Below are 102,606 nucleotides of genomic sequence, written 5' to 3'. Positions count from 1 at the left end.
CGGGCCGGCCGGTCCGCCGCCGGGGCCCGTACAGCCCACCGGCCGTCCGGCCCTCCCGTGAGGAGGCGGACCGCGTACCGCACAGGTGCCGGCCGCCGTCCAGTCCCCTGAAGCCTTCCCGCCGCAGAGCGGACACCGAGGGGCAGGGGCATCAGGCGGGGCGCTGCCGCGTCAGTCGCATCCCGCGCTGCCGTTGAAGGCTTTGATGTCGTTCGGTGAGATGCGGCCGTCGCCGCTACCACCGTGGGCAGCTGTGTCGAGGGCGTGGAAGAGGCCGGGGGTGTACCGGATATGGTTGGCGGCATTCTGCAATTCCAGCGGATAGCCGTTCTCGAATCGGCCGACGGCGGCCAAGTCGTCCAACGAGACGCGATTGTCGGGAGCGCCACCGTGCCCTGCGATGTCGAAGAGACCGAAGTTCGCCAGAACACGCGATGCCGCGTTCTCGTCCGCACAGCCGGCCCGCGGCGCGACGGCACTCGCCGTGGCTCCAGGCGCGACGGCGACGGCGACGGCGCCCACGATCACCAGCGCCGACACGGTTGCGGCCGCGCTCCTATGAATGCGCCTCATGTCAGTTCCCCTCAGGCTGTTGAGCGACATACCGGCATGGTCAGAGCCAATCGAGAGGGCCTCCTCAGCCCACTGGGACCGCCATACCCACGAACTCTTTGAGTGAAAGCCCAGTGACGGAAAGTCGTACTCATGACTGACCGCGGATGCCACCATGAGGCGGACCCGTCTCGGCTGCCGTGTCTGCGCGGCCCGGTGTCAGCCGCAGCCTCCTGTCGCTCGTACGAGAGCGCGATCCGGTCCCGATCGGCGGGCCGGGAGGTAGCGAGGCCGCGGACCGCGGCGGCCCCGGGGCGGGGCGGACTCGGCGCCTCCCACGCCGCGCTCGCCGACGACCGCGGCGTCGCGTTCACGTGCCGACGCCGCGGAGTACAGGGGCCCCGGTCCCTGTGCAGGGGTCGACGACCTCCGGATGCTCCTGGGCGGCGAGGTGGGACACGTCCTCAGCGGTGACCGGCTCGCCGGCGCGCTCCGCGGGCGGCGGCGCGATTCGGGTGGCGCCGGAGGCCTCCGGCGCTGCCGGCTATCGCTTCGGGACCAGCGCACCGGCATCGGTCATGACTGTCTCGGTGGCTCCGTCGGCGGTGTCTGTCACAGGCGTGTCTCCTTCTCTGGGGAGAGGCACGGCGTGACGACGCCAGGCTCACCGGAGCCGAGATGCGGGCGGAGACCTCCGGAGCCAAGGTAGAGGCACAGAGTCCTCTTTCCCTAAGGGGGAATCATGCTCGTCAAGATGCTGCACGAAAAGGGCCTCAAGTCCGAGCACGCGTACACCGCGGCTTTCGCGTCGATCGGCCTTTCCGTCCTGTCGTGGTACGGGTCACTCAAAGCCGAGCCCGCGGGCATGGCGCGGGCCGACAGGTGGGGCATCTTCGTCGGTGAATGGGCACCGAGCTTCTTCGCCCTCGGCCTCGCCCTGGCAAACTACGAGAGGGACCACGAGCCGCTCCACTCCCCGGCGCACTGACACGCTGCCCGTCGACCGGGCCACCGCCGACTCGCCACGGCCCGGCTGATGGCGCGGTACGAGGTGCGGCACACCACTCCACGCGTGTCCGGATGAGACCCGCGGTATGGACGGAGCCGGCACCGCTCCGGCTCCGGCTCCGCTCCGGCGACACGTCCGCCGGCACCAACGGCGCCCCGCCAGTGCCTCTTGCGCTTCCCTCGACCGTTTCCCGGCCCGCGCCCCCCCCGCCTCGCGAGGCTGCGTCCGCCGCCTCGCGGCCTTCACCCGGTCCGCGGACCCGCCGTCGGCCTCGGGCGCCCGGTCCGCCCGCTGCGTGGTGCGGTACGCACAACTCGATGCCGCCGGAGGGGTCGTAGTGCCAGATCGAGTACGTACGGAGGGCGAGTCCGCCGACCGGGACCTCCAGCGACGTCGTGGTCGACAGGATCGTCGTGTGCCGCGGCCCGCTCTCGCTCGTGAAGTGGATGCGTGACGTCCCCTTGGGGCGTGAGCCCGGCGCAGAGTGGTCCCGGCCGAGGCGAGGTCGCGGGGAGAGGACGACAGCGGCGGGTTGCCGGGCAGCCGCGGTCCCCCGTCCCGTCGACGAAGAAGACCGCAAGCCCCTGCGGCCCGTGACGAGCGACACCTTGATGGTCGTCCTCACGACGCCCCGGACCGGTGTTGTTGCGACAACAAGGGGCGTCGCCGCGGGTCAGATCTGCTTCTCGCCCCCGTCGACGTACAAGTTGGCGCCGAGGACGAAGCTGCTCCGGCTGGACGCGAGGAAGACCACGGCGTCGGCGACCTCGTCCGCGCGGCCGACCCGGCCCAGTGGGACGCCTTGGGCGAACTGCGACTTCGTGAGGGCGGTGTCACCCGAGGTCACGGCGTCGAGCCCGGGGGTGTCGATGGTGCCGGGAGACACGGCGTTGACCCGGACACCGCGCCCCTTGAGCTCGTTGGCCCAGGTCCTGGCGAACGACCGCACCGCGGCCTTGGACGCGGCGTACACGCCGAACGCAGGGGCGCCGTCATCGGCGCGCACCGAGGAGTTCAAGATCACGGACGCACCGTCATTGAGCAGCGGCAGCGCCTTCTGCACCGTGAACAGCGTCCCCCGCACGTTGACACCGAACGTCTCCCCGTAGTGCTCCTCGGTGACCTCTTCCAGCGTAGCGAACGACCCGGTGCCCGCGTTGGCGAACAGCACGTCGAGGCCGCCGCCCCTGGCGCGGACCGCGTCGTACAGCCGGTCCAGGTCGGCCGGTTCCGCGATGTCGCCGAGCACCGCGGTGGCCCGTTCTTCGCCGATGGTCGCGACGGCCGCGTCCAGCGTGGCCGCGCGCCGACCGGTGATGAAGACATGCGCGCCTTCCGCCGCCAGCCTGACGGCGGTCGCAAGGCCGATCCCCGTGCTGCCGCCGGTGACGACAGCTGTCTTGCCTTCGAACTCTCCCACTTCAATGACCTCCACTTTTTTACGTACCGATCGATACAGAATGAGACCGTAGCACTTCCGGACCGATCGGTGTGGAAGAGATAGGATCGCTGCATGGAGTCACGGCGCAAGGCGACTGTCGGCAGGCCGAGAGGTTTCGACGCCGACGCGGCCCTCGAACAGGCCATGCGGGTCTTCTGGCGACAGGGGTACGAGGGCGCCAGTCTGACCGACCTCACCGAGGCCATGGGCATAAGCCGCACCAGCATGTACGCGGCCTTCGGCAACAAGGAGGACCTCTTCCGCAAGGCCCTGGACCGCTACAGCGAGGGACCCGCCTCGTACGCAGGCCGGGCCCTTCGCGAACCCACCGCCCGACGGGTCGCCACCGCGTTCCTCGTCGGCTCCACCCTGGCCACCACCATGCCCGGCTGCCCCGCGGGGTGCCTCGGAGTCCAGGGAGCCCTCGCCGCGGGCGAGGCTGGCAGCCACGCCCGCGGCGCCCTCGCCGACTGGCGCAACGAGGGCGTCGCCCTCCTCCGCGACCGCTTCAGGCGCGCCGTCGAGGAGGGCGATCTGCCACGCGACGCCGATCCCGAGGCACTCGCCCGCTACCTCATGACCGTGGCGAACGGCATCGCCGTCCAGGCCTCGGGGGGCACCCCACGCTCCGACCTCCAACTGGTGGCCGACATGGCTCTCCTCAACTGGCCCCCGGACACGCGACCCTGACGGTCGGGGCACGCGGCCCAGGCCCTGTCCGATGATCGATCCTGTGGTGGATCGTGGTGGGCTGGCGGATGCAGCGTGGCAGCCGATTGCGCCGTTGCCGCCTGGTGTCGATGGCCGTGGGCGGCCGTGGCGGGATCATCGGCAAGTGATCTACGGGGTGTTGTGGCGGCTGCGAACAGGGGCACCGCGGCGTGGTCCGCCGGAGCGCTACGGGCCGTGGCAGACGGTTCATGAGGGTTCCGCCCAGGGAGACGGACGGGACCTGGGCCCGGCTGCTGGAGCAGCGCCAGGTCCGCGACGACCCCGTCGGGGCCGTGGAGTGGACCGTCTCGGTCGACTCCACGGTCAGCCGGGCTCGCCGGCACGTCGCCGGTGCTCGCACAAGGGGGCGGGTGCGGGGACGAACAGGAAGATCCGGCACGCTCGGCGGCTCGCCGAGCGCTGGGCCGGTCCCGCGGCGGGCTGACCACCAAGGTTCATCATGCGTGCGACGGCCGGGGCCTGCCCCGGCCGTCGTCGTCATGCCGGGCAACGCCAACGGCTCCACCGTCTTCGACACCGTCACGGGCGGGCTGCGAGTGCCCCGGACCGGTGCCGGACGCCCCCGCCGCAGACCCGACGCGGTCCTCGCGGACAAGGCGTACTCGCCCGCGGGCGAGTACGCCAGGCCGTGCGCGGGCGGGGCATCCAGGCCGTGCTCCCCGAGCGGGCCGGCCTCGCCTCACTCACCCTCTGGCTCCGCGAACCCGCCCACGGTCCTTTGACGGACACTCCCTGGCGGCGCCCGTGTTCGCCTCGCCCCCTCGGGTCAGGGCGGCGAAACGACCGCACCCGCCCCGCCAGTCCCGCCGGCTCCGGAGTACGGGCCGCCTGGAGCCCGACCCTCTGGGGAATTGCAGGAGCCGGATCTTTGACTGTACTGTAAAGTACACACTTCGATTGAGGGAGGACCCGTATGGACTCGGCCCGAGCCGGAACCCGGGGCAAAGCGCCCGGACGCCGCAGATCGGCCTCCGACGAGAAGATCCTCGCGGCTGCGAAGGAACTGTTCCTTGCCGGCCGCTACGACGGCGTCAATCTGGAGCAGGTCGCCGAACGTGCCGGCGTCTCGCGGCAGACCGTCTACAACCGCTTCGGGGCAAAGGAGACCGTTTTCCGGGAGATGGTCCGCTACCACTGGTCCGCGTTCGCCGGCCTGGACGGCCGGGCGGCCGGATGTGACGCGGACGCGAGCCCGGAGGAGGTGCTGCTCGGGTTCGCCCGGTCGCTGGAGCGTTTCGCGGCCGAGACGGACCAGATCCGTTTCGCCCGGCTCGTGGTGGCCGAGTCCGCGCGTCTGCCGTGGATCGCCGACGAGTTCTACCGGCTGGGCAAGGGGCCAGTAGTGGCGGCGTTCGTCGAGTGCCTGGAGGGCCTGGTCCTCAGCGGTCGCCTGCGATGCGCGGACACTTACCTCGCGGCACGCCAATTCATGGGCCTCGTGCAGGAGTTCCTCGTCTGGCCGAGGGTCATGGCCTTCGAGGAGGAGACCATCGCCCAACCCGCCGCGGAGGTGGTGATCGTGGAGGCCGTGCGCACCTTCCTGGCCCGCTACGCACCTGCGCCGCACGACCCGGCGCGGCTCGCCTGACCTGCCCGCCGCACGACCGCCGCCATCCGCATCCCCTCCGTCCCGAAAGGCCCCGGCATGCCCGCGGACAGCATCTCCCTCGGCGACGTCGAGATCACGCGCGTCGTCGAGTGGTCCGGCCCCATCCGTACCGCACGTTTCATCCTCCCGGAGAGCGACGAGGAAACCTGGCGGCGCAACCAGGAGTGGCTGGCGCCGGACTTCTGGACCGCGGCCGACGACGCCTACCGTTGCCGTATCCAGACCTGGGTGCTGCGCAGCGAGGGCAGGACCATCCTGGTGGACACCGGGGTCGGCAACGACCGGGAGCGTCCGCAGGTCCCGCAGTTCGCCGGGCTGCAAACCGACTACCTGGCCCGCCTGCGCGAGGCCGGCGTCGCGCCCGAGGACGTGGACCTCGTCGTCAACACGCACATCCACTACGACCACGTCGGCTGGAACACCGAGCTGCGCGACGGGGAATGGGTACCCACCTTCCCCAACGCCACATACCTGATCCCCCGCGCCGACAACCGGTACTTCGACCCGGACGGAGCCCACCGGACCCGGGGGCCGCGTGACGATCACGAGCGCATCCGCTGGGAGGGCAGCAAGCTCGTGTTCAACGACAGCATCGCCCCCATCCACCGAGCCGGACAGGCCGTGCTGTGGGAGGACACCCACCGCATCGACGGCAACCTGCTGCTGGAGGCCGCTCCTGGTCACACCCCGGGATCGTCCGTCCTCACCCTCCGCTCGGGCACCGACCGCGCCGTCTTCGTCGGAGACATGCTGCACAGCCCCGTCCAAGTCCTCGAACCCGGCTGGAACAGCTGCTTCTGCGACGACCTCCAACTCGCGGCCAAGACCCGCCGCGCCTATCTCTCCCGCGCCGCCGAGCTGCGCGAGCTCGTCATCCCGGCCCACTGGCCGGGACACGGAGCCGGCGAGATCCGGCGGGACGGCGATGGCTTCGCCATCTCCGCGTGGTCCGCCTTCCTCCGCCGCTGAGCGGCGGGCAGGGGCAAGCGCCCGCTGCGACGGACTCAGTCGAGGGTGATGTCGCAGGACGGAACTCGACGGCGTCCAGTGCGGCCGGGGTGCGGTCGTCGAGTTCGATCGCTCCGGAGGCGACGCTCGTCCCAAGGTGTCCGCGGCACCCGGCACGAGCAGTACGTTCGGCGCGTGGTGGACCTCCCGGACGAGGCTCACCAGGAAGGTCACCCTGGGAAGGTGCCCGCGATGTGGAGTCCGGCCACAGATGGATGGTGGCGGTCTTCTCGTAGCGGGTGGCGGTGCCGCGCCACTGCTTCAGGCCGTTGGTGCGTCGTCGAAGGTGTTGCACTGCCTGTAGGTCTCGCGGTCGCGTGTTGGCGGGCGGCCGGCGCCACGGGTACCGCGTTCCCTGCGACTGGTCCGCAGGCAGGCGGACAGGTAGCGCAGGCTCGCGGTGGACACATCGACGCCGGAAGGGCAGATAAGCACGCGGAGCCCCCTGGTGGACAGGCGATCTTGGTCGGTAATCCGTCTAGCAGGAGCTTCCCGTGTTCGCGCTGTACCCCCGCCTCAACGGCCCGGCGGGCCGGGCGTGCTCAGTCGCAGCTACCCGCGGTCGCCTGTTCCGGGCATGAGAGGCCCAAGTCACCCGCTTGGTCAGCGTCGGCGGGTGGCCGGGCGGTGAGTGACGCGCCGCCTGCGTCGCGGGGCGTGCTGGCGCCGCTGTCCTGTTCCGGCCGGGAGCCGGCACTGGCGATCGGACGTCGGGGGAAGGCATGGCGGCGAGCGCCGACGATGATGAACCACCCCGCGGCCGCGGGCACGGCGGCGAACAGCGGCAAGGACGCCACTCCCAGACGGTCCAGTACCTGCCCGCCCGCGATGGACCCGGCGCCGATACTGAAGTTGACGCTGATGACGTACAGCGCGGACACCGCGGCCCGGGCCTGCGGTGCGGCCGTGAGCGCGGCGGACTGCAAGAGGGTGGGCAGACCCGCGAAGAGCAGGCCCCATACGGCGATCAGGACGAGACTCACGGACGTGGCCCTGCCCGTGGCGGCCAACGCCGCGAAGGCCAGTGCCATCGCGCCGGCGAAGAGCAGGGTCGCGCCGCGTGGACGGCGATCGACCAGTACGCCGGTCGTCCACACTCCGACAACCCCAGCGAGCCCGAAGGCGAGCAGCGCCGGGCCTGCCGCCGCCGAGCTGACGCCGATGTGCCGCAAGTAGGGCGAGACGTAGGAGTAGAGGATGAAGTGGCCGAGCATGACCAAGGTCGTGGCGACGGTGACCGTGAGCACGCCCGGGAGTTCGAAAGCGGCCAGGGCCCTGACCCGCGTCGTCGGTGAGCCGGACGCCTCAGGCAGCAGGAGTGGCGCGGCGACGAGGGCGAGTGCGGCCACGGCGGCGAGCAGGACGAAGGCGCCGCGCCAGCCCAGCGCATTGCCGACCGTGGTTCCCAGCGGCACGCCGAAGGCCAGCGCGGCGGAGTTGCTCGCGAAGACGACGGCAACGGCGCGGCCCGCCCGCTCCGGCGGGACGAGGCGGGTGGCGTAAACGGGTAGGACCGACCAGAGGACCCCGTGCGTCGAAGCGGCGATCAGCCGGGCGACGACAGCCACAGCGTAGGAAGGGGCCGCGGCGAGCAGCAGATTGCTCAGCACGAACACGGCCGTGATGACGAGGAGCAGACGCCGCTGCGGCCAGTGCGCGGTTCGGGTGGTGATCGGCAGCGTCACCACCATGATGACGAAGGCGTACAGGGCCACCAGCAGGCCGGCCCGCGACTCGGAGACACCGAGGCCACCAGCCACCTGGGGCAGCAACCCCATGGGCAGCGTCTCCGTCGTGATCGACATGAAGCCGGCCAGGAACAGGAGGGCAAGGCCGGCACGCCCGGACCGGAGGGATGACGTGATTTCGACAAGGTCCTTCACGGCTGGAACGGTAAACTTTCACACCGGTGTCAAGGTCAAGACGAGGGAGAACAGGATGCGCCGTGAGGATCAGTGAGCTGTCCCAGCACACCGGGATCAGCAGCCGCTCGCTGCGCTATTACGAGCAGCTGGGCCTGCTTCACCCCCGTCGTCTTCCCAACGGCTACCGGGATTACTCCGAGGAGTCCCTCGTATGCGCCGAGCGGGTTCGCGACCTGCTCAGGTCCGGCCTCAGCACCGAGGCCATCAAGGACATCGGCTGCTGTTTCACCGGGGCGGGGGGAGTCGCTGCGGGCGAAGGTGGACACGGAACTCGCCGCCAGCCTGGCCCGCGAGCTGGAGAACATTCAGAGCAGGATCGACATCCTCACCAGGCACCGCGACGCCATCCAGACCCACTTGGCTGAAGCACGTCTCGCGGCGGATTGAGCCCGCACTCGCCCGACCGGCATACCCGACGGCACCAGCCGGGAGGAGGCCAGTTCACTATGCGTTCCCATGCCTCGAATGCCCCATCCGGTGATGGCGCTGCGGCGTCTCCGAGGCCCCTCTCGCCGCGCGGGCGCAGGCCGGCGGACAGCCGCGAATCGACCTCCGAATCGGGCCCCCGGCGGAACCCCGATTCGGACCCCGCGTCGCTGTCGATCAGTGAACTCGCTCACCGGTGCCACGTGAGCACACGGTCACTGCGGTACTACGAGGAGCAAGGTCTCCTGATCCCGTCGCGCAACACCGTGGGGCACCGCAGGTACCAGCCCAAAGACGCCGACTGTGTCGGGTTTATCCAGCGTCTGTACGGTGCGGGCCTGCCGAGCGACCTGATCCGTACGGTGGTCCAGGAGTGGAAACGCCCCGACTCCGCGCCCCGGGTCGAGGCTCTACTGCGTACGAGGCACGCCGAACTCTCACGTGAAGCGGAAGAACTGCACTCCAAGCTGACCGGCCTGGAAGCCGTACTGAAAGCGGTGACCGACAGCAGCTGACTTGCCCTTCACACCAGTGTGAACGTCTACCTTCCTGGCGAAGGCCCCGACGGGACCCCCGGGAAAGGCAGACAGATGAGCAGCTACATGCTGGCGCAGCTCCAGCTCAAGTACGGTTTCGCGAATCTGGCGCGCTACGAGGCCGCCATGGTGACCATCCGCGAACTCTTCGAATCGCAGGGCATCTCGCTGGTTGCGGGCACGGTGACGCAGGTCGGGCCGCTGTACGAGGCGTTCAACCTGTGGGAGATCGAGGACCAGGGCCACCTGGAGCGCGCACTCGGTGCCATGACGCTCAGCGATCCCCGCGCCCTGGAGGCCATGGGCGAGCTGGACGCCACGGTGGAACACGAACAGACGCGTTTTCTCGGCTCACTCGCGTTCGCGGGGAGCCCGAACACCGCGTGAGCCTGCGAGCTGGCCGGCTCCCAGCAGTGCTCGCGAGCGGCGAGTTCCCCACAGGAGGGGCCGAAGGGCTGCCAGACGGGACGTGCGGGAGTGCGCTCGGGGAGCATCAGTGAGCCCGATGCTGATAGCTGCCGTGCTCGAACTGGGGACGAGAAGGGCTCACAATCCGAGTGCCGCCCTCGGCTCGTCCCGCTCAGGGTGGAAAAGGCCAGGGGGTATCACCGGTCGGCACATGGCAGAGTCTCCTTGCGAGGAGCGAAAAGCGAGGAGCGACGAGCGAGGAGCGACGAGCGACGAGGGCGCGGCAAACACCTCGCGCGGTCCGCGCCGGGAGGGCCGCCTGCCGGCGGCACGCGCTGCCTACGGCACCGGTCGAGATTCGGCGTGACGCGGCGCTCAGGGATTCCAAGCGCCTGCGCCAACTCCCTGGGAGTGGCGCCGGGATGCCGGCCACATGCGCGAGGACAACACAGTCGCCGCGGTACTCGGTAGCGGGTGGCGCGGCCGTGTCGCCAGACGCGGTCCTCGATGTCGTCCAGGGCCATGTCTGACAGGGCGCCACGGGTGACAGTGTCCAGCAGGTCCTGCTGGAGGGCGTCCGTCTTGTCGAGGACAGCAGCACGCGCGGCGGCAGCGGCGGCAAGGGCGATCAGCTCGCTCCCGGCAACGAGGAATCATCCCATTCGGCGAGTCGGCGGCGGCAGATGAGGTTGCGGGCGGTGCCGGTGGGGGCGAGGAAGCGGCCGGCTTCGCGTGCCTAGCGGCGGTGGAGGTGTCGGCGGGCGGCGAGCCGGGGCATGGTGTGTCCGACGGTCCAGCGGTGTCGGCCGGGTCGCTGTGAGGCCTCGATGCCTTCGCGCGATGCGGTGGCGGGTTCCGCGCCAGGACAGCCGTCGCCGCAGGTGGCGGTAGTCGCCTCCCGTGTCGGCGTGGAGCTTCCCGGGCCGGCGCCGCGGGGCCGCGGCGGGCGCGGATGGGCGGTATGCCCTTCACGAGCCGGATCAGGGCCTGGCTGTCGCGGACGTTGGCCCCGGAGATCGCCACGGATACGGGCGGACCGGTCCGCCTGGGGCTGATCTCGCGCCGCCTCCACGCCGACCAGCAGGACCCGGACGCCACCGCGACCCGCAACTCTGACGAACTCCTCGCCCACGGCGGCCGACGATCGCTCCGACGTGCGGGCCAGGCCGGCCGACTTCGTCCTGCCCTGTCTGGAAATCCGCAACCGCCGTCCGGGCTATGCCGTGTCCATCACCAAGGCGGGCATGCGTGCCGCCGGGCGCCCCGGACCGTCCGTCCGCCGCCGGCCGGCCCTGCCGAAGAGGACTGCGCCGAACTCGCCGCCCTGGTCAGGAGAATCCCCTGAGCGGCCCTGACGCTGAGGTCCCCGGCAGCGGGCGAGCAGACAGCCGCTCGCCTGGAGCCACACCGCGGCGGCGCCGGCGCGGCGGGCGCTGGATCACATCCCCCGCAGACGCCACCCAAACGGCCCATGGGCATGGATGGTCGGACCGGCCCTGGCGCGACGGGGCCGCCAGGGCTCTACACCGTCCCCGATGAGTCCCCCCGCACCCCGGGGAACAGCCCAGAGTGGCTACATCCACACAGGTCAGTTTCCATAGCTCGGTGGACGGAGCAGGCGCTTCCCAGCGCTTGGCCGCAGGTTCGGGTCCTGCCGGGGGCGCATCCGACTGAGCGCCGCGACGAATTCCGGGCCCCCTCCACCGAGGTCGAAGCCCCGGCTGGGATCGAAGGCCCGCCGGGATCGAAGGCCCGGCCGGGATCGAAGGCCCGGCCGGAACCAGTCCGAACCGGGGGCCCGGAGAGGCCCTCCAGCCCTCCTGATGAGACGGCGCAGCGGCCCAGGAACCCGCCTTTCGCAGGGTTCCGGGGCCGCTGGGCCAGATGCCTCCGAGGTGTTCCGAGACGGTCGTCCGATCGGTCGACGGCGCGGTGTGCCCGGACGGCCCACGGGCCATGGCCGCGCATGCCGCTCGCGCCTCGAAGCTCACGCCTGTCAGTGGGGTTGGCGCGGTATGCCGCGCATCGGCGGATCAGCTAACGCGGTGTGCCGCGTGCCGGCGGACGGCCCAGACGACGCCGCCGCCGGACACCACGGCGGCCAGTGCCAGGCCCATGAGCGGGGTCGTGTCGCCGGCGCCGGTCGCGGCGAGGACGCCGCCGCCCTGTGCCTGCGGGGCGTTGCCCGTCGAGCCCGAGCCACCGGAGGCGGCCGTACCCCCGGCGGAACCCCCGGCAGAGCCTACGGTCGAGCCCGAGGAGCCCGTCCCGGCCGTGGAGCCGGAGCCGCCCGTCGAGCCGTTGCCGCCGGTGGAGCCGCTGCCCGCCGCGGCGCCGGTGTCGACGACGAGCTGCGCGGTGTCATTGGACGCGTTCTTGTCGTAGGGCCGCTCGGCACCGGCGAAGGAGATCGTGCCGGTGCTGCGGCCGACCGCCTTGTCTATGCGCAGCACGAAGGGGTAGCTCTCGCCGCCGTCCGGGTCCACCCAGGACTGCGAGGTCCCGCAGCGGTAGTGCGTGGCGCTGACCTTGTCGCAGTAGTCGTGCGCCTTCACCACGGAGGTGCCCGCGGGGATGCGGACGTCCACGGTGGTCACGCTCGTGTCGGCGGCTCCCCGCACCCAGGCGGGGCCGAGGTTGGCGAACTTCACCGTCGCGGTGACCTTGTCGCCGACCGCGCCCTTCGCCTCGGCGCCGGTCAGCGCGAAGTCGGCGGTGTTCTCCGCGCTGACGTCGGCCTGCGCGACCGGGCCCGGGTGGTTTCGTCGGTCGGCGTCGGTGGCGGGGCCCTTCTCCACCAGCGTGAGCGGGGCGCCGGTGCCCGGCACCGGCTCGGAGGAGCCGCCGTCGCCCGGGTCAGGCTCGTCGGTGCTGATCGAGACGCGCAGGTCGTCACGGTAGGCGCCGCCGAGCGCCTTCAGGGAGAGCGGCTCGTTCGTCCCGTAGACGACGTCCGGCTTCAGCGGCTGCTCGATGTGGCAGGAGGCGACGTTCGACGCCGGCATCTCGTCGTAGGACGGGACCGTGTAGTAGGTGCAGTTCTTGTGCGTCTCGTCGGCCTTGAGACCGGGTGAAACCGCGTACTGCACGTAGAAGTCCGAGACCTCGTCCGACCCCTTGTTGAGGAAGGTGGCCGGGGCCGAGAAGGAGGCTCCCGGCTGAACACCCTTGATCTGCGGCATGGTTCCGACGGCGAGATCCGGCTCCGCACCGGCGGCGACGGCAGGCGCCGCGGCCAGTGCCAGCAGAGCGGCGGCGGCAGCGGCGGCGGCGACCGGGCCGCGGGGAATACGACGGCGGGGGGCAGAGGCGCGCATGAAGGTCCTTCGGTTGTGGGGCCGTGGGGGCGGGCGGGCGTTCAGCCGCCCTTCACCCCGCAAGACCGCCCCGTTCACGCGAGGGTTGTACATGTAACAGGATTCGTGACACGGCGCGGACAACCGGGACACGGGCACGCAGGAGCCGTACAGGGCGAGCGGCCCTGAAACTCCGTGTGCCATGCCCAGGTTGCGGGTGGCCCAGGGGGAAGCCCTCTGAAGGTCCCGCCCCTCGATCCCTGAGACCACGTGATCCACCCCGTCCAGCAGGCGGTATCCCGCCGGGGCGCCGCCGTCGCCCGGCCCGTGCGGTGTCAGGCACACAGCCCGGTGTTCCGCCGCGCGAAGCCGTGCCGCCAGGACCATCCGGCGTGCCAGGCACCGGGGATGAGCACATAGGCCATCGAACCCATGGGGTGCACCGTCAGCCGAATTCCTCTTGTCTTCGATGCCGGACGGCTGCCAAAGGTGCCGCCGGGCGCGCCGAGGACGTGGGTGGGGACGGCTCAGGACCCCTCCGCGACGGTGAGGGCCGCGCACTCGGCGGCGACCTCGCGGAGGCTGTCCGTGCGGCGCAGGACCGCGCGCTGCCTGGCCGCGCCGGTGTCCCCGTCGAGCAGGCGGTCGAGGCCGCCTCGCACGAGGTCCGTGTCGTCGGTGTCCGCCAGGGCGTCGCGTACGTGGTCGAAGAGGGCCTCCACCGCGGTGCGCGCCGGGGCCGGCCGCATGGTGCGCGGGTGCAGCAGCGGGCCTTCGAGGCCCGAGCGCGCGGCCTGCCAGCTCGCGAGGCGCAGCAGCGCGACGCCGTGATCGGGCGCGGGACCGCCGGTGAGCCGGGCGCGGGCCTCCGTCTCGACCAGAGCCCTGGCAAGGGCCGCGAGGGTCGTCGTGGTCGACGCGTTGAGGCACACGTCGGCGACCCGGATCTCGACGGTCGGGTAGCGGTGCGAGAGCCTGGCGTCGAAGTAGACCATCCCCTCGTCGCGCAGGACCTCCGACTCCACCATGGCCGCCACCGTCCGGTGGTACGCGTCCGGCGAACCGAACGCCTCCGTCGGCCCCGCCGAAGGCCAGCGCAGCCAGACCCTGCTGCGGTAGCTGCTGTAGTCCGTATCCTTTCCCTGCCAGAAAGGCGAGTTGGCGCTCAGCGCGAGGAGTACGGGCAGCCAGGGGCGCATCCGGTCGAGGACGGCCACGCCCTCCTCGTCGTCCTCCACCGCGACGTGGACATGGCATCCGCAGGTCAGCTGCTCCCTGGTGGTGAGACCGAACTTCTCACTCAACCACCGGTAGCGGCCACCGTCGTTCACCACGGGCCTGGCCGGGAGCGGCGAGGTCGCGAGGGCCGCGGCCCTGGCCCCGAAGCGCCGCGCGTGGGCGTCGGCCGCCCGCCGCCACCTGACGACCTCGGCCGCGATCCGGCTCATGTCGGTGTGCGGGCGTGTGGCGAACTCGACCTGCTGGCCGTGGAGTTCACTCTCGAATACCTCGTCCGGGCCGTCCTCGTCCGGCTCCCCGCCCCCCGCGGCGGCGAGCACGGCGGTGGACAGCGCCCGCGGCTCCCCCGACTCCGCGTCCACCAGGAGCAGTTCCTCTTCCACACCGACACTGCGCAACGCGCCACTCCTCGCCAAGCCGGGTCCCCGGTGCGCACCGGCCTCCTCGGCCGGCGCCCCGGGGACGTGCACGCCGCCACGCCGTACCCGTACGCGGCGGCACCACGCCCGCGCCGCGGCCTGCGCCGCGGGCAGGGGTGCCACCCGACTACCCGCGAGCCGCGCCGGTAGACCGCTGCGCCGCCCCCGTCCGCGGTCCGGGGCCGGACCGCAGGCCGACGCCCGAGGTGCCCGGGGCCGAGGCGCGCAGGCGCGCAGGCGCGCAGGCGCGCAGGCGGGCGTACCTCTCGTCGGCGGTGTCGGGCCCGCGCCCGAGGGCCCGGGTGTTCCGGGCGAGTCCCCTCGGGTGCCCTCGGACGCCCCCCCGGACCGGGCGCGCGGGCGTACCCGCGCGCCCGGTCCGTCAGGCCGGCCCTGCCCCGTGGGCTCACGCGGCCACCGCGCGCCCGGCGGCGGGGTGGAGGCGCGGGTCCCCGCACGGCGCCGCGGACGACGCCGTGCCCGCCTGCGCGTTCGGCCCCGTCCGCCGGTACGGCCTCTCGCGGCACCGGAGTGGCGCGACCTGCGGTGGCTGGTGCGCGCCCCGCTCAGGCGGTCGCGGTCGCCGGGTCGCTGGTGCTCGCCGCGCCGGTCTCCACATGGCCGGCGAAGCGGCGTACGTACGCGGGGTCGGCGCTCGACGTGACCGTCACGTCGTACCAGCGGTTGCCCGCGGCGACGCCCCAGTTCTGCACGGTCCGTGAGGCGCCCGCCTGCAGCGTGTACGTGTAGTGCTCGGTCGGCGCGTACGCGTCGGTCGCGGTGAAGGTGACCTGGCCGCCGCCGGGGTTGCTGAACACCAGGGTGACGTGGCCGCTCTTGGCGTCGTGCCGCGCGGTCACCTCGGGGCCCGCCGAGCCCGCCGTGCCGGCCATCCGGCGCAGGAAGCCGTTCGGGCCCTGCACGGAGAAGTCGTAGCGTGCGGAGGCGGCGGGCATCGCCCAGGTGTCGGTGAGGGTCTTGCCGGCCTCGACGGTGTACGGCCAGGGGCCGTCGGAGCGCACCGCGGACGTGACGAGGAAGGCGGCGCCCGCCGCGCCGAGGCTGCTGAAGGTGAACCGCATGCGCCCGTCGGCGGGTTCGGTGTCGACGGCCAGGTCGTAGGGCAGGGCGCGGGCGTTCCGCAGCCCCCGCTCCTGCTTGGGCAGGGCGCCCTCGGCCGGCGGCTTGGGGACGTAGTCGCCGGGGTTGTCGTGGTTGGGCGGGGCGTAGCCGCCGGTGCCCGGGAGCGTGGGCGCGGTCGCGTTGCCGCGGGAGAAGTCGAAGGCGGCGGTGAGGTCGCCGCAGACCGCGCGGCGCCAGGGGGTGACGTTGGGGTTGTGCACGCCGAACCGCTTCTCGATGAACTGCACGATCGAGGTGTGGTCGAAGGTCTGGGAGCACACCCAGCCGCCGGTGCTCCACGGCGAGAGGACGAGCATCGGCACGCGCGGCCCGAGCCCGTAGGGCCCGGCGGCGTATCCGGAGAGACCGCCGGTGTAGAGGTCCCGGGCGACGTCTGCGGTGGACAGGCCGCGGGACGCGGAGGCGGGCGGGAAGGGCGGCACGACGTGGTCGAAGAAGCCGTCGTTCTCGTCGTAGGTGAGGAAGACGGCGGTGCGGCTCCACACGTCGGGGTCGGCGGTGAGCGCGTCGAGGACCTGCGAGACGTACCAGGCGCCGTAGTTCGCGGGCCAGTTGGGGTGTTCGCAGAACGCCTCGGGGGCGGCGATCCAGGAGACCTGGGGCAGGTCGCCCGCCAGCACGTCGGCCTTGAGCCGGTCGAAGTAGCCGTCGCCACCCTGGGCGTGGGTGCCGGTGCGGGCCTTCTCGTAGAGCGGGCTGCCCGGTTGGGCGTCGCGGTACTGGTTGAAGTAGAGCAGCGAGTTGTCGCCGTAGTTGCCGATGAAGGCGTCGCTCGTCCAGCCCCAGCCGCCGTCCGCGTCGAGGCCCGTGCCGGTGTCCTGGTAGACCTTCCAGGAGACACCCGCCTTCTCCAGGATCTCCGGGAAGGTGGTCCAGCCGTATCCCGCCTCCTCGTTGCCGAGGACCGGGCCGCCGCCCGTGCCGTCGTTGCCCGCCCAGCCCGTGTACAGGTAGTACCGGTTGGGGTCGGTGGAGCTGAGCATCGAGGAGTGGTACGCGTCACAGACGGTGAACGCGTCGGCGAGCGCGTAGTGGAAGGGGATGTCCTCGCGGGTGAGGTACGCCATCGTGGTGGTGGTCTTCGCGGGGACCCAGCGGTCGTAGTCACCGCCGTTGAACGCCTGGTGGGTGCCCGACCAGCTGTGGTCGAGGTCCTGGATGAACTGCAGGCCGAGGTTGTCGGCGTCCGGCCGGAAGGGCAGCGTCTCGTGGCCCGCGGCGTCCGCCTGGTGGAAGACGCTCTTGCCGCTCGGCAGGGTGGCGGGGCGGGGGTCGCCGAACCCGCGGACGCCCCGGAGGGTGCCGAAGTAGTGGTCGAAGGAACGGTTCTCCTGCATCAGGACGACGACGTGCTCGACATCCTTGAGCGTTCCGGTGCCCGCCGCCGCCGGGATGGCGGCGGCCCTTGCGATACCGCCGGTGATCATGGAGGCGGCGGCGGTGCCGCCCACGAGCTGGAGGAACCTTCGACGGTCGACGTTGGGCACGGATGCTTCTCCTGACGGTCCGTTGGGGGCGGCCAAGGCAGTGGGGGTTGCCTGCGCGAAGTGGCGCGCTGAGCAGGGTTTTCCTGCGTGTGTGGACAGGGGGCGACGCGCACATGATGGTGACGCCCGGGACGGGGTGTCAATGCCGCGTGACCCCCGTCCCCCGACTCCGCACCCCTCCGCCACCCCCGGTACCCCGGGAGTACACCGGCCGCCCGGCCGCCGCCCCTCACCGCCGCGGCGGCCGGGCCGCGCGGGGTCACAGGCGTGCAGCCGGGGCACCCAGCGGCGCGCGGTGACGCCGGTGTCCGGGTCGACGACGCGTGGCTGCGCATGGGCGAGGTCCGGTTCGCGTTCGAGGCGGTCGGCGAGCCGGGCGAGCGCTTCCCCGTCGGGGAGCACGTCGTCGTCGAAGAAGATCAGGTAGTCGCCCTTGGCCTCGCCGGCGCCGGTGTCGCGGCCCGCGGGGATGCCGACGTTCTCGGGCAGGGCGACCGCGCGCACCCCGTCGGGGACGCCCGCGGGCTCGCACCCGTTGCCGACGACCGCGGTGTCGAGCGCGACACCCCCGCTGGCCGAGCAGCGAGGACAGCGCCCGCGGGAACTCCTCGGGGCGGTCGTTCGTGGTCAGCACCACCGCCCCGGCCGAGGGACGTACCGCACCGGCTTCCACCCGGCCCCGACGCCCGGCGCGCACCGGCCGCTCGTCTTCTCGTCGTCGCGCGGCCGCTCACTGCGGTGGTTCCGCAGGGGGACCCCGCACGGGCGCGGCGGGCGGTCAGCGCGGGTCGCCGTGGGCCTGTTCCGACAGGGGTTCCCAGGCGCGCCAGGTTTCGACGCGGTTGTCGTACTCGGCGCTGATCCGGTCGACCTGGCCGCGGCCGAGGAAGAAGCGCAGCGGGGGGTTCTCGGCGTCGACGATCTCCAGGACGGGGCCTCGGGTGGCGGCCGGGTCGCCGACCATGCCGGGACGCGTCCTGGCCGCGCGGGCGGCACGGGCCGGCTCGTAGACGTCGATCGGAGTGGAGTGCGCGGCGGAGCTGCCGCCCCAGTCGGTGCTGTAGCCGGTGGGCTCGACGATGGTGACGTGCACGCCGAACGGCGCCACCTCCTGGGCCAGCGACTGGCTGAACGCCTCAAGTCCCCACTTGGAGGCGTGGTACAGGCCGAGGTTGGGGAAGGCCGTCAGGCCCCCGATGGAGGAGACCTGGAGGAAGTGGCCGCTGCCCTGGGCGCGCAGATAGGGCAGCGCCGCCTTGGTGACCCACAGCGCGCCGAAGAGGTTGGTCTCGATCTGGGCGCGCGCCTCCTCCTCGGTGACCTCCTCGATGGTGCCGAAGTGGCCGTATCCGGCGTTGTTGACGACGACATCGAGGCGGCCGAAGTGGTCGTGCGCGCGGGCGACGGCCGCGTCCACGGCCGCCTTGTCGGTGACGTCGAGGGCGATCGGGAGCACCCGGTCGCCGTGCGCGTCGGTCAGGGCCTTCAGGCTCGCGGTGTCGCGGGCGGTCGCGGCCACCCGGTCGCCGCGCTCCAGCGCGGCCTGCGCCCACTCGCGGCCGAAGCCGCGGGATGTGCCGGTGATGAGCCATACCTTCTCTGCGGCTGTCATGCGCGTGTTGTCCTCGCCGTGCGTCGTGGTGATGGTCGTCCCCCGTGATCCTCTTGCCCCCGTTGCCGGCGTAGCGCACCCCGGCATACGCGCGGCGTTTCGGCGGTTGCACCGGTATGCCCAACATTACCGGTGTGCTCGCCCGGGTCGTCGTGGACGACCTCGACTCCGCGCTCGTGCTCTACCGCGCCCTGGCGGGCGGCGAGGAGCCGGTCCGCTTCCGCTTCCGGGACGTCGAACTGGCGCGCGTCGGACCGTTCTTGCTGCTCAGCGGCGACACGGCGGCCTATGGCGACCGGGTGGCGACCCTGCTGGTACGGGAGCTCGAACCGGTCGTGCGGGAGGTCGTGGGCACCGGGGGCGAGATCGTCGAGGGCCCCTCGCCCGCCCCGAACGGGCGGCGGCTGATCGCCCGGCACGCCGATGGCGCCGTCTTCGAGTACATCGAGGACGACGCCTGACGGGCAGGGCGGCCCCGGGCCTACCGGGGCACTCCCCCGGGCGCGGCGGCTCCTCGGCCGCCGAAGCGGTCGGTGAGCCAGTGGGCGACATAGGTGAAGGTCTCGGAGACGGTGTCCCCGAACTCGCCCGGTGTGCTCGCACAGGCCGTGCACGGGGTGAAGCCGTGGGAGGCGCCCTTGACGAAGACCAGGGTCTTGTCCCTCGCGCGCGTGGCGTTGTCGTAGTACATCTCGGACGGTACGAGCCAGTAGTGTCCGGTCATCGACATGATCAGCAGGGGGCTCGCGATGCCCCGGACGTTGGAGACGGTCGCGGTGTTGGTGGAGGACCAGTCGATGCCGCTGATGGAGTCGGCCGTCAGCCTCGGCGCGGGGGCGCGGATCGCCGCGACGGAGAGGAACGAGTCCGCGGTGAAGCCGCTCTTGCTGGCGTCCCAGGCGGCGTTGCCCGCGGGGTCGGCGGTGGGGACCCGCAGCGAGCGCACGACCTGGGGCGCGCCGCCGTCCGGGTGCTGGGGCGAGATCACCGGGTACCTGCCCCTGGTGTGCGCGAGCAGCGAGGTGTCGGCCTCCCACAGGCGCGCGCCGTCCCTGCCGACCGGCATGGGGGTGTCGTCGCTGTACTGGCCAGCGCCCCTGGCGACCTGCGCCCGCAGCTTCTCGGCCTGCGCGACGAGTCCGGCCTCCCGCCGGGCCTGGCCCGCCAGATAGCGGCCGGTGAAGGCGGCGCCGTAGTGCGAGGAGCCGGTGGCCGCGTAGCCGTTGCGCGGGGCGAACATGTCGCGGGAGGCGTCGCGTGCGCGCAGGTCGCGCTCGTTCACCACGGACGCGTCGAGGGCGGTGAGGTCGGAGAAGGCGATGCCGGGGATGGCGTCGAGCAGCACCACGCCGTCCGCGGGCGGCAGGTGCGCCAGGTCGTCGCCGCAGGGGTCGAGCCTGGCGGCCGCCTGGCACGCGGCGAGCCCGTTCTGCGCCACGTTCTGGTAGTACGACATGATCGCGCCGCCGCCGCTCCAGCCGACGAGCACGACCTTGCGCACACCGGGCAGGCCGCGCAGGTAGCTCACGCTCGCCGAGGTGTCGAGGGCGAGCTGGTCCCAGTCGGCCGCGGCCTGGTCCGCGTACTGCGACTTGACGCACAGGACGGTGAAGCCGCGCTGGGCGAGCTGCACGCAGGGGACGCTGCCGATGAAGTCGTCGTTCTCGTGGGTGAGGAACAGCGCGGTGGACTCGTGCGGGTCGGGCGAGGTGGGCCGGTACAGCGCGCCGATCACCTGCTCCCTGCCGAGCAGCACGGTCGAGGTGGTGTACGGGACGGCCTTGGCGGCGGCCGGGGCCGCGGGCACGGCCTGCGCGGACGAGACCAGCAGCGGCGCGACGAGCAGGGCGCAGGCGGCGACAGCCGCGAGGACGAACCTGCGCGCTCTGCGCCGGACGTGACGGACGTCGTGGGCGGTCATGGGGTGCGCCTCCGTTGCGTGTGCGGCTCCCGGTGGCGCGGTGGGCTGCCGCGAGCGAAGGGGTGGTGCGGCGGGCGGACCGAGTCTCCTATTGGCCTTATGGTCAGTCAATAGGATGGACGTGGCGGCATGGTGGCCCGCGGCCTCCTCGGCGGCGAGCGGGGCGTGGCGGCTCGGGACCCCTGGCGTCGCGCGGCGGTATGACGGCCCGACGTCCCACGGCGTCGCGCGGCGCGCGGTAACCGGCGCCTTTGGCATCGCGCGGGCGCGTGGCGACCTGACGTCCCGGGGCGGCGCGCGGGCGCCTGACAGCCCGACGCCCCCGGGCGTCGCACGGGCGCGTGACGGCCCGGCGGCTCACGCTGTCACGCCGGGCGGCCCCCTCAGACGTCGAGGACCAGGCGCGCCGACCGGGCGCGCGAGACGCACGGATAGAGCACGCCGGGCCCGGCGCCGACGTCGTCGCGGTGCTCGGGCTCGCCCTCCAGGACGCGGAGCTCGCAGCTCCCGCAGACGCCCTCGCGGCAGCCCGCCGGCACCGGGTGGCCGGTGCGGGTGAGCGCGTCGAGCAGGGACTCGCCCGCCGGCACCTCGAAGGACCGCCCCGACCGTGCGCACACCGCGGTGAACGGCGTGTCGGGCGCGAACTCCCGGCGCGCGGGCCGGAAGCGCTCGCTGTGCAGCACCGCCGGGTCGAAGACCGCCTCCGCCGCGGCCAGCATGGCGGCGGGGCCGCAGCAGTAGACGGCGCCGCCGGGACCCAGCGCGGCGGCGAGCGCGGCCAGGTCGGGGCGCGGCTCCCGTCGCGTCTCGACCACGGTGGCCGCGTCCCCGCCCACGGCGCGCACCTCGCCGAGGAACGGCATCGCCGCGCGGGAGCGGCCCGTGTACACGAGGCGCGCGGGAACGCCGGCCGCGACGGCCGCGCGGAACATCGGCAGGACGGCGGTGATGCCGATGCCGCCCGCGAGGAAGGCGTACTCCCGCGCGGGCAGGAGCGGGAAGTTGTTGCGCGGCAGGGAGATGTCGAGCGTGCGGCCGGGCCGCAGGTAGCGGTGGATGTAGTCGGAGCCGCCGCGGCTCAGGCGCTCGTGCCGCACGGCGAGGCGGTAGTGGCCGCGGTCCGCAGGGTCGCCGCACAGGGAGTACTGCCGGGTGAGCCAGTTGGGCAGCGGCAGGTCGATGTGGGCCCCCGGCTCCCAGGGCGCGAGCGCGCCGCTGAGGGTGAGGGCGACCACGCCGTCCGCGACGGGCTCGACGCGTTCCAGGACGGCCTGCTGGGTGGTGGTCATGGGCGGTCCGTTCAGTACAGCGTGCGGTAGGAGGCTTCGAGGGCCTCTCCGAGCACCTCGGGCGGGACGTCGACCTTCAGCTGGGCCGCGGCCATCTCCCCCGCGGAGGGCAGTTCGGCGGCGAGCGCCTGGCTCGCCGGGTCCCACAGCCGGGAGCGCACCAGCGCGCGCCCGCAGTGGAAGTACGCCTCCTCGACCTCGACCACGATCGCCAGCAGCGGCTCGCTCGCCTCGGTCTGCATCCGCGCCAGCACCTCGGGCTCGTCGGTGGGGTAGGCCCTGCCGTTGACGCGGAGCGTCTCGCGGACGCCGGGCACGAGGAAGAGGAGGCCGGCGCCGTCGTTCTCCGCGAGGTTGCGGAACGAGTCGGCGATCTTGTTGCCCGGCCGGTCGGGGAGGGCGAGCGTGTGCTCGTCGAGGACCTTCACGAACCCCGGGTAGTCGCCGCGCGGTGAGCAGTCCGCGCGCCCCGAGGCGTCGGACGTGGCGAGCGCGGCGAACGGCGAGTGCGCGATGAACATGCGGATCTGGTCGTCCACATGGTCGATGATCTTGTTCGCGACCATCGGGTCGGGCTCGCCGAGCCTGGCGCGTACCTCGGCGGGCGACAGCCGGCGCGGCCTCAGCGCGGTACGGGACATCACGGTCTCCCTGCTCTCTGGCTCCCAGGGCAGACCTCCGGTAGGGCACGCGGGAGGTTCTTCCCTGCTCAGACAGCTATTGTGAGCAATAGCTCGCACATTCGGTACTCGCTTTGGGCGGACCGGGAAGGGAGAGGCGCCATGCCGGCACGGCAGCCGCTGCACCCGCGCAAACAGCCGAAGCAGGTGCGCGGGGAACGCACCCGGCAGCGCATCCTCACCGCGGCTGCTCAGGTTTTCGCCGAGTACGGCTTCGCCGCGGGGACCACCAACCGCATCGCCGAGCGGGCGTGCGTCTCCATCGGGTCGCTGTACCAGTACTACCCGAACAAGGACGCCATCCTGGTGGAGCTCGTCGTCCGGCACCTCGACGCCGGGGAGGACGCCCTGCGCCGGCGGCAGGAGCAGGGGCTGCCGGGGACGCTGGAGGACGCGATGCGCGTCTTCGTGCGGATCGCCGTGGAGAACCACCTCGACGACCCGCAACTGCTGCGCGTGATGGCCGAGGAGGCTCCCCGTGCCCCGGAACTGCTGTGCAAAGTACGGGAGTTCGAAGAGGCCAGGGTCGCCTACACCCGCGACCTGCTGGCCCGCTACCCCGAAGTGCGCGTCGGCGACCCGGAGATGGCCGCACGCATCGCCGTGAGCACGGTGGAACTCGTCGTGCACAAGGTCATCGCCCTCGGCGAGGTGGTGGACCTGCGCGTCTTCGAGGACGAACTCGTCACCATGCTGACGCGCTACCTCGCGCCCGCGCGCCTGCCCTGAGCGGTCGCCCCCGGAACGGGTCGCGGAGTCGCCAGGGCCTGCGGCCCGGTACGGTCGGACCCGTCAGGACAGGGCTGCGTCCTGCTCGTCCGCCTCGGCGGGAAGCGGTGTGCCGGCACGTCCGTACCCCGCGCGGCCCGGTGCACGGGGCTGCGCGCGTCCAGAACCTCATGGTGGACCGGCCGGACCGGGTGGTCCTCATCGGCTTCGAGGTCTTCTGCCACGATCACCCCGAAGGGCACCTGATGGCCACCGCGACCGAGCACGCGAGTCTCGGGTGGCGGACCGGCGAGCGGTACGCGGCGTGCGTCAGCGCGTACGGGCGGCCCGCTCCTCCCCGCCCTCGCCCCGGCGCAGCAGCCGTCGGCAGGGGCCGGGCCCCTCTCGCTCCCCGGGACCGGTTGACGGCCGCGGACTGCCGGGCCCAGCACGGATCACGAGACCGAAGAAGAACCGCCGCGAACGGCACCGGAGAAGGGAACATGGCTGCGCAGTGCCTGGTGTCAGCTCGTACTCGGCGGGCGGGCGGCGCAACGTGACGCAGGAGGAGATCCCGCTGTGGGGCAACACCACGTGCTCTCCGCACGCCGGGAACCCCGCAGGACGACAGCGCGTCCTCGATCTGATGGTCGTTGAGTACTACCCGCTTCCGGGCCTGGACGCGGAGGGGCTGCTGCGCACCGGGGCGGGGTTACGGGCGCAGCTCGATCATCCGGAGCACCACGTCGCGCCCCGGCTCGTCCGGGCCGGGGAGGACTGGGCGGCTCACGGGGAGCCGGGCCGGGCACCGGGCGACACCGGGGGCTGAACTCGTCCGCGCGCAGGCGGCGCGGTCACCGCGCCCGCAGGTTCGCGGCCAGGATGGCGACGTCGTCGCGGCCGTCCGGGGGGAAGGTGCTCAGGAGGTGGTCGCAGAGGCCTTCGGGGTCTCCCGGGGCCGTGGCGACCGCGTCGGACAGCCGGGCGAGGCTCTCGTCCAGGCTCCGGTCCCTGCGCTCGATCAGGCCGTCCGTCACCAGCACGAGGTCGGTGCCGGGTGCGGCCTCGACCTCGACGGGCTCCGGGTTGGGCAGCGCGAGGCCGAGGAGCGGGCCGTGGCCGGTGATCTCGCGCACCGTGCCGTCAGGGGCGCGCAGCAGGGGCGGGATGTGGCCCGCGTTGGCGATCCGCAGCACGTCGGAGTCGTTCGGGACCTGGACCGTGCACAGCGTCACCGAGGTCAGCGGGTCGTGGGTGGCCAGGATGCGTTCGAGTCGCCGGTGGATCTCGTGGGGCGCGTGCCCGTCGAGCGCGTAGGCCCGCAGGGCGTGGCGCACCTGGCCCATGACCATGGCCGCCTCAAGGGAGTGGCCCGCCACATCGCCGACCGCCAGCACCAGGCCCGTGGGGGTGCGCACCGCCTCGTAGAAGTCGCCGCCGATCTCGGCGTACTGGCTGGCCGGCGCGTACCGCACGGCGAGCCGCGCGCGGCCGGTGGGCGGCAGCGACTCCGGCAGGAAGCTGCGCTGGAGCGTCAGGGCGAGGGTGCGCTCCTCGTCGTAGGCGCGCAGCGCTTCGAGCGCGAGCGCCGTGGTGTGGGTGAGCTGGGTCAGCAGGTCGCGGTCGTGCGGCGTGCTGACCGCGGAGGCGGGCACCGCCACGGCGGCCGGCGGCCGGCCCTGCTTGGTGCGCGCGAGCGCGACGGCGAGGTCGCCGTCGTCCTCCCGTACGGCCGCGGGCAGCGGCCATCCGGCGCGCGGCACGGTGTCGACGGCGGCGCCCACCCGGTCGGTGAGGCTGTGCCACTGCCAGGCCCCGGGCGCCTCGGGGACGGTGGGCAGTTCCCGCGCCGGGGCACCGGCCGCGGTGGTGGCTAGGTGGGTCACCGAGCCGTCCGAGGCGGTGAGGAAGGCGTCGGCGGCGGTGTCGAGGAGGCGCGACGCGCCCTCGGCCGCGGCCCGTGCGAGGCCGACCGCCGTGGTCGCCCTGTACAGGCTGAGCGTGGTCTCGTTGAGCCGGGCCAGCCTGGCCGCGAGGGCCTCGGCTCGGTGCCGTGCGCGGGTGTAGCGCAGGGCGGCCGTGAGGGTGGCGAGGAGTTCGTCGGGGGCGATCGGCTCGGTGAGGTACGCGTCGGCGCCCCGGTTCAGGCCCTGCGTGCGGTCGGAGGCGCTGATCGCGGAGGCCGATATGTGGATCACCGGCAGGTAGGCGGTGCCCGGGTCGGCCTTGATGCGCTCGCAGACCTCGTAGCCGGTCATGTCGGGCAGCCGCACGTCGACGAGGGCGGCCTCGGGTCGCGGGTCCGAGGCGGCGAGCACGGCGAGCCCCTCCGCGCCGTCCGCGGCCTCCACGACGCGGTGCCCCGCCCTGCGCAGTGTCGTGCCGAGGACGTAGCGGTTGGTGGGGTTGTCGTCGACGACGAGTACGAGCGCGGGGCGTTCGTCCTGGATCCGCTGCAAGGTCATCGCTCCCCCCGGCCCTCGGCGGGCGCTTCCGTGCCGGCGTCCGGCGCCACCGCGCGGTCCGCCGCCGGCGCGAGGCCCAGCGCCTCGGCGATCCGCACGGCGGTCAGATGGGTCTTGCTCAGGACGGCGCGGGCCCGGGTCAGCCGCGAGCGCTCAAGGGCCTCCTGGTTCGCGGAGGTGAGCACCACGACGGGGACCTGGTGGAGCGCGGGCACGGCGGCGATCTGTTCGAGCAGCTGGTAGCCGTCGGGCGCGGGCATGGCGAGGTCGACGAGGACGGCGTCCGGCATGGTGGTGCGGATCGTGCGCAGCGCCGTCCTGCTGTCGGTGACGGTCGTCGTGTGCTCGGCCAGCGGGTCGAGGGTGGACGCGAGGACCCGCAGGAAGTCGGCGTCGTCGTCGATGAGGACGACGCTGCGCAGCAGCGGGCCCTCGGGCAGGGCCGCAGGGCGGCCGTGCGCGGGCAGGTCGGCGGGGAGCGCGACGGTGACGCGGGTGCCGCGGCCGACCTCGCTGTCGAGCGTGAGGCTCCCGCCGAGCAGTTCGGTCAGCCTGCGCGCGTAGGGCAGGCCGAGCCCCGTGCCCGAGCGGCCCCGCTGGTGCGGGCCGCGCACCTGGTAGAACTCCTCGAAGACCTGGTCCGTCTGGTCCTCGGGGATGCCGACGCCGGTGTCCGTGACGGTGAAGACGGCCCAGGGGGCGCCGTCCCTGGTGCGGGACGCGACGGACAGCCGCACGGACCCCTTCTCGGTGAACTTCAGGCCGTTGGACAGTATGTTCCGCAAAATCCGCAGCAGCATCACCTCGTCGGTGACCAGGCGCCCGGGGAACGCGGCGTCCTCGATGTCGAGGGCCACGCCCTCGGCGGCGGCGGGCGCGAGCGTCCCGCGCAGCTGGTGCAGCACGGTGCGCAGGTCCACCTCGGTGCGCTGCGGTTCGAGCCGGCCCGACTCGGCCTTCGCGGTGTCGAGCAGCTCCTCCACGAGCGCGAGCAGGGTGCTCCCTGAGCCCGCGATCAGGGAGACCTGCTTGCGCTGCTCCTCGGAGAGCGGCTCCGCGTCCGCGGCGAGCAGCACCCGCGCGAGCGCGATCACTGCGTTGACCGGGGTGCGCAGCTCGTGGCTGACATTGGCCCAGAAGCGGCCCTTCGCGGCGCTCGCAAGGCGCAGCCTGCGGCTCCTGTCCTCCAGGTCCGCGTAGAGCGCGACGACACCGCGGTTGGTCTCCTCCAGCTCGGTGGAGAGCTCGGAGTACAGGGCGAGCACGCCCCTGTTGGTCTCCTCCAGCTCCTTGTTGAGGCGCCGGAGCCGGTCCTGCTGCGCGCGGGCCTCCTGGAGGGCCGCGAGCAGCGCCCGGTTCTGTTCGTTCAGTTCCTCGCTCATATCGGTCTCGCGCACCCCGGCAGGCTCCTCCCGGACACGGCCCGCCGCCCGTACGGGGTCGGCGGCCGCGTTCTGCCCGAGCAGCAGCTGCCGCGGTTCCGGTACGCACACGTCGAGGAGGCGGCCTGCCGCGGCCAGGACGTGTGCGCTCGACGCGCGATCCTCCTCCCAGCGGAGGCGGACGCCGATGGCGCCCGGGGCTCCGCTCCTGTGGACGAACTCCGCGGTCAGCCCGGTGGCTGCCAGGAGCTCGGCGCCCGCCTCACTCATGAGGGCGACGAGGCGGACCCGTTCCGCCTCGCCCACTCCCAGCGCGCGGCAGACCGTCTGCCCGTACCTGCGCAGCCGAAACAGGTCGCCGTGGGCGGCGAGGGCGAGCGTGCCGAGCGTCCGCTCCCGCACGGGGGTGCTCACCCGCGGGCCGCCTTGAGGGCCAGCACGCCGACGTCGTCCCTGCGGCCACCGGCCTCCCGCAGGATCTGCGCGCCGACGACGGTCGCGCGGCGGGCGAAGAGGCCGGGGAAGGCGCGCGGCTCCCAGCGGTCGCTCAGCCCGTCCGTGTGCAGGACGAGGACGCAGCCCGTGGGAAAGGGGGCGGTGAACGGGCGCAGCCGGGGCAGATGATGGCCGACGATGCCCGGCGCGGACAGCAGCGACGTACGCCGCTCGTCGCCGACCAGCACGGTGCTGACGTTGCCGACGCCGCAGAAGTCGACCCGACTCGCGGCGAGGTCGACCGCGGCCACCGCGATCGCGGCGCCCCTGGTGCCCCGCAGCGCGCGGTGCAGGTCGTCGAGTATCCCCGCGGGCCCGGTGTGGGGGCTGTCGCGGAACGCCTCCCGTGCGGTGTTCGCGGCGCGCGCCGCCTGCGGGCCGTGCCCGAGGCCGTCGCACATCATCGCGATCACGGGCCCCACCGCGTCCTGTCCCCCTTCGGACGGGGCCTCCGCGCCCGCCGTCCGGATCGCCCAGGTGTCCCCGCAGACCTCCTCGCCGCCGATGGGCCGGGTCAGGCCGCCCGCGTCGATGCCGGCGGGCGGCGACGGCACGCGGCCTTCCGCCCAGAACTGGGCGAGTACGGTCGTCCCCCGGCCCCGCACGGTGTGGATGTCGAACACGTCGGCGAGCCGCACGATCGACCCGAGGCCGAGGCCCAGGGAGCCCGTCGACGAGGCGCCGTCCACCATGACGCGGGCGACGTCGGCGATGCCGGGGCCGGTGTCGGTGGCCACGAACTCCACGGCCGCCAGGTGCCCGGCGCGCACCACCCGCAGCGCGACGGAGCCGTCCGTGGCGTGCTTCTGCAGGTTGGTCGCCGCCTCGGTCACGGCGAGCTCCACCGCGGACCCCTTGGTCCCGTCGAGGCCGACCCGGTGGGCGAGCCGCGCGGCCTCGCGCCGCGCGGCCATGGGCAGGCCGACGTCCACCCGCAGCCAGGCGATGTCGTCGGCCTGTGCCAGGATCCGGCCGGTCACCTGGCCCACTTCACGATCGTGACGCGGGTGCCGCCGCCGACCGCGGTGTCGAGCTCGAACTCGTCGGCGAGGCGCCTGGCGCCGCTCAGCCCGAGGCCCATGCCGTCGCCCGAGCTCCAGCCGTCGGCCAGCGCCAGGTCCACGTCCGCGATGCCGGGGCCCTCGTCGCTGAAGCGCAGCCTGATGCCGGTGCGGCCGTTCGCCTCCAGTGTCCCGGCGACCATGTGCCCGCCGCCGCCGTGCACGAGGGTGTTGCGCGCGAGTTCGCTCGTCGCCGTCACCAGCTTGGTCTGGTCGACGAGGGAGAGCCCGGCCCGCTGCGCGAGGGTGCGGACCAGCTGCCGCGCCCTGACGACCCCCGTGCTGCTGTCGAGGGGGATGCGCTCCCCCTGCTCGGGGGTGCCTGCTGGGGCACCGCCGCTCACGCCGGGTCCTGTGCCGCGCTCGCGTCCCTGCGCAGGACAGCGAGCCCCGCCTCCAGGTTGAGCGCCGTACGCACACCGCCGAGGGAGAGACCCAGCTCCACGAGGGTGATGGCCACGGCGGGCCGCATGCCCACGACGACGGTCCGCGCGCCGAGGATCTTCGACATCGCCGCGACGGTGGCCAGCATGCGGCCGACGAAGGAGTCGACGACCTCAAGGCCCGAGATGTCGATCACGACGCCGCGCGCGCCCGTCTCCACGATCCGCGTCGACAGGTCCTCCTGGAGGTCGAGCACGACGGTGTCCTCCAGGTCGACCTGGATGGAGACCAGGAGGACGTCCCCGATCCGCAGGATCGGCACCCGCTCGGTCACAGCAGCCCCCCGTGCCGCTCGGTGAGCTTCCTGTCCCGCTCGATGGCGGACAGCGCGTGGCGCAGGGCGTCCGCGAGGGTCGCCTTGGTCGGGATGTCGCCGAACTCGATGCCGAGCGCGACGATGGTCTGCGCGATCTGCGGCCTGATGCCGGAGATGACGCAGTCGGCGCCCATCATCCTGGCGGCCACCACCGTTTTCAGCAGGTGCTGTGCCACCTGGGTGTCCACGGCGGGTACACCGGTGATGTCGATGATCGCGTGGGCCGAGTCGTAGTCGAGCAGGGCCTGGAGCAGCCGCTCCATCACCACCTGCGTACGGGCCGAGTCGAGGGTGCCGACGAGCGGCACGGCGACCACGCCGTCCCACAGCTTGACGACCGGGGTCGACAGTTCGAGCAGCTGGTCGGCCTGCGAGGAGATGATCTCCTCACGCGTCCTCGCGTGCGCCTCGACGGCGAGGAGGCCCAGGTCGTCGAGGAGCCGGGAGAACTGGAGGTAGGCCCGCACGTCGTCCGGGCCGGCGTCCGCGCCGGCGGCGAGTGCCCCTTCGAGCACCTCTTTCAGCGCAAAGACACTGAAGGCCGTCTCGGTCGGGCTGAAACCCTCCCTCGCACGGTTGCGGGACAGCTCCACCAGGAGGCTGCGCACCTCGGCGAAGGCCTCGCCGCGGGAGGCGAGGCCGCCGGCCCTGATGCCCTCCACCACGGCGGAGTAGAGCTCGGCCAGCTCCTGTTCGAGCTCGGTCGTGCTGACGCGGCCCTCCAGCGTCGCACCGACCGTCCGTACCCATTGGGCGGTGAACTCGTCGCCCTGCGCGCTCAGGAGGTCCACCAGCCGCTGTGCTTCACCGTCGGGGGTCACGTCCACGCTCCTCGTGTCGTCGGCCGATGCTACGGCACCCCCCGGTGATCACCGGGGGCGGAACCCCGCGGGACCTGCCCGCGGGCGGGGAGGCGGAACGCGGGGTCAAGGGGCCGGGGCTTCGGACGGGTGGCACGCCTTTCACCCGAAAGAGAATCCCGGAACGCATGGATCCGCCGGGACACCCCTCGATATTCTTGCAGCCGCCTCGGTGAATATTCGAAGCCACCGGACCGTCAGCATTGTTCAGCCGGAGGACTCCATGAGCGCACTGCTGGACCAGAAATACGCGAAACTCTTCTTCCTGCTGGACTCGGACGGCGACGGCGTGATCGCCGAGGACGATTTCGAGCTGATGGCCGAGCGCGTGGTCATCGCCTTCGGCGAGCAGGACACGGCCAGGGGCGAGGAGTACGCGCAGCGGATGGCGCGCTACGGGCGCGCCCTGCGCGCCGCCGCCGACACCGACGGGGACGGCCGGATCGACGAGGGCGAGTTCGGGCGGGCCCTGCTCCGGGTCAGCGACGACTTCGACACCCTGGTCGGGCCGCTCTACGAGGCGGGCTTCTCCCTGGCCGACCGGGACGGCGACGGCCTCGTGGACAAGAGGGACTTCGGCACGTTCATGGTCGCGGTCGGCGTCCCCGAGGACGCGGCGGGCGCCGCGTTCGACGCGCTGGCCGACCAGGGAGGCCGGCTCAGCCGGGCGGCCCTGATGGCCGCGGCGGCCGAGTACTACCGAGGCGCGGGCCCCTCGGCCACCTCGGGCCACCTCCTCTTCGGTGCCCTGTGAGGCGCCCGGCGCACGGCGGCGCCCGATGAGGGCAGCGCACGGCGCGGACGCCTTCCTCCCCGGGGGCCCGAGCATTCCGCGGCTGATCGACGCCCTTTTCGAGGGGCGTTTCGGGGAACTGCACGAGCCCTGGGCCAAGGTGTTCTCACGCGACGAATTCCGCTACCGCGACGGATTGTCCAAGGAAAAGCGCTCGGAAATCGCCTACGAGCGTTTACGCGCCGTCAATGCGGAAATCGACTCCGTCGAGGAAATGGTGGCGGCGACGGACCGCCTCACGGCGCTGCACGAGTGGCTCGGCGCGGTCGACGGCACACTCGCCACCCTGGCGACCATCCACTACAACCTGTTCCTCGGCAGCCTGCTGCGCCTCGACCCCGGCCGCTCGGTGGACCGCACGCCGTACACCCGGCTGACCAGGTACGGCACGGTCCTGATCACCGAACTCGGCTACGGGAACAACGCGGCAGCCCTGGAGACGACGGCGACCCACCGCCCCGAGAGCGACACCTTCGTCCTGCACACACCGTCGGACGCGGCGGCCAAGTTCATGCCGAACACCGGCCCGGCGGGCGGCCCCAAGAGCGGCCTGGTCGCGGCGAGGCTGATCGCGGGGGGCCGGGACCGCGGGGTCTTCCTCTTCCTCGTGTCCCTGCGCGACGAGCGGGGACCGCTGCCCGGCATCCGGATCCGGCCGCTGTCCGAGAGCCCGGGCTCGGCGGTCGACCACTGCCTCACCTCGTTCGACCGGGTGGTGCTCGGCCGCGCGGCGCTCCTCGCGGGCGACCACGGGGAGCTGGCGGCGGACGGCGGCTTCCGCAGCACGACGGGCAGTCGCCGCCGCCGCTTCCTGCGCTCCATCCAGCGCGTCACCACCGGCAAGCTCTGCCTGAGCGCCGCGGCGCTCGGCGGGGCGCGCTCCGGTCTCGTCATCGCCGTGCGCCACGCCCACCGGCGGCGCACCTTCGCGCCCGGCGGGCGGCACGACGTCCCGGTGTTCGCCCACCGCTGCCACCAGAGCAGGCTGCTCGGGGCGACGGCCCGCGCGTACGCGGCGACGTTCCTGCTGCGCGCGGCGACCCGCGCCCTCACCGCGGCGGACGGCTCCGACGGTGACGACGCGGCCGAGGCCGAGGTGCTGGTGGCCGCGGCGAAGGGCTGGATCACCTGGCAGGCCAGGGGCATCGCGGTCGAGTGCAGGGAGCGCTGCGGCGCACAGGGCCTGCTGTCCGCCAACCGGCTCGCCGACCTGATCCTGCCGATCGAGGGCACCGTCACCGCCGAGGGCGACAACCTGGTCATCTGGACCAAGGCGGGGGCCGACATGCTGACGGGCCGGGGCTACCGGCCGCCACCACGCCACGCCCCGGCCCCCGCCCGGACGCCCGAGCGCACGGGCGGGGCGGGTGGGCCCGGCGGACCGGGACCGGGCGGGACATGGGTCGAGCCCGGATCTCTTCTCGGGTTGCTGGTCCAGCGTGAACTGCGGTGTTTCACCGAGGCGCGCCGGCGGCTCGGCGAACCGGCCGACAGCGCGTTCGACCGCTGGAACCACGCGGTGGAGCCCGCGCTCGACCTCGTCGACGCGTACGCCACCCGGCGGGCCGCGGAGGTGTTCCTCGCCGCGGCCGACACGGCCGCCGACGAGCCCACCCGGAAGGCCCTGCGGCTGCTGTTCCGGCTGTTCGCCCTGGAGCGGCTCGCCCCGCACACGGGGCCGCTGCTCGCGGACGGGCTGCTCGACGCCCGTGCCGTGCACGGCCTGGCCGCGGAGGCGGACCGGGTCGCCGCGGCGCTCGCCCCGCACGCGCTCGCCCTGGTGGAGGCGTTCGCCGTCCCTGACGCCGTGCTCCAGGCCCCCATCGCCCTGCCGGACGAGGGGGTCCCGCCGGGGCTCAGGCGCGGCTGACCGATGGGCCGCCCGGCACGAGGAGCGCCATGAGCGACGCGTTCACCCGGGAGCCGCCGTGGGACCCGCGGCGCTTCCCGCCCGCAGCCCGCGCGCCACGCACCGTGCAGACCGTACGGCTGCTGCTCGACCCGCAGGGGTACGGGCGGGCGCTGCGCCGCAGGTTCGGGCCGGTGTTCAGCCTGCGTACGTACCCCTACCGCGGTGGCCTGGTGTGCGCGGCGGACGTCGCGACCAACCGGGAGGTACTCACCGACCACGAGCGGTTCACCGGCGGGGACGCCGCGGCCCTGCTGGCTCCCGCGGTCGGCGCGGGCTCGCTGATCTGCACCCCGCCGCCCGCGCACCTGCGGCACCGCAGGCTGCTGCTGCCGCCCTTCCACGGAGCGCGGATCGCGTGCTGGGCCGAGCGGGTGGGCGACCTGGTGCGCGCCCGGCTGCCCGCGCTGCTCACCGGGGGCGGCGTGCCGGTGCGGCCCTGGGCGCAGCGGCTGACGCTCGACGTGGTGCTCCGGGTGGTGTTCGGCCTCGAAGACCCGGTCAGAGCGGCCGCGTTCCGGCGTGCGGTGGACGCGTTCGTCGCCTCGGACAACGTCGCGGTGCTGTTCCTGCCCGCGCCGCTGCGGCGCGACCTCGGGCCGCTCTCCCCCGGCGGACGCTTCCACCGGTTGCGCGCCTCCGTAAGGGAGTTGATCCGTGGGGAGATCGCCGCGCGCCGGGTCGCACCCGACCGCGACGAGCGCGACGACGTGCTCTCGCTGCTGCTCGGCGCGGGCGGGGACGGGCCAGGTAGCGGGCCCGGCGACGCACACCTGCTCGACGAGCTGACCGGGCTGGTGCTCGCCGGGTACGAGACCACCGCGACCACCATCGCCTGGACGCTGCACCTGCTCGCCCACCACCCCGCCGTACGCGACCAGTTGGCCGACGATCTCGACGCGGGCTCGGACCGGCTGCTCAAGGCGGTCGTCCGGGAGTCCGAGCGGCTGCGCCCCGCCGTGCACAACGCGATGCGCACCGCCGCGCACGACACGGAGCTCGGCGGGCACCCGGTGCCGCGCCACGCGTTCGTCGCCGCGGTGTTCCCCCTCACCCACCTCGACGCGGACCTGTGGCCCGAGCCCGACGCCTTCCGGCCCGAGCGGCACCTGGGCGCGGACCCGGCGCCGTACGCGCTGACGCCCTTCGGCGGCGGTCTGCGCCGCTGCATCGGGACGGCGCTGGCCCGCCTGGAGACCGAGACGGTGGTGCGCGAGGTACTCGCCGCCGCGCTGCCGGAACCTGCGGGCCCCCAGGAGTCGGCGCGGCTGATGTCCGTCACCCTCGTCCCCGCCCGGGGCGGCCGGGTCAGACTCCGGCCGCGGCGGGCCGCGTGAGGGCTCGCCGCGGTCGGTCGCCGCCCCCGCCGCGGAAGGCAGCGGGGAGGCCGGTGGCCGGCCCCGCGGCGGGAGGACCGGCGGGCTCCCGGAGGCCGGGCGGCGCCCCCTCCCGTGCGGTAGCGTGCTGTGTCCGTGGTACCGGAACCGGTTTCGGCGGCTCAGGGGTGGAGGGTGTACCGATGCGGCGGGTGACGCTTGCCGACGTGGCGCGTGCCGCGGGGGTCGCGAAGGCCACCGCGTCGCGGGCGCTCTCGGCGGACAATCCGGAGGTCGGCGCGGCCACCCGGGTGCGGATCAGGGAGATCGCGGCGGAGCTCGGCTATCAGCCGAGCGTGGTCGCGCAGGCGCTGAGCACCGGGCGGGTCCGCCTGATCGTGCTGTTCGTCCCCGCGGCCGAGACGGGCTGGGCGCAGGTGCTGTCCGGGGCCATGGCCGAGGCGGAGCAGCGGGGTTACCAGGTGCTGGTCCGGCCGCTCGGGGCGGACGCCCCGCAGGACCAGGCAGGGCTGCCCGTCGACGGTGCCGTGCTGGTCGGCCGGGCGCGGGTGCCTGCGGGCTGGGACGCGTCCCGGCCGGTCGTCATCGTGGACGAGGACCTCTCCGACGCCGACGCGACGGTGGTGCGGACGGCCAACTGGAGCGCCGGCTACCAGGCGGGCCGCCATCTGGTCGAGCAGCACCGCACGTCGGCGGTGGTGCTGGTGCCGCACCACCGCGCCGGCGGCGCCCAGGCGCGTGCTGCGGGCTGCCAGGCCGCCTTCGCGGAGGCCGGGGCGGAGCTCCCCTCCGGCCGGGTCCTCGAAGCCGGCCGGGACGCGGAGCCGCGGGCGGGCCTCGACGCGGCGCTCGGCCGGGGGCTGCGCCCCGACGGGGTGTTCGCCTGCACCGACGAGACGGCCGTGGCCGCGCTCGGCTCGCTCGGCCGGGCGGGCCTGCGCGTCCCCGAGGACGTGGCGCTGGTCTGCTTCGGCGACGAGCACCTCGCCCGGCAGGCCGGTCCCTCCCTCGCCGTGGTCCCGCGCCCGGTGGCGGAACTCGGCGCCCGCGCGGTGCAGTTGCTCGTCCGTGCGATCGAGGGCGCCGCCGAGCCGCCGGAGGTGCACGAACTGCCGGTGCGGCTGGTCGCCGGCGTCCCGCAGGGCCGCTCCGAGCACGCCGCCCGCGGATCCGTCTCCGCCTGACCTTGACCTGCGCCGCCGCGTCCGACACACTTCCGAAACGTTCCGGAACCGGTTCCGGACATGTAGAGGAGGTCCTGCGGTGGCAACGTCGACGCCGGGGCTCATAGCCGTACTCATCGTCTCGGTTGCCCTGCTCGTAGTCCTGATCAACTCCCGGCTCAAGCTGCACCCCTTCATCGCCCTGCTGGTGGTGTCCTTCGGGGTCGGCCTGGCCGCGGGCGAACCCGTCGCCAAGATCGCCGGGTCGATCGAATCGGGTGCGGGCGGGATCCTCGGCAACGTCGGCATCACGCTGGCCCTCGGCGCCATGCTGGGACGCCTCCTGGCGGATTCGAGCGCCACGGAGGTGATCGCCGCCCTGGTGGTGCGCCGCTCCACACCGCGCACGGTGCCGTGGCTGATGAGCGCCGCCGCGTTCGTCATCGGCATCCCCATGTTCTTCGAGGTCGGGCTCATCGTGCTGCTGCCGCTGGTGTTCAGCGTGGCCGACCGGATGCGCAAGCAGGGACACACCCGCTATTCGCCCTACACCATGCTGGTGATCCCCACGATCGCCGTGCTCGCGACCCTGCACGGTGTGGTCCCGCCCCACCCCGGGCCGCTGACCGCCGTGGCCGGGCTCCACGCGGACCTGGGCAAGACGATCCTGCTCGGGCTCGTGTGCGCGGTGCCCACCGTCATCCTGGCCGGGCCCCTCTTCGCGACCTGGATGGCCCGGCGGATCGACGTACGCCCCGACCAGGCCCTGGTCGACCAGTTCGTCCGCCGCCGCGCTGAGGACGACCGCCCGTCCCCGGCCGCGTCGCCGTCCCGCGGCGGCGGCGACGCGGCCGGGCGGCGGCCCGTGCCCATCGCGTGGGCGGTCACCTGCATCCTGATCCCGGTGGCGCTGATGCTGCTGCGCACGATCGCGGAGGTTGCCCTGCCCGAGGGCAACCACGTGCGCAACGTGACCCTCCTCGTGGGCGAGCCCGTCATCGCGATGCTCATCGGCTTCCTGGTCGCGCTGTTCGCGCTGGCGCTGGCCCGGGGCAGGTCGGGGGACGACGTGCGGCAGTCCCTCACGGAGAGCCTCAAGGCCGTGGTCGGCATCCTGCTGATCATCGGCGGGGGCGGCGCGTTCAACCAGGTGCTGGAGGACACGGGCATCAGCCACGCCATCGCCTCCGCCGCCGGCGGCGCCCACCTCAACGTGGTGCTGCTCGGCTGGCTGCTTGCGCTGCTGCTCTCCGCCTCCACCGGATCCGCCACGGTGGGCATCGTCTCCTCGACCGGCATCGTCGCCCCGCTGGTGGCCTCGTCCGACAGCTGGCACACCTCGCTGGTCGTCCTCGCCATCGGCGCGGGCTCGATCGGCCTCAACTACGTCAACCACGCCGGGTTCTGGCTGGTCAAGGAGTCCTTCGGCATGGACATGGGCCAGGCCACGAAGATCCACACGACCACCCAGACACTGGTCAGTGTGTTCGGCCTCGGCATGACCCTCCTGCTCGCCGCGATCGTGTAGCGCCGCGCCCCGGAGGCCGGCGCGCCGACCCTGCCGCGAGCGCGGCGGCGAGGGCAGCGGCGGCGACGGGGCCGTCGGCGGCCAGCAGGGCGAGGGTGGCGAGGGCAGCGGCGGCGGCCGCCCAGCGGGCCGGCCCGCGCAGCAGCCGCGTCGCCGAGGCGCAGCTGACGAGGTAGACGAGGAGGAAGAACGCGGTCGGCAGGGCGACGAGCAGCGACACGTCCATCAGGCGCAGCGCGGAAAGGCCGAGCAGGACCGCGCCGAAGGCGGCGGCGCCGACCGTGAGCAGCGGCCCCGGGGAGCCCCGCGCGGCGCCGCGGCCGGGTGGGCGCAGCAGATGCTCCGCGGTGGCGGCGGCGCCCGCCAGGTAGGCGTTGGTGACACCGAGCGTCAGCAGCAGCGCCGTTCCGGCCGTGAGCCAGGGGCCCGCGGGGCCCACACCGGCCGCGAGGAGCGCGGCGAGCGGTGTGTTCGTGGCGGCGCCGGGGCCCAGTACCGCCTGGAGCGCGACGGCCAGCGACAGGTAGACGGCCGAGGTGATCACGAACGCGGCGGCGATGACCCGCGGCAGCCTGCGGGGCGCGTCGTCCAGCCGCGCGGTCAGCGGGGCCGCGGCCTCCCAGCCGACGAACGCCAGCATCAGATGGCCCGCCGCGCCCGCCACCCCGCCCCAGCCGTGGCCGAGGAACGGGTGCCAGTGGGCCGCGGCGGCGCGGTGGGCGCTCGCGGCGACGGCGGTGACGAGGAGCGCGAGCAGCAGCCCCACCAGCGGGAGTTGGACGCGGGCGCCGCTGGTGGCGCCGGCCAGCCGCAGGAGGAGGACGAGGGCGAGCAGCGCCCCGGCGAAGGCGGCGCCCGAGCCGGGGCGGCCGACCGCGGCCGCCAGGTACTGCCCGCCGATCAGGCAGACCACCGGGGCGCCGGTGATCACGCCCAGGCAGAACGCCCAGCCCGCGGTGCGGCCTGCGGCGGGCCCGAGCCCCGCCGCCGCGTAGCCCGCGACCCCGGCGCGCGAGCCGAAGGCGGTGCCGAGACGGCTGAAGACGAAGGCGAGCAGCGCGGACAGGGCGAGCAGTACGCCCCAGGCGAGGACGGCCGCGGCGCCCGCCTGGCGCGCGGCCAGCCCCGGCAGAAGCAGCAGGCTCGGCCCGAGGAGCGCGCCGACGTAGAGGGCGGTGGCGCGCGAAGCGGTCAGCACACCCCCGCCCACGGCCGCCGTGCCGGACCGGGCTGCGGCGGGCGCGGCACGCGTGACGACCGCGCCCGGCACGGGCCCCGCGGCAGGCGCGGTGTCCCCGACGCGGGCGGTCCCCGGGTGCCGCTGGGGCGGTCGGGGAGCGGGGGGCTGGGCGGGTGTTTCGTCCATGGCGGCAGCATGCACCGGCCTGCGGGGCATGCGATGCCCGATTCGGCCGCGTGAGGCGGCTCGGGCGCAATGGCATGCGGCAGATGCGGCCGTATGCTGCATCGCATGCCGTCACCTCAGTACGACCGGGTGGACCGGGCGATCCTGGACCATCTCCAGCGCTTCGGGCGCACGCCCAACGTCGACCTGGCCGAGGCGGTCGGGCTGTCCCCCTCGGCCTGCCTGCGCCGAACCAAGGCGCTGGAGGAGGCCGGGCTGATCGCGGGCTACCGGGCCGAGCTGGACCACGAGCGGCTCGGCCTCGGGCTGACCGCGTTCGTGGCGCTCAAGGTGGCCGGCCACTCGCGCGCCGCCTCGCGGGCGGTGGAGGAGGCACTGACGGCGATCCCCGCGGTGGTGGCCTGCCATGTGGTCTCCGGCGAGGCCGACTTCCTGGTGGAGGCCGTGCTTCCGGACCTCGCCGCCTACGAGCGTGTGCTGCTCGACCGCATCCTCGCCATCCCCCATGTGGTCGACGCCCACAGCACGTTCGCCATCCGCAGCGTCCTGTCCCGGGGCCCGCTCCCCCTCGACGACTGGCCGAAGCGCGGGCAGCGCAACCGCTGACCGCGCGGCGCTCGGCGCAGGTCGGCGACCGCCGCCCCGGCGGGGCGCGCGCGGTCGGGCTGAGGAACGTCCGCGCCAGATCGTGCGCCGAGGGTTCGTCACGCCCGTACCGACGGTGTACGCGCGGCCGAACCCGAAGCACTTCGGCCGCCGGGACGGCGCGGCCCGGTTCAACATGATCAACCACCAGGGGCGGGTCCTGGCGGGGAGGCCGCGGCCGGCCCCGCGCGACTCCCCGTACGTACGGGACGTCCTCCACGACCGCGACGGCGGCCGTCGTCCGGAGATGATCGTCACCGGCACCGCGAGCTACAGCGGCACCGCCTCCGTCCAGCAGGGCGCGGGGCTCGACCGTGGGAGAGGCGGGCCAGACCGGTGTTTCGGGCACCCGTCACGCGGGCTGACGGCTTTTCCCCGGGGACGGGGCGGCGGTGGGTGACGCGCACCGGCCCGCGGGCCCGGCCGCGCGGCAGGCGGGGCAGGAGCCGGGCCGTGCCGGCGTCCCGGCAGACCCTCTCCGGCACGAAATCCTCACGGACCGCCCGCGTCGGCGGGCTTCGCTCCTGCCGCCTTGGCCTTCACCGGGCGGCGCCCGGCGGGGTCCAGGTCCTCGGTGTGCACGCGCAGGATCCCCTCGGGCCGCCCGGCGGTCTCGTAGAGCGCCCGCCGCAGCGTCTCCTCCCGCAGGCGGACCTCACGCCGGGTGGCGAGCCGGTCCACGGCCGACTTGGAGCGGGCCGGTGTCCCGGAGTTCGACACCGCCGGCCGCCTCGCGGCTCGCGCCTCGCGGCTCGCGGCTCGCGGCTCGCGGCTCGCGGGACGTCACCACAGGTGACGTACCAACCTCCCGAAGACAATGGGGCGTTGTCCGTGTGCCTGCTTCACACCAGCCCCACGGCCGGCGGATGCGGGGGTCAGGTCAGCGGGATGCCCGGGGTGGGCAGGGGGCCGCGGGCGGCGCAGCGGGCCGCGGTGGCGTGGGCGGGGAGGGTGGCCTCCTCCCAGGCCAGGATGGAGGTGTAGGACTGCGGCGCGGTCCTGTGCAGGGTGATGTCGTGCCCGGAGCGCACCAGCATGGCGCTGAAGCAGGCGCCGGTGAAGTTGCCCGCCTCGTGCTGGTAGAACTCGGTGGTCGAGGTGCAGCCGAGGTCCGTGCCCGCGGTGCCGTCGACGTCGGGCGTGCAGTAGTGGTTGTCCTTGTCGCCGTCGACGAGCAGCACCGGGACGGTGATCTTCTTCATCAGGGCGCCGAGGTCGGCGGGGCGGGTGGTCAACTCGGTCTGGCTGACGACGTCTTCCGTGGCCTGGTCGGCCGCGATGACCCGGGGGTCGGCGAGCGGCGGGTAGTAGAGGATGGCGGCGCGCTGCCCCGGCTTGCTGGTCACGTAGCCGTCGTCGAGCGAGGCGAACCGGGAGAGGTGGTTCGCGGAGTAGAAGACGGTGGGCTGGGCGTCGGCGACGATGGAGCTGGTGGCGTGGCCGGAGCCGGTGAGGACCACGGCGTCCACGTCGCCGTACTCGGCTGTCTCCTCGATGAGTTGGGCGGAGCCGAAGCTGTGGCCCACCGCCATCACGGAGGCGTAGTGGCGGCCGAGCGCACCGGCGCGCACCTGGCTGATGACCTGGTGGATGCTGTCGGATATCGCAGGGAAGGTCAGCTCGGTCGAGGCGGGCCGCGAGCTCGCGCCGTCGCCGAGTTCGTCGACGGCGAGGGTCGCGTAGCCGCTCCTGTTGGCGCGCTCGACATACGAGTACGTGCCGTTCTCGTACGGGAAGTCCCAGTACGTGTGGTTGTACGTGGCGCCGTGCACGAGGAGTTGGACGGTGCCGACGGCGCCGGTGCGCGGCGCGCAGTACTGCGCGGCGACCTTCTGGGCCGAGCCGTCCGGCAGCGTCACGGGGAAGGACACGTCGCGGCAGCTCGTACCGGCCGACGCGGCGGTCTGCGCGGCGGCCGGGGCCTGCGGGGCCGGCAGGGGCTGCGCCGCGGCGGGCACGACGGCGGCCGCGACCGCGGCGACGGCGGCGGAGAGCAGACAGGTGATGCGGAGGGTGACTGAGGATGCCATGGCTGTTTTCTGCCACAGAAACACAGAGTTCATTCAAAAGGAATGACCAAAAAACCTTTGTCGTCTTCCCTCTGGCGCGGGTCCGAACTCCAGCCCTGGGGAGCGCCCTTCGCGCGGCCGGTCGACTCGCGTTCGATGAGCCGGGGCACCGGCACCTGGACCGTGGGGGCGGGGGCGCCGTCCAGCGGCGAGAGCAGTTCCGTGGCCGCCGTACGGCCGAAGGCGCGGGTGTCCCGGGTCAGGGCGGGCAGCCGGGGGTGGACCACCGGCAGAGCGCCGAGTCCTCCCGGGCGACGGGCGAGACGTCGCCCGGCACGGAGAAGCCGAGCGCGGACGCGGCGGCGGAACGCGGCCTCGGCGTCAGTGTGGACGGCCGCCAGGGGCACCTGTCCAGCTCCGGCTTCCCGCCCGCGTGGACGCGGGCCTGGCACCGGCGCAGCCTCTTCACCGATCCCGACGTGGTGGAGGGCCGGGCCTCCCGACGTGGTAAAGGGCCAGGCCGCGAGACCGCTCGGTGTGCGCGCCCGGCGGCCCCGCCTTCGAGGCGTTCGTCCGGCTGTGCGCGGACGGTGTGCGCCCCACGACCGTGCTCGCGAGCCGCGCAGACGACCGGGAGCACCCGGCGGCGACGGATCACCGAGGTGGTCGCCCCGGCCGCTGTGACAGGCTGACACCGCACCGGCGGCCCGACAGCGGGGCGCACCGCACCACCCGTACGACCACCAGCACACCAGCACACCAGCAACGGAGCCATCTCTCATGCATGACGACCGCTCCCTGGTCGAGGCACGCCTCAAGCGTGTGCTCGACGAGCGCATCAGGCCCGCCGTATACCCCGAGGCCGTGCCGATGGAGGTGGCGGTGTGGACCGCGCCCGACGAGCCCGTGCCGGTCGCCGAGGGCCTCGCCGCACAGCCCGCTCCCGCGGCCGTCGGAGACCGCTGGGGGGCGCCCTGGGGCACCAGCTGGTTCCGGGTGACCGGGACGGTGCCCGCCGCCTGGGCCGGCCGTACGGTCGAGGCCGTCATCGACCTGGGCTTCGACGAGAACATGCCGGGCTTCCAGTGCGAGGGGCTCGTGTACCGGCCCGACGGCACGCCGGTGAAGGGCCTCAACCCGCGCAACCAGTGGGTGCGCGTCGCGGACCGTGCCGAGGGCGGCGAGGAGGTCCGCCTGCACGTGGAGGCGGCGTCCAACCCGGTCCTGCTCGAACACCACCCCTTCCTGCCGACGCCGCTCGGCGACAAGGACACGGCGGGCAGTGACCCGCTGTACCGCATCGGCCGGATGGACCTGGCTGTCTTCGACGAGACGGTGTGGGATCTCGTCCTGGACCTTGAGGTGTTGGGTGAGCTGATGGTCGAGCTGCCGGTGGAGGGTGCGCGGCGTTGGGAGGTCCTGCGGGCGGTGGAGCGTGCGTTGGACGCCGTGGACCTTCAGGATGTGGGGGGTACGGCCGCCGCTGCGCGCGCGGAGCTGGCGGATGTGCTCGCGGAGCCCGCCCACCCTGCGGCGCACCGGATCAGTGCGGTCGGGCATGCGCACATCGATTCGGCGTGGTTGTGGCCGCTGCGGGAGACGGTGCGCAAGGTGGCCCGTACGGCGGCGAACATGACCGCGCTGCTTGAGGACGAGCCGGAGTTCGTCTTCACGATGTCGCAGGCGCAGCAGTGGGCGTGGGTCAAGGAGTACCGGCCGGAGGTGTGGGTGAAGGTCGTCGAGGCGGTGGCCGGGGGGCGGTTCGTGCCGGCGGGCGGTATGTGGGTGGAGTCGGACACCAACATGCCGGGGTCCGAGGCGATGGCGCGGCAGTTCGTGCACGGGAAGCGGTTCTTCCTGGAGGAGTTCGGCATCGAGAACGAGGAGGCGTGGCTGCCGGACACCTTCGGTTTCGCCGCGGGGCTGCCGCAGATCATCAAAGCGGCCGGGTCCACGAGGCTGTTGACTCAGAAGATCTCCTGGTCGGCCACGAACTCCTTCCCGCATCACACCTTCGACTGGGAGGGCATCGACGGGACGCGGATCTTCACCCACTTCCCGCCCGTCGACACCTACAACTGCGCGATGGAGGGCCGTCAGATCGCGCACGCGGCCCGTAACTTCAAGGAGAAGGGCGCGGCCACGGTCTCTTTGGCGCCGACCGGTTTCGGTGACGGCGGGGGTGGGACGACGCGGGAGATGGTGGCGAAGGCGGCGCGGCTGAGGGATCTGGCGGGGTCGGCGACCGTGGCGTGGGAGTCGCCTTCCGAGTTCTTCGCGAAGGCGCGGGCGGAGTATCCGCGACCGCCGGTGTGGGTGGGTGAGTTGTATCTGGAGTTGCACCGGGGGACGTTGACCAGTCAGGCGGGTACCAAGCAGGGCAACCGGCGCAGCGAGCATCTGCTGCGGGAGGCCGAGCTGTGGGCGGCGACCGCCGCTGTGCGGGCCGGGTTCCCCTATCCCTACGAGGAGTTGGACCGGATCTGGAAGACGGTGCTGCTGCACCAGTTCCACGACATCCTGCCCGGCTCGTCCATCGCCTGGGTCCACCGCGAGGCCCGCGCCACCTACGCCCGGGTCGCCGCCGAGCTCACCACGATCATCGACGCGGCGCAGCGGGCCCTGGCCGGGCAGGGCGAGCACCCGCTCGTCTTCAACGCCGCCCCGCACCCGCGCCGGGGGGTCCCGGCCGGCGGCGCGGGGGTACCCGCCACGGCCGCTCTGACGGTCACGGCCGTGCGGGAGGGCGGCGGCTTCGTCCTCGACAACGGCCTGCTGCGCGTCGAGATCGACGGGCGCGGCCTTCTCGTCTCCGCCTGCGATCCGGCCACCGGGCGCGAGGCGATCGCGCCGGGAGAAGCGGCCAATCTGCTCCAGCTCCACCCCGACTTCCCCAACCAGTGGGACGCCTGGGACGTGGACGCGTTCTACCGCAACACCGGCACCGACCTGACCGACGTGGTCGAAGTCACCGCCCGGGAAGACGGTTCGGTGCGCGTCCTGCGGGCCTTCGGCGCCTCCCGCGTCACCCAGCACCTGAGCATCCCGGCGGGCGTGAGGCGCCTGGACATCGACACCGAGGTCGACTGGCACGAGAGCGAGAAGTTCCTCAAACTGGCCTTCCCCCTGGATGTGCACGCCGAACGGTACGCCTCCGAGACACAGTTCGGGCACGTGTACCGGCCCACCCACACCAACACCAGCTGGGAACGGGCGAAGTTCGAGGCGTGCAACCACCGCTTCGTGCATCTGGAGGAGCCGGGCTTCGGCATCGCGCTCGTCAACGACACCACCTACGGCCACGACGTCACCCGCACCGTCCGCGCCGACGGCGGCACGACCACCACCCTCCGCGCCTCCATCCTGCGCGCACCCCGCTACCCCGATCCGGAGACAGACCAAGGGGTACACCGCTTCCACCACGCACTGCTACCCGGCGCGAGCATGAGCGACGCCGTCCGCGAGGGCTACCACGCCAACCTCCCCGAACGCCACCTCACCGGCGACACCCCCGGCATCACCCCCCTGATCACCATCGACCACGACGCCGTCGTACTCAGCGCCCTGAAACTCGCCGACGACGGCAGCGGCGATCTGATCGCACGCGTCTACGAAGCACACGGTGGCCGCGCCACAGCGACCCTGACCACCGCCTTCCCCCTCACCTCCACCCAGACAACCGACCTACTGGAACGCCCCCTCGCCGACACCGCACAACCCACCACCACCGCGGACACCATCACCCTCTCCCTCCGCCCCTTCGAGATGGTCACCCTGCGGCTCACGCGCGGCTGAGCCGCACGGCGCGGGAGCGCGCCGCCGGTCGGCGGCCGGCGCGCTCCCGCGGTGCCTCAGCGCCCCGCGGGGAAGACCGCGGGCTTGGCCGGAGTGTAGAGCCAGGTGTCGAAGAAGCCCTTCAGGTCCTGGCCCGACAGGCGCTCGGCGAGCTGCCTGAACTCGGTGATGGTGCCGTTGCCGTAGCGGTGCCGCGCCGGCCACGCCCTCAGCAGCGCGCGGAAGGCGCGGTCGCCGATGGTGTCGCGCAGCGCCTGGATGGCGACGGCGCCCCGGTCGTAGACGGCGTCGTCGAACTGCTTGTCAGGGCCCGGGTCGCCGGGCTTCACCGTCCAGAACGGGTCGTCGGCCGGGTGACTGTCGTACACCTTCCGCGCCAGCTCCTGCGGGGTGCCCTTGCCCTCGTGCTCCGCCCACAGGTACTCGGCGTACCCGGCGAAGCCCTCGTTGAGCCAGATGTCCGACCAGCGGGCCAGGGACACGTCGTCTCCCCACCACTGGTGGGCGAGTTCGTGGGCGACGACGGAGGTGTCGGGGGCCGAGGCGAAGAAGGCGGGGCTGTAGAAGACGCGGGTCTGCGACTCCAGCGCGAAGTGCGAGGTGACGTTCGGGACGTAACCGCCGGCCGCATCGAAGGGGTACGGGCCGAAGTAGCCGCTCAGGAAGTCGATGATCTCGCCGGTGCGCTCCACACTGGCCTGCGCCGACTTCCGTACGGCCGGGTCGAGTGCGGTGCTGTAGGCGTTGAGCACCGGCACCCCGGTGCGGGTGCGGCTGCGGGTGATGTCGAAGTGCCCGACGGCGAGGGTGGCCAGATAGGTGGCCTGCGGCCGGTCCTGCCGCCAGTGGTACGACGTGCTGTCGCCCTTGGTCCTCGCCGAGAGCAACAGGCCGTTGCTGATGGCCTGTTCACCCTTGGGCACCCGGACGGTGACGTCGTAGGTCGCCTTGTCGAGGGGGTGGTCGTTGCTGGGGAACCACCACCACGCGGACTCGGGCTCGTTGGCGGCGACACCGCCGTCGGGGGTGCGCTGCCAGGAGGTGAACCCGTACTTCTGGACGGTGGAAGGCACGCCCGCGTAGGTGACCGCGACGGTCATGCGGTGGCCGCGCGGCACGGTGTGTGCCGGGGTGACGACGAGTTCCTGTTCGCCGCTGGTGGTGAAGCGGGCGGGGCGGCCGTCGACGCGCACCGAGCTGACGTCGAGCGCGAAGTCGAGGTCGAAGCGGGTGAGGCTCTGGGTGGCGGTCGCGGTGACGACGGCGGTGCCGGAGAGCCGGTCGGTCGCGGGCCGGTAGTCGAGGTCGAGGGCGTAGTGCGAGACGTCGTAGCCGCCGTTGCCGTACGTGGGGTAGTACGGGTCGCCGATGCCGGGCGCTCCCGGTCCCGGGGCCGGTCCCGCCGCCGTGGCCGCGGTGGCGGGCAGGGCGAGGCAGAGCCCGAGGGTGAGGACGGTGGACGCGATGGCTCTCTTGCGCACGAAGGTTCCTCCAGCGTGGGCGTGTCCATGACCTGGGGATGGCAGGTACACGCCGAAACCCTAGCCCGGAGGCACCCTCCGTACCAGCAGGCGTCACCGTGCGCGCGTTCCGCCGGGCCCCCGCCGCCCCGGGAGGCGCGGCGGGGGCCCGGCGGGACGGCATGGGCCGTCAGCCGCCGTCGTATCTGCGGTGGCCGATGTGCCACACATAGGACGCGGCGACCCCTTCGAGGGCCCGCGCGTGCGCGGCCACTGGCCCGCCCGCGGCCGTGAGTTCGACGATCCGGGCCCTGGCCTTCCCGGCCTCCTCCTCGCACAGCGCGCAGACCGCGGCGAACGCCTTGTCGATCCCGTACCCCTCGGCCGCCGCGAGCAGCGTGGGCAATCCGAACGGCTCGGCGCCGCCCGCCCTCGCCCTCTCCCGGTCGTACGAGGCAAGGTCGTTGATCCAGCCCGCGAGGTCGGCGACCGCCGACTCCAGCTCCCGCACCGGGGACGACGCGCGTGCGGCGGGCGCCAGTTCGTAGCCGAGCACAGGCTCGGCGAGCGCCGTGACCGTCGCGACGAACACGGTGTGCGGGCGCATCGCGCGGTACTCGGGGACGCCCACGCGCCCGCCGGCGGCCAGCGCGTGCGCCTCCCACACCAGCCCGTACAGGCTGTCCCGCACGGCGGCGGCGACGCGCAGGAACCGCTCGGGCGCGGCCCGTTCACCGAGCCGCGCCAGCGCGTCGGCGAGCGCCGCGCAGAACACGTCGCCGCCGCCCGGCGGTCGCCGCCCGTTCAGCACATGGACCGCGCCCGCGACCCGCGCGACCAGCGCGCCCGGGTCGGCCGCACCCGTCTGCTCGCCGTACGCGTCGTCGAAGGCGGTCAGCCACAGCAGCAGGTCGGCGCAGAGCTCAAGTCCCGCCGGATCGGCCGCGGGGAAGGTCCGTGCCACCCCGTGCCCGGTGATGTCGCACAGCGCGGCCCGCGCACGCTCCGACGCGACCAGCGGGTACGCGGCCAGCCACCGCTCCAACTGCCCCGCCGTGTCGGCCGCGTGGGGGCTGACGGGGAAGGGCCCGGGGAACGACGCCGAGAGGTCGGGCATCGGCCGGGTCCCGGTCCGCGGCGTCACGCGGCCCTCCGCCCCGCCACGGGCCCGCGGGCCTCCGCGACCATGTGCAGGCTCGACGGGTGCACGGTGATCTCGCCGACCGGCCGCACCTCCTCCCCCGCCGTGGGCCGCAGCCGCCACCGCGACGCGATCACGGCGGCGATGACCGTCGCCTCCGTCACGGCGAACGCGTCGCCCATGCACATCCGCTTGCCTGCGCCGAACGGGATGAACGCGTTCTTCGGCGGCTGCGGGCGCTCGGGCGACCACCGGCCCGGGTCGAAGCGGTCCGGGTCCGGGTAGACCGTGGGGTCCCGGTGGAGGGCGTACGGACTCCAGATCACGTCCGTGCCCGCGGGCAGTTCGATCCCGCCGAGCCGCACGTCCGAGGTGGCCTGCCGGGTCACGAGCCAGCCGGGGCTGTACATCCGCAGGGTCTCGTTGACGCACATCCTGGTGAAGGTCAGGCGCGGGATGTGCTCGAAGGTGACCCGCTCCCCCCCGAGCACCGAGTCCACCTCCTCGTGCAGCCGCCGTTCGAGCGCCGGGTTGCGTCCCAGCTCGTGGAACATCCACGCCATCACGACCGCCGTGGTCTCGGAGCCCGCCGCGAGCACCCCGGTGACCTCGGAGAGGATGTCGTCCTCGGCCAGCGGCTCGCCGTTCTCGTCCCGCTCGCCGAGCAGCAGCGACACCACGTCGTCGTACGCCTCGGGGTCGGCCCTGTGCTCCTCGATGATCTCGGCGACCGCCTGCCGCATCACCCGGCTCGACTCCTCCACCTGCCGGTTGCGCCGGGTGGGCAGCCGTTCGAGCAGCGGCACAGGAAGCAGCGCGCGACGCAGCGCCGCCATGAACACCGCGTCCACGCTGTGCAGGATGTTCAGGGCGGGCAGCCGTTCGGGCCGCGAGGAGAACAGCGCGGCCATGACGACGCCCTGCGTCATCAGCTGCATCTCGGTCTTCAGGTCGAGCGTCTCGCCCTCGCCCCAGGCGGCGACGGCCGGCTCGACCGTCTCGCGCATCGTGTCGACATAGCCGGCGATCTTCTCCCGGTGGAACTTCGGCTGCACCAGGCGGCGCCGCACCAGGTGCGGCCTGCCCTCGGCGACCGGCAGCGCGTCCTTCCCGAACAACTTGAGCTTCTCGAACAGCAGCCCCTTGGTGAACTGGCCGGACTTGACCGTGAGCATCTCGTGGATCATCTCGGGTGAGTTGATCACCGTCATCTTCTTCGGGCCGAAGGTGACCCGCACGGCGGGCCCGTAGGCCCGCAGCTCCCGGATGAACGCGAGCCTGTCCCGCAGGAGCGGCATCACGTGCCCGAGCAGCGGCAGCCCGCCTGGCGCCCTGCGCACCACCTCGACGGCCGTGTCGGCGCCGTCCGTCCTGGCCCCGGTCCTCGCACCCATGTCGCTTCCCCTCTCCCGTGCCGCTGCCGCCGTGCCCTGCCGTCCCGCCGTGCCCTGCTCCCGCCGCTCAGCCATGGCGCTGCCCCAACAGGTGGCGGGCCGAGAGCACTTCGGCCTCGATCATGGCCAGGGGCGCGTACAGGGTCTTGTCGTGCCACAGCGGCGGGTGGCGGTGCTCCGCGCCCGGCGCGCACACCGCGTCCAGGTACGCGCCGGCCCTGGCCAGCGCGGGCCCGTCCGGCGCGTCCGCCCGCAGCAGGATCTTCACGGCGTACGCGGTCTCCTCCGCCGTGCCGCCCCACACACCCCAGGACCCGTCGTCGCGCTGCTCCGCGACGACCCGGGACACGGCCCGCGCCACCGCCGCTTCGGCGTGGGCGCCGCCGTGCCCGGCGAGCGCGGTCACGGTCCGCTCCGTGGCGTAGTACGGGGAGGCATGCCACTTGTCGGGCCAGAGCCCGTCCGGCTGCTGGACGGAGACCAACCAGTCGGCCAGGCTCGCGCGTTCTGCCACCGCCGAGCCCGGGTCGCGCCCCTCGGCCGCGGTCAGCGCCTGGAGCGCGTGGGCGTTGGCGGTGACAGAACCGGTGTCCTCGCCGAGGTAGCAGTCGTAGTGGGTTCCGTTGTGGAACAGCGCGAGCGGCTCGGGCCCGAACGGGAGTCCGAGGCGCGCCGCCGTCAGCACCGCCATCGCGGTGTCGTCGGCGTCGATCATCAGGCCGGGAGCGCCGCGGACTCCCGCGGCGTCCCAGATGCGCTCCACCCAGCCGCGGGCTGCCCAGCGTCCCGCCCCGTCCAGCAGTCCGGCGCGGGAAAGGGCCGCGGCCACCCAGAGCCGCTCGAAGACGGTGATCGGCGCGGCTTCCGGGAACAGGTGGCCGTATCTGCGGCCCACCTCGCGCAGTTCGCGCACCGCGGGTGAGGAGAGCACACCGGGCCCCGGCACCCGGTCGCCCGGCCGCGCCGCCGCGGGCGACGACCGGTCGGCCCAGGCCGCGGTGGCCGCGGGCGAGCTGCCCAACAGGCAGCTCAGCGAGCCAGGATCGGGGACGAGGGCATCCACGAGCCGGGCACCGAGGCCCTCGAAGGTGTGGTGGAACTTGACGGGCAGCTCGCCCACCGCCGCGTACTTCGCCGCGACGTACTGCGGCGCCTCGGCGTGGTAGCCGCCCGGCACCGGCAGCGCGGGCCCGCGGTGCCAGGGGCCGAGGTGCTCGGAGCCGGCGGACTCCGGGCTCGCGAGATGCTCCCTGATCCGGGCCACCAGCGCGGGCACCAGGATCTCGGCGGCCGCGGTGTCCGGCCAGGGCCCGTTCCCCGGTAGCCGCCGCAGGGCGCCGAGGCCGCGGGCCGCGGCCGCGCACACCCGCGCCGACAGCTCCGCGGAGGCGGTCCGCCTGCGGGCCACCGACAGCAGCGCCTCCACCGCGCTGAGCGTGGGCACCAGCCGGTAGGTCTCCGCGCCCTCGCCCCAACTGCCGTCGTCCGCCTGCTCGTCGAGCAAATAGGCGATGCGCCGCTCGTCTCCCGTCAGCCAGGGGGCGTACGAGACGACGCGGGCCGTCTCGTACAGGGAGGGGCGCACCGCACCCCACTCGTCCTGGTCGACCGAGGCAACCAGCCGGGCGGCCTGCTCACCGGGCGGCACCTCCCGGGCGACCGCCGTGTCACCGTGCGTCTCCATCCGTCTCTCCTTCCGCACGTTCACACCTGCCGAACCGTCGCCGTCCGTGCCAACTCGCGTAGACACGCGATGGCCTGACGGGTGAAGGGGGCGTCGTCCAGTGCCCTGAGCGCCTGCGCGCGGCGCTCCTCGATCATCTCCTCGACGGCCTCGCGGGCCCCGGTCTCCTCAAGGACCCGCCGGACCTCCTTGGCCTGGCGCCTCGTCAGGCCCGGGTCGCCCACCAGGGTGTGCAGCACCTCCAACTGGGCAGGATTCGCGGCCCGTACGGCGTGGGCCATCAGGACCGTGGCCTTGCCCTCGCGCAGGTCGTCGAGGGCCGGCTTCCCGGTGGTCCCGGGGTCGCCGAACACACCGAGCAGGTCGTCGCGCAGCTGGAACGCCTCGCCGAGCGGGACGCCGAACGCGCTGCACGCGTCGAGGACTTCGGGCGGGCCGCCGGCCAGGGCCGCCCCGATCTGGAGGGGCCGCTCCATCGTGTACTTGGCCGTCTTGTAGCGGATGACGTGCAGCGCCGCGTCCACGTCGCCACTCGGCCTGCGGCCCGTGGTGCACAGGTCGAGCAGCTGCCCGTACATCACCTCGCTGCGCATCTCCGCGACGAGAGGCAGGACTTCGGCGAGTCGGCCCGGTTCGAGGCCCGCGGTGTGCAAGAGTTCGTCGGACCAGACGAGCGCCAGGTCTCCGAGGAGCACGGCGGCACCCATGCCGTGGGCCTCGGCCCTGGCCCCCGGGCCTCCGCTGTCGGTGTAAGCTGCCGCAAGGGCCCGGTGCGCGGAAGGTTGGCCACGACGCGTGTCGCTGTCGTCCATCACATCGTCGTGCACAAGCGCGAAGACCTGGAAGAGTTCAAGGCTCGCGGCTGCGCGTATGGCGGTTTCGAGGGCCTCGCGCCCAGGCCCCGCCGCGTACCAGCCGTAGGCGCACAGTATCGATCTGATGCGTTTCCCACCCGTCAGCAGACCGCGCAACGTGGTGGTCAGATAGGGAAGTTCGCCACCGGGAGCACCGCGCTCCTTGGCGTCGAGGAAGCCGCGCAGCACGGCGTCCACCCGTTGTCTCAGTGCTGCTGCTTCTGGTATTCGCTCACCGGACAGTGTGTCGGTCGTCAACGGAACGATCCCCTTTCGGTCAAGAACCGTGGGTAGCGGTTCCCCACTCGCGCGGAGGACAGGCCGGGGCATGCGTTCTCCCAGAGATGGCCGTGCGGGTGCCGGCCGGTGTGCGGACCGGCCGGCACCGCGTCATCGTGACGAGCGGGGCAGTTCAGGGAGTGGTCGACAGCTGTGTGGGCGCCGTGGGTGTGGCCCTGTTGCTGCTGTCCTGGGCGCTGCGACTCCAGGGGGTTGCCCCGTCGGCGTCCGGTGTCAGCGGCGTGAAGCGCGCGGGCAGTGCGGTGAGGGTCCTGTGGATGGTTCCCTCGCTGTAGGTCAGCTCCTCCACGGGGACGGCGAGTGCGATGTCCGGCAGGTAGGTGGCGAGCCGTTCGATCGCGGCGGTGGCGATCAGCAGCGCCAGGTCGCGTGCCGGGCAGGCGTGCGGCCCCGCCGCGAAGGCCAGGTGGGCCTTGTTCCCGGACCGGAAGCCGTCCGGGGAGACTCCCGCGTGGGGACAGGTGTTGGCCGCGGCGTACGAGACCATCACGGGTGAGCCCGCGGGGATCGGGACCCCGTGCAGGACGGTGTCCTTGCGCGCCGTGTGGAAGCTGTAGTTGGCGACCGGGGAGTCGTTCCAGAGGGCGTCGTCGATGGCGTGCTGCACCGGCAGGCTGCCGGTGGTGAGCGTGCCGAAGTAGCGGTCGTCGCTGAGCATGCGCACGCAGGTGTTCGCGATCAGGTTCGCGGTGGGCTCGTTGCCCGCACCGAGCGTGAGCAGGATCTGGTTGGTGGCCTCCTCCCTGCTGAGGCCGTTGGGGTGGTCGATGAACCACGACGTGAGGTCGTGGCCGCGCCGGCCGGCCTTCAGCTCGTACAGCGTGTTGAGGTACATGCCGAACGCCTGGGCACCCTGGCCGACCCGCTCCGGGTCGGAACTCACCATCGCGGCCAGCATCTCGACCAGTTGGGGGCCGTACGCGTCGTCCATGCCGAACAGGCTGTTGAAGACCATGAGCGGCAGCTGCCGCGCGTACTGGCCGACGAGGTCGACATGCCCGGTGTCGGCGAACTCGCTGAGCAGGGTGTCGGCGTGGCGGAAGGTCATCGCGCGCACTTCGTGCGGGTCGAGCAGGGAGAAGCAGTCCGTGATCACCTTGCGCAGGTAGGCGTGGTGGTCGCCGTCCGCGAACGTGACGTTGGGACGCCACTGCGTCGGCTGGCTGATCGAGCTGTTCTCCGGGACGCGGGACTGCCAGGGACGGGTGTCCTTGGACCAGGTCTCCGTGTCGCCCAGGAGGTCGAGCGCCGCGCGGTAGTCGGTGACCAGGTACACCACGAAGCCGGGTGCCGCCTCCGCGAGGCCCACCGGCCCCTGGGCCCGCAGCAGTTCGTAGCTGCGCTGCGGGTCCGCCGCGTGCTCGGGCCCCCACAGGCACACGGGAGCTGTGTCAGTTGTGCTGGTCACGAGGTGTGTTCTCCGGCGCGCGCGATGGAATGGGCGGTGAGTTCTATGAGGGCGTTGAGGCTGCTGTTGGTCTGCCGGGCATCGCACATGACGAGCGGGGTGTCCGGGGCAAGGTCAAGCTTTGCCCTGAGGATCTCCAGACTGTAATCCGGCGAGTCGGGGAAGACATTCACCGCGACCGCGTACGGCAAACCGCGCTCCTCGATGAGATCCATCACCTCGAAGGAGGCGTCGAGGCGGCGGGTGTCCACGAGGACCAGCGCGCCGAGCGCACCGAGGGCTATGCCCTTCCACAGCGGCAGGAACCTGCGCTGCCCCGGGGTGCCGTACAGGTACAGCACGATCTTGTCGCCGGGCAGTGTGAGGCGGCCGAAGTCGATGGCGACGGTCGTCGTGGTCTTGTTGCGCAGCCCGACGAGGCTGAGGTCGTCGGTGGCCGCCGCGGCGTCCGTCATGACCTCTTCCGTATGGAGTGTCGGGATCTCCGACAGGGTCCTGATGGCGGTGGTCTTGCCGACACCGAGGTGCCCCGCCACGAGGATCTTCACCCGGCGGTGCGCGCCCTCCGGAAGATAGACGGGCCGCTGCGGCGCGCCGCCCGGGTCGCCGGGCAGCGTCGACGGGGCGGCGTGCGCGCCGTGCCCGGTCCTTGCCGGCCCTGACACGGCGGTCTGCCCCGGCGCGGTCGCCTGTGGGCTAGACCAGGAGTGCTCGGAGTCCACTCAAAACCTCTTCCATGACTTCCTTGGACGGGCGGTCCGCGTTCGCGGCGGCCATGGCGGCGTCCGACACGGGGACACTGCCCTTGAGCTGGCCGTCGGTGACGAGCTGTTCGGCGACGACGATGCCGACGCTCACCGGGAGGCCGAGGTAACCGGCGATCTCCATGACGGTGAGTGAGCCGCCTTCCAGCAGCTCCACGACCCGCTGGTGCACCGCCGTGTGGTAGGGGGCGAGGGGGATGCCGGTCGCACGGAGGGCGGTCAGGGTGTCGATGGTGCTACCGACGGGCGAGCCGCCGGTCCCGGTCGCCAGATAAGCGGGCAGCAGCCTTCGCTGTTCCTGGCCCCGGCTCATGACGCACTGTCATCGGAACGCACGGGCACGGACATGAGCTGTTCGCCGAGCTTCTTCGCCTGCCGCGCCATGGTGTGTGCGACGACACCCATCGGCATGTCCGCGTCGCCGGAGACCGCGATCAGCGTGTTCGTCCTGGTCCCGGCCGGCATCACCATGTAGGTGCCGTACGCGTTCTGCACCGTGACGGTCTCCACCGGCGTCTGCTCGGGCGCGCCGAGCGCCGTGTTCGCGGCGGAGCGGGAGGCGGCGTGCAGGGCGGACGTCATGGCGGCGATACCGTCGGCCTCGTCCCTCGCGAGCTCGGACGACCTGGCCACGACCATGCCGTCGAGGGTCATGATCAGGGCGTGCCGCACACCCTTGATCTCCGCGATCGGGTTCAGGTACCAGGCGGATTGCTCGGCCTGCTGGTGGGGGGTGCTCACAGAGTCTCCTCCGGGTCGGTGTGGGCCCGGCCGCTGGCCAGGCCTTCCTCGAACTGGCTCCAGGTGTCACGGACGCGCTCGGGGTCGAGATCGCGGGCGGCCGGCGCCGTGGCCTCGCTCTCCACCGCGCGGGCGGGCTGGCGCCTGCGTCGCTGCGGCAGTTCGGGAGCTGCGGCGGCCGCGGTCGGCACCGGGGCGGGGGCTGCGGGAGCGGCGGGCGCCGCGGGTTCAGGCCGCTTGGGGACCTGTGGCGGTACTGCGGGCAGGGGTGCCATGGCCGAGAGGGGTTCCGCCTCCTCGTCGATCGTTGTCAGCAGGTTCGGGGGAATCGAGAGCACGGCCCGGACACCGCCGTACGGGGAGGGGTTGTCGATGGACACGTGGAAGCCGTAGTCGGCGACCAGCCGGCCGATCGCGGCGAAGCCCTGCGAGGGCGGGTCGCCGAGCTCGGTGAGCATGATGTTCTGCTGCTCGTCGCCCGAGACCATCCTGGTGCCGTGGCGGACCGCCTCCGCGGTCATGCCCTTGCCCGCGTCGTCGACGGTCACGCAGACGCTGCCGTTCTCCGTCTGGAGCAGGCTCACGTCCACGACGAGGTCGTCACGCGAGTGTTCGAGTGCGTTGGCCATCAGCTCGGCCACCGCGACGGCGACGGGCTCTGCGGCCCGGCCGACGATGGCGATGTTGGACGCGTGCATCCGCGAGCTGATCCTCACGCGGTCGAAGCCGCGCAGGCGGGAGGAGGCGCCGGTGACGATCTCGGCGACGTAGGTGTCCTTGCGGACGTGTCCCGGCCAGGCGCCGCAGACGATGGCGGCCTTCTGGATCAGGCGCAGGTTCTGCTCGTTGAGGTGGTCGGCCGCGAGCAGCCGGCGGGTCAGGCTGCGTGGCGCGCTGAACTCGTGCTGGAGCGCGTCGATCTCGGTCTGGAGGCGGTACGAGAGCGCCTGCATGTCCTGGCTCGCGCCGCGCAGCGCGGCACGGGCGGCGGCGTCGACGCGGCGGCGCTCCTTGAGCACCGTCTCCCTGAACAGGTCGAGGACGGGGGCGAACGGGTCGGCTGCCCCTTCCGTGCCGGCCCCGGCGCCTGCCTGATCCCTGGACGCCGCCTGGTGCAGGGGCCCGGGGACCGGGTGGTGGGAGCTGATCAGGTTCAGCGCGAGGGCGGGGAGCCTGCGGGAGACGAGGTGGTCGAGTTCCTCGTGGAACTCCCTCCCCCGGGTCTCCACGGCCTGGACGCGGGCTTCCGCCGCCCGGGTCCGCGCTTCTGCGGCCAGGGCCCTGGCGTCGGCGGCCTGGGCGGCCGACGCGAGTTCCTGTGCCCTGCGGGTCTGCTTACGGCGCGATCGTGCGAGCCTCAGCGCGACAACGACCATGACGACGGTCGCGACGCCGAGCAGTACGGCGGCTACGGATATCGAGCTCACTAGTGAGGGTCCTAGAGGGTTGGGCTGAGCTTCCGGTCGTCCCTGACCAGGGGCCAAGCAGCGGTCGGCGACGGCGCAAGGCGTCCGGAGCCACTGCTCCCTCGCTGGCAAGCGCTCAAGGAGTCCTTCACAACATGCGCGTCCTACGAGGTCGTGCGCCCCGGACGGGCATAGTGCGGGGACTCCTAGGGACCCTGGAATGCCCTACGTCAAACGGTCGTCAGTGTACGGAGGTTGATCCTCTCACGCACCCGGCGGAGCGTCTGCGCGACGGCCGGGACCCGTACGGTTCCGACAGCCGCCGAGCACACTGTGATCGCGCGGCGACGGGCCGTCAGCAGCTGTCCGACGATGCGTCAGAAACGTGTCGGAGCGGTATCGGTAGCGTGTACTCCACCAGTGACGGATTGCCAGGGGGTGCCCGTACGTGCAGAGGGTGTCGGTTGGCGCACGGGCGGTCCGCGACCGCTTCCCGCCGATGACCGATTCCCGCCGACCGAAAGTCGGCCAGAAAACGCCGTTTTGACGTTGCGTCAGCCGCGCGCGCGGGCGTGCAGTGATCCGGCGAGCCGTGGGCCGAGCCACCGCTTGAGCCTGCGCAGCGGTTCGATGCGCCCCGCCGCGCTGTCCAGCCGGTAGTAGAGCTGCGGCGGGACGTACGGCAGCAGCGGCGAGTGCCGCTGCCCGAGCAGCGCGAACATCCGCTCCGGCGGGAGCCGCAGATAGCGCGGCAGCTCCTCGTACCAGCGGGCGCTGTAGCGCGCCGCGCTCTGCACGGAGAGCAGCTCGGCCCTGCGGACGTTCTCGTAGCGGGTGAGCGCGGCGTCGAGCCCGGCGCCGCCCGCACCCGGCGCGGCTCCTGCCGCGTGCAGCGAGGCGGTCAGCGCGAGGGCGTCCTCAAGGGCCAGGGAGGTGCCGGCGCCGATCGAGTAGTGGGTCGTGTGGGCGGCGTCGCCGAGCAGCACGACATTGCCCCGGTGCCAGGTGCGGTTGGTCAGGGTGCGGAAGGCGAGCCACTGCGCGGGGGCGCCCTCGCCGCCTCCCCTGCCGGTCAGCGGGTGGCCTTCGAGCACGTCCGCGAAGAGGTCCCCGAGCAGGGCGAGCCCCTCCGCCTCCGTGCGCCGGTCGAGGCCGAGGCCGCGCCAGGTCTCGGGCGCGCACTCCACGACGACCGTGCTGGCGTCCGCGCTGAAGCGGTACGCGTAGCACCAGATCCAGCCATGCGGCGTCTCGACGAAGGCGAAGGTGAAGGCGTCGAAGACCTTGGTGGTACCCAGCCAGATGTAGGGGTTGCGGCCGATGGACACCTCCGTGCCGAAATGCCCGGCCCAGCGGGTGCGCAGCGCGCTGCGCACCCCGTCGGCCGCGACGACGAGGCCGGCGCCCGCCGCCCCGTCCGCGATCTCGGCCGGCTCCGCCTCGTGCCCGTGCACGACGCGGACCCCCAGGTCGCAGGCGCGCCCGGCGAGCAGGTCGAGCAGCCGGTGGCGGCCGATTCCGAACCCCTCGTCCCCGTGGTGCCTGGTCGTCGTCCCCCTGAGGTGGGCGACGCCGTCGCTCCAGCGCACCGACGCGTCCTCGACGGCGCGCGCGGAGACCGGGTCGCCCGCCCGCAGCTTGTCCAGCAGCCCCGCCCAGTAGGTGACGCCCCAGCCGTAGGTGGAGCCCGCCGGGTCGCGCTCGTACACGGTGACGTCGTGGCCACCGTCCCGCAGCTTCATCAGGATCGAGAAGTAGAGGCCGGCGGGCCCGCCACCGACGCAGACGACCTTCACACGAACTCCCGGATTCACATCGAGCGACGCCTCGGTGACGCACCGTAGCAGCGCGGTGGCACGGGAACGATCCGCGCGGAGCGGTGTGTTCCGTCGCACATCGGGTCGGGGCGGTGTGTTACGGGCGCAGGAGTCGTTGCGGAGGCGTGCCCTGCGCGGCTTTCCCCGCACAGGTTGTTCCGCCATACTTCCGGCCGTGGAGCAGCGCAGTGATACGAACGTCCAGCCCGTGGTGGCCGGGGCCGCCATGGACCCGGCCCAGGTGCCCGGCCTCGTGAACCTCCGCGCCCCCGAGGCCGCCCCCGAGGCGGAGGAGGGCGGGCCGGCGGTGCGGGCCGCCGTGCCCGGGAAGCCCGGGGCCGCGGAGCCCGCAGGGGCGTCCCCGGCGTCCCGCGCTGACGGCCCCGGGGCGCCCATCGGCCCCGCGGACGCCGAGGCCGGGACGGACTCCGCAGAACCGGACGCCGCCGAGGACACGGGCGGGAGCGGCGACGACACGGCCCCCGGGGCGGACGGCGGGCCGTCCCTGGAAGCCGCCGACCGGCGGTCCTCCATCGTGGCCGACCGCACCGGCGTCCGCTTCACCCTGGACGACCAGGAGGCGGACTTCCGCTGGGACGAGATCGGAGCGGTCGAGGTGACCGTCCCCCGCTTCTGCAAGCGGCTCGGCGTGATCGTCCACACCCGCACCCACCGGTCGTACGAGGCGGACGCCGAGGCCCCGGCCCGCGGCGTGCTCAAGGAGTGGGCCGAGCGGCTCGACGCGGTGCTCGACGCGTACTTCGAAGAGGACGGAGCCGACGGCGGAACGGGCGGGGCCGCCGAGCCGGAGAGGCAGCAGCCTGCGACGTCAGAGCAGCCGGAAAAGCAGGAGAAGGACCGCCCCTGAGCCCCTGGGCCGGGGCGGCGGGCCCCGGGTGCTCAGGACCGGGCGAGCGCGTTTTCGATCACCATGTTCACGAAGGCCAGCGCGTCCGTGCGGCGCCCGACCGGGGTGGCGTAGCGCCCGCGCCCCTCGCCGCGCCGCACGCGCAGGCACTCGTCGACGATCCGGTGCCACGCGGGCCCGAACGCGGTCCTCGCGTACTCCCCCGCCGCCGTCTTCGACGCCACCTCGCCCCTGGTGAGCGCCAGATGGGCCCTGCTGACGCCCAGCACCCCCCATGCCACCGCCCGCGCGCCGAGGCAGGCGAGCCCTTCCTGGCCGAGGGGGCGTGAGCCGCGCTCCCACCAGGGCCGCCAGTACCGCACCAGGCTGTCGCGCGCCCAGAGGGCGAGTTCACCCGGCGAGGTGTCCACCGTCAGGTCCCGCGCGTCGGGGCCGCGCATCGTCACGCCGTACCGCGAGAGGACCTGCCAGGTGGCGGGCTGCCTGCCGTGTCCGACCGCGGGCAGCAGGCCGCCCCGGTGCGCGTACGGTCCTGGCGCGGCGTCCGAGGGGTCGTCGGCGAGCTGGTCCCAGGTGACGTAGGGCCCCTCGAAGAACGGCCGCCGCACCCGGGCGGCGAGCCGCGCGTGCGCCCGCTGGAGCGCGGCGGTCTCACCGGGCGAGGGCGGCACGGCGGAGACCGCGACGAAGTCGATGTCCCCGCGCGGGCGCACGAAGTCGTCGAGCGCGACGGAACCCGTCAGGTACAGCCCCTGGACCAGGCCTGGCGCCGCCGCGTCGGTCAACGACAGGTACGCGCGCACGACCTCCCGTACCAGGGGCGGCACCGCCGTCGCGCGGGCCCGCCGCCCGCCGTCCTGCCGCGAAGGATCCGTGTGCGGCGCCATGGCCGTGAACTCCCCTCAGGCCGGGACGTGTCGCCCGGCCGTGCCGATACCGCCGTCCGTGACGCCGTGCGGCGTCACGGCTTGCGGGCCACCGCCGCGTACATCGACACGGCCGCGTCCGAGGTGCCGGGCACGGTCGTGCCGTCCGGGCGCCAGTTGTGCGGGGTCACCACGCCGGGCTCCACCACGTCGAGCCCGTCGAAGAAGCGGGTCACCTCGTCGAGCGACCGCAGCTGCGCGGGTATGCCGCCCTTGCGGTAGACCTCGACCACCTCGGCCCACATCTCCGGGGCGAAGTGGTCGGTGCAGTGCGAGATCACCAGATAGCTGCCGGAGGCCAGCTGGTCGAGGAGGTGGCGCACGATCTCGTACGGCTTGTTCTCGTCCGGCACGAAGTGCAGCAGCGCGTTGAGCGAGAGGCCCACAGGCTGCGACAGGTCGAGCGTCTCGTGCAGCTCCGCCGCCTCGACTATCGACTCGGGGGTGCGCACGTCCGCCTGGATGTACGCCGTGCGGCCCTCGGGCGTGCTGCGCATCAGCGCCTCGGCGTGCCGCAGCACCACCGGGTCGTAGTCCGCGTACACGACCCGGGACTCGGGCGCGACCTCCTGCGCCACCTGGTGCAGGTTGGGGCGGGTCGGGATGCCCGTACCGATGTCGAGGAACTGCCTGATGCCCGCCTCGCCCGCCAGGAAACGCGTGGCGCGGTGCATGAACGACCTGTTCACCCGGGCAGTGATCTTGATGGTCGGAAAGACGTCGAGAACCTTGTTCCCGGCGATCTCGTCCGCCTCGTAGTAGTCCTTGCCCTGGAGGTAGAAGTCGTACATCCGCGCCGGGTGCGGCTTGCTGGTGTCGATGTCGTCGAGCGACGCCTGGTCGAGGTCGGTCATCTGGTCCGTCCGTTTCTGGTGATGCCCGGTGGTGCGCCTACAGCAGGAAGTCGGCAAGGCCATTCTTCGCGCCTTCGACGAAGCACGCCATGGCGTCGTCGGAACAAATCAGCGCGGGCCCGCCCGGGTCCGTGGACTGACGCACCGCCACCCGGCCGTCGTCGAGCTGCTTCGTCTCGACGCAACTCCCGCCGTTCGGGCCGCTCCAGGGCTTCTCCCAGCCGTCGGCGCCCAGGCCGTCAGACGGCATGCCGTTGTAGATCTCGCGCATCACAGCTCCTTGCGTAGGGTCTGGAGGAAGGCTCTCGTCTCGGCGACCGAGGCCGCCCGCGCCGACAGGTTGTCGAGCACTTCCAGGTAGGCGGCGCTGTCGGGGCGCCGGTCCAGGTAGACCGCGCCGGTCAGGTTCTCGGTGTAGACGACGTCGGGGAGTTCCGTCACGTCGAAGCGGAAGAGGTGGAAGGGGCCGAACGCGCCCAGGTGCGGCCCGACGGAGAACGGCATCAGCTGGAGCGTCACGTTCGGCAGGGCCATGGCGTCGAGCAGGCGGTCGACCTGGTCCCGCATCACCTCGGGCGAATCGCCGACCGGGCGCCGCAGCACGGACTCCTCCAGCAGGATCCACAGCATCGGCGCGCCGGCCTTCGTCAGCAGCTGCTGCCGCTTGACCCGCAGCGCGACCCGCCGGTCGAGCTCCTCGGGGCTGCGGTGCACGCCGGCGCCGAGCACCCCGCGGGCGTACTCCTCCGTCTGCAACAGCCCTGGCACGTAGTGCGGTTCGTACGTCCTGATCAGACTGGCCTCGTCCTCAAGGCTCACGTACGCGCTGAACCAGCCGGGCACGGCGTCCCGGTAGCGGTGCCACCAGCCGGGCCTGTTGGCCGCCTTCACCAGCTCCATGAACTGCTCGGCGTCGCTGCCGCGCACCCCGTACGCGTCGAGGAGCAGCCGTACGTACGGGAGTTTGAAGCCGACCTCGGAGTTCTCCATCCGCCGGATGGTCAGCGGAGTCACGTCGAGCACGGCCGCCGCGGCCTCGCGGGACACGCCCGCGCCCTCCCGCAGCGCCAGCAGGCGCTTGCCCAGGACGATCCGCAGGACGGTCGGCGAACTGCCGCTCCCCGTGGAGCCGGAGACGGCCGGGACCGTCCGGACATCGCTCACCACGCCGTCACCACCTGACACCACCTCACCCGTCCGAGTCTGACAGGTGCTCCGTGAGCAATCCAGAGAGCCGACAAGCATTCTGAAATTATCAGACAGTCGGTTGCGGCGTGACCGAGTCAGCGCGCATAGTGAGCGCGTGGTGCGTATCAGGGAACACAGTGCACAGCAGCAACGCGCGAGTCGGCCGCTGGAGTTGTCCTCGCCCGCCGCGTTATCCGACGCCCGCCCGGGTGCGCGCACGGACGCCCGCCCGGGTGCGCTCACGCACACGTACCCGCGCAGACCGGCGTCGGTCGGCGCCGCGCGGCGCCGGGTGCGGGCGCAGCTGGCGGAGGGCGGCGTACCGCGCGAGCTGTGCGACCTGGCGGAGCTCGTGGTGTCCGAGCTGGTCACCAACGCGGTGCTGCGCACGGAGGGTTCCGAGGTGAGCTGCACGGCCCGGGTGTACGCGCGCGGCGTGCGCGTGGAGGTGCGGGACGCGGGTCCCGCCGCCGGGATGCCCGCGGGCCACGGCATGTTCCTCGTCGACAAGGTGGCCGGGGCCTGGGGCGCCGAGCCGGAACCGGGGGGCCGGGGGCGCACGGTCTGGGCCACCGTCTGTCTCACGGACCCGGCGCGGGCCGGGTCCGTGACGTGAAGGGCGGAGGTGACCGGTGACGCACCCACGGCGCACACACGGACGGGACGGCGCCGGGGCACCCGCGCCCGGTCCCGGCCGGGGGGACCGTCCGGACCTTCCCGACCGTCTCGAACAGCCTGACCGCCCGGGACACCCCGATGGGCGTGACCGCCCGGGACACCTTGATCACCCCGACCGCGCGGGACGCCCTGATGAACGCGACCGCCCGGAACACACCGACCGCCCGGAACACACCGAGCGCCCCGGCCGCTCAGGACGCTTCGCCGAACCCGCCGCGGCGGTCGGCGGCGAGGGCCTCGCCCCCGACCACGACGTCCCCGCCCTCGCCCCCGACCACGACGGCCTCGCGCAGGAGCTGGTCGACCGGGTCGCCCAGGACGGCGCACTGACCGCGGCGGCCCAGCGGCTGCCGGGGCCGCACTCGCGCGGCCGGCTCGCCCGCTGCCGGGCGGCGAACACGGCGGCACTGCGGGAGATCGTCGACGAGCACGGCTGGCCCACGGCCGGCCTGGTGGGCACCGAGGCGTCCACGGCGGCCCTGATGATCCTGCTGCACGCCGACGACCTGCCGCTCCAGCTGCGGTGCCGCGACCTGATCACGACGGCGGTCGAGCGCGGCGAGTGCCCGCCGATCCACGCCGCGTACGCCACCGACCACTGCGCGGTCGAGCTGGGCAGGCCCCAGCCGTACGGCACCCGCTACTCGCCGCTCGGGCGGCCCTTCCCGGTCGCCGACCCGGACGGAGTCGACGCGCGCCGTGCCGCGGTGGGCCTCGCCACCATGGAGGCCGAGCGCCGGGCGCTCGCCGAGATCCAGCTGCGCCACCTGAACCGCGCGTCCGCGTGAGGGGCGGCAACCGCGCGTCCGCGTGAGGGGCGGCGCCGGGCCGGGGCGCGCCCCCTCACCCCCTGCGGGTCAGGACACGATGTCCTTGCGGGCGAAACCGCGGAACGCCAGCGCGAACAGCACCAGCGCGTACGCCACGGAGACGGCGGCGCCCTTCAGCATGCCGGACCACTCCAACTGGGGCTGGAGCGCGTCGATCCACGCGAACTGCCAGTGCGCGGGCAGGACGTCGCGCCAGTCGCCGAGGGCCGTGACGGCGTCGAGCACATTGCCGATGATGGTCAGGCCGACCGCGCCGCCGACCGCGCCGAGCGGCGCGTCGGTCCGGGTGGAGAGCACGAACGCGAGGCCGGCCGTGACCAGTTGGGACACCAGTACATACGCGGTGACCAGCGCGAGCCTGGGCAGCGCGACGCCCGGCGGCAGCGAACCGCCGGTGGGCAGTTCCAGCGGGCCCCAGCCGTACGCCGCGGTGCCGACCGCGAGGGCGACGAGCGGCAGCAGCACGATCGCCGCCGCGCTCATCCACAGGCCCACGGCGAGTTTGACGGCGAGCAGCCGCGCGCGGGGCACCGGCGCGGCGAGCAGATACCGCAGCGAGGACCAGCCGGCCTCCGAGGCGACGGTGTCACCGCAGAACAGCGCGACCGGCACGACCAGCAGGAAGCCCGCCGACACGAACAGCGCGGTCGCCGCGAAGTTGGCGCCCGACCTGGTGGCCGTGTCCATCAGCGTGACCCGGCCGCCCGCCCCTGGCGTACCGCCGATCGCGAACGCCGCGACGAGCACGAACGGCAGCAGCCCCAGCACCAGGCCCGTCACGAGCGTCCTGCGGCGCCTCAACTGCCGTACGGACTCCACCGCGACGGGCAGCGTGCGGCGGGCCAGGTACCCGGGGGCGGACTCGCTCTGCGCGCTCACGCGGAACCTCCTTCGACGACGGGCCCGGGCCCCGAGGCGGTGGACTCGGCTGCGCCCGCGGAGATGAGGGTGAGGAACGCGTCCTCAAGGCGCCGGTGGGGCCCGACGCCCGTCAGCGGCAGGCCGAGCCCGAGCACCTCGGCGAGGAGCGCGTTCGTCGTCGCGCCGTCGAGCCGTACGAGCAGGCCGCCGTCCGCGCGCACGGCGGACGCGACCCCGGCCAGGGCGGCTACGTGCTCGACGGCCGAAGCGGGCACCTCGCCCGCGACGCCGACCAGCAGCGTGTCCCCCGAGCCGGTGATCTCCGTGACGGGGCCCGCCTGCACGAGCCGCCCGCGGTGCATCACCACCAGGTGCGTGCAGGTCTGCTCCACCTCGGAGAGCAGGTGGCTTGAGACGATGACGGTGCGCCCGCCCGCCGCGTACCTGGTCATCACGTCGCGCATCGCACGGATCTGCGGCGGGTCGAGGCCGTTGGTCGGCTCGTCCAGGATCAGCAGCTCGGGCAGGCCGAGCATGGCCTGCGCGATCGCGAGGCGCTGCCGCATGCCCTGGGAGTACGTGCGCACGGCGCGGGAGAGCGCGTCCCCGAGGCCCGCGATCTCCAGCGCCTCGTCGAGGTGCGCGTCCTCGGCGGGGCGGCCGGTGGCGCGCCAGTACAGCTCCAGGTTGGCCCGGCCCGTCAGGTGCGGCAGGAAGCCCGCGCCCTCCACGAACGCGCCGACCCGGGAGAGCACCGGCGCACCGGGCCGCACCGCGTGGCCGAAGACCCGGATCTCGCCCGCGTCGGGCGTGATGAGGCCCATCAGCATGCGCAGTGTGGTGGTCTTGCCCGCGCCGTTGGGCCCGAGCAGACCGAGCACGTGCCCCTTCTCGGCCCGGAACGAAAGGTCGCGCACGGCGTACCGGTCGGCGGAGCGCGCGTAGCGCTTCGTCAGGCCGGTGATCCGCAGCGGTACGTCGGCGAGTTCGGGCAGCGGCGGCGGCGCGGCGCTCCGGCGCCGCCCGGTGAGCAGCAGGGCAGCGGCGGCGGCGAGGCCCGCGAGCGGCAGGCCCCACACCCACCAGGGCAGCGGGGCAGCGGCGGCGGTGAGCGCGGGGTCCGTGGGGACCGTGATGCCTCCGCCGGCGAGCGACACCCGGTACGCGGCGGGCTCGGCGGGCGAGGCGTAGCCGAGGTCGGTGGCGGCGAACACGACGCGCAGCCGGTGCCCCGCGGCGATCTGGTGGTCCACCGCGGGCAGCGCCACATCGACCGTCTTGCCCCCGCGCGCACCGTCCACCCGTACGGGCGCGACGAGTTGCGAGGGCAGCACCTGCTGCCCGCCGCCCGGCGCGACGTCGTAGACCTTGCCGAAGAGGACGGCGCGGCCCGTGCTCGACGCGACGCGCAGCCGCACGCTCGGCGCACCGGTGATCCGCAGCGCGTGCCCGAGCGGGGCGGAGACGAACTGGGCGTACTGGCCGGGGAAGTCGAACGAGAAGCCGAGCCCGGCAGCCGCCGGCCCGCTCGCCGCGCCCGTGCCGCCACCTCCGCCGGACCCGTCCCCGGCGCCGGACTCGTCCCCGCCGCCAGAACCGGCCCCGGAACCCGAACCGCCCCCGGGACCTTCGCCGTCCGAGCCCTCCCCGCCGCCGGGACCGCCCCCGGAGGCACCCGTGGCGAACGCGCCGAGACCGCCGCCGAGGCCCGGCACCGCGGAGATGGACGGCGGGCTGCCGCCCGCCGGGTTGGCGAACGTCTGCGGCCCGCCCGCGAGCGGCACCCGCACCGGGTCGCCGCCGAGGCCCGGATAGCGGTCGGCCGTGGCGGCCCGCAGCTGCGCGGCGCCGTCCGTCGAGTCGATCCCGCCGGTCCTGCTGACCCGGAACGCGGGGCCGACGTCCGCGCCCTTGTCCTGCTTCAGGTAGCGGTCGAACCAGGAGGCGACGCGGGCCTGGGTGCGGTCCGTCTCCTGGTCGCCGCCGTCGTGCCCGCCCGCGCTCCAGTCCACCGCGACCGGCGCCCCGTTGCGGCGCAGCGCCTGCGCCATCGCATCGGCCTGGCCGAGCGGGAACAGCGAGTCCGTCTGGCCCTGCACGATCAGGGCGGGCACGTCGATGCGGTCCGCGACGGCCGAGGGGCTGCGCCGCTCCAGCAGCGCGCGGTCCGCGGCCGTGGGCGTGCCGGAGACGGCGACCCGGTCGTACAGCGCGCACAGGTCCGCCTCGAAGCGCGCGCAACCGCCGCCCGAGGAGAAGAAGATCCCGGCCCACAGCTTCTTGAAGACGCCGCCCGGCATCAGCGCGTCCGCGAGGTTCCAGTACGTGATCTCCGGCGCGATCGCGTCGACCCGCCTGTCGTGCCCCGCCGCGAGCAGCGAGACCGCGCCGCCGTACGACGCGCCCGTCACACCGACCCGCGGGTCCCCCGGCCCGTCGAGCCGCACCTGCGGCTGCCTGGCGAGCCAGTCGATCAGCCGGGAGACGTCCTTCACCTCGTACGCGGGGTCGTTGAGCCCGATCCTCCCCGTCGACCTGCCGAAGCCGCGCGACGACCACGTCAGCACCGCGTATCCGTCGCGGGCGAGGCCCTCGGCCTGCGCCCGCACGTCGTCCTTGCTGCCGCCGAACCCGTGCGCGAGCAGCACGGCGGGCCGCCGGCCCGCGTCCTCGCCCGCGACGAAGAAGGACGTGTCGATCCGCGCCCCGGGCATCTCCATGACCCGGTCCGTACGCCGCACGGCGGCCTCCCCGCCGCCGCCCGCCGCCACCGCGGTCCACGTCCCCGCCCCCACGACCACGACGAGCAGGGCAAGCATCACAAGCACCCACCCCCGCCGGCCCCTCCGGATCTCCATGCCGCAACCCTAGACGCGACGCCCCCGCGCCCCGACGCGCGTCAGTGGCGTTCGCTCGGGAAGCCCAGGTCGACTCCTGACGGCGCGTCGGCCGGATCGGGCCAGCGGGTGGTGACGACCTTGCCGCGGGTGTAGAAGTGCACGCCGTCGTTGCCGTAGACGTGGTGGTCGCCGAAGAGGGAGTCCTTCCAGCCGCCGAACGAGTGGTAGCCGACCGGCACCGGGATCGGCACGTTCACGCCGACCATGCCCGCCTCCACCTCCAGTTGGAAGCGGCGGGCGGCGCCGCCGTCGCGGGTGAAGATCGCCGTGCCGTTGCCGTACGGCGAGGCGTTGATCAGCTCGACGGCCTCCTCGTAGGTGTCCGCGCGCAGCACGCACAGCACCGGGCCGAAGATCTCGTCGCGGTACGCGTCGGAGCCGGTGGGGACGTGGTCCAGCAGGGACAGGCCGATCCAGTGGCCGTTCTCGTAGCCCTCGACGGTGAAGTCCGTGCCGTCCAGGACCACTTCGGCACCCTGGGCCGCCGCGCCGCGCACATAGCCCGCGACCTTGTCGCGGTGGGCAGCGGTGATCAGCGGGCCCATCTCGGACGCGGGGTCGCTGCCGGGCCCGATGGTGATCTTCCGGGCGCGCTCCACGATCCGCTCGACGAGCGGGTCGCCCGCGGAGCCGACCGCCACCACAGCGGAGATGGCCATGCAGCGCTCTCCCGCGGAGCCGTAAGCCGCCGAGACCGCGGCGTCCGCCGCCGCATCGAGGTCCGCGTCGGGCAGGACCAGCATGTGGTTCTTGGCGCCGCCGAGCGCCTGCACCCGCTTGCCCGCCGCGGTCGCCCTGGCGTGGATGCGGCGGGCGATCGGGGTGGAGCCGACGAACGACACGGCCGCCACGCCCGGGTGGTCGAGCAGCCCTTCGACCGCCTCCCGGTCGCCGTGCAGGACGTTCAGCACGCCGTCGGGCAGGCCGGCCTCCTGGGCGAGCCGCGCCAGCAGCACGGAGGCGGAGGGGTCCCTCTCGCTCGGCTTCAGTACGAAGGTGTTGCCGCACGCGATCGCCACAGGGAACATCCACATCGGCACCATCGCGGGGAAGTTGAACGGCGTGATGCCGGCGACCACCCCGAGCGGCTGCCTGATCGACGCCACGTCCACCCGGCTCGCGACCTGCGTCGACAGCTCGCCCTTGAGCGCCGTGGTGATGCCGCACGCGAGCTCCACGATCTCCAGGCCGCGCGCGACCTCGCCGAGCGCGTCGGAGTGGACCTTGCCGTGCTCGGCGGTGATCAGCGCCGCGATCTCGTCGCGGTGCGCGTCGAGCAGGGCGCGGTACCGGAAGAGGACCGCCGTGCGCTGCGCGAGCGAGGACGTGGCCCAGGTGGTGTAGGCGGCGCGGGCCGCGGCGACCGCGGCGTCCACCTCGGCCGCCGAGGCGAACGCGACCCGGGTGGTGACCTCGCCGGTCGCCGGGTCGGTCACATCGCCGTACCGGCCGGACGCGCCCTCGGCGGACGCGCCGCCGATCCAGTGGTTCACGGTCTTCATCGGCGGGATCTCCTTCGCAGTTCTGGTCGCGTCCCGTGGCCCGGGGCACCCGCGCCCTTCACAGGTGGCGGCGGCGCGCGGCCCGCTCCCTGTCGTACGCCTCGCGGGCCCGGACGGCTGCCGGGCGGGACGCCGTCTCGGCCACGGGCACATCCCACCACGCCTGGGCCGGCGGCACCGCGGACACTGTGTCGGGCGTTTCGGTCTCCACGTAGACACATGTGGGGGCGTCGGCCGCGCGCGCGGCGGCCAGCGCCTCCCGCAGGTCGCCGACGGTCTTCGCGCGCAGCACCCGCATGCCGAGGGCCGCGGCGTTGGCCGCGAGGTCGGCCGGCAGCGGCTCGCCGGTGTACGCGCCCGTGTCGTCGCGGAAGCGGTACGCGGTGCCGTAGCCCTCGGCACCGACCGAAGCGGAGAGGCCGCCGATGGAGGCGTAGCCGTGGTTCTGGAGGATGACCAGCTTGAAGGGCAGCCGCTCCTGTACCGCGGTGACGATCTCGGTGGGGTTCATCAGGTACGTGCCGTCGCCGACGAGCGCCCAGACCGGGCGGCCCGGCGCGGCCGTCAGCACGCCGATCGCGGCCGGGATCTCGTAGCCCATGCAGGAGTAGCCGTACTCCACGTGGTACTGGTCGCGGGACCTGGCCCGCCACAGCTTGTGCAGGTCGCCGGGGAGGGAGCCGGCCGCGTTGATGACGATGTCGTCCGCGGTCACCAGCGCGTCGAGGGCGCCGACCACCTGCCCCTGGGTGGGGCTCGCCGAGTCGTCGGGCGCGGCGAACGCGGCGGTGACGCGCTCCTCCCAGCGCTCCTTGGCCGCGCGGTAGCCGGCCGCGTACACCGGGTCGACGCGGTGGCCGGCGAGCTCCGCGGCGAGCGCTTCGAGCGCGGTGCGCGCGTCGGCGACGAGGGGGTGCGCGGCGAGCTTGTGCGCGTCGAAGCCGGTGACGTTGAGGTTGAGGAAGCGGACGCCGGGGCGGGCGAAGAGGGTCGAGGAAGCGGTGGAGAAGTCCGACCAGCGGGTGCCGACGCCGATCACCAGGTCGGCCTCGCGGGCCAGGGCGTTCGCGGTCGCCGTGCCGGTGTGCCCGACGGCCCCCACGTCGCAGGGGTGGTCGTACAACAGTGAGCCCTTGCCCGCCTGGGTCGACGCGACGGGGATGCCGGTCGCCCCCGCGAACGCGTCGAGCGCCTCCTCCGCGCGGCTGTGGTGCACCCCGCCGCCCGCCACCAGCAGCGGGCGCGCGGCTTCCCGTACGAGCCGTACGGCGTCGGCGAGTTCGTCCGGGTCGGGCGCCTGGCGGCGGACCCGCCACACGCGCTCGGCGAAGAACTCCTCGGGCCAGTCGTACGCCTCCGCCTGGACGTCCTGCGGCAGCGCGAGGGTGACCGCGCCGGTCTCCGCCGGGTCGGTGAGGACCCGCATCGCGGCGAGCGCGGCGGGCACCAGCGCCTCGGGCCGGGCGATCCGGTCGAAGTAGGCGGAGACGGGCCGCAGGGCGTCGTTGACGGACACGTCGCCCGCGGCGCGCGCCTCCAGCTGCTGGAGCACCGGGTCCGCGGGGCGGGTGGCGAAGGTGTCGCCCGGCAGCAGCAGGACCGGCAGCCGGTTGACGGTGGCGAGGGCGGCGCCGGTGACGAGGTTGGTCGCGCCGGGGCCGATGGACGTCGTCACGGCCTGCGCGGAGAGGCGGTCGCTCTGCCGGGCGTAGCCCACCGCGGCGTGCACCATGGCCTGTTCGCTGCGCCCCTGCACGTACCGCAGGGCGCCGTCCGCCTCGACCAGCGCCTGCCCGACGCCCGCGACGTTGCCGTGGCCGAAGATGCCCCACACGGCGTCGATGAGCCGGTGGCGCTCGCCGTCCCGCACGGTGTACTGCCGTGCCAGGAAGGCGACCAGCGCCTGGGCAGTGGTCAGGCGGCGGGTGGCGGTTGCGGTCGGCGTGGAGCCGCTCATCGGGAGTCCCCTCGGACGGTGCCGCGGCCGGCGGCGGGTGCGGTGCCGGTGGCGAGTCCCCGGCCGCCCGCGGGTGCGGTGCCGGGCCGCGGCGCGGGCGCGTCCGCCGTGTACAGCGGGAGCCGCGGGTCGACGGCCTGACCCGGCCAGGTGTCCCTGATCCAGCCGTACCCCGGGTGGTCGCTGATCAGCCACGCGCGCTCGCCCGGTCCCGCCATGACGTTGAGGTAGTACATGGCGCGGCCGGGCGCGGCGATGGACGGGCCGTGCCAGCCGTCGGGGATGAGGACCGTGTCGCCGCCGCGCACCTCGACGAGCAGGTCGGTGCCGCCCGCCCTGGAAGGCGAGACGCGGTGGTATCCGACGCCGTCGTCCGCCGCACCCCCCGCATCGGAGCCCCCGCCGTCTTCCGCGCCCTCGCGGCCGTCGATCTCGAAGTAGTAGATCTCCTCCAGCACGGACTCGGCGCCCGGGCGGTGCTCGTCGTGCTTGTGCGGCGGGTAGGACGACCAGTTGCCGCCGGGTGTCAGCACCTCCACCGCGATGAGCCGGTCGCACGGGAAGACGTCCGCGGCGGCGAAGTTGTTGACCTGGCGCGAGCAGCCGCCCGCGCCGCGCAGCTCCACGGGGACCTCCGGCGCGGGGCCGTAGCGAGCGGGGAGTCGTCGCTCGCACTTCGCCCCTGCCAAGGCGAACCGGCCCCCCGCACCGGAGGCGATCTGGGCGCTGCCGTCGCGCGGGAGGTACGCGAAGTCGCTGACCGCGCGGAAGACGCTGTCACGGCCGCGCAGTGCGAAGGTCTCACCCTCCGTGCGCACCGTACAGCCGCCGGTGAGCGGCAGCACGATCCACTCGCTGCCGCCGGTGGCGAAGGTGTGGCTGCCGCCGGGCGGCAGGTCGAGCACGCGCAGCGAGCAGTACGTCCATCCGGCGCGCTCGGGCACGATGTCGAGCGCGTAGGGCCCCGCGGCGGCCTCGCCCGCGCGCACGTGGTGCTCCGCGCCGCCCGGCCGCCCCGCTGGTGCAGTCATGCGTCTACTCCTTCCCCCGCCCGGCCGCCTCCGCCGTGCGGGCCCGCGCCCCGCCGTGCGCCGCGCGGCCCGCCCCGCCGTTCAGAGCAGCCCCACGGCCGTGTCGACCGCCTTCACCACGTCACCGTCCGCCGGGTACAGCAGCGACCTGCCGGCGACGAGCCCCTGCACGGTCGGCAGCCGCAGCGCGCTGCGCCACTTCTCGTACGTACCCTCCTGGTCGTCCCCGATCTCGCCGCCGAGCAGGACGGCGGGGAGCGTGGACGCCGCCATGACGCGGGCCATGTCCGCCGGTTCTTCGGTGACCGGCACCTTGAGCCAGGTGTACGCGGAGGTCCCGGCCAGCCCGGAGGCCACGGCGATGGAGCGGGTGACCGCGGCGGCGCTCAGGTCGGTGCGCAGCCGTCCGTCGGGGCCCCTGCGGCACAGGAAGGGCTCCACGAAGACCGGCAGCCCGTGGGCGGCCATCGCGTCCACGGCGCGCGCGGCCGACAGCAGCGTGGCGACCGAGCCGCTGCCGGGGTCGTCGTAGTCGACGCGCAGCAGCAGCTTGCCCGCGTCGAACCCGGCGGCCGCCACGTCCTCGGCGCGGTACCCGGTGAAGCGGTCGTCCAGTTCGAAGGCGGCGCCCGCGAGGCCGCCCCTGTTCATGGAGCCGACGACGACCCGGTCCTCAAGGGCGCCGAGGAGCAGCAGGTCCTCCAGGACGTCGGCGGTGCCGAGCACGCCGTCCACGCCCGGCCTCGACAGCGCGAGGCAGAGCCGGCCGAGCAGGTCGGCGCGGTCCGCCATGGCGAGCGGGTCGCCGCCGACGCCGAGCGCGCCGCGGGCCGGGTGGTCGGCCGCGATGATCATCAGCCGTCCTGTGGGGCCGAGCAGCGGCCTGCGCGCCCGCAGCGCCGCCGCCTCGGCGACGGCCCCTGGCCGCCGCGCCCGCAGCCTGGCGAGCGCCCCGACGTCGATCCGGCCCTGCGCGGTCCTCGGCACGGCGGGGGGCCTTGCAGGGGCCGCCGCCGCGGCGGGCTCCGCGGTCCCGGGACCGGGGACGGCCCGCTCCCTGGCGCTCACCGTCCGTTCCCCCGGCCGTGCGGCGCGGCGGTTCCGGCCGCCTCGACGGGCGGCGCGTCGCGCTCGGGCGGCACCGGGCCGCCGGCCGCGACCTGGTCGACCTCCTCCGCGTACGGCATCGCGGAGGAGCAGGCGAGCCGGGAGGCGACGATCGCGCCCGCCGCGTTGGCGTACCGCATGGCGCGTTCGAGGGGCCAGCCCGCGAGGAGGCCGCGGCAGAGCGCGCCGCCGAACGCGTCGCCCGCGCCGAGGCCGTTGACGACCTCGACGGGGACCGGCGGCACCCGCGCCGACGTGCCGTCGCGGTGGACGGCGAGCACGCCGGCCGGGCCCTGTTTGACGACGGCGAGCTCGGGCCCCGCGGCGAGCAGCGCGCGGGCCGCCGCGTGCGGCTCGCGCTCGCCGACCGCGGCCTCGCACTCGTCGAGGTTGCCCACCGCGACCGTGGCCCCTGCGAGGGCCGCCGCGTACACCTCGCGCGGGTCCTCGTCCCAGAACATCGGCCGCCAGTCGAGGTCGAAGACCGTGGTGCCGCGCCGGGCTCGGTGGTCGAGCGCCGCGAGCGTGGCGGTGCGGCTCGGCTCCGCGCACAGCCCGGTGCCGGTCATCCAGAAGACGCGGGCGGCGCCGATGGCGTCGAGGTCGAGCTCGTGCGGATGGATCTCCAGGTCGGGGGCCTTGGGGCGGCGGTAGAAGTAGAGCGGGAAGTCGTCGGGCGGGAAGACCTCGCAGAAGGTGATCGGCGTCGGGTACTGGGCCACCGGGCTCACCCAGCGGTCGTCGACGCCGAACTCCCGCAGCTGACGGTGGAGGTAGGCGCCGAACGGGTCCGCTCCCGTGCGGGTCACGACGGCCGTGCGCAGCCCGAGCCGGGCGCCCGCGACGGCGACGTTGGCCGCGGAGCCGCCGAGGAACCTGCCGAAGCTGTCCACGTCCTGGAGGGGCACCGAGGTACGCAGCGGGTACAGGTCCACGCCGATCCGGCCCATCGTGATCACGTCGTACGGTCCGGGGTCCATGGGTGCCGCCCCTCCGCCTCTCTCGGACCTGCCTCGCGGGCTCTCCTCGCGGAGGCCGGGACCTGTCTACTGCGCCGCGCGAAGCCCTGTCAACGCTATGTCCGGACATTCGGACGTTGTCTTGACACTGCTTCGCGGCGGCCGGGAAGCTGACCGCCATGGCCTCCTCAGTGCCCCCGTCACCGTCGTCGCCGCCGTCGCCGCCGCCGCGCATCCGGGTCGGCTCCGCCCCCGACTCGTGGGGCGTCTGGTTCCCCGAAGACCCCCGCCAGGTGCCGTGGCAGCGCTTCCTGGACGAGGTCGCGGAGGCGGGGTACGAGTGGATCGAGCTGGGCCCGTACGGCTACCTGCCGAGCGAGCCGGCGCGGCTGCTCGACGAGACGGGCAGCCGTGGCCTGCGGGTCTCGGCGGGCACGGTCTTCACCGGGCTGCACCACGGCCCCGGCGTCTGGGACGCCACCTGGGACCACGTGGCGTCGGTCGCCGCCCTCGCGCGGGCGGCGGGCGCGGAGCACCTCGTCGTCATCCCCGCCTTCTGGCGGGACGACAAGACGGGCGAGGTCCTTGAGGACCGGACGCTGACGGCCGCGCAGTGGCGCGACCTCACGTCCCTGACCGGGCGCCTCGGCCGCGAGGTGCGGGAGCGGTACGGGCTGCGGATCGTCTTCCACCCGCACGCCGACACCCATGTGGACACTCCGGAGAACGTGGCGCGCTTCCTCGACGCCACGGATCCCGACGCGGTGTCGCTCTGCCTGGACACCGGGCACTACGCGTACTGCGGCGGCGACAGCGTCGCGTTGATCGAGACGTACGGCGAGCGCCTCGGCTATCTGCATCTGAAGCAGGTGGACACCGGGGTGCTCGCGCAGGTGGCGGCGGAGGGGCTGCCGTTCGGTCCCGCCGTGGCGCGGGGCGTGATGTGCGAGCCGCCGACCGGGGTGCCCGCGCTCGAACCGGTGCTCGCGGCGGCGGGGCGGCTGGGCGTGGACCTGTTCGCGATCGTGGAGCAGGACATGTATCCGTGCGAGCCGGACCGGCCGCTGCCGGTCGCCCGCAGGACCCGCCGCTTCCTGCGCGGCTGCGGGGTCTGACCTCGCACTCCCGCGCCCCCCGGGGGGCGTGCACACGGGCCCGCGCGCCCGCCGCCGTCAGCGCGCGTCCCCGCACTTCATTACAACGGTTTCCCTTTCGCCACAAGAGTTGACGTCTGCGGACTTCCACCCCAGAGAACCGTTTCTGTCACAAAAGTTGATCATTCGTCACGGATATCTCCGTTACGCGGGTTTCGGGCCACAGGCGCGTGACAGGCATCGACACCCCGTCACTCTGCGCAGCTGAATGGGCACAGGCTCGGTGATCCACGAGCCGATCGCACCGCGGACCCCCCGGCCGGCCGTCAGGACCGCCGCCGCGGTGCGCGCAGGGAGGCGCCTCACCATGACCGACACCGGACTCTGGTCCTACAAGGAGATCGCCGCGCACATCCGGGTGCAGCCGGACACCGTCCGCTCGTACCGCAAGCACGGGCTCCTTCCGTCGCCGGACCACGTGGAGAACGGCAAGCCGTACTGGTTCGCGGACACGATCCGCGCCTGGGTGGCGAACCGCCCGGGCAACCGGGGACGGCGTGGCTGACCGCGCCGCGCCGCACCCGCGCGGGACCGGCCGCACGACCACCCCCTCGGCGGCCGACCCCATACCCCCTAGGGGTAAAGTGGCACCACCCTGCCACCACGTTCGTCCGGGAGGACGCCATGAGCAACGTCACCACCGTCTACCAGGTCACGGGCATGAGCTGCGGCCACTGCGAGGGCGCGGTGACCGAGGAGATCTCCGGGATCGAGGGCGTCCTGTCCGTCGAGGCTGCGGCGGACACCGGCACCGTGACGGTGACCTCCGCGAGCCCGCTCGACGAGGGCGCCGTGCGCGCCGCGGTCGACGAGGCCGGGTACGAGCTGGCGGGCCGGCTCTGACAGCCCCCGCGGCCGGCGACGGCCGCCACCTGGAGACATGACCAGGTCTTTACCGTCGCCTGTCCTTCACATGGGGCACGAGTCCTTCACAGCGAGACCTAGATCACATAGATTTATGGGTAACCATTCGAGCAGCTCGTGTGTCATAGAGGACGATGCCATTGAACGTCTTGGGGGACGTTCACGAGATGTCTTGGGGGACATCTCGGGCACAGCGCTAGACCGGGGACGTGCACCGGGGAGCTTGAGCGGCCCTCCCGTACGTACCCCGGTCGAACCGCACACGTAGCCGCACCTGGTTACGGCATACGCCCGGCCCGGATCCCGTGGGGGGAATCCGCTCCGGGGATATGGAAAGCGCCCCGCCTACCGACCCGTGGGGGGATCGGTGGCGGGGCGCTTTTCGCGCTCCGGGCCCGCGCTCTGCGCGGCCGGCGAAGGCTCGGTCAGCGGGCCTCGACCGGCACGAAGTCGCGCTCGACCTCGCCCGTGTAGATCTGCCGCGGACGGCCGATGCGGGAGCCGGGCTCCTTGATCATCTCGGTCCACTGGGCGATCCAGCCGGGCAGCCTGCCGATGGCGAACAGAACCGTGAACATCTCGGTCGGGAAGCCCATGGCGCGGTAGATCAGGCCGGTGTAGAAGTCGACGTTCGGGTAGAGCTTGCGCTCGACGAAGTAGTCGTCCGCGAGGGCGTGCTCCTCCAGCTTGAGCGCGATGTCGAGCAGCTCGTCCGACTTGCCGAGGGCCGAGAGGACGTCGTGCGCCGCCGCCTTGATGATCTTCGCCCGGGGGTCGAAGTTCTTGTAGACGCGGTGGCCGAAGCCCATCAGCTTGACGCCGTCCTCCTTGTTCTTCACCTTGCGGATGAAGGTGTCGACGTCGCTGCCGCTGGCCTGGATGCCCTCCAGCATCTCCAGCACGGACTGGTTGGCACCGCCGTGCAGGGGCCCCCAGAGGGCGTTGATGCCGGCCGAGATCGAGGCGAACATGTTCGCCTGCGAGGAGCCGACGAGGCGCACCGTGGACGTGGAGCAGTTCTGCTCGTGGTCCGCGTGCAGGATGAACAGCTTGTCCAGGGCGGAGACGACGACCGGGTCGAGGTCGTACTCCTGGGCCGGGACGGAGAAGGTCATCCGCAGGAAGTTCTCGACGTACCCGAGGTCGTTGCGCGGGTAGACGAAGGGGTGCCCGACGGACTTCTTGTACGCGTACGCGGCGATCGTCGGCAGCTTGGCGAGCAGCCGGATCGTCGAGAGGTCGCGCTGGCGCTCGTCGAACGGGTTGTGACTGTCCTGGTAGAACGTCGACAGCGCGCTGACCACGGAGGACAGCATCGCCATCGGGTGGGCGTCCCGGGGGAAGCCGTCGTAGAACCGCTTGACGTCCTCGTGGAGCAGCGTGTGCCGGGTGATCTCGCTCTTGAACGTGGCGAGCTGGTCGACGGTGGGCAGCTCACCGTGGATCAGCAGGTACGCCACCTCGACGAAGCTGGACCGCTCGGCCAGCTGCTCGATGGGGTAGCCGCGGTACCGCAGGATGCCCTGCTCGCCGTCCAGATAGGTGATCGAGGACTGGTAGGCGGCCGTGTTGCCGTAACCGCTGTCCAGGGTCACCAGACCGGTCTGATTGCGGAGCTTGCCGATGTCGAAGCCCTTGTCACCGACGGTGCTGTCGATCACCGGGTAGGTGTACTCGCCATCGCCGTACCGAAGTACTACCGCGTCGTTGTCGCGTTTCTCGCTCACGTCATCCCTCACCGACGTAGTGCCTCTTCTTCGAGGTGCCCTGATGTCTCTACCATCCCCCATTTGGCGCAGGAAGGTGCACTCGGGGTCGAGCATTGGGCTCATTGGCGGCACTCAGTGCCGCCAACCTCCTCATCCTGCCCCCTTCGCCCCGGTTCCGGAAGTCCTCCGTGATGTTTCATACCCCGATGGTCCGAGGGCGAGGCGGTGGTCGAGCGCGGTGAAGCGGCGGCCCGCCGACACGGCGCGGACGGCCTGCCCGATCGCCTGCCGGGAGCCCACGAGGACGACGAGCCGCTTGGCCCGGGTGACCGCCGTGTACAGCAGATTGCGCTGGAGCATCATCCAGGCGCTCCTGGTCACCGGGATGACGACGGCCGGGTACTCGCTGCCCTGGGAGCGGTGGATGGTGACCGCGTACGCGTGGGACAGCTCGTCCAGTTCGTCGAAGTCGTACGGCACCTCCTCGTCCTCGTCGGTGAGCACGGTCAGCCGCTGGTCCTCCTGGCTGAGGGACGTGACGACGCCCACGGTGCCGTTGAAGACGCCGTTGCGCCCCTTCTCGTAGTTGTTCCTGATCTGCGTGACCTTGTCGCCGACGCGGAAGACCCGGCCGCCCGCGCGCCGCTCCGGCAGGTCGGGGCGCGCGGGCGTGATGGCCTGCTGGAGCAGGCCGTTGAGCACGCCCGCGCCCGCGGGGCCGCGGTGCATCGGGGCGAGCACCTGCACGTCCCTGCGCGGGTCGAGGCCGAACTTCGCGGGGATGCGGCGCGCCGCCACGTCCACCGCGAGGCGGCCCGCGTCCTCCGTCTCCTCCGCGACGAACAGGAAGAAGTCGTCGAGCCCCTGGGTGAGGGGCGGCCTGCCCTCGTTGATCCGGTGCGCGTTGGTGACGACGCCGGACTGCTGTGCCTGGCGGAAGATCCGGGTGAGCCGCACGCGCGGCACGGGTCCGCCCTCGGCGAGCAGGTCGCGCAGCACCTCGCCCGCGCCCACGGAGGGCAACTGGTCCACGTCGCCGACGAGCAGCAGGTGGGCGCCGGGCGGCACGGCCTTCACCAGTTTGTTGGCAAGCAGCAGGTCCAGCATGGACGCCTCGTCCACCACCACGAGGTCGGCGTCGAGCGGGCGGTCCGCGTCGTAGGCGGCGTCGCCGCCCGGCTTGAGTTCGAGCAGCCGGTGCACGGTGGACGCCTCGGCGCCCGTCAGCTCCGCGAGCCGCTTCGCCGCCCGGCCGGTCGGCGCGGCCAGCACCACGGTGGCGCCCCGCGCGCGGGCCAGCTCCACCACCGAGCGCACGGTGAACGACTTGCCGCAGCCCGGACCGCCGGTCAGGACGGCGACCTTCTCGGTCAGCGCGAGCCGCACCGCCTGCTCCTGCTCGGGGGCGAGGGAGACGCCCGTGCGCCCGGCGAGCCAGCGCAGCGCCCTGCCCCAGTCCACGTCGCGGAAGGCCGGCATGCGGTCCTCCTCCGCGCGCAGCAGGCGGCGCACCCGCCCGGCGAGCGACAGCTCGGCGCGGTGGAAGGGGACGAGGTAGACGGCGGTGACGTCCTCGCCGTCCGGCCCCGGCACCCGCTCGCGCACCACGCCCTCCTCGTCCGCCGCGAGCTGAGCGAGGCACTCGATGACGAGCCCCGTGTCGACCTGGAGCAGCTTCACGCCGTCCGCGATGAGCTGGTCCTCGGGCAGGAAGCAGTGGCCCTGGTCGGTGGACTGGGAGAGCGCGTACTGGAGCCCCGCCCTGACCCGCTCGGGGCTGTCGTGCGGGATCCCCACGGACTGGGCGATCCGGTCGGCGGTGAGGAAGCCGATGCCCCACACGTCGGCGGCGAGGCGGTACGGCTCCTCGCGGACGACGGAGATCGACGCGTCCCCGTACTTCTTGTAGATGCGCACGGCGATGGAGGTGGAGACGCCGACACCCTGGAGGAAGACCATGACCTCCTTGATGGCCTTCTGCTCCTCCCAGGCCTCCGCGATCTTCTTGGTGCGCTTGGGGCCGAGCCCCGGCACCTCGATCAGCCGCTTCGGGTCCTGCTCGATGATGTCGAGGGTGTCGAGGCCGAAGTGGCTCACGATGCGGTCGGCGAAGACCGGGCCGATGCCCTTGACGAGCCCGGAGCCGAGGTAGCGGCGGATGCCCTGGATCGTGGCGGGCAGGGTCACGCGGTAGTTGTCGACGGTGAACTGCCTGCCGTACTGCGGGTGGGAGCCCCAGCGGCCCTCCATGCGCAGCGACTCGCCCGGCTGGGCGCCGAGCAGCGCCCCGACGACGGTCAGCAGGTCGCCGCCGCGCCCGGTGTCGACACGCGCGACGGTGTAGCCGGTCTCCTCGCTGGCGAACGTGATCCGTTCGAGGACCCCTTCGAGGACGGCGAGGCCCTGCGGGGTGGTCTGCTGGGGCGTACGGGACATGCTCCGACGCTACCGCCGCCCTCCGACGGTCCGGCGCCCCCGGGCCCCGCGGCGGACGCGGGGCCCGGGGTTCTCAGAGCGCGTGCCGTACGTAGCGGCGCGCCACGTCCGCGAGGAGTTCCACGCCGTCCCGCCGCCACAGCTCGTCGTTGAACAGCTCCACCTCGATCGGGCCGGTGTAGCCGGCGGCGTCCACCCGCTCCCGCCACCGCCTCAGGTCCACGGCGCCGTCCCCGATCAGGCCGCGGCCGTTGAGCACACCCGCGGGCAGCGGGGTGACCCAGTCGGCGAGTTGGAAGGAGTGGATCCTGCCCTGCCGTCCGGCGCGCGCCACGGCGTCGGGGGCCCGGTCGTCCCACCAGATGTGGTAGGTGTCCACGACCACGCCGACCTGCTCGGCGGGGAAGCGCTCGGCGAGCGCGAGCGCCTGGTCGAGCGTGGAGACCACGCACCGGTCGGAGGCGAACATCGGGTGCAGCGGCTCGATCGCGAGCCGCACGCCGTGCTCGCCCGCGTACGGGGCGAGTTCGGCGAGGGCGTCCGCGATGCGCTCTCTGGCCGCGCCGAGATCCCGCTCGCCCGCCGGCAGCCCGCCGGAGACCAGCACCAGGGTGCCGGTGCCCAGTGCGGCGCACTCGTCGACCGCGGCCCGGTTGTCGGCGAGTGCGGCGGCGCGCTCGCCCGGGTCGACGGCGGTGAGGAAGCCGCCCCTGCACAGGGTGGTGACGCGCAGCCCCGCGTCCCGCACGAGCCGCGCCGCGGCCGCGACCCCGTACTCCTGCACGGGGGCGCGCCAGAGGCCGACGCCCGGCACGCCCCACCGCACGCAGGCCGTGGTGAGTTCGGGCAGGGAGAGCTGTCTGACGGTCATCTGGTTGATGCTCAAGCGGCTCAGGTCGCCGGCCACGCGCGCGCTCACTGCTCCACCCCGTACACGGCGAGCAGGCTCCGCATCCGGGCTGCGGCCAGCCCGGGGTCGGGGAACAGGCCGAGCGTGTCGGCGAGTTCGTAGGCCCGCGCCAGGTGCGGCAGGGAGCGCGCGGACTGCTGGTGGCCCGCCATCGCGAAGTGGTCCTGGTGCCCCGCGAGCCAGGCGAGGAGGACCACGCCCGTCTTGTAGAACCGCGTGGGCGCCTCGAAGAGGTGCCGCGACAGCTCCACGCTCGGGTCGAGCAGCTCCCTGAAGCCCTCGACGTCGCCGGTGTCGAGCACCCGCAGCGCCGCGGCGGCCAGTGGCGCGAGCGGGTCGAAGATGCCCAGCAGGGCGTGGCTGAAGCCCTGTTCGTCCCCTGCGACGAGCTCCGGGTAGTGGAAGTCGTCGCCCGTGTAGCAGCGCACGCCGTCCGGGAGGCGGCGGCGCACGGCGATCTCGCGCCCGGCGTCGAGCAGGGAGATCTTGATGCCGTCGACCTTGTCCGGGTGGTCCGCGATCACGTCGAGGAAGGTGGCGGTGGCCGCGTCCAGGTCGGTGCTGCCCCAGTAGCCGTCGAGCGCGGGGTCGAACATCGGCCCGAGCCAGTGCAGGATCACCGGCCGGTCGGCCTGGCGCAGCAGATGGGCGTAGGTCTCCCGGTAGGCGTCGGGGCCGTCCGCCGCGGCGGCGAGGGCGCGCGAGGCCATCAGGATGGCCTGCGCGCCGGTCTCCTCGACGAGCGCGAGCTGCTCCTCGTACGCGGCCCGTACCTCGGCCAGGGAGCGGGCGCCCGGGGCGAGTTGGTCGGTGCCCACACCGCAGGCGATGCGCCCGCCCACGGCCCGCGCCTCGGCTGCCGAGCGGCGGATCAGCTCGGCCGCGCCCGCCCAGTCGAGGCCCATGCCGCGCTGCGCGGTGTCCATGGCCTCCGCGACGCCGAGGCCGCGCGCCCACAGGTGGCGGCGGAAGGCGAGGGTGGCGTCCCAGTCGAGCGCGGCGGGCCCGTCCGGGGTCGTGTCCGCGTACGGGTCGGCGACGACGTGCGCCGCGGCGAAGACCGTACGGGAGGCGGCGGGCGCGGCCCCGGCGTCCGCGGCGAGGAACGCGGCGGGCGCCGCGCGGTGGGTGTACGGCCTGAGCCCGCCGCCCGCGGCGGGCAGCAGCAGCCGGGCGCTCACAGGGTCAGCTCCGGCACGTCGAGGCGGCGGCCCTCCGCGTGGGAGCGCAGGCCGAGTTGGGCCAGCTGCACGCCGCGCGCGCCGGCCAGCAGGTCCCAGGCGAAGGGCTCGTCGAGCGCGACATGGCGCAGGAACAGCTCCCACTCGGCCTTGAAGCCGTTGTCGAACTCGGTGTTGTCGGGGACCTCCTGCCACTGGGCGCGGAAGTCGTAGGTGGCGGGCAGGTCGGGGTTCCACACCGGCTTCGGGGTGGTGCCGCGGTGCTGCGCCCGGCAGGTGCGCAGGCCCGCGACGGCCGAGCCGTGGGTGCCGTCGACCTGGAACTCGACCAGCTCGTCGCGGTTGACCCGCACCGCCCAGGAGGAGTTGATCTGCGCGACGGCGCCGCCCTCCAGCTGGAAGATGCCGTACGCGGCGTCGTCGGCCGTCGCCTCGTAGGTCCTGCCCTGCTCGTCCACGCGCTGCGGGATGTGCGTGGCGACGTGTGCCTGGACGGAGGTCACGCGGCCGAACAGGTCGTGCAGCACGTACTCCCAGTGCGGGAACATGTCGACGGTGATGCCACCGCCGTCCTGCGCGCGGTAGTTCCAGGAGGGGCGCTGGGCCTCCTGCCAGTCGCCCTCGAAGACCCAGTAGCCGAACTCGCCCCGCACGGAGAGGATCCGGCCGAAGAAGCCGCCGTCGATCAGGCGCTTCAGCTTCAGCAGGCCCGGCAGGAAGACCTTGTCCTGCACGACGCCGTGCTTGACGCCCGCGGCGTTGGCGCGGCGGGCGAGGTCGAGCGCGCCGTCGAGGTCGGTCGCGGTGGGCTTCTCGGCGTAGATGTGCTTGCCCGCCGCTACGGCCTTCCTGACGGCCTCGACGCGTGCCGAGGTGACCTGCGCGTCGAAGTAGATCTCGACGGTGTCGTCGGCGAGCACCGCGTCGAGGTCGGTGGACCACTCGGTCAGGCCGTGGCGCCCCGCGATCTCCTTCAGCGCGTGCTCGCGGCGGCCGACGAGCACCGGCTCGGGCCACAGGGTCTCGCCGCCGCCCAGGTCGAGGCCGCCCTGCTCCCTCAGCGCCAGCACGGAGCGCACCAGGTGCTGCCGGTAGCCCATCCGTCCCGTGACGCCGTTCATGGCGATCCGGACTGTTCTGCGTCCCACGAAGTTCCCTCCACACCACACATAGCAAGCGCTTTCTACCGTGGGGAAAGCTAACCTGCTCCGGGGCCCCGGACAAGAGCGGCGGCGGGATCGGCCACCCGGTCCGCGCCCGGGGGGGCGCGGACACAGCGGAGGAGAGCGATGACAGTGACCCTGGCGGATGTGGCGGCACGCGCCGGGGTGTCGCCCGCCACCGTCTCCCGCGTACTGAACGGCAACTACCCGGTGGCCACCGCGACCAGGGACCGGGTGCTGCGCGCCGTGGACGACCTGGACTACGTGCTCAACGGCCCGGCGAGTTCGCTCGCCGCCGCCACCTCCGACCTGGTGGGCGTCCTCGTCAACGACATCGCCGATCCCTTCTTCGGGATCATGGCGGGCGCGGCGCAGACGGAGATCGCGGGCCAGGACGCGGCGGGCGGCCAGGGCCGCTCAGGCGGCGAGAAGCTCGCCGTGGTGTGCAACACCGGCGGGTCGCCCGAGCGCGAACTCACCTATCTCACCCTGCTCCAGCGCCAGCGCGCGGCCGCGGTGATCCTCACCGGCGGCGCGCTGGAGGACGCGGAGCACGGCGCGGCCGTGGCGGCGAAGCTGGGGCGGCTCGCGGCGGCCGGGACCCGGGTGGTGCTGTGCGGCCGGCCGCCGCTGCCCGGCGGTGACGCCGCGCTCGCGGCGCTCGCCTTCGACGACCGGGGCGGCGGGCGCCGTCTGACGGAGCACCTGCTGGCGCTCGGGCACCGCGTGATCGGCTATGTGGCGGGGCCGCCGGAGCGCACCACCACCCGCCACCGCCTCGAAGGCCACCGCGCGGCGCTGCTGGCCGCGGGGGCGCCCGGCGCGGGCGACGCCGCGGCGCAGGACCGGCTCACCCTGCACGGCCCCTACAGCCGTCGCTCCGGCTATGAGGCCACCCTCGAACTGCTGCGCAGGGAGCCCGCCTTGACCGCGGTCGTGGCGGCCAACGACACGGTCGCGCTCGGTGCCTGCGCGGCCGTGCGCGACCAGGGGCTGCGCATCCCGCAGGACGTGTCGGTCGCGGGCTTCGACGATCTGCCGTTCTCGGTGGACGCGGTGCCCGCGCTGACGACCGTGCGCCTGCCGCTCCAGGCGGCCGGGGCCCGCGCCGGGCGGCTCGCGATGGGTACGGAGGCGCCGCCGCCCGGCGGCATCGCGACGATCCCCGCGGAGCTGATGGTCCGGGCGTCGACGGCGCCGCCGCGCGGCTGAGCGGCACCGCCTGCCGTCGGTGGCCGGGTCGGCGGGGTCAGCAGGCGGGGAGGACCGTCGCCCCCTCGGAGGCGTCCTTGTCGGCGAGGGCGGCCGGCAGGCGCAGGCCGTCCGCGGAGGACGAGCCTGGCTCGGCCTGGTGGACGAGCGGTTGCTGGCCGGGCGCGCTGTTCACCGCGAACGTCTCGTAGGTGAGGGTGAGATCGCCGACCACCGGATGGTGGAAACTCTTGTCCGAGGATGTCTTGGGACGGACGTCATGGCTGTTCCACAGCCGGACGAAGTCCTCGCTCCCGGCGGAGAGTTCCGCCACCAGCGCGACCAGCCGCGGGTCGTACGGATTGGCGCCCGCGGCGGCGCGCAGGGAGCCGACGCCGTTGCGCGCCCCCCGCTCCCACTCGGCGTAGAAGCCGCGGGAGGCCGGGGAGAGGAAGACGAACCGCAGCAGGCTGTCGCCGGGCGGCAGCTGCGAGAACAGCACCCTGGTCAGGCTGTTGGCCGCCAGCACGTACAGGCAGCGGCTCAGCACCATGGCCGGGGTGTCCTTCCAGCCCTCCATCAGCCGCAGCAGCTGCGGGCTCACCTCCTCGCCCCACTCCGTGCGGAAGCGCCCGCCTGCGCGCAGGCGGGCGAGGCCGAGCAGATGGGCGCGCGCCTGCGCGTCGAGCCGCAGCACGGCGGCCAGCGCGTCGAGCACCTGGTCGGACGGGTGCCGCTCGCGCCCCTGTTCCAACCGGGTGTAGTAGTCCGTGCTCACCCCGGCGAGGGCCGCCACCTCCTCGCGGCGCAGGCCCGGCGTCCTGCGGCGCCCGCCCGTCGCCGTCCCGGGCTCCGGCGCGGTGGCCACGCGCCGGGCCCGCAGGAACGCGCCGAGTTCGTTGGTGTGCCTGGTGTCGTTCATGCCTCACCACGCGGTGTGCCGGCCCTCTCGTCTCCCGCGGAACGCGGACCCGCCAGTCTGCCGGGCCCGGCCGTGCCCGGCCCGCTCAGCGCGTAGCGGAGGGCCGACCGGCGCGGACGGCGACCGTGCCCGAAGGCGCCCCGGCCGATCCGCCCGATCGCGGCCGGCATGTCCTCGAAGGCGCCGACGGACTCATGGAACGCGTCAGCGAGCGGTACGGGCGCCTCGACGGCCTGTTCGCCAACGCGGGGGCCGGCATCTTCAAGACGGTGCACGACACCGGGGAGGAGGACTTCGACGAGCTCGTCACGGTGAATCTCAAGGGCGTGTTCTTCACGGTGCAGAAGGCGCTTCCGCTGCTGCGGCGGGCGGGCGGGCGGCTCGGTCGTGCTCAACGCCTCGTGGACCATGCACCGGGGCATGGCGCCCGCCGCCGTGTACGCGGCCACCAGGGCGGCCGTCCACAACCTCGCCCGCTCGCTCGGCGCCGACCTCGCCCATGAGGGCATCCGCGTGAACTCGGTGAGCCCCGGCTACATCCGCACACCGATGTACGACACCTTCGCACCTGGCGAGAGCGGCCGGGAGGCCACCGCGGCCGTGGTCCCCGCGGGCCACTACGGGACGCCCGGGGACATCGCCCAGACGGTCGGCTTCCTCCTCTCGCCGCAGGCCCACTACATCGTCGGCCAGGACCTGGTGGTCGACGACGGCCTCATCATGGGCCTGCCCCGCTAGTTCCCCGAGTCAGGGGTTGCCCCGCGAGTACCAGGTGGCGATGACACGACCTTGTCGTGGTCGGCGTCGCCTGGCCGGCCCGCATCGCCGGCCGCCTCCGGCCGGCTCTCGCGCCCCAACCGCGGCGGCGCTTCCGAAGGACACCGCGCCGACCGTGGACGGCACCCGGCTCCCACGCGCGACCGCGGCCCGGCCGTCCCGGCAGGGAACGACCGGTACTCCACGGGGCACCAGGTCGTCACCGGCGCCGGCACCCGGCTCGTCGCCGCAGGACGAGGGTTTCGCGCGGCGCCGGTGTCGGTCCGGATGTCCTTGAAGCGGTGCGCGCCGAAGCCGGGTTCACGCAGCACCAGCAGGGTCCAGCGTTCGCCGACGATCTGGAGGACGTCGGCGACGGAGCAGACCCGGGGTGCCCCCAGGTCGGTTGGTCCGCTGTCCGGACTCGCCGCTCCACCGTGACGCAGCCCGCGGCGCCCGCCCGCGCCCCGGGGCCCGCCGGCCCGACGCCCGACAGGTGAGCGGCAGCTCCCAGCGGGGCGCTGGGGGGAGCGGTGGCGGTCCGCGCGGTTCTGCGACGCTTCCAGGGGCAGGCTCGCCGTGCGGGGCCGTGCGCCGGCCCCGGAAGCGCGGACGAGGACCAAGAGGGAGGAACACACTCGTGAAGCTGGCCTTCTCGACCCTGGGGGTGCCCGGCATGCCGGTCCCCGACGTGGTCGAACTCGCGGTGTCGGCGGGCTACCGGGGAGTGGAGCTGCGCGGGCACCCGGAGGAGCCCGTGCACCCGGGCCTCGGTGCCGCCGAACGCGCCGCGGTGGTGAAGGAGTTCGCCCGCGCGGGCGTGGAGATCCTCGCGGTCGCCGGATACGCGCGCGCCGCCGACCTCACGGTGCAGGACAGCGCTTTCCACCAGGAGGTCGACGGCCTGCTGCGGCTCGCCCACGACCTGGGGGCCCGGTACGTGCGGGTGTTCCCCGGCGCGGGCGGCACGCCGGGCCCCGAGGCGGACGCCGCGGCGGCCAGGCGGCTCGGTCTCGCGGCCGAGACCGCGGGCGACCTCGGGGTGCGCATCCTGCTGGAGACCCACGACTCGCACCGCACGGGCCGGGACGCGGAGCGCGTGGTGGCCGCGGTGGGCCATCCGCGGGTCGGTGTGCTCTGGGACGTGATGCACACCTGGCTGGGTGGCGAGACACCCGCGGCCACCCGCGCGGCCCTCGGCCCCTACCTGGGATACGTGCAGGTCAAGGACATCGCGTCGAAGGACGACACCACACCGCTCGCGCTCGGCGCGGGAGTGCTGCCGCTGGCCGGGTGCCTCGGCGGCCTCTCCCCCGCCACCCTGCCCGACGGCACACCGGCCGAGGACTTCTGGGTGTGCTGGGAGTACGAGAAGCGGTGGTACGAGGACGCGCCGCCGCTCCCGCCGCTGCTCGCCGCGGGCCGTGAGCACCTGGAGGCGCTGCGCACGGCCTGAGGGCGCGCACGGCTCGCGGTGCGGCCGGTGCGCCGCCGTCGCCCGGCGCGGCCGTGCCCGCCGCCTGTCCGCCGGGGGCGACGGGCGCGGGGTCCGTGCGCCCGGTACGGCCGCGGCGGCCGTACGGCCGGGTCCCGGCCCGCACGCGCCGGCCGGGACCGCCGGGCTACGGCAGCGTCGCGGGCCCCCGGGTCAGCGGTCGCTCGTCGAGCCGCTTGTCGAACGGCGCGAGCGGCCTCGCCTTGGTCTCGTCCCGCTGGACCGCCGGCGACGCGACGCCCGCCCAGGCGAGGATGCGCGCCGTCGCCCTGGCCTTCTGGGCGGGCACGAGGCCCGCGACGTCGGCGCCGTGGTTGGCGCCCGGCGCGGTGAAGACGTAGCTGTCGCGCGAGCCCTGCCCGACGCGGAAGCGCTCGGAGCCCCACGGGTCGTTCTGCCCGTACACGAACAGCATGTGCTCGGCGTGGTGCCGCACCCAGCGGTCCACGTCCGGCATCGCGGACGGGTCGAAGCGCATCGGGATCGAGCGCGGCACGAAGTGGCGCGGCGGCTGGTAGCCGTAGCGGCTGAGGCCGCCGAGCCAGGGCTGCCGGATGTCGGGCGAGCCGAGCTGGGTGCCCGCCTGGTAGTAGTACGGCGTGTACGCGGCGAGCCCCTGGTCGGTGTAGGCGGAGAACCCGGAGATCGCGTCCACGCTGTCGTAGATCTGCTGGTCCGTGGCGGCACCGGCGTCGGCGGGCAGGGAGTCGCAGTCGGAGAGCAGGCTGTACTGCCAGAACGCCCACACGTAGTCGAGCACGACCGCCTCGTACGCCTTGTCGAGGCTGCCGACCGTGTCGAAGGTGTAGCCGGCGGCGCGGACCCGGTCGGCGTACTCCGCCTCAAGTGGCGCGCGCCGGATCAGGGCCTCGCGCTGCACGGCCTCGACGCGCTCGCGGCAGGCGGGGGTGCCGACGGTCGCGAGGAAGCGGTCGTACGCCGAGTCCTCCGTGTTGACCACGTCGTCGGGCGCCACGTACGCGACGACGCCGTCCATGTCGCGCGGGTAGAAGCGCTCGTAGTAGGTGGCGGTCATGCCGCCCTTGGAGCCGCCGGTGGCCAGCCAGCGCTTCGGGTAGATCTTCCTGAGCGCCGCGAAGACGCGGTGCTGGTCGCTCGCCGCCTGCCAGATGTCCAGCTTCTTCCAGTCGGCGGGCTCGGGGCGCGACGGGGTGAAGTAGCGGTACTCCAGGGAGACCTGGTTGCCGTCGACGATCTGCGCGGGCTCGCTGCGGCTCGGTGTGGTGGAGACGTTGTAGCCGCTGGTGAAGAAGACCGTGGGCCGGTCGACTCCCTTGTGCAGCAGGGTGATCCGCTGCTCGAAGGTGCCACGCGACGGGTCGCGGTGGTCGACGGGCTGGGTGTAGTCGAGGACGAAGTAGCGGTAGCCGTCGACCGGCTTCTCCTGGATGAGGCTCATGCCGGGGATCGCGAGGACGCGGTCCTCGATGTCCTGGCCGGCCCCCGCGGCGGACTCGTCGGTGTGCGGTTGCGCGGCGTCGGCCGCGCCTGCCGCGCCGAGCGCGCCTATCAGCAGCGCGAGACCCAGCAGCCATCTGAGCGCCTTGCCCATTCCCACTCCCTCGTGTTCATGACAGACGCCGTGACAGTACGGGGCCCGGCGGGCGGCCCGCCAGGCCCCGGGTCCTTTCGGGGAGCCGAACCACCCGGGCGGCTCCCCCGCCGGCCCCGCGGGGTGCGCGGGGCGCGAACGCCTTCCCGCTCCGCGCACCCCGGGCCCGCGCTCACGCCACCGCGGGCTCCTCCTCGCCGACGAAGCTTCGCCACAGGCGCGCGTACCGGCCGCCGAGGGCGAGCAGTTCCTCGTGGGTGCCGTCCTCCGCGACCCGGCCGTGGTCCATCACGACCACCCGGTCGGCGCGCGCCGCCGTGGTCAGCCGGTGCGCCACCACCAGCGTCGTACGGCGTCCCGCCAGCCGCTCGGTCGCCTGGTTGACGGCCGCCTCGCTCGCGAGGTCGAGCGCGGCGGTGGCCTCGTCGAGCAGCAGCACGTCCGGGTCGACGAGCTCGGCCCTGGCGAGCGCGATCAGCTGGCGCTGGCCCGCCGAGAGGTTGCGTCCGCGCTCGGCGACCCGGTGCAGATAGCCGCCGTCGAGCGTGGCGATCATGTCGTGCGCGCCGACCGCGCGCGCCGCCGCCTCCACCTCGGCGTCGCTCGCGCCGGGGCGGCCGTAGGAGATGGCGTCGCGGACCGTGCCGGGGAAGAGGTACGCCTCCTGCGGCACCACGCCGAGCCGGTGGCGGTAGCCGGCGAGGTCGAGGTCGCGCAGGTCCTCGCCGTCCACGGTGACCCGTCCACCGGTCGGGTCGTAGTACCGGGCGACCATCTTGACGAGCGTGGACTTGCCCGCGCCCGTCTCACCGACGAAGGCGACCGTCTGGCCCGCGGGGATGCGCAGGTCCACCGCGCTCAGCGCGGCCTCCTTGCGCGTGGCGCCCGGCGCGGCGCCCTCCTGCGCCTCGCCGCCCACGCTGTCGGCCGCGTAGTGGAAGTCGACGCCCTCGAAGGCGATCTCGCCGCGCAGCGCGTGCACCGGGCGGGGGTGCTCGGCCGGGGGCGTGGACGTCGGCTCGCGCAGCAGCTCCTGGATGCGGGTGAGCGAGACCGTGGCCTGCTGGTAGCCGTCGAAGACCTGCGAGAGCTGCTGCACCGGCGCGAAGAACAGGTCGATGTAGAGCAGGTAGGCGACGAGCGCGCCGGTGGTGAGCGTGCCGTCCTGGATGCGGCCCGAGCCGACGATCAGCACGGCGGCCGCCGCGAGGGACGAGAGGAACTGCACGAAGGGGAAGTACACGGAGATCAGCCACTGGCCGCGGGTACGGGCCTGAAGGTAGTGCCTGCTGCGTCCGGCGAACCGCTGCGCGCCGTCGTGCTCGCGCCGGAACGCCTGCACGATCCTGAGGCCCGACACGGTCTCCTGGAGGTCCGCGTTGACCACGCCGATCCGCTCGCGGGCCAGCGTGTACGCCCGCACGCTCTTGCGGCGGAAGACGTAGGTGCCGACGACGAGCGCGGGCAGCGTCGCGAAGACCACGAGCGCCAGCTGCACGTCGATGACGAGCAGCACCACCAGGATGCCGAGGAAGGTGATCGCCGAGACCAGCGCCGTGACCAGGCCCGTCTGGAGGAACGTCGACAGGGCGTCGACGTCCGTGGTCATCCTGGTCATGATCCGGCCGGTCAGCTCGCGCTCGTAGTAGTCGAGCCCGAGCCGCTGGAGCTGGGCGAAGATCTTCAGCCGCAGCGCGTACAGCACCCGCTCGCCCGTTCTGCCGGTCATCCGGGTCTCACCGATCTGCGCGGCCCACTGGGCGAGCGCGACGAGCAGGCCGAGCCCGGCCGCGGCCCACACCGCGCCGGTCGCGACCCGGTCGACGCCCTGGTCGATGCCGTGCCGCACCAGCACCGGCAGCAGCAGTCCCATCCCGGCGTCCGCGGCGACGAACAGCAGGCTCGCCGTGAGGGCGCCGCCGAAGCCGCTCAGCAGCCTGCGCAGGCCGTACGAGTCCTCGGCGCGCACCGCGCGCGCCTCGTCCACCTCCGGCTCGTCCACGGCGGGCGGCAGCGCGGCGACCTGCGCAAGCAGTTCGGGGGTTGCGCCCGCGCCGCCCGCATCGCCCTCAGCTCCCACAGCGCCTTCCGCGATGGCCTCGTCGCGCGCCCACAGCGTGGGCGTGATGCCCCGCTCGGCGTCGAAGTCGGCGTCGAACTCCGCGTCGATGCCCTCGCGCGCGGCCTCCTCGCACACGGCGCGCCGCTCGGCCCCGGGGCGCGAGGGCGAGGCCGTCCGCGCGGGCTCCCGCGCGGGCGCGGCCGACTCGAAGCCGGGCTCCGCCGGGGTCTCGCCGAGCTCGTCCGGGTCGGTGAGCAGCTTGCGGTAGAGCGCCGAGCGGCGCTGGAGCTCGTCGTGGGTGCCGATGTCGGCGAGCCGCCCGCCGTCGAGGACGGCGATCCGGTCGGCGAGGCCGAGGGTGGAGCGGCGGTGCGCGATGAGCAGGGTCGTACGGCCCGCCATCACGCCGCGCAGCGCCTCGTGGATCTCGTGCTCGACGCGCGCGTCGACGGCGGAGGTGGCGTCGTCGAGCACGAGCAGCCGCGGATCGGTGAGGATCGCGCGGGCGAGGGCGACGCGCTGGCGCTGGCCGCCGGAGAGAGTCAGGCCCTGCTCGCCGACCTTGGTGTCGTACCCCTCGGGCAGCGCGGCGATGAAGCGGTCGGCCTGGGCGAGGCGGGCGGCGCGCTCCACATCCTCGCGGGTGGCGTCGGGCCGCCCGTAGGCGATGTTGGCGGCGACGGAGTCGGAGAACAGGAAGCTGTCCTCGGGCACCAGGCCGATCGCGGAGCGCAGCGACGCGTACGTCAGCTCGCGCACGTCGCGGCCGCCGACGAGGACGGCGCCGTGCGTCACGTCGTAGAAGCGCGGCAGCAGCAGGGACGCGGTGGACTTGCCGCTGCCCGACGAGCCGACGAGGGCGACGGTCTCGCCGGGCTCGACGCGCAGCGAGAAGCCCTCCAGCACGGGCCTGCCCTCCTGGTAGGCGAAGGTGACGTCGTCGAACTCGACGGACGCCTCGGCGTCCGCGGGCAGCTCCTTGGTGCCCTCGGTCATCAGGGGCTCGGTGTCGATCAGTTCGAGTACGCGCTCGACGCCCGCGCGCGCCTGCTGCCCCACGGTCAGCACGACGGCGAGGCTGCGGACCGGCCCGACGAGCTGCGCGAGGTACGTGGAGAACGCGACGAACGTGCCGAGCGTGATGGTGCCCCGGGTGGCGAGCCAGCCGCCGAGCGCCAGCATCGCGACCTGGCCGAGGGACGGCACGGCCTGGAGCGCGGGCGTGTAGCGGGCGTTCAGCTTGACCGTGCGCAGCCGGCCCGCGAACAGCTTCCTGCCGACCGCGCGCAGCTTCCCCGTCTCCTGGTCCTCCTGCCCGAAGCCCTTGACGACGCGTACGCCGGTGACGGCGCCGTCCACGACGCCCGCGACGTCGGCGGCGCGCGTCTGCGCGTACCAGGTGGCCGGGTGCAGCCGGGAGCGGCTGCGGCGGGCGATCGCGTAGACGGCGGGGGCCACGGCCAGCGCGATCAGGGTGAGCGGCGGCGAGAGCACGGCCATGATCACGAGGGAGACGACGAACAGCAGGACGTTGCCGATCGTCATGGGCAGCATGAACAGCAGCCCCTGGATCAGCTGGAGGTCGCTGGTGGCGCGGCCGATGACCTGCCCGGTGCTCAGCGCGTCCTGGCGCCGCCCGTCGAGACGGGTGAGCGAGCCGTACATGTCGGTGCGCAGGTCGTGCTGAACGTCGAGGGCGAGTCTGCCGCCGTAGTAGCGGCGCAGGAGCGTCGCGACGTAGATGACGACGGCCGAGGCGATCAGCAGGCCCGTCCAGGTGCCGAGCGACCCGTGGTGCGAGCCGATCACGTCGTCGATGACGACCTTGGTGATCAGGGGGACGAAGGCCGTCACGCCCATGCCGGCGAACGAGGCGCCGAGGGACAGCACCACCCTGCGGCGGTACCGCCACGCGTAGCCCGTCAACCGCCGTGCCCAGCTCTGTTCGCCCGCCGCCACTGGTGATGCGCCTCCTGTGTTGTCGTCGCGCCGTACGGCCCCGCCGCGGGCCGGTAACACCCGCGGTCGGCGGACCCCGGCCATGCCTACCAGCCCCGTCTGCCGCGGGCACCAACGCGGAGCAACACAGAATTCATCCTTCCGCTTCCCGTCACCCCCAGAAGAACCCCAAGTCAGGACCAAGGACCGACCCCCGAGTGCCGCACCCCCGGGCCCGCCCCGCACGCATGTTCACCCCCGCGCACCGCGACATCCCCGGCGCAGCCGGCGCACCCCCGGGGAGCACGCCACCCCGTGCCCTCCGCCCCCGAGCACCGACCGCCCGGCCGGGCGCCCCCCGGTTCCCTCTTTCGAGGCATGTCCGGGTTCGTGGCGGCCGGGCATCCTGGAGTTTCGACCGCGAGGAGAGGAAGGACCATGGCGAAACACGAGAAGCCGCCACCGGACCCGGGCCAGGGCACTCCGCCTCCGGGAAACAGCGACAGTCAGGTTCCGCCGCCGCCACCGTCGGCCGGCAAGCGCAAGAAGTAGCGGCCGAGGGGCCGGGATCGGAAGGGGCGGGTCGTGCCGGAGCCGGAGCGGATGGCCGGGGTGCTCGCGGAGCGGATGGCCCGGCGCGGGGACTGGCCGTCCCGCTCGCCGTGGATCCGCGAGGCCGTGGAGGCGCTGCCGCGGCACCTGTTCGCTCCCGGCCGGCTGTACCACTGGGACGGCCGCGCGTACGTGCCCGTCGACCGGCGTACGGATCCGGACGCATGGGCGCGGCTGGTGTACGCGGACCCCGACGCCGCGGCGGTCACCCAGGTCACCGAGGGGGTTCCCAGTTCGAGCCTGTCGTGTGCCGCGGTGGTGGCCGACATGCTCGACTCCCTCCTCCTGGAGCCGGGGCAGCGCGTCCTCGAACTGGGCACGGGCACCGGCTGGAACGCGGCGCTGCTGGCCCGCAGGGCGGGGCCCGGCCGCGTCACGAGCGTGGAGGTCGACGAGGTGCTCGCACGCGCCGCGCGCCGGCGCGTCGACGCCGCGGGCGTGCCCGTCGACGTCCATGTCGCGGACGGCGGGCTCGGCCTGCCCGCAGGCGCCCCGTACCACCGGGTCATCGCCACCTACGCCGTCCCGCGGGTCCCCTGGGCCTGGGTCGAGCAGTGCGTCCCCGGCGGACGGATCGTCTTCCCGTGGGGCCCGCTCGGGCACGTCGCGCTGACCGTGGCCCCGGACGGCCGGTCCGCCTCCGGATGGGTACAGGGCCTCGCGCAGTTCATGTCCGCCCGCGGCACCGGCGGCCGGGACGGGGCCCCGGACTACGCGGCCGTACGCGGGACCGGGCCCGCGGACGGCGAGCGGCCCGTCCACCGCGACCTGGCGCCCCTGCACGCGGAGTACTCCCTCCGGTTCGCGCTCCGCGTCGCCGTCCCCGGCCTCCGGCTCGCCACCGCAGTCGACGAGGACGGCGTCAACGCCTGGCTCCACGACGGCCACGGCTCGTGGGCCTCCCTCACCGCGGAGCCAGACGGCACCACCACCGCCCGCCAGGGCGGGCCGCGCCGGCTGGCCGACGAGGTCGAGCACGCCTGGGACCAGTGGCAGGCCCTGGGCAGCCCGGGACCGCGCGAGTACGGCATGACCGTGCACCGGGACCGGCAGTACGTGTGGTGCCTCGACCCGGCCACCGGCCCGCGGTGGCCCGTCGGAGACGGCGCCCCGGCACTGCCGCGTCCCGCGCACTGAGACCGGCCTTCGCGGGTCGGCCCGTCGCGTCGGGGGCGGGGCCGCAGGGACCCCGCCCGGCAGGCGGGACAGGATTTCGGTCGCCGCGGCCGGTGCGGTGCCGCGCCGGGCCGTACGCCTGGTCGTCGTGCACCGCTCCTGCCCGCTTCTCGGCGGCGGTGGCAGAAGGGCCGTGGCGGCGGCAGACCAGTACGGCCGTCAGACCCACCGGGCCGCCGCCCACGACCGGTACCCCGACCGCGTCGCGGCGCAGGGCGACCCCGTGCACGTCAGCCGCTGGGCCGCCGGCCACGCAACTGCCCCGCTGACCCCCGGGCGCGGGTGAACGGTCACCGGGGTCACCGGGCCGGCGTGCGGTGCGCCTAGCGCGCGTACGCGAGGAGGAACGCCGCGAGCACGGCCGCCAGCAGGGCGGCGACGACCGTCAGGAAGCGCGCTTTCGGGGTGCGGGCGACTGAGGGGTACCTGGTCATGCCCGGCAGCATACGAGGCGTGCCTGTCCCGGTCGCCCCCCGTGCGGCCCGGATGCCGGCACGGCTTTGCCGGGCTGCCCGCCCTTCCCGGGCGCGGTGGCCGGGACCGCCCTGGACACGCCTACTGACCGCCCGGTAACTTGGGCTGAGCAAGCGCTTAGGGCGGTGCGTCGCCGCGTCGCACCGGCCGAGCCGCTCGCGCACCGCGTTCCCGGAGGCGGCCCATCGCGCCGCAGAGGAGGCCCCTGCCATGCGCCGTACGGTCTACAACGAGGACCACGAGTCGTTCCGCCAGACCCTCAGGGCCTTCATCGAGGCCGAGGTCGTCCCGCAGTACGACGCATGGCTGTCCGAGGGCCAGGCGCCGCGCGACTTCTACCGGAAGCTGGGCGAGCTTGGCGTCTTCGGCATCGAGGTGCCCGAGGAGTACGGCGGCGCGGGCATCGAGTCGTTCAAGTTCCAGGCCGTCATCTCCGAGGAGACCGCGCGCGCCGGCGTCTCGTTCGGCGGCTCGGGCGTGCATGTCGCGCTCTGCCTGCCGTATCTGAAGGCGTACGCCTCCGACGAGCAGATGAAGCGGTGGATGCCCGGCTTCGTCAGCGGCGACATCATGTTCGCCATCGCCATGACCGAGCCAGGCACCGGCTCCGACCTGGCGGGCATGAAGACCACGGCCAAGCTGTCCGAGGACGGCACCCACTACGTCCTCAACGGCGCCAAGACCTTCATCACCGGCGGCGTGCACGCCGACCGCGTGATCGTCTGCGCCCGCACCGCGCCGCCGTCCGCCGACGACCGCCGCTTCGGCATCTCGCTGCTGGTCGTGGACACGAAGTCCGAGGGGTACGCGGTCGGCCGCAAGCTCGACAAGATCGGCCTCAAGACCTCCGACACGGCCGAGCTGTCCTTCACCGACGTCAAGGTCCCCGTCGCCGACCTGCTCGGCGAGGAGAACAAGGGCTTCTCCTACCTCGGCCAGAACCTGCCGCAGGAGCGCCTCGGCATCGCCTTCGGCGCGTACGCGCAGGCCGCGGCCGCGATCCGGTTCACCAAGCAGTACGTGCAGGACCGCACGGTCTTCGGCAAGTCCGTCGCGTCCTTCCAGAACACCAAGTTCGAGCTGGCCGCCTGCCAGGCCGAGGTGGACGCGGCCGAGGCCGTCGCCGACCGCGCCCTTGAGGCGCACGACCTGGGCGAGCTGACGGCCGCGGAGGCCGCGTCGGCCAAACTGTTCTGCACCGAGGTCGCGAGCCGCGTCATCGACCGCTGCCTCCAGTTGCACGGCGGCTACGGCTACATGAACGAGTACCCGATCGCCCGCCTGTACGCCGACAACCGCGTCAACCGCATCTACGGCGGGACGAGCGAGGTCATGAAGATGATCATCGCCAAGTCCATGGGTCTGTGACCGGGCGCGCGTCCTGGGCGAGACTCCTGCCATGAACAGCGAACTCGACACCCTGCTCGGCCTGCTCGACCTGGAGCGGATCGAGGAGGACATCTTCCGGGGCCGCAGCCACACGGCCGTCGTGCCGCGCGTCTTCGGCGGCCAGGTCGCAGCCCAGGCCCTGGTCGCCGCGGGCCGCACGGTGCCGGACGACCGCGGGGCGCACTCGCTCCACGCGTACTTCCTGCGGCCCGGCGACCCCGGGGTGCCCATCGTCTACACCGTGGACCGCATCAGGGACGGCCGCTCCTTCACCACGCGCCGGGTGGTGGCCGTCCAGCACGGGCAGCCGATCTTCCACCTGTCGGCCTCCTTCCAGCTGCACGAGGAGGGACTCGACCACCAGGCGGAGATGCCCGACGCGCCCGACCCCGAGTCGCTGCCTTCGGGGGACGAGCGGCTCGCGCGCTACGCGGAGCAGTACCTCAGCCCCCAGGTCGCCGACCGGCTGCGCCAGACCCGCTCCGCCATCGACCTGCGGTATGTGCAGGAGCCGCCGTTCGCCACGGTCGGCCAGGTGCGCGAGGCGCGCTCCCAGGTGTGGTTCCGCACCTACGGCAAGCTCGCGGACGACCCGCTGCTGCACGTCTGCCTCGCGACGTACGCCTCCGACATGACGCTGCTCGACTCGGTCCTGCTGGCGCACGGGCGCGGCGGCTGGGCGGTCGGCGACATCGTCGGCGCGAGCCTGGACCACGCGATGTGGTTCCACCGGCCGTTCCGCGCCGACGAGTGGCTGCTGTACGACCAGGAGTCGCCGTCGTCGTCCGGCGGGCGCGGCCTCGGCCAGGCCCGCATCTGGACGCGGGACGGGCGGCTCGCCATCTCGGTGATCCAGGAGGGCGTGATGCGGGTCCCGCGCGGCTGACGCGGCCTGCGGCCCGCGCGCCGCACGCGGCTGATCCGGCCGGGGCACAGGCGCCGCGCGCCCCCGTGGGCCGCCGCGTGTCGGGCGTACGCTCTGCGGGCCCGCGCACGCCCCCAGCGGGCCGTGCGCGTCAGGTGGCGGACAGGCCCGCGGCGTGCAGCAGGTACGCCGTCATCGGGTCGTAGTGGCGCGGGCTCGTCACATGGTCGTCGAGCGGGATGGTGACCTGGAGCGTGCCCTCGGCCTCCGCGAGGAACAGCGCCGGGTCGTTGCAGTCCGCGTACCCCATCGCGTCGAGGCCGCGCTGGCCCGCGCACCCGGCCCAGCCGTGGTCCGCGACGACGAGGTCCGGCAGCGGCCTGCCCCCGCGCTCCAGGCCGTCGAGCACGGCCCGCATCGGCTCGGGCGAGTGGGTGTGCCAGAGCGTGGCCCCGCGCTCCAGCATCGTCACGTCCGCGAACTGGACGACCAGGCCCTCGTCCGCGACCAGGCCCTCCGGGATCCGGACGATCTCGCAGCCCGCGGCGCGCAGCGCGTCCGCCGTCTGCCGGTGCACGTCGAGCAGCCCGCCGGGGTGGCCCGTGGCGAACAGCACCCGCTCCTTCGCCTCCGCGGCCTTGCGCAGCCGGCCCGCCATCCGGTCGAGGGCGTCGATGGTCAGCTCGGGGTCGATGGTGTCCTGCCCGGACCTGAACTGCGGGTCGTCGACGACACCGCAGCGCTCCGCCATCACCGCGAGCACGTCCTGCTCGTCCGTCCACCGGTCGCCGAGCTCCAGGCCCAGCCAGTAGTGGCGGTCGCCGTTGGCGAGTTTCCTGTAGTGGGAGAGGTTGTTGTCGCGGGGCGTCGCGACGTCCCCGGCGATGCGGGTCCGTACGAGGTGCCCGGCGAGCTCGGCGCGGCTGGGTATCGGCATGTGCCCCATTGTGCCGTCACCCGGCGCCGGGCCGCCGCCCGTCCCCCGGTCCGCACCCGGTCCCCCGATTCGCACCCGCTCCCCCGGTCCGCACCCGACGCGCCGCTGAGTGCCGCGTACCGTCCCGTACGTATCCGCCTGCGGGCCCGCACGTCCCGCGGGCCGTATCCCGCGTTCCCTGGAGGCATCCGTGGCAGCGTCCCCCGCCCTGCACCGTCCCGTCGCCGACTTCACGCTCCCCGGCGGCGTCCTCGAAGGCGACACTTTCGTACGCCGCGACTACCGGCTCTCCGCCGAGCGCGGGCACCCGCTGGTCCTCGCCTTCTACCCGGGCGACAACACCGCCGTGTGCACCCGGCAGATGTGCTCGTACTCCAGCGGGCTCGAACAGTTCACCGAGCTGGGGGCGCGGGTGTGGGGCATCAGCCCGCAGGATGTGCACAGTCATGAGGGCTTCGCGCGGGCCAACGGGCTGCGCTTCCCGCTGCTCGCGGACACCGGCCGCGCCGTCGCGCGGGCCTTCGGCATCGCGGCGCCCGGCGTCGGGCTGCGCAGGTCCGTGTTCCTGATCGCGCCGGACGGGACCCTGCACTGGAAGCACGTCACGCTGCTCGGCGCGACCTGGAGGCCGGTGGAGGCGCTGACCGCGCAGCTCGCGGCGCTCGACCGGGCCTGACGCCCGGATGTCCGGGGGCCGTATGTCCGTACGCGGGGCACGGCTCCGTACCCGGGGTACGACCCCCCGCCCCCGGTCAGCCGCGTCCGGCCTCCTCACCGGCGCCGGCGGCCAGGTCGGTCCCTCCGGTTCCACCGGTCCCACCGGTCCCACCGACCGGGCCCGCCGGTTCCCCCGGCTCCCCCCGGTTTACCGGCTCCCCCCGGTCCACCGGGTAGACGCCCGACGCCCCGGAGGGCGCCGCGTCCGCGCGGGCGGGCCACGGCGCGAGGGACGCGAAGGCGCCGTGCGCCAGCCTGCGCAGCAGTTCCGCCGTGCCGGCGCGGTCCGGCAGGCCGCCCCGGTACGAGCTGAAGTGCGGGGTCGAGTTCAGCAGCCCGAACACCGCGTGCACGGCCGCGCGCGCCTCCGCCTCGGGCACCCGCCCGTACAGCTCCCGCACGACGCCGACCCACAGCTCCACGTACTGCCGCTGCAACTGGCGCACCAGCCTGCGGTCGGTGTCGCGCAGCCGGTCGAGCTCGCGGTCGTGCAACGTGATCAGCGGCCGGTCGTCGAGCGCGAAGTCGATGTGCCCCTCGATCAGCGAGGCGAGCACCGCCGCCGGGCCGCCGGCCGCCGCGGACGCGGCGCGCTGCCTGCCACCGTCGAGGAGGCGGTGGCTGATGCCCACAAGCAGCTCGGCGAGCATCGCGTCCTTGCCGGCGAAGTGCCGGTAGAGGCCCGGCCCGCTGATGCCGACCGCGGCGCCTATCTCGTCCACCCCCACGCCGTGGAACCCGCGCTCCGCGAAGAGGCGGGCCGCGTGCCTGAGGATCTGCTCCCTGCGGGTCGGTGCCGCCGTCCTGGTCGTCATCGATTCATTCTAGACAGAGGTGTTAGCGGTCGTTAACCTGAGGAGAGCGGGTTAACGCTCATTAACCGACCGTGCAGGGGGTCCCGCAGATGCGACAGGCACCGGTGCTGGCGAGCGCCGCCGATCCCTCCGCCGAGAGCTGGCGGGTGAATGAGGCGGCCCACGAGGCGCTGGCCGAGGAGCTGCGCGGGCGCCTCGCCGCGGCCGCCCGGGGCGGCGGCGAGCGAGCCCGCGAGCGGCACACGGCCCGCGGCAAGCTGCTGCCGCGCGAGCGGGTGGACACCCTGCTCGACCCCGGCTCCCCCTTCCTCGAACTCGCGCCGCTCGCCGCCGAGGGGATGTACGGCGGGGACGCCCCCGCGGCGGGCGTGATCGCCGGGATCGGCCGGGTCTCCGGCCGGGAGGCGATGATCATCGCCAATGACGCGACGGTCAAGGGCGGTACGTACTACCCGATGACGGTCAAGAAGCACCTGCGCGCGCAGGAGGTGGCCCTGGAGAACCGCCTGCCGTGCCTGTATCTGGTCGACTCGGGCGGCGCCTTCCTGCCGATGCAGGACGAGGTCTTCCCCGACCGCGACCACTTCGGCCGCATCTTCTACCACCAGGCGCGGATGTCGGCCGCGGGCATCCCGCAGATCGCCGCGGTCCTGGGGTCCTGCACGGCGGGCGGCGCGTACGTGCCGGCGATGAGCGACGAGGCGGTGATCGTGCGCGGCCAGGGCACGATCTTCCTCGGCGGCCCGCCGCTGGTGAAGGCGGCCACGGGCGAGGTCGTCACGGCGGAGGAGCTGGGCGGCGGCGAGGTCCACTCGCGGGTCTCGGGTGTGACGGACCACCTCGCGGAGGACGACGCGCACGCGCTGCGCATCGTGCGCACGATCGTCTCGACGCTGCCGGAGCGCGGCCCGCTGCCCTGGTCGGTCGAGCCGGTCGAGGAGCCGAAGGCCGACTCGCGCGGTCTCTACGGCATGGTGCCCGTCGATCCCCGCACCCCGTACGACGTGCGGGAGGTGATCGCGCGGGTGGTGGACGGCTCGCGGTTCGCCGAGTTCAAGGCCGAGTTCGGCACGACGCTGGTGACGGGCTTCGCCCGCGTCCACGGCCACCCGGTGGGCGTCGTCGCGAACAACGGCATCCTCTTCTCCGAGTCGGCGCAGAAGGGCGCGCACTTCATCGAGCTGTGCGACCAGCGCGGCATCCCCCTGCTGTTCCTCCAGAACGTCTCGGGCTTCATGGTCGGCAAGGACTACGAGGCGGGCGGCATCGCCAAGCACGGCGCGAAGATGGTCACGGCGGTGGCCTGCGCCCGGGTGCCCAAGCTGACGGTGGTGGTGGGCGGTTCGTACGGCGCGGGCAACTACTCGATGTGCGGGCGGGCGTACTCGCCGCGTTTCCTGTGGATGTGGCCCAACGCGAAGATCTCCGTGATGGGCGGCGAGCAGGCCGCCGCGGTCCTCGCGACGGTCAAGCGCGACCAGTTGGAGGGCCGTGGCGAGGAGTGGCCCGCGGCGGACGAGGAGGCGTTCAGGGCCCCGATCCGCGAGCAGTACGAGCGACAGGGCAACGCCTACTACGCGACGGCGCGGCTGTGGGACGACGGTGTGATCGACCCGCTGGACACCCGCAGGGTGGTCGGCCTCGCGCTGACGGCCTGCGCCAACGCGCCGCTGGGCGAGCCGGGTTACGGCGTCTTCAGGATGTGAGGAGTCGGGAGTGACGATGTTCGACAGTGTCCTGGTCGCCAACAGGGGCGAGATCGCCGTCCGGGTGATCCGCACGCTGCGGGCGATGGGGCTGCGCTCCGTCGCGGTGTTCAGCGACGCGGACGCGGACGCGCGCCATGTGCGCGAGGCGGACACGGCCGTCAGGATCGGGCCCGCGGCCGCGGCCGAGAGCTATCTCTCGGTGGAGCGGCTGCTCGACGCGGCCCGCCGCACGGGCGCGGACGCCGTGCACCCCGGATACGGCTTCCTCGCGGAGAACGCCGGCTTCGCCGCGGCCTGCGCGGACGCGGGCCTGGTCTTCATCGGGCCGCCCGCGTCCGCGATCGAGCTGATGGGCGACAAGATCCGGGCGAAGGAGACAGTGGCCGCCGCGGGCGTGCCGGTGGTCCCCGGATCCTCGGGCAGCGGCCTGTCTGACGCCGAACTCGACGCCGCCGCGCGGAAGATCGGTGTGCCGGTGCTGCTCAAGCCGTCCGCGGGCGGCGGCGGCAAGGGCATGCGTCTCGTGCGCGAAGAGGCGGCGCTCGGCGAGGAGATCGCGGCGGCCCGCCGGGAGGCCCGCGCGTCCTTCGGCGACGACACCCTGCTCGTGGAGCGGTGGGTGGAGCGGCCTCGCCACATCGAGATCCAGGTGATGGCCGATGCGTACGGCCGCGTCGTGCACCTCGGGGAGCGCGAGTGCTCGCTCCAGCGGCGCCACCAGAAGGTGATCGAGGAGGCGCCCTCGGTCCTGCTTGACGAGGCGGTCCGGGCGGCGATGGGCGAGGCGGCGGTCGCGGCGGCGAGGTCCTGCGGCTATGTGGGCGCGGGCACCGTCGAGTTCATCGTGCCGGCCGCCGACCCGTCCTCGTACTCCTTCATGGAGATGAACACCCGCCTCCAGGTGGAGCACCCGGTCA

Annotated in this window: 84 protein-coding genes and 9 pseudogenes (1 of these 93 running past the window's edge); 38 read left to right on the top strand and 55 right to left on the bottom strand. The window is 73.5% G+C overall.

Annotation, left to right across the window (positions count from 1 at the left end; genetic code table 11):
- Window positions 1–171: 171 nt before the first annotated feature.
- Window positions 172–603, bottom strand: coding sequence for a hypothetical protein (locus ABEA77_RS10130; protein ID WP_345644206.1), 432 nt, complete (start codon window positions 601–603; stop codon window positions 172–174).
- Between the two features lie 691 nt (window positions 604–1,294).
- Between ABEA77_RS10130 and ABEA77_RS10125 the strand changes: the two genes are divergently transcribed.
- Complete coding sequence (locus ABEA77_RS10125; RefSeq protein WP_345644204.1) at window positions 1,295–1,540, top strand: hypothetical protein; 246 nt, start codon at window positions 1,295–1,297, stop codon at window positions 1,538–1,540.
- Window positions 1,541–2,234: 694 nt separating this feature from the next.
- On the opposite strand, the gene ABEA77_RS10120 is transcribed toward ABEA77_RS10125, so the two are convergent.
- A complete protein-coding gene (locus tag ABEA77_RS10120) occupies window positions 2,235–2,981 on the bottom strand; it encodes an SDR family NAD(P)-dependent oxidoreductase (RefSeq protein ID WP_345644202.1) in 747 nt (248 codons plus the stop codon).
- A 93-nt stretch (window positions 2,982–3,074) separates the two neighbouring features.
- Between ABEA77_RS10120 and ABEA77_RS10115 the strand changes: the two genes are divergently transcribed.
- From ABEA77_RS10115 to ABEA77_RS10100, 4 genes and pseudogenes are all read left to right on the top strand, one after another.
- Complete coding sequence (locus ABEA77_RS10115) at window positions 3,075–3,692, top strand: TetR/AcrR family transcriptional regulator (RefSeq protein WP_345644200.1); 618 nt, start codon at window positions 3,075–3,077, stop codon at window positions 3,690–3,692.
- A gap of 43 nt (window positions 3,693–3,735) precedes the next feature.
- A pseudogene (locus ABEA77_RS10110) lies at window positions 3,736–4,404 on the top strand (IS5 family transposase); the annotation flags it as partial.
- Window positions 4,405–4,647: 243 nt separating this feature from the next.
- Window positions 4,648–5,322: a TetR/AcrR family transcriptional regulator gene (locus ABEA77_RS10105; RefSeq protein ID WP_345644198.1), complete on the top strand. Its 675-nt coding sequence runs from the start codon at window positions 4,648–4,650 to the stop codon at window positions 5,320–5,322.
- A 57-nt stretch (window positions 5,323–5,379) separates the two neighbouring features.
- Window positions 5,380–6,312: an MBL fold metallo-hydrolase gene (locus ABEA77_RS10100; RefSeq protein WP_345644197.1), complete on the top strand. Its 933-nt coding sequence runs from the start codon at window positions 5,380–5,382 to the stop codon at window positions 6,310–6,312.
- 319 nt (window positions 6,313–6,631) lie between these two features.
- Here the strand turns inward: ABEA77_RS10100 and ABEA77_RS33950 are convergent.
- Both ABEA77_RS33950 and ABEA77_RS10090 read right to left on the bottom strand, forming a co-directional pair.
- Window positions 6,632–6,786 (bottom strand): annotated as a pseudogene (locus tag ABEA77_RS33950) (IS5/IS1182 family transposase); the annotation flags it as partial.
- A gap of 107 nt (window positions 6,787–6,893) precedes the next feature.
- Window positions 6,894–8,234 carry an MFS transporter gene (locus ABEA77_RS10090; RefSeq protein WP_345644195.1) on the bottom strand — a complete coding sequence of 447 codons (1,341 nt, stop codon included), beginning with the start codon at window positions 8,232–8,234 and terminating at the stop codon, window positions 6,894–6,896.
- A 26-nt stretch (window positions 8,235–8,260) separates the two neighbouring features.
- Between ABEA77_RS10090 and ABEA77_RS33945 the strand changes: the two are divergent.
- The 4 genes and pseudogenes from ABEA77_RS33945 to ABEA77_RS10075 all read left to right on the top strand — a co-directional run.
- Window positions 8,261–8,479: pseudogene (locus tag ABEA77_RS33945) on the top strand (MerR family transcriptional regulator); the annotation flags it as partial.
- A gap of 55 nt (window positions 8,480–8,534) precedes the next feature.
- Window positions 8,535–8,663, top strand: a complete 129-nt coding sequence (locus tag ABEA77_RS10085; RefSeq protein WP_345644192.1) for a hypothetical protein — start codon at window positions 8,535–8,537, stop codon at window positions 8,661–8,663.
- 59 nt (window positions 8,664–8,722) lie between these two features.
- On the top strand, window positions 8,723–9,217 hold the full coding sequence (locus tag ABEA77_RS10080) for a MerR family transcriptional regulator (RefSeq protein ID WP_345644189.1): 495 nt from the start codon (window positions 8,723–8,725) through the stop codon (window positions 9,215–9,217).
- A gap of 75 nt (window positions 9,218–9,292) precedes the next feature.
- Window positions 9,293–9,625 carry an NIPSNAP family protein gene (locus ABEA77_RS10075; RefSeq protein WP_345644186.1) on the top strand — a complete coding sequence of 111 codons (333 nt, stop codon included), beginning with the start codon at window positions 9,293–9,295 and terminating at the stop codon, window positions 9,623–9,625.
- A 649-nt stretch (window positions 9,626–10,274) separates the two neighbouring features.
- Here ABEA77_RS10075 and ABEA77_RS33940 read toward each other — a convergent pair.
- The 6 genes and pseudogenes from ABEA77_RS33940 to ABEA77_RS10050 all read right to left on the bottom strand — a co-directional run.
- Window positions 10,275–10,690 (bottom strand): annotated as a pseudogene (locus ABEA77_RS33940) (IS5/IS1182 family transposase); the annotation flags it as partial.
- A gap of 989 nt (window positions 10,691–11,679) precedes the next feature.
- On the bottom strand, window positions 11,680–12,963 hold the full coding sequence (locus tag ABEA77_RS10070) for a peptidase (protein WP_345644183.1): 1,284 nt from the start codon (window positions 12,961–12,963) through the stop codon (window positions 11,680–11,682).
- A 506-nt stretch (window positions 12,964–13,469) separates the two neighbouring features.
- Complete coding sequence (locus ABEA77_RS10065; RefSeq protein WP_345644180.1) at window positions 13,470–14,579, bottom strand: glutamate--cysteine ligase; 1,110 nt, start codon at window positions 14,577–14,579, stop codon at window positions 13,470–13,472.
- Window positions 14,580–15,166: 587 nt separating this feature from the next.
- Window positions 15,167–17,230, bottom strand: a complete 2,064-nt coding sequence (locus ABEA77_RS10060) for a phosphocholine-specific phospholipase C (RefSeq protein WP_345644227.1) — start codon at window positions 17,228–17,230, stop codon at window positions 15,167–15,169.
- Between the two features lie 342 nt (window positions 17,231–17,572).
- Window positions 17,573–17,734: pseudogene (locus ABEA77_RS10055) on the bottom strand (glycosyltransferase); the annotation flags it as partial.
- 274 nt (window positions 17,735–18,008) lie between these two features.
- Window positions 18,009–18,842 (bottom strand): SDR family NAD(P)-dependent oxidoreductase, encoded by an 834-nt coding sequence (locus ABEA77_RS10050; protein WP_345644177.1) that lies wholly within the window; start codon window positions 18,840–18,842, stop codon window positions 18,009–18,011.
- Window positions 18,843–18,958: 116 nt separating this feature from the next.
- On the opposite strand from ABEA77_RS10050, the gene ABEA77_RS10045 reads away from it, so the two are divergent.
- Window positions 18,959–19,303, top strand: coding sequence for a VOC family protein (locus ABEA77_RS10045; protein ID WP_345644174.1), 345 nt, complete (start codon window positions 18,959–18,961; stop codon window positions 19,301–19,303).
- Window positions 19,304–19,323: 20 nt separating this feature from the next.
- On the opposite strand, the gene ABEA77_RS10040 is transcribed toward ABEA77_RS10045, so the two are convergent.
- The 3 genes from ABEA77_RS10040 to ABEA77_RS10030 form a co-directional block, all read right to left on the bottom strand.
- Window positions 19,324–20,763 (bottom strand): hypothetical protein, encoded by a 1,440-nt coding sequence (locus tag ABEA77_RS10040; protein WP_345644171.1) that lies wholly within the window; start codon window positions 20,761–20,763, stop codon window positions 19,324–19,326.
- 383 nt (window positions 20,764–21,146) lie between these two features.
- Window positions 21,147–22,055 carry a PDR/VanB family oxidoreductase gene (locus ABEA77_RS10035; protein ID WP_345644168.1) on the bottom strand — a complete coding sequence of 303 codons (909 nt, stop codon included), beginning with the start codon at window positions 22,053–22,055 and terminating at the stop codon, window positions 21,147–21,149.
- 11 nt (window positions 22,056–22,066) lie between these two features.
- Complete coding sequence (locus ABEA77_RS10030) at window positions 22,067–22,696, bottom strand: MSMEG_1061 family FMN-dependent PPOX-type flavoprotein (RefSeq protein ID WP_345644166.1); 630 nt, start codon at window positions 22,694–22,696, stop codon at window positions 22,067–22,069.
- Between the two features lie 141 nt (window positions 22,697–22,837).
- Between ABEA77_RS10030 and ABEA77_RS10025 the strand changes: the two genes are divergently transcribed.
- Complete coding sequence (locus ABEA77_RS10025) at window positions 22,838–23,464, top strand: TetR/AcrR family transcriptional regulator (RefSeq protein WP_345644163.1); 627 nt, start codon at window positions 22,838–22,840, stop codon at window positions 23,462–23,464.
- 493 nt (window positions 23,465–23,957) lie between these two features.
- On the top strand, window positions 23,958–24,272 hold the full coding sequence (locus ABEA77_RS10020; protein WP_345644160.1) for a hypothetical protein: 315 nt from the start codon (window positions 23,958–23,960) through the stop codon (window positions 24,270–24,272).
- A 25-nt stretch (window positions 24,273–24,297) separates the two neighbouring features.
- On the opposite strand, the gene ABEA77_RS10015 is transcribed toward ABEA77_RS10020, so the two are convergent.
- Genes ABEA77_RS10015 through ABEA77_RS09990 form a run of 6 tightly spaced genes read right to left on the bottom strand, consistent with a single transcriptional unit; the run spans window position 24,298 to window position 30,427 of the window.
- Entirely contained in the window at window positions 24,298–25,908 is a 1,611-nt protein-coding gene (locus ABEA77_RS10015; protein WP_345644157.1) for a SpoIIE family protein phosphatase, read from the bottom strand.
- The gene (locus tag ABEA77_RS10010; protein WP_345644154.1) at window positions 25,905–27,704 is read right to left on the bottom strand and encodes an ATP-binding response regulator; all 1,800 of its coding nucleotides are present in this window, start codon (window positions 27,702–27,704) and stop codon (window positions 25,905–25,907) included. Before ABEA77_RS10010 ends, ABEA77_RS10015 begins: the two co-directional genes overlap by 4 nt.
- Complete coding sequence (locus ABEA77_RS10005; RefSeq protein ID WP_345644151.1) at window positions 27,701–28,774, bottom strand: ATP-binding protein; 1,074 nt, start codon at window positions 28,772–28,774, stop codon at window positions 27,701–27,703. The genes ABEA77_RS10010 and ABEA77_RS10005 overlap by 4 nt, the downstream gene beginning before the upstream one ends.
- Complete coding sequence (locus ABEA77_RS10000) at window positions 28,762–29,145, bottom strand: anti-sigma regulatory factor (protein WP_345644225.1); 384 nt, start codon at window positions 29,143–29,145, stop codon at window positions 28,762–28,764. The genes ABEA77_RS10005 and ABEA77_RS10000 overlap by 13 nt, the downstream gene beginning before the upstream one ends.
- 41 nt (window positions 29,146–29,186) lie before the next feature.
- Window positions 29,187–29,564 (bottom strand): STAS domain-containing protein, encoded by a 378-nt coding sequence (locus ABEA77_RS09995; protein WP_345644148.1) that lies wholly within the window; start codon window positions 29,562–29,564, stop codon window positions 29,187–29,189.
- Entirely contained in the window at window positions 29,561–30,427 is an 867-nt protein-coding gene (locus ABEA77_RS09990; RefSeq protein WP_345644145.1) for an STAS domain-containing protein, read from the bottom strand. Before ABEA77_RS09990 ends, ABEA77_RS09995 begins: the two co-directional genes overlap by 4 nt.
- 262 nt (window positions 30,428–30,689) lie before the next feature.
- Between ABEA77_RS09990 and ABEA77_RS09985 the strand changes: the two genes are divergently transcribed.
- The 5 genes from ABEA77_RS09985 (at window position 30,690) to ABEA77_RS09965 (ending at window position 37,196) form a co-directional block, all read left to right on the top strand.
- The gene (locus tag ABEA77_RS09985) at window positions 30,690–31,220 is read left to right on the top strand and encodes an EF-hand domain-containing protein (protein ID WP_345644142.1); all 531 of its coding nucleotides are present in this window, start codon (window positions 30,690–30,692) and stop codon (window positions 31,218–31,220) included.
- A 25-nt stretch (window positions 31,221–31,245) separates the two neighbouring features.
- Window positions 31,246–33,129: an acyl-CoA dehydrogenase family protein gene (locus ABEA77_RS09980; RefSeq protein WP_345644139.1), complete on the top strand. Its 1,884-nt coding sequence runs from the start codon at window positions 31,246–31,248 to the stop codon at window positions 33,127–33,129.
- A 29-nt stretch (window positions 33,130–33,158) separates the two neighbouring features.
- Window positions 33,159–34,505, top strand: a complete 1,347-nt coding sequence (locus ABEA77_RS09975; protein ID WP_345644136.1) for a cytochrome P450 — start codon at window positions 33,159–33,161, stop codon at window positions 34,503–34,505.
- A gap of 191 nt (window positions 34,506–34,696) precedes the next feature.
- Window positions 34,697–35,689 (top strand): LacI family DNA-binding transcriptional regulator, encoded by a 993-nt coding sequence (locus tag ABEA77_RS09970; RefSeq protein WP_345644133.1) that lies wholly within the window; start codon window positions 34,697–34,699, stop codon window positions 35,687–35,689.
- A gap of 79 nt (window positions 35,690–35,768) precedes the next feature.
- Window positions 35,769–37,196, top strand: coding sequence for a GntP family permease (locus tag ABEA77_RS09965; RefSeq protein ID WP_345644130.1), 1,428 nt, complete (start codon window positions 35,769–35,771; stop codon window positions 37,194–37,196).
- Here the strand turns inward: ABEA77_RS09965 and ABEA77_RS09960 are convergent.
- Complete coding sequence (locus ABEA77_RS09960; protein WP_345644128.1) at window positions 37,147–38,562, bottom strand: amino acid permease; 1,416 nt, start codon at window positions 38,560–38,562, stop codon at window positions 37,147–37,149. The two genes, ABEA77_RS09965 and ABEA77_RS09960, sit on opposite strands and share 50 nt — an antisense overlap.
- 105 nt (window positions 38,563–38,667) lie before the next feature.
- Between ABEA77_RS09960 and ABEA77_RS09955 the strand changes: the two genes are divergently transcribed.
- Together ABEA77_RS09955 and ABEA77_RS09950 are read left to right on the top strand one after the other, a co-directional pair.
- Window positions 38,668–39,168: an Lrp/AsnC family transcriptional regulator gene (locus ABEA77_RS09955; RefSeq protein ID WP_345644125.1), complete on the top strand. Its 501-nt coding sequence runs from the start codon at window positions 38,668–38,670 to the stop codon at window positions 39,166–39,168.
- 94 nt (window positions 39,169–39,262) lie between these two features.
- Window positions 39,263–39,484 (top strand): annotated as a pseudogene (locus ABEA77_RS09950) (Tn3 family transposase); the annotation flags it as partial.
- 215 nt (window positions 39,485–39,699) lie between these two features.
- On the opposite strand, the gene ABEA77_RS09945 reads toward ABEA77_RS09950, so the two are convergent.
- From ABEA77_RS09945 to ABEA77_RS09935, 3 genes and pseudogenes are all read right to left on the bottom strand, one after another.
- Window positions 39,700–39,927: a hypothetical protein gene (locus tag ABEA77_RS09945; protein ID WP_345644123.1), complete on the bottom strand. Its 228-nt coding sequence runs from the start codon at window positions 39,925–39,927 to the stop codon at window positions 39,700–39,702.
- Window positions 39,928–40,082: 155 nt separating this feature from the next.
- Window positions 40,083–41,237 (bottom strand): alpha/beta hydrolase, encoded by a 1,155-nt coding sequence (locus tag ABEA77_RS09940; RefSeq protein WP_345644120.1) that lies wholly within the window; start codon window positions 41,235–41,237, stop codon window positions 40,083–40,085.
- Between the two features lie 29 nt (window positions 41,238–41,266).
- A pseudogene (locus ABEA77_RS09935) lies at window positions 41,267–41,580 on the bottom strand (substrate-binding domain-containing protein); the annotation flags it as partial.
- On the opposite strand from ABEA77_RS09935, the pseudogene ABEA77_RS09930 reads away from it, so the two are divergent.
- Together ABEA77_RS09930 and ABEA77_RS09925 are read left to right on the top strand one after the other, a co-directional pair.
- Window positions 41,567–41,716, top strand: a pseudogene (locus tag ABEA77_RS09930) (glycosyl hydrolase); the annotation flags it as partial. The pseudogenes ABEA77_RS09935 and ABEA77_RS09930 sit on opposite strands and share 14 nt — an antisense overlap.
- 280 nt (window positions 41,717–41,996) lie before the next feature.
- On the top strand, window positions 41,997–45,011 hold the full coding sequence (locus ABEA77_RS09925; protein ID WP_345644117.1) for an alpha-mannosidase: 3,015 nt from the start codon (window positions 41,997–41,999) through the stop codon (window positions 45,009–45,011).
- A 56-nt stretch (window positions 45,012–45,067) separates the two neighbouring features.
- Here the strand turns inward: ABEA77_RS09925 and ABEA77_RS09920 are convergent, their stop codons facing one another.
- The 11 genes from ABEA77_RS09920 to ABEA77_RS09870 all read right to left on the bottom strand — a co-directional run bounded on the left by ABEA77_RS09920 (window position 45,068) and on the right by ABEA77_RS09870 (window position 57,959).
- A complete protein-coding gene (locus ABEA77_RS09920) occupies window positions 45,068–46,492 on the bottom strand; it encodes a M1 family metallopeptidase (RefSeq protein ID WP_345644114.1) in 1,425 nt (474 codons plus the stop codon).
- Between the two features lie 169 nt (window positions 46,493–46,661).
- Window positions 46,662–47,588, bottom strand: coding sequence for a terpene synthase family protein (locus ABEA77_RS09915; protein ID WP_345644111.1), 927 nt, complete (start codon window positions 47,586–47,588; stop codon window positions 46,662–46,664).
- A gap of 23 nt (window positions 47,589–47,611) precedes the next feature.
- Window positions 47,612–49,006, bottom strand: a complete 1,395-nt coding sequence (locus ABEA77_RS09910) for a cytochrome P450 (RefSeq protein ID WP_345644108.1) — start codon at window positions 49,004–49,006, stop codon at window positions 47,612–47,614.
- 67 nt (window positions 49,007–49,073) lie between these two features.
- Entirely contained in the window at window positions 49,074–50,690 is a 1,617-nt protein-coding gene (locus tag ABEA77_RS09905; protein ID WP_345644105.1) for a prenyltransferase, read from the bottom strand.
- A gap of 20 nt (window positions 50,691–50,710) precedes the next feature.
- Window positions 50,711–51,742 carry a polyprenyl synthetase family protein gene (locus ABEA77_RS09900; protein ID WP_345644102.1) on the bottom strand — a complete coding sequence of 344 codons (1,032 nt, stop codon included), beginning with the start codon at window positions 51,740–51,742 and terminating at the stop codon, window positions 50,711–50,713.
- Window positions 51,743–51,956: 214 nt separating this feature from the next.
- Window positions 51,957–53,252 carry a cytochrome P450 family protein gene (locus tag ABEA77_RS09895; RefSeq protein WP_345644099.1) on the bottom strand — a complete coding sequence of 432 codons (1,296 nt, stop codon included), beginning with the start codon at window positions 53,250–53,252 and terminating at the stop codon, window positions 51,957–51,959.
- Window positions 53,249–53,800 carry a GTP-binding protein gene (locus ABEA77_RS09890; protein ID WP_345644223.1) on the bottom strand — a complete coding sequence of 184 codons (552 nt, stop codon included), beginning with the start codon at window positions 53,798–53,800 and terminating at the stop codon, window positions 53,249–53,251. Before ABEA77_RS09890 ends, ABEA77_RS09895 begins: the two co-directional genes overlap by 4 nt.
- A gap of 148 nt (window positions 53,801–53,948) precedes the next feature.
- Window positions 53,949–54,329 (bottom strand): DUF742 domain-containing protein, encoded by a 381-nt coding sequence (locus ABEA77_RS09885; protein ID WP_345644096.1) that lies wholly within the window; start codon window positions 54,327–54,329, stop codon window positions 53,949–53,951.
- Window positions 54,326–54,757: a roadblock/LC7 domain-containing protein gene (locus ABEA77_RS09880; RefSeq protein WP_345644093.1), complete on the bottom strand. Its 432-nt coding sequence runs from the start codon at window positions 54,755–54,757 to the stop codon at window positions 54,326–54,328. Before ABEA77_RS09880 ends, ABEA77_RS09885 begins: the two co-directional genes overlap by 4 nt.
- Entirely contained in the window at window positions 54,754–56,184 is a 1,431-nt protein-coding gene (locus tag ABEA77_RS09875) for an ATP-binding protein (RefSeq protein WP_345644091.1), read from the bottom strand. Before ABEA77_RS09875 ends, ABEA77_RS09880 begins: the two co-directional genes overlap by 4 nt.
- A 533-nt stretch (window positions 56,185–56,717) precedes the next feature.
- Window positions 56,718–57,959 (bottom strand): FAD-dependent monooxygenase, encoded by a 1,242-nt coding sequence (locus ABEA77_RS09870; RefSeq protein WP_345644088.1) that lies wholly within the window; start codon window positions 57,957–57,959, stop codon window positions 56,718–56,720.
- 196 nt (window positions 57,960–58,155) lie between these two features.
- On the opposite strand from ABEA77_RS09870, the gene ABEA77_RS09865 reads away from it, so the two are divergent.
- Entirely contained in the window at window positions 58,156–58,848 is a 693-nt protein-coding gene (locus tag ABEA77_RS09865) for a hypothetical protein (protein WP_345644085.1), read from the top strand.
- A gap of 32 nt (window positions 58,849–58,880) precedes the next feature.
- On the opposite strand, the gene ABEA77_RS09860 is transcribed toward ABEA77_RS09865, so the two are convergent.
- From ABEA77_RS09860 to ABEA77_RS09845, 4 genes are all read right to left on the bottom strand, one after another.
- The gene (locus ABEA77_RS09860) at window positions 58,881–59,735 is read right to left on the bottom strand and encodes an aminoglycoside adenylyltransferase domain-containing protein (protein WP_345644082.1); all 855 of its coding nucleotides are present in this window, start codon (window positions 59,733–59,735) and stop codon (window positions 58,881–58,883) included.
- Between the two features lie 74 nt (window positions 59,736–59,809).
- Window positions 59,810–60,628 (bottom strand): SAM-dependent methyltransferase, encoded by an 819-nt coding sequence (locus ABEA77_RS09855; RefSeq protein WP_345644080.1) that lies wholly within the window; start codon window positions 60,626–60,628, stop codon window positions 59,810–59,812.
- A 37-nt stretch (window positions 60,629–60,665) separates the two neighbouring features.
- Window positions 60,666–60,899, bottom strand: a complete 234-nt coding sequence (locus tag ABEA77_RS09850) for a DUF397 domain-containing protein (protein WP_345644078.1) — start codon at window positions 60,897–60,899, stop codon at window positions 60,666–60,668.
- A complete protein-coding gene (locus tag ABEA77_RS09845) occupies window positions 60,899–61,792 on the bottom strand; it encodes a helix-turn-helix domain-containing protein (protein ID WP_345644076.1) in 894 nt (297 codons plus the stop codon). The genes ABEA77_RS09850 and ABEA77_RS09845 overlap by 1 nt, the downstream gene beginning before the upstream one ends.
- A gap of 46 nt (window positions 61,793–61,838) precedes the next feature.
- On the opposite strand from ABEA77_RS09845, the gene ABEA77_RS09840 reads away from it, so the two are divergent.
- Window positions 61,839–62,432 (top strand): ATP-binding protein, encoded by a 594-nt coding sequence (locus ABEA77_RS09840; protein ID WP_345644073.1) that lies wholly within the window; start codon window positions 61,839–61,841, stop codon window positions 62,430–62,432.
- A 16-nt stretch (window positions 62,433–62,448) separates the two neighbouring features.
- The gene (locus ABEA77_RS09835) at window positions 62,449–63,282 is read left to right on the top strand and encodes a DUF6624 domain-containing protein (RefSeq protein ID WP_345644070.1); all 834 of its coding nucleotides are present in this window, start codon (window positions 62,449–62,451) and stop codon (window positions 63,280–63,282) included.
- 69 nt (window positions 63,283–63,351) lie between these two features.
- Here the strand turns inward: ABEA77_RS09835 and ABEA77_RS09830 are convergent, their stop codons facing one another.
- From ABEA77_RS09830 to iolC, 7 genes are all read right to left on the bottom strand, one after another.
- Entirely contained in the window at window positions 63,352–64,203 is an 852-nt protein-coding gene (locus ABEA77_RS09830; RefSeq protein WP_345644067.1) for an ABC transporter permease, read from the bottom strand.
- Complete coding sequence (locus ABEA77_RS09825; RefSeq protein WP_345644064.1) at window positions 64,200–67,043, bottom strand: alpha/beta fold hydrolase; 2,844 nt, start codon at window positions 67,041–67,043, stop codon at window positions 64,200–64,202. Before ABEA77_RS09825 ends, ABEA77_RS09830 begins: the two co-directional genes overlap by 4 nt.
- A 41-nt stretch (window positions 67,044–67,084) precedes the next feature.
- Window positions 67,085–68,587 carry a CoA-acylating methylmalonate-semialdehyde dehydrogenase gene (locus tag ABEA77_RS09820; protein ID WP_345644062.1) on the bottom strand — a complete coding sequence of 501 codons (1,503 nt, stop codon included), beginning with the start codon at window positions 68,585–68,587 and terminating at the stop codon, window positions 67,085–67,087.
- A 58-nt stretch (window positions 68,588–68,645) separates the two neighbouring features.
- Complete coding sequence (gene iolD, locus ABEA77_RS09815; protein ID WP_345644061.1) at window positions 68,646–70,544, bottom strand: 3D-(3,5/4)-trihydroxycyclohexane-1,2-dione acylhydrolase (decyclizing); 1,899 nt, start codon at window positions 70,542–70,544, stop codon at window positions 68,646–68,648.
- Window positions 70,541–71,575: a 5-deoxy-glucuronate isomerase gene (gene iolB / locus ABEA77_RS09810; RefSeq protein WP_345644058.1), complete on the bottom strand. Its 1,035-nt coding sequence runs from the start codon at window positions 71,573–71,575 to the stop codon at window positions 70,541–70,543. Before iolB ends, iolD begins: the two co-directional genes overlap by 4 nt.
- Before the next feature lie 81 nt (window positions 71,576–71,656).
- On the bottom strand, window positions 71,657–72,538 hold the full coding sequence (locus ABEA77_RS09805) for a Cgl0159 family (beta/alpha)8-fold protein (RefSeq protein WP_425588250.1): 882 nt from the start codon (window positions 72,536–72,538) through the stop codon (window positions 71,657–71,659).
- Between the two features lie 101 nt (window positions 72,539–72,639).
- On the bottom strand, window positions 72,640–73,662 hold the full coding sequence (iolC, locus tag ABEA77_RS09800) for a 5-dehydro-2-deoxygluconokinase (protein ID WP_345644055.1): 1,023 nt from the start codon (window positions 73,660–73,662) through the stop codon (window positions 72,640–72,642).
- Between the two features lie 158 nt (window positions 73,663–73,820).
- On the opposite strand from iolC, the gene ABEA77_RS09795 reads away from it, so the two are divergent.
- From ABEA77_RS09795 to ABEA77_RS09785, 3 genes are all read left to right on the top strand, one after another.
- The gene (locus tag ABEA77_RS09795; protein ID WP_345644052.1) at window positions 73,821–74,756 is read left to right on the top strand and encodes a sugar phosphate isomerase/epimerase family protein; all 936 of its coding nucleotides are present in this window, start codon (window positions 73,821–73,823) and stop codon (window positions 74,754–74,756) included.
- A 346-nt stretch (window positions 74,757–75,102) separates the two neighbouring features.
- Window positions 75,103–75,300, top strand: coding sequence for a helix-turn-helix transcriptional regulator (locus ABEA77_RS09790; protein WP_345644049.1), 198 nt, complete (start codon window positions 75,103–75,105; stop codon window positions 75,298–75,300).
- Between the two features lie 119 nt (window positions 75,301–75,419).
- Window positions 75,420–75,638, top strand: a complete 219-nt coding sequence (locus ABEA77_RS09785; protein WP_345644047.1) for a heavy-metal-associated domain-containing protein — start codon at window positions 75,420–75,422, stop codon at window positions 75,636–75,638.
- A gap of 446 nt (window positions 75,639–76,084) precedes the next feature.
- Here the strand turns inward: ABEA77_RS09785 and ABEA77_RS09780 are convergent, their stop codons facing one another.
- The 5 genes from ABEA77_RS09780 to ABEA77_RS09760 all read right to left on the bottom strand — a co-directional run bounded on the left by ABEA77_RS09780 (window position 76,085) and on the right by ABEA77_RS09760 (window position 83,043).
- Window positions 76,085–77,398 (bottom strand): citrate synthase, encoded by a 1,314-nt coding sequence (locus tag ABEA77_RS09780; RefSeq protein WP_345644044.1) that lies wholly within the window; start codon window positions 77,396–77,398, stop codon window positions 76,085–76,087.
- 120 nt (window positions 77,399–77,518) lie between these two features.
- Window positions 77,519–79,804, bottom strand: coding sequence for an SF1B family DNA helicase RecD2 (gene recD2 / locus ABEA77_RS09775; RefSeq protein ID WP_345644041.1), 2,286 nt, complete (start codon window positions 79,802–79,804; stop codon window positions 77,519–77,521).
- A 73-nt stretch (window positions 79,805–79,877) separates the two neighbouring features.
- Window positions 79,878–80,675 carry a sugar phosphate isomerase/epimerase family protein gene (locus ABEA77_RS09770; protein WP_345644038.1) on the bottom strand — a complete coding sequence of 266 codons (798 nt, stop codon included), beginning with the start codon at window positions 80,673–80,675 and terminating at the stop codon, window positions 79,878–79,880.
- A 44-nt stretch (window positions 80,676–80,719) separates the two neighbouring features.
- Window positions 80,720–81,895 (bottom strand): dihydrodipicolinate synthase family protein, encoded by a 1,176-nt coding sequence (locus ABEA77_RS09765; protein WP_345644035.1) that lies wholly within the window; start codon window positions 81,893–81,895, stop codon window positions 80,720–80,722.
- A complete protein-coding gene (locus tag ABEA77_RS09760; protein ID WP_345644032.1) occupies window positions 81,892–83,043 on the bottom strand; it encodes a Gfo/Idh/MocA family protein in 1,152 nt (383 codons plus the stop codon). The genes ABEA77_RS09765 and ABEA77_RS09760 overlap by 4 nt, the downstream gene beginning before the upstream one ends.
- Before the next feature lie 141 nt (window positions 83,044–83,184).
- On the opposite strand from ABEA77_RS09760, the gene ABEA77_RS09755 reads away from it, so the two are divergent.
- A complete protein-coding gene (locus ABEA77_RS09755) occupies window positions 83,185–84,270 on the top strand; it encodes a LacI family DNA-binding transcriptional regulator (protein ID WP_345644030.1) in 1,086 nt (361 codons plus the stop codon).
- A gap of 37 nt (window positions 84,271–84,307) precedes the next feature.
- Here the strand turns inward: ABEA77_RS09755 and ABEA77_RS09750 are convergent, their stop codons facing one another.
- Window positions 84,308–85,171 (bottom strand): helix-turn-helix transcriptional regulator, encoded by an 864-nt coding sequence (locus ABEA77_RS09750; protein WP_345644028.1) that lies wholly within the window; start codon window positions 85,169–85,171, stop codon window positions 84,308–84,310.
- A gap of 194 nt (window positions 85,172–85,365) precedes the next feature.
- Here ABEA77_RS09750 and ABEA77_RS33935 point away from each other — a divergent pair, with 194 nt between their 5' ends.
- The 3 genes from ABEA77_RS33935 (at window position 85,366) to ABEA77_RS09735 (ending at window position 87,383) form a co-directional block, all read left to right on the top strand.
- Window positions 85,366–85,674 carry an SDR family NAD(P)-dependent oxidoreductase gene (locus tag ABEA77_RS33935; RefSeq protein WP_425588248.1) on the top strand — a complete coding sequence of 103 codons (309 nt, stop codon included), beginning with the start codon at window positions 85,366–85,368 and terminating at the stop codon, window positions 85,672–85,674.
- On the top strand, window positions 85,592–85,909 hold the full coding sequence (locus tag ABEA77_RS09740; protein WP_345644023.1) for an SDR family NAD(P)-dependent oxidoreductase: 318 nt from the start codon (window positions 85,592–85,594) through the stop codon (window positions 85,907–85,909). The genes ABEA77_RS33935 and ABEA77_RS09740 overlap by 83 nt, the downstream gene beginning before the upstream one ends.
- Before the next feature lie 658 nt (window positions 85,910–86,567).
- Window positions 86,568–87,383 carry a sugar phosphate isomerase/epimerase family protein gene (locus ABEA77_RS09735; RefSeq protein WP_345644020.1) on the top strand — a complete coding sequence of 272 codons (816 nt, stop codon included), beginning with the start codon at window positions 86,568–86,570 and terminating at the stop codon, window positions 87,381–87,383.
- A 166-nt stretch (window positions 87,384–87,549) separates the two neighbouring features.
- Here ABEA77_RS09735 and ABEA77_RS09730 read toward each other — a convergent pair whose 3' ends face one another.
- Together ABEA77_RS09730 and ABEA77_RS09725 are read right to left on the bottom strand one after the other, a co-directional pair.
- Window positions 87,550–88,995: a S28 family serine protease gene (locus tag ABEA77_RS09730; RefSeq protein ID WP_345644017.1), complete on the bottom strand. Its 1,446-nt coding sequence runs from the start codon at window positions 88,993–88,995 to the stop codon at window positions 87,550–87,552.
- 172 nt (window positions 88,996–89,167) lie between these two features.
- Window positions 89,168–93,100, bottom strand: coding sequence for an ABC transporter ATP-binding protein (locus ABEA77_RS09725; protein WP_425588247.1), 3,933 nt, complete (start codon window positions 93,098–93,100; stop codon window positions 89,168–89,170).
- A gap of 480 nt (window positions 93,101–93,580) precedes the next feature.
- On the opposite strand from ABEA77_RS09725, the gene ABEA77_RS09720 reads away from it, so the two are divergent.
- The 4 genes from ABEA77_RS09720 to ABEA77_RS09705 all read left to right on the top strand — a co-directional run bounded on the left by ABEA77_RS09720 (window position 93,581) and on the right by ABEA77_RS09705 (window position 97,532).
- Window positions 93,581–94,744 (top strand): methyltransferase domain-containing protein, encoded by a 1,164-nt coding sequence (locus tag ABEA77_RS09720; protein ID WP_345644011.1) that lies wholly within the window; start codon window positions 93,581–93,583, stop codon window positions 94,742–94,744.
- Window positions 94,745–94,916: 172 nt separating this feature from the next.
- Window positions 94,917–95,069 (top strand): hypothetical protein, encoded by a 153-nt coding sequence (locus ABEA77_RS09715; protein WP_345644008.1) that lies wholly within the window; start codon window positions 94,917–94,919, stop codon window positions 95,067–95,069.
- Between the two features lie 398 nt (window positions 95,070–95,467).
- A complete protein-coding gene (locus ABEA77_RS09710) occupies window positions 95,468–96,625 on the top strand; it encodes an acyl-CoA dehydrogenase family protein (protein WP_345644006.1) in 1,158 nt (385 codons plus the stop codon).
- A 31-nt stretch (window positions 96,626–96,656) separates the two neighbouring features.
- On the top strand, window positions 96,657–97,532 hold the full coding sequence (locus ABEA77_RS09705) for an acyl-CoA thioesterase (RefSeq protein ID WP_345644004.1): 876 nt from the start codon (window positions 96,657–96,659) through the stop codon (window positions 97,530–97,532).
- Between the two features lie 130 nt (window positions 97,533–97,662).
- On the opposite strand, the gene ABEA77_RS09700 is transcribed toward ABEA77_RS09705, so the two are convergent.
- Window positions 97,663–98,448 carry a phosphatase gene (locus tag ABEA77_RS09700; RefSeq protein WP_345644001.1) on the bottom strand — a complete coding sequence of 262 codons (786 nt, stop codon included), beginning with the start codon at window positions 98,446–98,448 and terminating at the stop codon, window positions 97,663–97,665.
- Between the two features lie 190 nt (window positions 98,449–98,638).
- Here ABEA77_RS09700 and ABEA77_RS09695 point away from each other — a divergent pair, with 190 nt between their 5' ends.
- Entirely contained in the window at window positions 98,639–99,124 is a 486-nt protein-coding gene (locus tag ABEA77_RS09695) for a peroxiredoxin (RefSeq protein WP_345643998.1), read from the top strand.
- A 265-nt stretch (window positions 99,125–99,389) separates the two neighbouring features.
- On the opposite strand, the pseudogene ABEA77_RS09690 reads toward ABEA77_RS09695, so the two are convergent.
- Window positions 99,390–99,980: pseudogene (locus ABEA77_RS09690) on the bottom strand (SACE_7040 family transcriptional regulator); the annotation flags it as partial.
- Window positions 99,981–100,069: 89 nt separating this feature from the next.
- Between ABEA77_RS09690 and ABEA77_RS09685 the strand changes: the two are divergent.
- Window positions 100,070–101,686: a carboxyl transferase domain-containing protein gene (locus ABEA77_RS09685; protein WP_345643995.1), complete on the top strand. Its 1,617-nt coding sequence runs from the start codon at window positions 100,070–100,072 to the stop codon at window positions 101,684–101,686.
- Window positions 101,687–101,702: 16 nt separating this feature from the next.
- A protein-coding gene (locus ABEA77_RS09680; RefSeq protein WP_345644219.1) for an acetyl/propionyl/methylcrotonyl-CoA carboxylase subunit alpha crosses the window boundary here: on the top strand, window positions 101,703–102,606 show its 5' end (the start). Its footprint extends 1,196 nt past the window's final position; the window shows 904 of its 2,100 coding nt (coding positions 1–904); the start codon lies at window positions 101,703–101,705; its stop codon lies beyond the right edge, outside the window.

The organism is Streptomyces tremellae, assembly GCF_039540215.1.
GTDB classification, from domain to species: Bacteria; Actinomycetota; Actinomycetes; order Streptomycetales; family Streptomycetaceae; genus Streptomyces; species Streptomyces tremellae.
This window is presented reverse-complemented; position numbering and strand designations above follow the sequence as displayed.

What these genes read in the sequence shown, in the direction of transcription:
- ABEA77_RS10130 (WP_345644206.1), bottom strand. Translation starts at nt 603, where the DNA reads ATGTCGCTCAACAGCCTGAGGGGAACTGACATGAGGCGCATTCATAGG.
- ABEA77_RS10125 (WP_345644204.1), top strand. Translation starts at nt 1,295, where the DNA reads ATGCTCGTCAAGATGCTGCACGAAAAGGGCCTCAAGTCCGAGCACGCG.
- ABEA77_RS10115 (WP_345644200.1), top strand. Translation starts at nt 3,075, where the DNA reads ATGGAGTCACGGCGCAAGGCGACTGTCGGCAGGCCGAGAGGTTTCGAC.
- ABEA77_RS10105 (WP_345644198.1), top strand. Translation starts at nt 4,648, where the DNA reads ATGGACTCGGCCCGAGCCGGAACCCGGGGCAAAGCGCCCGGACGCCGC.
- ABEA77_RS10100 (WP_345644197.1), top strand. Translation starts at nt 5,380, where the DNA reads ATGCCCGCGGACAGCATCTCCCTCGGCGACGTCGAGATCACGCGCGTC.
- ABEA77_RS10080 (WP_345644189.1), top strand. Translation starts at nt 8,723, where the DNA reads ATGCGTTCCCATGCCTCGAATGCCCCATCCGGTGATGGCGCTGCGGCG.
- ABEA77_RS10075 (WP_345644186.1), top strand. Translation starts at nt 9,293, where the DNA reads ATGAGCAGCTACATGCTGGCGCAGCTCCAGCTCAAGTACGGTTTCGCG.
- ABEA77_RS10070 (WP_345644183.1), bottom strand. Translation starts at nt 12,963, where the DNA reads ATGCGCGCCTCTGCCCCCCGCCGTCGTATTCCCCGCGGCCCGGTCGCC.
- ABEA77_RS10050 (WP_345644177.1), bottom strand. Translation starts at nt 18,842, where the DNA reads ATGACAGCCGCAGAGAAGGTATGGCTCATCACCGGCACATCCCGCGGC.
- ABEA77_RS10045 (WP_345644174.1), top strand. Translation starts at nt 18,959, where the DNA reads ATGCCCAACATTACCGGTGTGCTCGCCCGGGTCGTCGTGGACGACCTC.
- ABEA77_RS10040 (WP_345644171.1), bottom strand. Translation starts at nt 20,763, where the DNA reads ATGACCGCCCACGACGTCCGTCACGTCCGGCGCAGAGCGCGCAGGTTC.
- ABEA77_RS10035 (WP_345644168.1), bottom strand. Translation starts at nt 22,055, where the DNA reads ATGACCACCACCCAGCAGGCCGTCCTGGAACGCGTCGAGCCCGTCGCG.
- ABEA77_RS10030 (WP_345644166.1), bottom strand. Translation starts at nt 22,696, where the DNA reads ATGTCCCGTACCGCGCTGAGGCCGCGCCGGCTGTCGCCCGCCGAGGTA.
- ABEA77_RS10025 (WP_345644163.1), top strand. Translation starts at nt 22,838, where the DNA reads ATGCCGGCACGGCAGCCGCTGCACCCGCGCAAACAGCCGAAGCAGGTG.
- ABEA77_RS10015 (WP_345644157.1), bottom strand. Translation starts at nt 25,908, where the DNA reads ATGACCTTGCAGCGGATCCAGGACGAACGCCCCGCGCTCGTACTCGTC.
- ABEA77_RS09985 (WP_345644142.1), top strand. Translation starts at nt 30,690, where the DNA reads ATGAGCGCACTGCTGGACCAGAAATACGCGAAACTCTTCTTCCTGCTG.
- ABEA77_RS09980 (WP_345644139.1), top strand. Translation starts at nt 31,246, where the DNA reads ATGAGGGCAGCGCACGGCGCGGACGCCTTCCTCCCCGGGGGCCCGAGC.
- ABEA77_RS09975 (WP_345644136.1), top strand. Translation starts at nt 33,159, where the DNA reads ATGAGCGACGCGTTCACCCGGGAGCCGCCGTGGGACCCGCGGCGCTTC.
- ABEA77_RS09960 (WP_345644128.1), bottom strand. Translation starts at nt 38,562, where the DNA reads ATGGACGAAACACCCGCCCAGCCCCCCGCTCCCCGACCGCCCCAGCGG.
- ABEA77_RS09955 (WP_345644125.1), top strand. Translation starts at nt 38,668, where the DNA reads ATGCCGTCACCTCAGTACGACCGGGTGGACCGGGCGATCCTGGACCAT.
- ABEA77_RS09940 (WP_345644120.1), bottom strand. Translation starts at nt 41,237, where the DNA reads ATGGCATCCTCAGTCACCCTCCGCATCACCTGTCTGCTCTCCGCCGCC.
- ABEA77_RS09925 (WP_345644117.1), top strand. Translation starts at nt 41,997, where the DNA reads ATGCATGACGACCGCTCCCTGGTCGAGGCACGCCTCAAGCGTGTGCTC.
- ABEA77_RS09915 (WP_345644111.1), bottom strand. Translation starts at nt 47,588, where the DNA reads ATGCCCGACCTCTCGGCGTCGTTCCCCGGGCCCTTCCCCGTCAGCCCC.
- ABEA77_RS09910 (WP_345644108.1), bottom strand. Translation starts at nt 49,006, where the DNA reads ATGGGTGCGAGGACCGGGGCCAGGACGGACGGCGCCGACACGGCCGTC.
- ABEA77_RS09905 (WP_345644105.1), bottom strand. Translation starts at nt 50,690, where the DNA reads ATGGAGACGCACGGTGACACGGCGGTCGCCCGGGAGGTGCCGCCCGGT.
- ABEA77_RS09885 (WP_345644096.1), bottom strand. Translation starts at nt 54,329, where the DNA reads ATGAGCCGGGGCCAGGAACAGCGAAGGCTGCTGCCCGCTTATCTGGCG.
- ABEA77_RS09860 (WP_345644082.1), bottom strand. Translation starts at nt 59,735, where the DNA reads ATGGCGCCGCACACGGATCCTTCGCGGCAGGACGGCGGGCGGCGGGCC.
- ABEA77_RS09855 (WP_345644080.1), bottom strand. Translation starts at nt 60,628, where the DNA reads ATGACCGACCTCGACCAGGCGTCGCTCGACGACATCGACACCAGCAAG.
- ABEA77_RS09850 (WP_345644078.1), bottom strand. Translation starts at nt 60,899, where the DNA reads ATGCGCGAGATCTACAACGGCATGCCGTCTGACGGCCTGGGCGCCGAC.
- ABEA77_RS09825 (WP_345644064.1), bottom strand. Translation starts at nt 67,043, where the DNA reads ATGGAGATCCGGAGGGGCCGGCGGGGGTGGGTGCTTGTGATGCTTGCC.
- ABEA77_RS09820 (WP_345644062.1), bottom strand. Translation starts at nt 68,587, where the DNA reads ATGAAGACCGTGAACCACTGGATCGGCGGCGCGTCCGCCGAGGGCGCG.
- iolD (WP_345644061.1), bottom strand. Translation starts at nt 70,544, where the DNA reads ATGAGCGGCTCCACGCCGACCGCAACCGCCACCCGCCGCCTGACCACT.
- iolB (WP_345644058.1), bottom strand. Translation starts at nt 71,575, where the DNA reads ATGACTGCACCAGCGGGGCGGCCGGGCGGCGCGGAGCACCACGTGCGC.
- iolC (WP_345644055.1), bottom strand. Translation starts at nt 73,662, where the DNA reads ATGGACCCCGGACCGTACGACGTGATCACGATGGGCCGGATCGGCGTG.
- ABEA77_RS09795 (WP_345644052.1), top strand. Translation starts at nt 73,821, where the DNA reads ATGGCCTCCTCAGTGCCCCCGTCACCGTCGTCGCCGCCGTCGCCGCCG.
- ABEA77_RS09790 (WP_345644049.1), top strand. Translation starts at nt 75,103, where the DNA reads ATGACCGACACCGGACTCTGGTCCTACAAGGAGATCGCCGCGCACATC.
- ABEA77_RS09785 (WP_345644047.1), top strand. Translation starts at nt 75,420, where the DNA reads ATGAGCAACGTCACCACCGTCTACCAGGTCACGGGCATGAGCTGCGGC.
- recD2 (WP_345644041.1), bottom strand. Translation starts at nt 79,804, where the DNA reads ATGTCCCGTACGCCCCAGCAGACCACCCCGCAGGGCCTCGCCGTCCTC.
- ABEA77_RS09770 (WP_345644038.1), bottom strand. Translation starts at nt 80,675, where the DNA reads ATGACCGTCAGACAGCTCTCCCTGCCCGAACTCACCACGGCCTGCGTG.
- ABEA77_RS09755 (WP_345644030.1), top strand. Translation starts at nt 83,185, where the DNA reads ATGACAGTGACCCTGGCGGATGTGGCGGCACGCGCCGGGGTGTCGCCC.
- ABEA77_RS09750 (WP_345644028.1), bottom strand. Translation starts at nt 85,171, where the DNA reads ATGAACGACACCAGGCACACCAACGAACTCGGCGCGTTCCTGCGGGCC.
- ABEA77_RS33935 (WP_425588248.1), top strand. Translation starts at nt 85,366, where the DNA reads ATGGAACGCGTCAGCGAGCGGTACGGGCGCCTCGACGGCCTGTTCGCC.
- ABEA77_RS09740 (WP_345644023.1), top strand. Translation starts at nt 85,592, where the DNA reads ATGGCGCCCGCCGCCGTGTACGCGGCCACCAGGGCGGCCGTCCACAAC.
- ABEA77_RS09730 (WP_345644017.1), bottom strand. Translation starts at nt 88,995, where the DNA reads ATGGGCAAGGCGCTCAGATGGCTGCTGGGTCTCGCGCTGCTGATAGGC.
- ABEA77_RS09725 (WP_425588247.1), bottom strand. Translation starts at nt 93,100, where the DNA reads ATGGCCGGGGTCCGCCGACCGCGGGTGTTACCGGCCCGCGGCGGGGCC.
- ABEA77_RS09710 (WP_345644006.1), top strand. Translation starts at nt 95,468, where the DNA reads ATGCGCCGTACGGTCTACAACGAGGACCACGAGTCGTTCCGCCAGACC.
- ABEA77_RS09705 (WP_345644004.1), top strand. Translation starts at nt 96,657, where the DNA reads ATGAACAGCGAACTCGACACCCTGCTCGGCCTGCTCGACCTGGAGCGG.
- ABEA77_RS09700 (WP_345644001.1), bottom strand. Translation starts at nt 98,448, where the DNA reads ATGCCGATACCCAGCCGCGCCGAGCTCGCCGGGCACCTCGTACGGACC.
- ABEA77_RS09685 (WP_345643995.1), top strand. Translation starts at nt 100,070, where the DNA reads ATGCGACAGGCACCGGTGCTGGCGAGCGCCGCCGATCCCTCCGCCGAG.